The following is a 104,758-nucleotide window of genomic DNA, read 5'->3' as shown; positions in this document are numbered from 1 at the left end:
GGCGACAACATCTCGATGGAGGTGCACCTGATTGCGCCGATCGCGATGGACGAAGGCCTCCGCTTCGCGATCCGCGAAGGCGGCCGCACCGTCGGCGCCGGCGTCGTCGCCAGCATCATCGAGTAAGTCACTCGATCGGAAAGACTCGAGCGAAGGGCGGCCAGACCACCGGCCGCCCGTCGTACTGAAAAGAGACAAGGGAACGACTTTAGAATTCAGTCGCGCATAGGGGCATAGCTCAACTGGTAGAGCGTCGGTCTCCAAAACCGAAGGTTGCGGGTTCGATCCCTGCTGCCCCTGCCAGCTGACAAAGCGACTGGAAACGAAAGCGGACAAAGACGGAATTAGATGGCGCAGATGGCAAGCAAGAGCCCGGTCGAGTTCTTCCGGCAGGTCCGGACCGAGGTGGCGAAGGTCACCTGGCCGAGCCGCAAGGAGACCATGCTGACCACGACGATGGTCTTCGTCATGGTGATTATGGCGTCGATCTTCTTCCTGGCGGTCGATGCCCTGCTTTCGACCGGGATCACCGCGATCCTGGGCTTCGGGGGCTGAGCATGGCGCAGCGTTGGTACGTGGTGCACGTCTACTCCGGCTTCGAGCGCAAGATCGCCCAGTCGATCCGCGAGCAGGCCACGCAGATGGGCATGTCGACCCTGGTCTCGGAAGTGCTGGTCCCGACCGAAGAGGTCGTCGAGATGCGGCGCGGCACCAAGGTGAATGCCGAGCGCAAGTTCTTCCCGGGCTATGTCCTGGTGAAGATGGAATTGACCGACGAGACCTGGCATCTCGTCATGAACACGCCGAAGGTGACCGGCTTCCTCGGCGGCAAGGGCAAGCCCACGCCGATCTCGGAAGCCGAGGCGATGCGGATCCAGCACCAGGTGCAGGAAGGCATCGAGCGGCCGAAGCGCGCGATCATCTTCGAGATCGGCGAGCAGGTCCGCGTCAACGACGGCCCGTTCACCTCCTTCACCGGCATGGTGGAGGAAGTGGACGAGGAGAAGGGTCGCTTGAAGGTGGCGGTGTCGATCTTCGGTCGCGCCACGCCGGTCGAGCTTGAGTATTCGCAGGTCGAGAAGGTCTGACCTTCCAGCTTGCGTGAGACCGACCGACGGCGGGACCGTCGGAACATGCGGGAGGTCCGCCAGGCCTTTGACCGCGAAACCCGAGGGCCCAGCTCTTTCCCGGATAGGGATGAGTTGCCCGAATATGAGGTTGGACTATGGCGAAGAAGATTGAAGGCTATATCAAGTTGCAGATTCCGGCCGGCAAGGCCAATCCGTCCCCGCCGGTCGGTCCGGCGCTCGGTCAGCGCGGCCTGAACATCATGCAGTTCTGCAAGGAGTTCAACGCGGCGACCCAGCAGCTGGAGCATGGCATGCCGATCCCGGTGGTGATCACCGCTTTCTCGGATCGCTCGTTCACCTTCGTGACCAAGACTCCGCCGGCCAGCTACTTCCTGAAGAAGGCCGCGAAGATCGAGAAGGGCTCGAAGACGACTGGTATCGGTTCCTTCGTCGGCAAGGTGACGATGAGCCAGTGCCGCGAGATCGCCAAGACGAAGATGGCGGACCTGAACGCGCATGACCTCGACGCCGCTGCGGAGATGATCAAGGGCTCCGCGCGCTCGATGGGCCTGCAAGTGGTGGAGGGCTGATCATGGCCGGTAAGCGTTACAAGGCGGCCGCGAAGGGTCTCGACCGCAACAAGTTCTACTCGGTCGAAGAGGCCGTGAAGCTGGTCAAGGAACGCGCCAAGGCGAAGTTCGACGAGACCATCGAGATGGCCTTCAACCTCGGCATCGATCCGAAGCATGCCGACCAGAACGTGCGCGGCGTGATCTCGCTGCCGCATGGCACCGGCAAGACCGTTCGCGTCGCCGTCTTCGCCAAGGGCGAGAAGGCGGAAGCCGCGAAGAAGGCTGGTGCGGATCTCGTCGGCGCCGATGACCTTGCGGAAAAGGTCCAGGCGGGCCAAATGGACTTCGACCGGGTGATCGCGTCGCCGGACATGATGGTGACCGTCGGCAAGCTCGGTAAGGTCCTGGGCCCGCGCGGCCTGATGCCGAACCCGAAGCTCGGCACCGTGACCAACGACATCGCCGAGGCCGTCAAGGCGGCCAAGGGCGGTCAGGTCGAATACCGCGCGCAGAAGGAAGGCATCGTCCACGCCGGCGTCGGCAAGGCGAGCTTCAGCGAGCAGGCTCTGGTCGAGAACGTGAAGGCGCTGATCAACGCGGTCAGCCGGGCCAAGCCGGCCGGCGCCAAGGGCACCTACATGAAGAAGGTGTCGATCAGCTCCACGATGGGCCCCGGCCTGAAGCTGGATATCAGCGCAGTGGCCGTTGCGCCGACCGCGGCTGAGTAAGTTGAGAATTCCGCCGCTCTTCGACGAAGGGCGGCGGTTTCGGCGGGCTCTTATTTGATCCCGCTGCCCTGTCCGAGACTGCTGGTCCTCTTCTGTAGAGGGTAATGGGAACTCCGGTTCCCGCCTGCACAGACGGGAGTTGAAGCGATTTCGCCGATGAAACCGGCCTCCGGTTTTTTAGACGAAACGCGGCTTGAACTTCTGGGACAGGTACGCCGGACTTTCCGGATACCTCCGATCGCAAGATCGGCTCCGGAAGGTCCAATCGTAACCGGTTCGGGAGTCTTGAGTTCCCGGACCAATATCGGAGACGAACAGTGGACCGTTCTGGCAAACAGAAACTGGTGTCCGAGATCCAGGAGACGTTGAAGGACGCAGAGCTGGTGGTGATCACCCAGCAAAGCGGCCTGACCGTCGCCGAGGTCAGCGATCTGCGTCGCAAGATGCGGGCCGCGGGCGCCGGCTACAAAGTGGCCAAGAATCGGCTGGCACAGCTCGCTCTGAAGGGCACGAAGTACGAAGGCCTTGAAAAGCTCCTGAAAGGTCCGACGGCGATTGCTTTTTCGTCGGATCCGATTGCAGCCGCCAAGGTCGCCGTCACTTTCGCCAACAGCAACGAGAAGCTCAAGATCGTCGGTGGCTCGATGGGCGCCGACGTGCTGGGTCCGGACGCGGTCAAGGCTTTGGCCACGCTTCCGAGCCTCGACGAGCTTCGCGCCAAGCTGATCGGCATGCTGCAGACCCCCGCGACCCGCGTCGCGACGGTGCTGCAGGCTCCCGCCGGCCAGCTGGCTCGTGTCTTTGGCGCCTATGCCAAGAAGGGCGAAGCCTGATTGCCGGTTGATTCCGGTGGGCCGATCCCGAGCTCAGAAGAAGTTCAAACCCGTTTAAGTCGAAACTAGGAGAATACAATGGCTGATCTGCAGAAGTTGGTGGACGAGCTCTCGAAGCTGACCGTCCTCGAGGCTGCCGAGCTTTCCAAGAAGCTCGAAGAGGCTTGGGGCGTCTCGGCGGCGGCCGCGGTTGCGGTTGCTGCTCCGGCCGGTGGCGCCGGTGGCGCGGCTGCGGCCGAAGAGAAGACCGAGTTCACCGTGGTCCTCGTCGATGGCGGCGAGAAGAAGATCAACGTGATTAAGGAAGTGCGCGCGATCACCGGCCTGGGCCTCAAGGAAGCCAAGGACCTGGTCGAGGGCGCGCCGAAGCCCGTGAAGGAAGGCGTCAACAAGCAGGAAGCCGCCGACCTGAAGAAGAAGCTGGAAGAAGCCGGCGCTAAGGTCGAGCTGAAGTAGTTCGGCGGCCGGCCTTCTTTAGGCCGATTGGGATGGGGAAGCGCCGGCCGCAAGGCTCGGCGCTTCCACGCCTTCTAAAGACAGGCGATTTTCCGCCTGAAGTGACGCTCCGATCGGCGTCGATTTCAAACGATCGGAACGGCTGTCGTGGCCGCCTGGATGGAGAAGTCCGAAAGGGAATACGGCACTTGGCGTTCGAGATCGGGCGCGAACTGACGCGAGGAATGCGATGAACAAATCCCTGACTGGCCGCAAGCGTATCCGCAGGACTTTCGGACGGATCTCCGAAATCACGACGATGCCGAACCTGATCGAGGTGCAGAAAAGCTCCTACGACCAGTTCCTGCAGATCGGCGTGGCCGCGGAGAACCGGCAGAGCATCGGCCTCCAGGAAGTTTTCCGTTCGGTTTTCCCGATCCGCGATTTCTCGGAGAAGGCCGAGCTGCAATTCGTGCGCTATGAGCTCGAAGAGCCGAAATACGACGTCGAGGAATGCCAGCAGCGCGGCATGACCTTCGCAGCACCCTTGAAGGTGACCTTGCGCCTGGTCGTCTGGGACACCGACGAAGAGACCGGTGCGCGCTCCATCCGCGACATCAAGGAGCAGGACGTCTACATGGGCGACATGCCCTTGATGACCCGCTCCGGCACTTTCATCGTCGCCGGCACCGAGCGAGTCGTCGTCTCGCAGATGCACCGCTCGCCGGGCGTGTTCTTCGACCACGACAAGGGCAAGACCCACAGCTCGGGCAAGTACCTGTTCGCGGCCCGCGTCATTCCCTATCGCGGCTCCTGGCTCGACTTCGAGTTCGACGCCAAGGATCTCGCCTATGTCCGCATCGACCGTCGCCGCAAACTGCCGGCGACCACGCTGCTGCTCGCCCTCTGGGGCAAGGAAGCGGCGGCGAAGATCGCCAAGGGCGAGCCGCTCACCGAGGAAGATCGTCGTTTCGGCGGCATGTCCCCGGAAGAGATCCTGAACTTCTTCTACAAGCGCGTGGTCTTCTCGAAGACCAAGAAGGGCTGGACCACCGCCTTCGATCCCTCGCGCATGAAGAGCATGAAGATGCTCGCGGACCTCGTCGACGCGAAGACCGGCAAGGTCATGGCGGAAGCCGGCTCGAAGATGACCCCGCGCGTCGCCCGCAAGCTCCAGGAGCAGGGGCTGAAGGAACAGCTGGTGCAGCCGGAAGAGATGCTGGGCCGCTTCTCGGCCGGCGATCTCATCAACGAGAGCACCGGCGAGATCTTCATCGAGGCCGGTGACGAGATCACCCAGGCGGTGCTCGACCAGCTCGATGAAGCGGGCATCAAGGAGATCGCGACCCTCAACATCGACAACGTGATGGTGGGTCCGTACATCCGCAACACGCTGGCCGCCGACAAGAATTCGGGCCGCGAGGAAGCGCTGATCGACATCTACCGCGTCATGCGCCCCGGCGAGCCGCCGACGCTGGACACCGCGGAAGCGCTGTTCAACGGCCTGTTCTTCGACCTCGAGCGCTACGACCTCTCCTCGGTTGGCCGCGTGAAGATGAACTCGCGTCTCTCGGTGCTGTCCGAGGATCGTTTCGATCCGAAGGGCGCCGACGACCAGACGCGCGTGCTCCGCAAGGAAGACATCCTCGCGATCCTGATGGTCATGACCGAGCTGAAAGACGGTCGCGGCGAGATCGACGACATCGACCATCTCGGCAACCGCCGTGTGCGTTCGGTCGGCGAGCTCCTCGAGAACCAGTATCGCCTTGGCCTGCTGCGCATGGAGCGTGCGATCCGCGAGCGCATGAGCTCGGTCGAGATCGACACGGTCATGCCGCACGACCTGATCAACGCCAAGCCGGCGGCGGCGACGGTGCGCGAGTTCTTCGGCTCGTCGCAGCTCTCGCAGTTCATGGACCAGACCAACCCGCTCTCCGAGATCACCCACAAGCGCCGTCTCTCGGCGCTCGGGCCGGGCGGTCTGACCCGCGAGCGCGCGGGCTTCGAGGTGCGCGACGTGCATCCGACCCATTACGGCCGGATCTGCCCGATCGAAACCCCGGAAGGTCCGAATATCGGCCTGATCAACAGCCTGGCGACCTTCGCCCGCATCAACCAGTACGGCTTCATCGAGAGCCCGTATCGCAAGGTCGAGAAGGGCCATGTGACCGACGAGGTGATCTATCTCTCGGCGATGGAAGAGGGCAAGTACACGATCGCCCAGGCCAACGCTGCGGTCGATGCCAAGAACAAGCTGGTCGATGACCTGATCTCCTGCCGTCGCGCGGGCGACTTCATCATGGCCCGCAAGGACGACATCGAATACATCGACGTCAGCCCGAAGCAGCTCGTGTCGGTCGCCGCGGCGCTCATCCCGTTCCTCGAGAACGACGACGCCAACCGCGCGCTGATGGGCTCGAACATGCAGCGTCAGGCGGTGCCGCTCCTCCAGGCACAGGCCCCGCTGGTCGGCACCGGCATGGAAGGCACCGTCGCCCGCGACTCGGGCGTCGCCATCGGCGCACGCCGTGGCGGCATCATCGACCAGGTGGACGCGACCCGTATCGTCATCCGCGCCACCGATGAGACCGATCATGCGGCACCCGGCGTCGATATCTACAACCTGCTGAAGTTCCAGCGCTCGAACCAAAACACCTGCATCAACCAGCGTCCGCTGGTGAAGGTGGGCGACATCGTCGACAAGGGCGACATCATTGCCGACGGTCCGTCGACCGATCTCGGCGAGCTGGCGCTCGGCCGGAACGTGCTGGTCGCCTTCATGCCGTGGCAGGGCTACAACTTCGAAGACTCGATCCTGATCTCCGAGCGGATCGTCAGCGACGACGTCTTTACCTCGATCCACATCGAGGAATTCGAGGTGATGGCCCGCGACACCAAGCTCGGCCAGGAAGAAATCACCCGCGACATTCCGAACGTGGGTGAAGAGGCCCTGAAGAACCTCGACGAAGCCGGCATCGTCTACATCGGCGCCGAAGTGAAGCCGGGCGACATCCTGGTCGGCAAGGTCACGCCGAAGGGCGAAAGCCCGATGACCCCGGAAGAGAAGCTGCTGCGCGCGATCTTCGGCGAAAAGGCCTCGGACGTGCGCGACACCTCCATGCGCCTGCCGCCGGGCGTGTCCGGCACGGTCGTGGAAGTGCGCGTCTTCTCGCGCCGCGGCGTCGATAAGGACGAACGTGCGCTGGCGATCGAGCGCGCCGAGATCGAGCGTCTGGCCAAGGATCGCGACGACGAAAAGGCGATCCTCGAGCGGAACGTCTACTCGCGTCTGAAGGAGTTGCTGCTCAATCAGACCGCGGCGGGCGGCCCGAAGGCCCTGAAGCCCGATACCAAGATCACCGACAAGGTGCTCTCCGAGTTCACGCCGGGCCAGTGGCGCCAGATCTCGGTGAAGAACGACAAGCGCATGGCCGAGATCGAGGCCCTGAAGAAGCAGTTCAACGAGAGCATCCAGGCCCTCGAGAAGCGCTTCGAGAGCAAGGTCGAGAAGCTGCAGCGCGGCGACGAGCTGCCGCCGGGCGTCATGAAGATGGTCAAGGTCTTCGTCGCGGTGAAGCGCAAGCTGCAGCCGGGCGACAAGATGGCCGGCCGTCACGGCAACAAGGGCGTGGTCTCGAAGATCGTGCCGGCGGAAGACATGCCGTATCTCGAGGACGGCACCCCGGTCGATATCGTGCTGAACCCGCTGGGCGTGCCATCGCGCATGAACGTCGGGCAGATTCTGGAGACACATTTGGGTTGGGCCTGTTCCAGCCTCGGTAAGCAGGTCGGGCAGATGCTCGACAAGCTGCACCACGAGAACGGCAAGACCGCCGATCTCCGGAAGGCGATGAAGGACATCTACGGCGACAAGTCGTTCAAGCATGACATCCAGGACATGCCGGACGATCAGCTGATCGAGATGGCGGAGCACATCCGGAACGGCGTTCCGGTGGCCTCGCCGGTGTTCGACGGCGCGCGTGAGGAAGACATCGTCCAGATGCTGGAGAAGGCCGGGCTGCACCGCTCGGGCCAGGTGCATCTGACCGATGGCCGCACCGGCGAGCGTTTCGAGCGTTCGGTGACCGTCGGCTACATCTACATGCTGAAGCTGCACCACCTGGTGGACGACAAGATCCACGCGCGTTCGATCGGCCCATACAGCCTGGTCACCCAGCAGCCGCTGGGCGGCAAGGCGCAGTTCGGCGGTCAGCGCTTCGGCGAAATGGAAGTCTGGGCCCTCGAGGCCTATGGCGCCGCCTATACGCTGCAGGAAATGCTGACGGTGAAGTCGGACGACGTGTCGGGCCGTACCAAGACCTACGAGGCGATCGTCCGCGGCGACGACAACTTCGAGGCCGGTATCCCGGAATCCTTCAACGTGTTGGTGAAGGAACTCCGGTCGCTCGGTCTCAATGTCGAGCTGACGCAGACGAACTACTAAGTAGACTGAATCGGATCGCCGCTCTCGACAGGGCGGCAGGATGGAGATGGGTATGAACCAAGAACTGATGAACGTGTTCGGCCAGCCGAGCGGCACGCAGACCTTCGATCAGATCAAGATCGCGATCGCGAGCCCCGAGCGGATTCGTTCCTGGTCCTTCGGCGAGATCAAGAAGCCGGAGACGATCAACTACCGAACCTTCAAGCCGGAACGCGACGGTCTGTTCTGCGCCCGCATCTTCGGGCCGATCAAGGACTACGAGTGCCTGTGCGGCAAGTACAAGCGCATGAAGTATCGCGGCATCATCTGCGAGAAGTGCGGCGTTGAAGTCACGCTCTCGAAAGTGCGCCGCGAGCGCATGGGCCATATCGAGCTGGCCTCGCCGGTCGCGCACATCTGGTTCCTGAAGTCGCTGCCGAGCCGCATCGGTCTGCTGCTCGACATGACCCTGAAGGATCTGGAGCGCATCCTTTACTTCGAGAACTACGTCGTCATTGAGCCGGGCCTGACCCCGCTGAAGCTGCACCAGCTTCTGAGCGAGGAGCAGTACCTGGACGCGCAGGATGAGTACGGCCAGGACTCGTTCCAGGCCGGCATCGGCGCCGAGGCGATCAAGACCATGCTCTCGGCTCTCACCATGGAGACCGAGCGCGAGACCATGAAGGTCGAGCTGCGGGAAACCGGCTCGGAGGCCAAGCGCAAGAAGCTGGTGAAGCGCCTGAAGCTGGTCGATGCCTTCCTGGAATCCGGCTCGAAGCCGGAATGGATGATCATGGACGTGATCCCGGTCATCCCGCCGGAGCTGCGCCCGCTGGTGCCGCTCGACGGCGGCCGCTTCGCGACCTCGGATCTGAACGACCTCTACCGCCGCGTCATCAACCGCAACAACCGTCTGAAGCGCCTGATCGAGCTGAAGGCGCCGGACATCATCGTCCGCAACGAGAAGCGCATGCTGCAGGAAGCGGTCGATGCGCTGTTCGACAACGGCCGTCGTGGCCGCGTCATCACCGGCGCCAACAAGCGTCCGCTGAAGTCGCTCAGCGACATGCTGAAGGGCAAGCAGGGCCGGTTCCGTCAGAACCTGCTCGGCAAGCGCGTCGATTACTCGGGCCGTTCGGTCATCGTCGTCGGTCCGGAACTGAAGCTGCACCAGTGCGGCCTGCCGAAGAAGATGGCGCTCGAGCTGTTCAAGCCGTTCATCTATTCCAAGCTCGAGCTCTACGGCATGGCTTCGACCATCAAGGCGGCGAAGCGCATGGTGGAGAAGGAGCGTCCGGAGGTCTGGGACATCCTCGAAGAGGTGATCCGCGAGCATCCGGTGATGCTGAACCGCGCGCCGACCCTGCATCGCCTCGGCATCCAGGCTTTCGAGCCGGTGCTGATCGAAGGCAAGGCCATTCAGCTGCACCCGCTGGTCTGCACCGCCTTCAACGCCGACTTCGACGGCGACCAGATGGCGGTCCACGTGCCGCTGTCGCTGGAAGCCCAGCTCGAAGCCCGCGTGCTGATGATGTCCACCAACAACATCCTCAGCCCCGCGAACGGCAAGCCGATCATCGTGCCGAGCCAGGACATCGTCCTCGGTCTCTACTACCTCACGATGGAAGCGGACAATCAGCCGGGCGACGGCATGGCGTTCGGCTCGATCGCCGAGCTGCTGCATGCGCTCGAAGCCAAGGCCGTGACCCTGCACACCAAGATCAAGGCGCGGCTCGAGGTCTATGACGACTCCGGCAAGCTGGTGACCAAGGTGATCGGCACCACGCCGGGCCGCATGTTGCTCTCGGAGATCTTCCCGAAGCATCCGAACCTGCCGTTCTCGATCATCAACCGCCTGCTGACGAAGAAGGAGATCACCAATGTGATCGACGCCGTCTATCGTCACTGCGGCCAGAAGGAGACGGTGATTTTCGCCGACCGCATGATGGGCTTGGGCTTCGGCCAGGCCTGCAAGGCGGGCATCTCCTTCGGCAAGGACGACCTCATCATCCCGGAGAGCAAGCACCGCCTGGTCGCCGACGCTCAGGAGAAGGTGAAGGAGTTCGAGCAGCAGTACCAGGACGGCCTGATCACCCAGGGCGAGAAGTACAACAAGGTGGTGGACGTCTGGTCGACCTGCACCGACAAGGTCGCCGAAGAGATGATGAAGTCGATGTCGAAGAACTCGACCGGCGTCAACATCAACTCGGTCTACATGATGGCGCACTCCGGCGCCCGCGGCTCCGCGGCGCAGATCAAGCAGCTGGCCGGCATGCGCGGCCTGATGGCCAAGCCGTCGGGCGAGATCATCGAGACGCCGATCATCTCGAACTTCAAGGAAGGCCTGACCGTGCTCGAGTACTTCAACTCGACCCACGGCGCCCGCAAGGGTCTGGCCGACACCGCCTTGAAGACGGCGAACTCGGGCTACCTCACCCGTCGTCTGGTCGACGTGGCGCAGGACGCGATCATCACGATCGAGGATTGCGGCACGGCCGACGGTCTGACGGTGAAGGCGGTGGTCGAAGGCGGCGAGGTCATCGCGCCGCTGGCCGAGCGTATTCTCGGCCGCACGACCGCCTGGGACGTGAAGGATCCGCTCTCGGGCAAAATGGTGGCGAAGGCCGGCACCTTGATCGACGAAGCTCTGGTCGATGCGATCGACCGGGCCGGAATCGACGTGGTGAAGATCCGTTCGGTGCTGACCTGCGAGGCGCCGACCGGCGTCTGCGGCAAGTGCTACGGGCGCGATCTCGCCCGCGGTACCCCGGTCAACATCGGCGAGGCGATCGGCGTGATCGCGGCGCAGTCGATCGGCGAGCCGGGCACCCAGCTCACCATGCGTACCTTCCACATCGGCGGTGCCGCCCAGCGCGGCGCCGAGCAGTCCTCGATCGAGGCGACCTACGAGGCGGTGTTGCAGGTGAAGAACCGCAACGTCGTCATCAACAGCGAGGGCCTGCCGGTCGTGATGGGCCGCAATAGCGAGCTGGTCCTGGTCGATGACCAGGGCCGCGAGCGTGCGCGCCATCGCGTGCCCTACGGCGCGAAGCTGCTGGCCGACCAGGACGCCAAGGTGACCAAGGGTCAGAAGCTGGCCGAGTGGGATCCGTACACTCTGCCGATCCTGACCGAGCGCGACGGCATCGTGAACTACATCGACCTCGTCGAGGGCGTGTCGGTCCGCGAAGTTGTCGACGACACCACCGGCATCTCGAACCGGGTGGTCATCGACTGGAAGCAGCAGCCGCGCGGCAACGACCTGCGCCCGCGCATCACGCTGCGTGACGACAAGGGCGAGCTGATCATGCTGCCGAGCGGCATCGAGGCGCGCTACTTCCTCTCGGTCGACGCCATTCTCTCGGTCGAGAACGGTGCGGCGGTGCGCGCCGGCGACGTGCTGGCCCGTGTCCCGCGCGAAGGCACCAAGACCCGCGACATCACCGGCGGTCTGCCGCGGGTGGCGGAACTGTTCGAGGCCCGCAAGCCGAAGGACTTCGCGATCATCAGCGACATCGCCGGCCGCGTGGAATTCGGCAAGGACTACAAGACCAAGCGTCGCGTGGTCGTGGTGCCGGAGGATGCCAGCCAGCAGTCGTTCGAATACCTGATCCCGAAGGGCAAGCACATCTCGGTGCAGGAAGGCGACTACGTCCAGAAGGGCGACTACCTGATGGACGGCAGCCCGGTGCCGCATGACATCCTCAACGTCATGGGCGTCGAAGCGCTGGCGCAGTACCTGATCAACGAGATCCAGGAGGTCTATCGCCTGCAAGGTGTGAAGATCAACGACAAGCACATCGAGGTGATCGTTCGCCAGATGCTGCAGAAGATCGAGATCACCGAGCCGGGCGATACCACCTTCCTGGCGGGCGAGCAGGTCGACCGCGGCGAGTTCGAGGAAGAGAACCAGAAGGCCCTGAAGGAAGGCGGCCGTCTCGCCCAGGGAGCCCCGGTGCTGCTCGGCATCACCAAGGCTTCGCTGCAGACGCGCTCCTTCATCTCGGCGGCGTCGTTCCAGGAGACCACCCGCGTCCTCACCGAGGCGGCGGTCTCCGGCCGGGTCGATACGCTGATCGGCCTGAAGGAGAACGTGATCGTGGGTCGCCTGATCCCGGCCGGCACGGGCTCGGTGATGGCGCGCTTCAAGCAGCTTGCTGCCGATCGCGATCGCGAGCTCCAGGCTCAGAAGGCCCCGGCGGCTCTGCCGGACGCCTCGTCCGAGCCGAAGGCGGGCGCTGCGTAAAGCCGCGTTTTCTTCGCCTAAATGTGACGAAAACCCCGCCGGATTTCCGGCGGGGTTTTTGCTATCTGGAGCCAGGCATATTAGACTCCGCCCAACGATCCCCAATGGGACCACTGTCGGACCGAACATGCTGAGTTTGAGTTTCATCCTGTCGATCGTCGCGGTCGGCATCTGGACGTATCTGCTGCTGTTTCGCGGCTTCTTCTGGCGCGAGACGGCGAAGCCTGCGCCGGAACAGGCGCCAGCCGACTGGCCGGAAGTCGTCGTGGTGACTCCGGCGCGCAACGAGGCGGACGTCGTCGGCCAGTCGATGGCGGCGCTGCTGGCGCAGGATTATGCCGCCACGATCCAAATCGTGCTGGTTGACGACGACAGCACCGATGGCACCACCGAAGCCGCGGAACGTGCCGCCGCAAAGTCGCAGACCCATCACAAGCTTACCGTGGTGAAGAACGCCGCCCTGGCGCCGGGTTGGACCGGCAAAATGTGGGCGGTTAATCGCGGCCTGAGCGAAGCCGAGCGCCTGGCGCCCGACGCGAAGTACGTGCTGCTGACCGACGCCGATATCCTGCATGAGCGCACCAGCCTCCGACAACTGGTGAGCCAGGCGGAGCAGGGCGGATTGAAGTTGGTCTCGCTGATGGCGCGCCTGAAGACCGAGACCCTGGCCGAGCGCGCCTTGATCCCGGCCTACATCTTCTATTTCCAGAAGCTCTACCCCTTCTCCTGGGTGCGCGATCCCGGCAACAAGCTGGCGGGTGCCGCCGGCGGCTGCATGCTGGTCGATCGCGCGGCCCTGAAGGCGATCGGCGGTATTGCCGCCATCCGCAGCGCGCTGATCGACGATTGTGCGCTCGGCAAGGCGATCAAGGCTCAGGGCCCGATCTGGCTCGGCCTCGCCGACGGCGTCGCGAGCCTGCGCGGCTATCCCAGGTGGACAGATGTCTGGATGCTGATCGCGCGCTCGGCCTTCACCCAGTTGGGCTTCAGCGCGGCGATGCTGGTCGTGTCGACCGTCATGATGCTCGCGACCTATGTGATGCCGCTGGCGCTCGCCCTCTTCGCCGAGGGCCCGGCGCGGTTCCTGGGTGCGATCGGCTTCTTCGCGATGATTTTCGCCTATCAGCCTACGCTGCGCTATCACCGGCTCTCCGCGCTCTGGGCCCTGGCCATGCCGGCGATCGCGACCTTCTACACCGCGGCAACGATCGACTCCGCCTTGCGCTACTGGTCCGGGCGGGGCGGGCAGTGGAAAGGGCGCATGCAAGCGTCTCGGGGCATTGAGGGCGAAGCATGACCGCGGCCGCCGTCGATATCGCGACGCCCTCGGGCAAGCATAAGGGCAACGAGAATTTCCCGGTCGGCTCGGCCCTGATCCGCGCCGATCTCCGGCCGCATGTCCATGCCTTCTACCGCTTCGCGCGGATGGGAGACGACATCGCCGACAATCCCGCGCTCGAACCGGAGGACAAGGTCCGGCGTCTCACCATGATGCAGGACGTGCTGCTCGATCCAACCCGCGAGGACATTCCCGAAGGCGCCGCGCTCCGCCGCAGCCTCGCCGCGACCTTTGTTTCACCCAAGCATAGCTGCGACCTGCTGACCGCCTTCAAGATGGATGCGACCAAGCAGCGCTACGCCGACTGGGGCGAGCTCATGACCTATTGCCGCTACTCGGCCTCGCCCGTCGGGCGGTATCTGCTCGACCTGCACCGCGAGGATCCGGCCGGCTGGTTCGCCTCGGACGCGCTCTGCAATGCGCTGCAGGTGATCAACCACCTGCAGGATGTTCAGGTCGATTTCCTGGAGATGGATCGGATCTATGCGCCGCTCGACCACTTCTCGGCGGCCGGTGCCGATGTTGGCCATCTGCGGGGCAAGATCTCCAGCCCGGGCTTGCGCAAGGCGCTCGACCGGCTGCTCGATGAGACGGAAAAGCTGATGATCGACGCCCGCCAACTGCCCGATGTCTTGAAGAACTTCCGCCTGCGCGCCGAAAGCGCCACCATCGTGCGCCTCGCCGATCGCATGATTGCGTCGCTGCGCGAGCGCGATCCGCTGGCGGAACGGGTGAAGCCGGCGAAGCGCGACTTCCTGTTCTCCGGGCTGGAGGGGATCGGCTGGGCGATCATGGTCGGCCTCCGCAGGAAGCCGCGCGGGGCTGCGTCGTGACGGACATGGCTTTGAACCAGTTGCAATCCGCGATCGCCGCCAAGGTCCAGGCCAGTGGCACCTCGTTCTACTCGGCAATGCGCCTGCTGCCCGCCGAGCGGCGCAACGCCATGTACGCGATCTACGCCTTCTGCCGCGAAGTCGACGATATCGCCGACGAAGGCGGCTCGCTGGAGGCCAAGCGCGCCGGGCTCGAGGAATGGCGCGCCGAGGTCGACCGCATCTACGCCGGCGCACCGCAGAAGCCGATCGCGCAGGCGCTGCTGACCCCGGTCAAGACCTTCGGCTTGCGCAAGCAGGATTTCCTGGCGGTGATCGACGGCATGCAGATGGATGCCGAGACCACCATCGTCGCCCCCGATCTCGCCACCCTCGATCTCTACTGCGACCGCGTCGCCAGTGCGGTTGGCCATCTCTCGGTGCGGGCCTTCGGCTGCACCGAGCCGGAAGCCGATGAGGTCGCGCATCATTTGGGCCGTGCGCTGCAGCTCACCAACATCCTGCGCGACCTGGTCGAGGACGGCGAGCGCGGCCGGCTCTATTTGCCGAAGGAGCTGTTGGAGCAGCACGGCATCCCCTATGCCGATCCCATGGCGGTGGTTCGGCACCCGAAGCTGAAGAAGGTCTGCCGCGACGTCGCGATCCTGGCGCTGGACCACTATTCCAAGGCGCGCAGCGCGATGGATCGCTGCGCCAAGGGGCCGATGCGCCCGGCGGCGATCATGGGTGCGGTCTATCGCGCGATCCTGAAACGCCTGATCAAGGCCGACTGGCGCAAGCCGGATGAACCGGTGAAGCTGCCGAAATGGCAGAAGCTCTGGTTGGCCTTCCGCTACGGATTCCTGTGACGATGAGCGCTACGGTCCATGTGATCGGGGCCGGCATGGCGGGCCTCGCGGCCTCCGTGCGGCTGGCGCAGACTGGCCGCAAGGTGGCACTCTACGACGCCGCAGGCCAGGCAGGCGGCCGCTGCCGCTCCTACTTCGACGAGACGCTGGGCTGCCGCCTCGACAACGGCAATCACCTCCTGGTCAGCGGCAACACCGCCGCCATGGCCTATATCGCCGAGACCAACGCCGCCGCGACCTTCGTCACCGCCGACATCGCCGCCTTTCCCTTCCTGGATCTGAAATCACAGGAACGCTGGTCGGTGCGGCCGACTGAAGGCCGCGTGCCCTGGTGGCTGTTCGTCGCCGGCCGCCGCGTCGCCGGCACCAGCGCGCTGGATTATCTCGACGCGCTGAAGCTCACCCGCGCCGCCGCGACCGCCACCATCAGCCAGACCCTGGACGCGCGCCGCGTGATCTACGAGCGGCTCTGGGTGCCGCTGGCCGTGGCCGCCCTCAACACCGAGGTTGAGCAGGCCTCGGCGCGCTTGCTCGGCATGATCTTCGCCGAGACCTTCGGCCGTGGTGGTGCCGGCCTGCATCCGCTTTACCCGAAGGAGGGCCTGAGCGAGAGCCTAGTCGATCCCGCTTTGGCGGTGATCCAGGCCAAGGGCGGCAGCTTGCGCTTCGGCCAGCGCTTGCGGTCGCTGCGCTTCGAGGGCGAGCGGGTCGCAGCACTCGATTTCGGCCGCGGCGAGCTGGCGCTCGACGCCGAGGACAGCGTCGTCCTCGCCATCACCGCGCCGGTCGCCAAGGACCTGATCCCCGCACTCGACCCGCCGGATGCGTTTCGCGCCATCGTCAACTCGCATTTCAAAGTCGAGACTCTGCCGGGGCAGGCCTACAGCTTCCTCGGCTTGGTCAACGGCACGGCGGATTGGATCTTCCTGAAACCCGGCGTGATCTCGACCACGACCAGCGCCGCCGATCGTCTTGTCGACCGCGACGCCGAAGTCCTCGCCGCGGCTCTCTGGAAAGACATTGCCCAGGCCTATGGCCTCGACCCCGCCAAGCTGCCGGCGCACCGCGTGGTGAAGGAGAAGCGCGCGACCTTCGCCTGCACGCCGGCGCAATTGCTGCGCCGGCCGAAGGCGCGCACCCGCTGGCGCAATCTCGTCCTCGCCGGCGACTGGACCGACACCGGCTGGCCGGCGACCATCGAAGGCGCCATCCGCTCCGGCTTCACCGCCGCAGCTGCACTCGCGGCGTAACGAATCGCCGGAACAGCGCCGCGCCGGCCGCGTTGGTGCTGGCGTACCGCCTCTGCTTCAGCCGCAGATCCGCCCTCGCGGCGGCGACGGTTGAATGCGGCCTCGAATAGTCTATCTATCTGATATTGAATGATAAAAGCCGATCTGCACCCGCGTTGCATTTCGTCTGCCCGGGCGTATACTCCGCGCTTTCCAACAACCGACCGAGGTCTTCTCATGTCGCAAGCTGCCGCCAAGGCGCCGACTGCGGCTTCTCTCCCGCTCAAGGACAAGTCGCTGTTCCGCGAGCAGTGCTACATCGACGGCAAGTGGGTCGATGCGGATTCCGGCGAGACCGTTGCGGTCACCAATCCCGCGACCGGCGAGACCCTCGGCACCATCCCGAACATGGGCACGGCGGAAACCAAGCGCGCGATCGAGGCGGCCAATGCCGCCTGGGGCGCCTGGCGCAAGAAGACCGGCAAGGAGCGCGCGGTCGTCCTGCGCAAGCTCTTCACCTTGATGATGGAGAACCAGGACGACCTGGCCATGCTGATGACGGCGGAGCAGGGCAAGCCGCTCGCGGAGAGCAAGGGCGAGGTCGCCTATTCCGCGTCCTTCATCGAGTGGTTCGCGGAAGAGGGCAAGCGCACCTATGGCGACGTGATCCCGACCTGGGCCGCCGACAAGCGCATCGTCGTGCAGAAGGAGCCGATCGGCGTGGTCGCGGCGATCACGCCCTGGAACTTCCCGAGCGCGATGATCGCCCGCAAGGCCGGCCCGGCGATGGCCGCCGGTTGCCCGATCGTGATCAAGCCCGCGACCCAGACGCCGTATTCGGCGCTGGCCATGGCGGTGCTCGCCGAACGCGCGGGTATCCCGGCCGGCATCTTCAACGTGCTGACCGGCTCGGCGCGGGAGATCGGCGGCGAGATGACCTCGAACCCGATCGTGCGCAAGCTGACCTTCACCGGCTCGACCGAGATCGGCAAGCTGCTGCTGCAGCAATGCGCCGGCACGGTGAAGAAGGCCTCGATGGAGCTCGGCGGTAACGCGCCCTTCATCGTGTTCGACGACGCCGATCTCGATGCGGCGGTCGAAGGCGCCATCGCCTCCAAGTACCGCAACACCGGCCAGACCTGCGTCTGCGCCAACCGCCTCCTGGTCCAGGACGGCGTCTATGACGCCTTCGCCGCCAAGCTCGCGGCCGCGGTCGCGAAGCTGAAGGTCGGCGACGGCTTGAAGGGCGAGACCCAGCAGGGCCCGTTGATCGACGACAAGGCCGTGGCCAAGGTCGAGGAGCACATCGCCGATGCGGTGAAGAAGGGTGCCCGCATCATCGCCGGCGGCAAGCGGCATGCGCTCGGCGGCACCTTCTTCGAGCCGACCATCCTCGCCGACGTGACCCCGGCGATGGCGGTCGCGAAGGAAGAGACCTTCGGCCCGGTCGCCCCGCTGTTCCGATTCAAGACCGATGCCGAGGCGGTGCAGATGTCGAACGACACCGAGTTCGGCCTCGCTTCCTACTTCTACAGCCGCGACATCGGCCGCATCTGGCGCGTCGCCGAGCAGCTCGAATACGGCATGGTCGGCATCAACACCGGCCTCATCTCGACCGAAGTGGCGCCGTTCGGCGGCGTCAAGGAATCCGGTCTCGGCCGCGAGGGGTCGAAATACGGCATCGACGACTACCTCGAGATTAAATACATGTGCCTTGGCGGCATCTGACCGCTGCTCTTATGATCTGACCGGCCTCCCGCTCGAACGGGGGCCGGTCATTTCTATTGCGGCGGGTGGACTTCCAAAATGATCCGCGTCGAGCATCTGATCTTCGACTATCCGGGTCACCGCGCCCTCAACGACGTCAGCTTCCAGATTGCGCCCGGCACAATCACCGCTTTGGTCGGTCCGAACGGCGCCGGCAAGTCCACCTTGATGCGGGTCTGCTCCGGATTGGAGCGGCCGTTTGCCGGCAGGGTGAGCCTGCAGGACATCGACGTTCACGCCAGCCCGCGCGAAGCCCACGAGCGGATGGGCTACCTGCCGGATTTCTTCGGCCTCTATGACGAGATGACGGTGCGGCAATGCCTGGAATACCGCGCCGCCGCCCAAGGCGTCTCCAAGGAAAAGCAATGCGAGGCCGTCGATCTCGCCGCCGCGCGCATGGAGCTCACCGACCGCCTCAGCCAGCGCGCCGGCGAGCTCTCGCGGGGCTTGCGGCAGCGCCTCGCCATCGCCCAGGCCACCATCCACAACCCGGTCTTCGTCATGCTGGACGAGCCGGCCTCCGGACTCGACCCGGAAGCGCGGATCGGCCTCGCCAGCGCTTTGAAGACGCTCTGCGCCGAGGGCATGACCATCATCGTCTCCTCGCACATCCTGGCCGAGCTCGACGACTATTCCACCCATATCCTGATGATCCGCGACGGCACCATCATCGAGCACGCGCCGCTGCACGACCTCGGCAACGCCCCCGGCGAACACGTGCGGATCGCCGTCACCTTGGCGGAGCCGGACCCGCGGCTGCCGCTGGTCTTGAACGCCGTGCCCGGCATCGTGGTCGAGCGCGCCGATGATCGCTCGGCCTTGCTGTCGACCAACGGCGGCGCAACCACGCGCCAGGCGCTGCTGAAAGGCCTGGTCGAGGCCGGCTTGCCGGTGGTCGAGTTCAGCGCCGAACGGCCGGGCTTGCAGGATGCCTATCTGGCGCGGATGCGCGCGGCCGGCGGCCGGTCCGCCATCAGTCCTTCCAAATGAGGATCAATCCGGAGTTTCGCCGCAATGTCTGGGTGCAGTTCACCTGGACCCGCCTGCTGGCGGCGCCTTTGCTCACCGTCATCGCCTGCTACGGCTATCTGCTGATCTCCGACCACGATTATCGCTGGCTGCAGAATGCCGCCGAGCTGATCGGCGGCGGCGTCATCATCGGCCTGCTCGGCACCCGCCGCGCCGCGGACTCGCTGGCCGAGGAGGTGAGCGGCGGCACCTGGGACAGCCAGCGCATGTCCGGCCTGGGTGCCTGGCAGATGACCTGGGGCAAGCTCTTGGGTAGCACCGCCTTCAACTGGTACTGCGCTGCGATCGCGGTGCTGGTCGTGCTCTGGACCAGCAACCGGATCGAGGCGCTGGGCGGCATCGGCCGGCCGCCCTTCGAGGTGATCTTCAACGTGGCGGTCGGCGGCTTGATGGCCCAAGCCGCGGCCTTCGCCATCGCGCTCATTCTGATGCGCAAGGCGGCGCGCTACCGGCGCCTCACCATCACGCTCGCCCAGAGCTGCGGCTTCCTGCTCTATTTCTTCTTCGTGCACGGCGGGTTCGGCGGCCAGACGCCGGCGCGCTTCTCCTCGGCCGCGGTCTGGATGGGCGGCACCGTCACCTGGTACGGCCAGGAATACCCGGCCGAGCTCTTCAGCATCGCCGTACTCGGCATCGCCTGCGCCTGGGCGGTGCTGGGCGCCTATCGGCTGATGCGCAACGAGCTGCAGTATCGCAGCCAGCCCTGGATCTGGACCCTGTTCATCGTCTTCGTCCTGCTCTTCGTCGCCGGATTCCCGCCGGCGCCGCAGCTCGGCTATGCCTTCCTCGCCCTGGTGGTGCTGACCTATGCGGCCTTCTTCGCGGATCATCGCGATCCGGTGCGCTATCGCTGGGCGCTGCAGGCGGTCAGAGACCGCAACTGGCCGGAAACCTTCGCCGCCATCCCCTGGTGGCTGATCAGCTATGTCTTCGCGGCGGTCGTGGGCATCGTGCTGGCGCTCAGCCTGCCGGGCGACATCGACGTCGGCACCGTCCCCGACAATGCGCCCCCGGCCTTGCAGATGGCCATGATGGTGCCGCAGCATCTGTCGACCTCGATGGTGCTGACCCTGCTGTTCGTGCTGCGCGACCTGCTGGTCATGCTCTGGTTCAGCTGCAGCCCCTGGCGGGCCAAGGCCGACGTCGCCGGCATCATCTATCTCGCGCTGGCCTACTGGCCGCTGGCGGCGATCCTCTGGGTGACCGGCGCGCCGCATCTGCTGTCCGTCGTGGTCCCGATCGCGACCGGCAATTTCGGCACCGACTTCGTGCCGATTGCGATCGAGCTCGCCTTCGCGATGTTCCTGTTCTACGCCCGCTGGCGCGAGATCACTAGGCTAAAGCCGCGGTAAGGCCGTGCGCCGCCAGCCAGGCGTCTGAAATCTCGCCCTCGGCGATCAGCTCCGCCGGCCCGGCCAGGGTGACTTCGGTGAACTCGCGCGCCGCGGCGCGGAAGCCGATCCGCAGCAACCCGCCGCCGGTCGGGTGGATCAGCACCGGCGCGGCGCTGCCGAACTTGCGATGCGCCATCAGCCCGACGGCGACCGCACCGGTCCCGCAGGCCAAGGTCTCCATCTCGACGCCGCGCTCATAGGTCCGCATCCGGAAACTGCCGTCGGCCCGCCGCAGCGCGAAATTGGCGTTCACCCCGCGCGGCGCAAATGCCGCGTGATGGCGCAGCGCGCGCCCGACCCCGTCGACATCCAGCTTTTCCAGCGCCGCCTCGCTCTCCAGGAAGATCACGGTATGCGGCACGCCGGTATCGATGCTGAAACACTCGAAACCCTGGCCGCCAATCTCGATCGAGAGCGGGGCCCGTTCATCGACCGGCGGGGTCATCTGCAGGGTGACGATCGCACCCTCGAGCGTCGCCCGGATCGGCCCGGCATCGGTCGCCATCGTGCCGGCGCCGCGCATCAGGCCGAGCTGCGCGGCGCGCAGCACGGTGCAGCGGGCGCCGTTGCCGCACATCTCGCCGTCCATGCCGGTGCGGTTCACATAGGTCATGCGGAAATCGGCGCCATCCAGGCCCGGCTGGATCAGGATCAGCCCGTCGCCGCCCAGGCCCTTGCGCCGGTCGCAGATTTCCCGCGCCAGGTCCTCGCGCCGCGTGTGCCAGAGGCCGGCGCGGTCGTCGATCACCACGAAGTCGTTGCCGCAGCCATGCATCCGGGCGAAGGGCAGGCCGCCACGCTTCGAGGCGGCGTTCACTTCAGGCCGCCATTGGCATCGGCCGGGCCGCCGACATGGCCGATGAAGCGGCCGTAGAGGCCGGAGACTTCCGCCATGCGCTTCTCCACCGCGGGACCCAGTTCCTTGAAGATCTCGTTGATCAGCAGGTTGCTGAAGCTCGCCATCTGCGCGGTCGATTCCCAGAACATGTTGAACTCGGTCGGGATCACGAACATCTCGTCCACGACCTCGTGGCCCCAGTTGCAATAGATGTCGGTGATCAGCGTGGTCGGGATCTTGGCCCGCCGCGCCTCCTGTGCCAAGTCCAGCGCGAGGCGGGAATAGCGCCGGGCCTCGAACAGCACCAGGGCATTGTCCTTTGGCGCCTCCAGCAGCACATCGACGAAATTGCCGCCGGCCAGGTCCACCAATTGCACACCGGGCCGCAGGTATTGCAGCTGGTTGCAGAAGAACTGGGCGATCCCGCGCTCGGTCTGGAAGCCGGCGACATGGACCCGGGAGACCCGGGCCAGCCGTTTCACCACCCGCTTCCATTCCTTGGTTTGCGCCGTCTCATAGACGCTGACCAGGGCTGCGATCTCCAGCTCCAGCCCTCGGGCAAGCGCGTCGGCGCGGCGACCGCTGCGGGCGCGGAAATCCTTCAGCCGGTCGCCGATCAGCCAGGGGGCGTCGCCGATATCGGCCTTCAGATCCGCCTTCAGGTCCTTGAAATGCCGGTAGCCCAGGCTGCGACAGAAACGCCCGACCATCGGCTCGCTGACCCCGGTCTTCTCCGCGACCGTGGCCGAGGTCTCGAAGGGCAGGGCGGAGAGGTTCGCCAGCATATAGCTGGCGACCGCCTTTTCCGCCTTGGTGGCTTCGGCAAGGCTGGCGGTCAGGCGCTGTCGAACCGAACTGCTCATGGGTCCCGATCAAGGGTGGAACGACTCAGTCTCGCCAGTTTTCTAAAACCCAGTCAATTGATTTCCATTTTCTGACCGCCTAGACTTCCGCGGGTCAGAATCAGCCATTCAGGCTGGCGCGAAGCAACCGGCCGCAACGACGGCCGACCGCAGGGAGCATCGGGCGTCTTGGTCAAGGCGGAACATCGGCCTTATCTGCTGCTGTCGCCGGCGCTGCTTTCGCTCGCCCTATTCCTGATCGCGCCGATCCTGTTCATCTTCGCCTATTCCTTCTGGCTCAGGGCCGACAACGGCCAGGACATCCCGGCCTTCCAGTTCGCCAACTGGCAATCGGTGCTCACCGACGGCTTCTACTGGCTGGCCTTGCGCGAGACCTTCATCACCTCGGCGGTGACCACGCTGATCTGCATCCTGGTCGGCTATCCGGCCGCCTATTTCCTGGCCCGCTGCCGCTTCAACAACAAGGCGCTGCTGCTGTTCCTGTTGTTCCTGCCGTTCTGGATCTCCTACATCATCCGCACCTTCGCCTGGATCAATGTGCTGGGGAAGAACGGCTTCGTGAACTCGGTGTTGATGGCGACCGGCGTCATCGACGAGCCGATGAAGCTGCTCTACAACGATTTCTCGGTGATCATGGGGCTCGCCTACTTCCTGCTCCCCTACATGATCATCAACGTCTATGTCAGCCTGGACGGCATCGACCGGAATCTTGAATCCGCGGCGCGCACGCTCGGCTGCACCGCCTGGCAGACCTTCCGCGAGGTGACCCTGCCGCTGTCGCTGCCGGGCCTCGGCGCCGGCAGCCTGCTCTGCTTCGTGCTGGCGGCCGGCAGCTTCGTCACCCCGCGGCTGCTGGGCGGCACCGACACCCTGTTCTACTCCGAGCAGATCTACGACGTGGTGATCGGCCAGCTGGACTGGCCGACCGGATCGGTGCTGTCGCTGATCCTGCTGATCTCGCTTGCCATCGTGGTGGCCGTCTACAACCGCTTCATGAGTCTCTCCGACATCTACCGGAGCTTCGCGAAATGAGCGGCACTGGGGTGAGCGAGCGGCAGGGCCTGGGCTGGAACGCGCTCCGCCTGGTGACGCTCTGCGTCTACATCTTCATGTTCGCGCCGATCGTCGTCGTCATCCTGCTGGCCTTCAATTCGTCCCGCAGCGGCTCCTTCCCGATGGAAGGCTTCAGCCTGCAATGGTTCGCGAAACTCTCCGAGAACCAGTCGATCGTCGATGCCTTCAAGACCTCGCTGATCCTGGCTGGCACGTCCTCGCTGCTGGCGACCCTGATCGGCGTCATGGCGGCCCTGGCGCTGATCCGCTACAGCTTCCGCGGCAAGGCGTTGATCAACAACATTCTCAGCCTGCCGCTGCTGATGCCCGAAGTGGTGCTGGGCGTGGCACTGCTGATGTTCCTGAAATTCCTCAGCATGCCGCGCAGCTTCCTGGTGCTGCTGGTCGGCCACACGGTGCTCTCGCTGCCCTATGTGGTGCTGGTGGTGCAGGCCCGGCTGGTGGGCTTGCGCCAGCATTACGAGGAGGCGGCCTTGAGCCTCGGCGCCAACCGCATCCAGACCTTCACCGCGATCACCCTGCCGCTGATCGCGCCCGCGGTGATCGGCGGCTTCCTGTTTGCGGCGACCCTGTCCTTCGACAACATCACCGCGACCTTGTTCTGGAAGAAGCCGGGCATCGAGACGGTGCCGACCAAGATCTTCGCCATGCTGCGGACCTCGATCAGCCCGGAAATCAACGCATTGGGCGCGGTGATGATCGTCATCACCATCGCGCTACCGCTGGTCGGCGGCTTCATGATCCGCAGATTGAGCCGAGTTCGATAAAGAAGGAGCGGACGGCATGGTGCCGATCCGCGGTCAATGGAGGGAATGATGAGTTTCGGAGACAGCAAGAAATATGACCGCCTGCTGGAAGCCTATCAGAGCGGCGACGTCGATCGCCGCACGCTTCTGAAGATCATCAGCGGCATGGCGGCCGCGGTTGGCGTGGTCGGCCTGCCGGTTGCCAGCTTCAGCCGCAGCGCATTGGCTGCAGTGGAGAGCATCCGCTTCGACGGCTGGGGCGGCATCGTCTCGGAAGCCTTCCACAACTACGCCTTCCCTCCGTTCACCGAGAAAACCGGCATCAAGGTGGTCGAGGGCGAGTTCGGCGACACCGAGGAATTCCTCTCCCTGGTGAAGGCGGCCCAGCCCGGCGACTACAACATCTTCCTGGTCAGCGGGGTCTACGACTACGCGCGCTTCTGCAAGGCGGGCTTCGGCGAGGCGATCAACGAGGCCAACATCCCGAACCTCAATCTGGTCCTGCCGGCGACGCTCGAGGCCTTCCGTTCGGAATCCGAGGGCAAGCTCTACGCCGTGCCGTTCGACTATGGTGTCACCGGCCTTGCCTATAACCGCAAGTACATCTCCGACGAAGAGGCGAAGGCGCAGGGCGTCAAGCTGCAGTTCGACGAGAAGTACAAGGGCAAGATGGCGCTCTACGACAGCTTCCAGACCCGCGTCTGGATGTCCAGCCTGCATCTCGGCCAGGACCCGCAGGCCGCGACCGACATCAACGCGATCTGGGACGACCTCCGCAAGCAGCGCGAGCTGGTGCTGAAATACTGGAACTCCGGCCAGGAGTTCATCGACCTGATGGCCAAGGAGGAGATCATCCTCTCCGACGGCTGGTCGGGCCGTGTCGCCGCCCTGCAGCAGGACGGCCACGACATCGGCTTCCTCGCCGATGTCGGCTTCGCCTGGCTGGAAGGCCTCTATGTGCTGAAGGGCAGCCCGATGGCGGAAGCCGAGCAGCTCTTGAACTTCTGCATCGAGCCGAAGGTGTCGATCGCCATCGCCGAGGGCCAGAACTATCCCTCGTCGCTCGATCCCACCAAGGTGCCGATGACCGACAAGGTCAAGAAGCTGCCGGCCTATGACGACACCGGCAAGTTCGAGGGCTATGTCTGGGAGAAGGCGAAATACTGGTACGACAACCAGGATGCCTACAAGAAGGAGTGGGAGCGGGTGAAGAAGGGCGCGTAAGCTCCTTCCGCTTTCGAGAGGTCGCCGGTCGCCGCCGCTGTGCGGCGACCGGCCGATCCTAAGCACCATACGGACCGATCGAAGATGAACGCCGTCGAACTCAGCAACGTCACCCGCCGCTTCGGCAATGCGGTCCTCGCCGTCGATGACATCGATCTCGATGTGCCGAAGGGCGCCTTCGTGACCCTGCTCGGGCCTTCGGGCTGCGGCAAGACCACGACCTTGCGCATGATCGCCGGGCTGGAGACGCCGGATGCCGGCGAGGTCCGGATCAACGGAAAACGGATGAACGAGGTCGCGATCCACAAGCGCAACCTCGGCATCGTGTTCCAGAACTACGCGCTCTTCCCGCACAAATCGATCTTCGCCAACGTCGCCTTCGGCCTGAAATACCGTGGCGTCGCCCGGGACGAGATCGAACGGCGGGTGAAGCAGGCCCTCGACATCGTGCGGCTGCCCGGCGTCGAGGAACGCTTCCCGAGCCAGCTCTCCGGCGGCCAGCAGCAGCGTATCGCGCTGGCCCGCGCCTTGGTGATCGAGCCCGACGTGCTGCTCCTGGACGAGCCGCTCTCCGCCCTCGACGCCAACCTGCGCGAGGAGATGCGGGTCGAACTGAAGAACATCCAGCGCCGGGTCGGCGTCGCCACCGTCTTCGTCACCCATGACCAGGGCGAGGCGCTCGCCATGTCCGACATCGTCGTGGTGATGAACAAGGGCAAGATCGAGCAGATGGGCGCCCCCGCCGAGGTCTACGAGCAGCCGCAGAGCGAGTTCGTCGCCAACTTCCTCGGCAACGCCAATTTTCTCACCGCGACCGTGGCGGGCGGCGAAGGCGGCACGATCCAGGCGCGGCTTGCCGACGGCTCGATGTTGCGGGTCGGCGGCGGCGCGACCCGCCAAGTCCATGCCGGCGACACGGTCAAGGTCGTGGTCCGCGCCGAGAAGGTGGTGCTGGGCTCGCCGCAGATCGGCGCGCTGGCCGGCCGGATCATCGACGTCGATTATCTCGGCGCGCTGGCCCGCTACGAGGTGGAGCTCCAGGGCGGCCAGCGGCTGCGGGCGCTCTCCTCCCTGCATGAGAAGGTCCGCGGCCTCGGCGAGACCGTGGGCGTGGCCATCGACCCGGAGCATTGCCGGATCCTCTAGCCGCGCCTACATTTCCCCGTAAGCGGTACGAGGACTGGGCCTATGGCGCTCTATGACTATGACCTGTTTGTGATCGGCGGCGGCTCCGGCGGCGTTCGCGCGGCGCGCATGGCGTCGGGCTACGGCGCCAAGGTCGGGATCGCCGAGGAATACCGCTGGGGCGGCACCTGCGTCATCCGCGGCTGCGTCCCGAAGAAGCTGCTGGTCTACGCATCCCATGTCCATGATGAGATCGCCGACGCCGCCGGCTTCGGCTGGACCATCCCGGAGGCGCAGTTCAGCTGGCCCAAGCTGATCGAGAACAAGGACAAGGAGATCGCGCGGCTGAGCCGGATCTATGTCGAGCTCCTGACCAAGGCCAAGGTCGAGGTGATCGAGGCCCATGCCCGCCTGGTCGATCGGCACACGATCGAGCTCGACGGCCGCCAGGTCCGGGCCAAGACCATCCTGCTCGCCACCGGCGGCAAGCCGGAGCGGCCGCGGATTCCGGGCATCGAGCATTCCATCACCTCGAACGAGGCCTTCCATCTGCCGCACCTGCCGAAGCGGGTCGCGGTGGTCGGCGGCGGCTACATCGCCGCGGAGTTTGCCGGCATCTTCAACGGGCTCGGCGCCAAGACCCATCTCCTCTATCGCGGCGCGCCGCTCCTGCGCGGCTTCGACGGCGACGTCCGCGCCTTCGTGACCGAGGAGATCAGGAAGAAGGGCGTCGATCTGCGCACCAACAGCGATGTCGAGGCGATCGAGCCGGCGGGGACGCATCTGCGCCTGAAGCTGAAGGGCGGCGAGAGCCTGGACGTCGATCAGGTCCTCTATGCCACCGGCCGGGTTCCGAACACCGAGGGGCTCGGCCTCGAGGCGGCCGGCGTCGACGTCGACAAGAAGGGCATCATCCGGGTCGACGGCCATTCCCGGACCTCGATCGAGAACATCTATGCGATCGGCGACTGCACCGACCGGCTCGCTTTGACGCCGGTCGCGATCAAGGAGGCCATGGCCTTTGTCGACACCGTCTTCGGCGGCAAGCCCTGGGCGATGGATCACAGCAACGTGGCCCACGCGGTGTTCTGCCAGCCGCAGGTCGCGACGGTCGGCATGAGCGAGGTGGCGGCACGCAGCGAAGGCCGCCGGCTCGACATCTACAAGACCAATTTCAAGCCGCTCAAGGCGACGCTCTCCGGCTCGACCGAGCGGGTGTTCATGAAGCTGGTGGTCGATCGCGCCAGCCAGGTCGTGCTCGGCGTGCACATGGTCGGCGCCGATGCGGCGGAGATCATCCAGTCGATCGCCATCGCCGTGAAGATGGGCGCCACCAAGGCCCAGTTCGACCAGACGGTGGCGCTCCATCCCACCGCCGCTGAGGAGTTCGTCACCATGCGCACGCCGGAGCCCGAGCCGGTCGAGCCCGGCCTGGAGGATATGCAGGCGGCGGGGGAATGAAGGCCGCGCTGCTGGCGCTTGCGGCCTGCGTTCTCTGCTCGGCCGAAAGCGCGCAAGCGGAGGACTTCTCTGTTGGCGGCTTCACGCTCTCCCGCGGCATCGAGGAGACCCTCAAGACCGGCGGCGAAGCCTGGGATGACGAGGGCAATCACCGGAAATGGAGGGTCACCAAGGAGAGCGAAGAGCCGGTCAGCCGGTATTCGATCTTCGTCTCGACGGGAAAGCTCGGCGAACCGCATGCGGAGCACCATATTGCGGTCTACGCCACCGATCAGCATCAAGCCTTCCTGATGGATTTCAGGGGGGCGTTGGATTCCAACGTGACGACCCAGTCGCGAGACTTCGTGCAAATCTGCGCAGATGATGTGGCGAAGCTGGGCGGGGCTGCGCGGACCGCCCTAGGTGTCACTCTGACGCCTGGCTTGGGTTCCACATTGAGCATTATCGTCGACCGCGACATGCCGCCAGCGGCCAGGACAAGGACTCTCGCAGCGCTCGATGCATATCTCGGCGGCTCGGGTCACCATGTGGAACTGACGCAGACGCTCAAGTTCAAGGCACTCGCCGCCGCGCTCGGACCAGATTTCCGCGGCGCAATCGTGCAGTGCGGGTATCAGGGGGGCATGGAGCCCTATGCGGTCTGGAACACCCGCTTCCTCGACCTGCCGCTCGCCGCCACGATCTTCAACCTCGACCCGGAATAGGCCGCATCCCGCCTCTTGACGCGGGCGCCGCATTCTCCTATCTATTTAACCAGTAGGTTAAATACGAGATGCACGTCGAAATGGACCCCCTGAGCCAAACCTTCGCCTGCCTGGCCGATCCGACGCGCCGCGCCATCCTGGCCCGACTTGCCGAGAGCAGCGTCTCGGTCGGGGAATTGGCCGAGCCCTTCGCCATGAGCCTGCCGGCGATCTCCAAGCATCTCTCGGTGCTGGAGCGCGCCGGGCTCATCGAGCGGGAGCGCGAGGCGCAGTGGCGGCGCTGCGTGCTCAAAGCCGCGCCATTGAAAGGCGCGCATGACTGGCTCGGCGACTATGCGCGGTTCTGGGAGGAATCCCTCGGCCGCATGGAGAAGTATCTCGAGCAATTGCAAGCCGGAGGAGCGAGCGATGCCAAGCCAAAGCGCAAGCGCAAGAAGGCGCGCTGAGATGCCGGCGGACACAGGTTTCGTGCTCAGAGTTTCGAAGCGCCTCAAGGCGCCGCGCGCGCTGGTGTTCAAGATGTTCACCGACGGCGCGCATCTGGCGCGCTGGTTCGGCCCGCTCGGCCATACCTGCACCGAATGCGTGGTCGAGCCCAGGGTCGGCGGCCGCTTCTATGCGGCGCTCAACGGGCCCGACGGGATAATACGCCGAGTCCAGGGCGTCTTCACCGAGCTGACGCCGGATCAGCGCCTGGCCTTCACCTGGGCCTGGCTCGACGAGACTGGCCAGCCGCGCGAGCCGGACCTCAAGACCATCGTCACCATCAGCCTCGTGGCGCTGGGCGACGAGACCGAGCTCCAGCTGCGGCACGACGGCTTCCCCAATGCCGAGCGGGCCGGCATGCACGACAAGGGCTGGGAGAGCAGCTTCGACTGCTTGGCCCAATACCTGGCCGAACGCGCCTGACCCGGGAGGAATCCATGACCGAGCTCTTTCTCTACGGCGGCCCGCACAGCAGCTTCGTGCGCGCGACCCGCATGGCGTTGCTGGAGCGGAACGTGCCCCACACACTGGTGCCCTGCGCGCCGGGCCATGTCGACGGCGAGGCGCGGCATCCCTTCTCGAAGATCCCGTTCCTGCGCTATGGCGACTTCATCCTGGCGGAATCCATCGCCATCATCCGCTTCACCGAGCGCGAGTTCCCGGCCGCACCCTCGCTCTGGCCGTCGGATTCCCGGCGCGCGGCGCTCTGCGACCAGTGGATCAGCGCGGTCAGCGATTCCGTGACCACCCGCATCGGCCGCGGCATCTGTTTCCCGCGCCTGGTATCGCCGGTGCTGGGCTGGCCGGTGGACGAAGCGGCCGTCTTGGCCGCGGTTGAAAAGCTCCCGGCGACGCTCGATGAACTGGAGCGCCCGCTCTCGACCCAGCCCTATCTCACCGGCGCGACCATGGCGCTGGCCGATCTCTACCTCGTGCCGCAGCTCCACTATCTTGGCTTGACCCGGGAGGGGCAGGCGGCCCTGCCGCGCTATCCGGCGATCCAGGCCTGGCGGGCGCGGATGGCGGAACGGCCGAGCGTCCAGTCAACCATCCCGCCCAGCTTCGAGCTGCTGCGGGCGGTCGCCTGAAATCTTGTCCTGGCCTGATGAAAAGTCTCGATCGCCGCGATTGGCCCAGTTAATGCACTGAAATATCAGTGTTATTTATCGCATCGCCAGCGCCGGGCATGGCGCCCAAGCGCCTGCTGCAATTGCATCCGCCGGCCCAACCATCGTATATCCACAGGCCAATGGTTCCCGTGCCAATGGTTGGCCGGGACAAGGGTCGAGAAGCGTAGGGGTACGAGAAGATGGCGGCGAAATGGGCGCCGGATAGCTGGCGGGCGAAGCCGATCAGCCAGATGCCGGAATACCCGGACCAGGCGAAGTTGCACGCGGTCGAGGACAAGCTCCGGGGCTACCCGCCGCTGGTCTTCGCCGGCGAGGCGCGCAGCCTGACCGAGGCGCTCGGCCGGGTGGCGGAAGGCAAGGCCTTCCTGCTGCAGGGCGGCGATTGCGCCGAGAGCTTCGCCGAGTTCTCCGCCAACAACATCCGCGACACCTTCCGCGTTTTGCTGCAGATGGCCGTCGTCCTCACCTTCGGCGCGGCGCTGCCGGTGGTGAAGGTCGGCCGCATGGCCGGCCAGTTCGCCAAGCCGCGCTCCGCGCCGACCGAAGTCATCGACGGCGTCGAACTGCCGAGCTATCGCGGCGACATCATCAACGGCATCGAGTTCACCAAGGAAGCCCGCACGCCGGATCCGGAGCGGCTGGTGCAGAGCTACAACCAGTCGGCGGCCACGCTCAACCTGCTGCGCGCCTTCGCGCAAGGCGGCTTCGCGGATCTCCACAAGGTGCACCGCTGGAACCTCGACTTCGTCGCCGACAGCCCGCTCGGCCATCGCTACAAGGAGATGGCGGACCGGCTGAGCGAAACGCTCGACTTCATGGCCGCCTGCGGCATGACCTCGGACAACAACGCTCAGATCCGCGAGACCGAGTTCTTCACCAGCCATGAGGCCTTGCTGCTCCACTACGAGCAGGCGCTGACCCGCACCGACTCCCTTACCGGCAAGTGGTACGGCTGCTCGGCGCATATGCTTTGGATCGGCGACCGCACGCGGCAGCTCGACTCTGCGCATGTCGAATACATGCGCGGCATCCAGAATCCGCTCGGCCTCAAATGCGGCCCGACCTCGGATCCGGACGAGCTGGTGCGTCTCATTGAGATGCTGAACCCGCAGAACGTGCCCGGCCGCCTCACCCTCATCGCCCGCATGGGCCATGACAAGGTCGAGGCCAAGCTGCCGCCGCTGGTCCGCGCGGTGCAGCGCGCCGGCGCCAAGGTGGTCTGGTCCTGCGACCCGATGCACGGCAACACCATCAAGTCCTCGACCGGCTACAAGACCCGGCCGTTCGACCGCATCCTTACCGAGGTGAAGAACTTCTTCGCGGTGCATCGCGCGGAAGGCTCTTACGCCGGCGGTGTCCATTTCGAGATGACCGGCCAGGACGTCACCGAATGCATCGGCGGCGCCAAGGCGGTCACCGAGGAAGCCCTGGCCGATCGCTACCACACTCATTGCGACCCGCGTCTCAATGCAACCCAGGCCCTCGAACTGGCCTTCCTGATTGCTGAGCAGTTGAAAGCGGAGCGTGTTGGCCATGGACAGCGGATCGCCGCAGCCTCCTAAAGGACCCGCCGCCGGACCTTCGGAAGATTCGATTGCCGACTGGACGGATCACTACTTCCTGAAAACCAAGGCGACGGTGGCGCGCTTCGGCGACAGCACCGTCACCTACGCCGTCTTCATGCGCCGACCGGTGGTCTCGGCGCCGCGCCTGGCCCTGGACTGGCTGCAGTCGATCGCCAAGGAACGCGGCACCGAGTTCAAGGTCGATCTCATCTACCCGGAAGGGAAGTGGGTCGGCGCCGGCGAGCCGATCATGTACATCACCGGCTCGCTGGTGCATCTCTCGGACCTCGAGACCATCCTGCTGATGAAGCTGGGGCCGGCCTGCGTCGCCGCCTTCAACGCCTTCACCATGTGCGCCGATCTTCCCGCCGTCGCCTTCCTGGCGATGGACGCGCGGCACTGCGCCGGCCTGGAGATGGCGGAGATCATGGCTTATGCCGCCTCGGTCGGCTCAGCCCGGGCGAGGCGCAAGGTCGGCGCCAAGGGCTTCATCGGCAACGCCACCGAAGCGACCGCGCATTACTTCGGCCAGGAACACGCACTCGGCACCATGCCCCACGCGCTGATCGGCTACGCCGGCTCGACTTTGCGCGCCGCCGAGATGTTCCACGAGACCTTCCCCGACCAGCCGATGACCGTGCTGGTCGATTACTTCGGCCGCGAGGTCACGGACTCCTTGACCGTGGCGCGCCGTTTCCCGACGCTCGCCGCGGAAGGGAAACTCTCGGTCCGCCTCGACACGCCGGGCAGCCGCTTCGTCGAGGGCCTGGACCCGACCGCGTCTTACGCGGTGCTGGAGCGCCATGTGCCGCGCGTGCTGCGCGGCTATCGCTCCGAGCAGGAGCTGCGCCACCTGGTCGGCGCGGGCGTCTCGGCTTCCGCGATGTGGCATATGCGCGATGCCTTGAACCGCGAGGGCTTCCAGCGGGTGAAGATCGTCGCGTCCTCGGGCTTCGACCCGGCGAAGTGCAAGGTGATGGCGGAAAGCCTCGCGCCGATGGACGTGATCGGCACCGGCTCCTTCCTGCCGTCGCGCTGGACCGAGACCTACGCCACCGCCGACATCATCGAATACGACGGCGTGAAGCGCGTGAAGATCGGCCGCGAGTTCCTGTTCCGGAAGTCCGATGGCGATCGCTAGGGTCTGGAGCTGCCGCGCGGATCCCCGGGATCCCGAGGCCTATCCTCGGCACTTCAAGGACAAGGTGCTGCCGGAGCTCGACGCCATCCCCGGCTTCCTCGGCGCCATGCTGATGCGCCGCGAGGTCGAGGGCGCGATCGAATACACGGTGCTGACCCGCTGGGTCTCGATGGACGTGATCCGCCGCTTCACCGGCCGCGACCTCAACGCCGCCGTGGTCGATCCCAACGTCGCGGCCAAGCTCATCGACTACGACAAGACCGTCACGCACAGCGAGATCATGGAGAAGTTCTGGTCGACGCGGTGAGGCGTCACTCCCCCGGCGCGGTCGCGAACGGCACTTCGCTCCAGACATAGCCCATCTCGTTGCTGTTGGGCTTGCGCGAGTATTCCAAGAGCCAGGTCTTGCCGGTCTTGGTATCGACCAGCATGTTGACCTTGGTGCGGCCATGGACCAGGTCGCGGTCCGGCTGGTCCAGCACCATCAGGATATAGCGGTTGCCGGCCGGCTCGATCACCGGCGTCGGCACCAGCTCGTCGGCATAGTTCTGGGCGAAAGCAGGGCCGGCGGACACCAACGCCAAGAGGCCGGCAAATGCGAGTTTGGTCACCATCTTCCTCCGAAACCGCCCCAAATGGATTGTCTCACCGCGCATCCCGGCCGAACAAGCTTCAATTCCCGTGCCAAATACCCGTTAATCATGGCTGATTTGCCGGTTGGCCGCATTGAATCCCCCCGTTCCGGCCGTTAAGGTCACTCGAAACACGGTGAATCTGACGAATTATGACCGATACGCTGCGCATTTCCCTGGCCCAGTTCAACCCGACCGTCGGTGACGTCGCGGGCAATGCCGATCTGGTTCGCAAGGCCCGCAAACAGGCTGCGGCGGACCAGGCCGACCTCGTGATGCTGAGCGAGCTCTTCCTCTGCGGCTATCCGCCGGAGGACCTGGTGCTGAAACCTGCTTTCCAGCAGGCCTGCCGCGCCGCCGCCGAGCAGCTGGCGGCCGAGACCGCCGACGGCGGCCCGGCCGTGCTGCTGGGACTGCCCTGGGTCGACGAAGGCAAGCTCTACAACGCGGTCGCGCTGCTGGACGGCGGCAAGATCGCCGCGACTCGCTTCAAGGCGGATCTCCCGAACTACGGCGTGTTTGACGAGAAGCGGGTGTTCGCGGCCGGCGGCAACCAGAGCCCGATCAACTTCCGCGACGTGCGCTTGGGGTTGCCGATCTGCGAGGATATCTGGGGTTCGGAGGTGGTCGAGTGCCTGGCGGAATCCGGCGCCGACATCCTGCTGGTGCCGAACGGCAGCCCCTATGAGCATGACAAGCTCGACGTGCGCACAACTTTGGTCAAACGCCGGATCGAGGAGAACGGCCGCCCGATCGTCTACCTGAACCAGGTCGGCGGGCAGGACGAGGTCATCTTCGACGGCGCCAGCTTCGTGATGAACGGCGACCAGATGATCGCCGTGCAGATGCCGGCCTTCGCGGAATCACAGACGCTGACCGTCTGGAAGCGCAAGGGCAATAACGGCTGGGTCTGCGAGGCGGGCCTGATGGCGCCGCAGCCCTCCGTGCTCGAGAGCGTCTACCAGGCGATGATGCTGGGCCTGCGCGACTATGTGAACAAGAACCGCTTCCCCGGCATCCTGCTCGGCCTCTCCGGCGGCATCGATTCCGCGATCTCGGCGGCGGTCGCGGTCGATGCGCTGGGCGCCGACCGGGTGCGCGCCTTCATGCTGCCGTCGCCCTATACAAGCGACGACAGCATCGTCGATGCGCAGAAATGCGCCGACCTGCTTGGCATCGTGCATGACACGGTCCCGATCGAGCGCGCGATGCATGCCTTCGAGGAGATGACCCGCGACGTCTTCGCCGGCCGCGGCCATGACGTGACCGAGGAGAACGTGCAGAGCCGCATCCGCGGCGTCACCCTGATGGCGATCTCCAACAAGCTCGGCTCGATGCTGCTCACCACCGGCAACAAGTCGGAGATGTCGGTCGGCTACGCGACGCTCTACGGCGACATGTGCGGCGGCTACTCGGTCCTGAAGGACATCTACAAGACCATGGTCTACAAGCTCTGCGACTGGCGGAACGCGCACAAGCCGGCCGATGCGCTGGGGCCGAGCGGCGCCGTGATGCCGGAACGCGTCATCACCAAGGCGCCGACCGCCGAGCTTCGTCCCAACCAGACCGACCAGGATTCGCTCCCGCCCTACGAGATCCTGGACGGCATCCTGGAATGCCTGATCGAGCACGAGATGACGGTCGAGCAGATCGTGGCCAAGGGATTCGAGCGCGCGACCGTGCTCAGGGTCTGGCGCATGCTGGACCTCGCCGAATACAAGCGGCGCCAGGCCCCGCCGGGGGTGAAGATCACCAGCCGGGCCTTCGGCCGCGATCGGCGCTACCCGATCACCAACGGCTTCAAAGCACCGAAACAGTGATGGATCGGTGATGGCCCCATGTCGATCCGTGTTCGCTTTGCTCCAAGCCCCACCGGGCGGCTGCATGTCGGAAACATCTACGTCGCGCTGAACAACTGGCTGTTCGCGAAGAAGGCGGGCGGCCAGTTCCTGCTGCGTCTCGACGACACCGACCGCGAGCGCTCAACCCTCGCCTTCGCCGCGATCATCGAGGACGACCTCAAATGGCTCGGCCTGAAATGGGACGAGTTCACCCGCCAGTCCGACCGCATCGATACCTACGAGGCGGCCGCCGCCAAGCTGAAGGCCGCGGGCCGGCTCTATGCCTGCTACGAGACGGCGGAGGAACTGGCCCTGCGCCGCAAGGTGCAGCTCTCCCAGGGCAAGCCGCCGGTCTATGACCGCGCCGCATTGAACCTCACCGATGCCGACCGCGCCAAGCTGGAGGCCGAGGGGCGCCGGCCGCATTGGCGCTTCAAGCTGGAGCCGCGCAACGTCACCTGGAACGACCTGGTGCGCGGCCCCCAGCATATCGATGAGAGCAGCCAGTCCGACCCGATCCTGATCCGCGAGGACGGCACCTTTCTCTACACCTTGCCCTCGGTGGTGGACGATGTGGAGCTGAAGGTCAGCCACGTGATCCGCGGCAACGACCATGTCACCAACACCGCGACCCAGATCCAGATCTACGAGGCGCTGGGCGCCGCGGTGCCGACCTTCGCCCATCTGCCGTTGCTGGTCGATGCCAGCGGCGAGGGGCTGTCGAAGCGTTTGGGCTCGCTCTCGATCATGCAGATGCGCGAGGACGGCCTGGAGCCGATGGCGATCAATGCCTACCTGGCGCATATCGGCGCCGGCGGGACGATCGAGCCGGTCGGCAGCCTCGACGCCCTGGTGAAGGATCATGACCTCTCCCGCTTCGGCAAGACCTCGCCGCGCTTCGACCCGGAGGAGCTGAAGCATCTCAACGCCCGGCAGCTCCACGCAACGAGCTTCGAAGCGGTGAAGCCACAGCTGGCCGCACTCAACTTCGGCCAGGTCGATTCCGCTCTCTGGGATGCGGCGCGTGGGAACCTGGAGAAGATCGGCGATATCGCTCTCTGGCAGCAGATCTGCCGGTCGGAGATCGCCCCTGTGGTGGCGGATGGCGGCTTCGCCTCGAAGGCCGCCGAGCTATTGCCCAGCGAGCCCTGGGACGCCGAGACCTGGAAGACCTGGACCCAGACCGTGCAGAAGAGCACCGGCCGCAAGGGCAAGGAGCTGTTCATGCCGCTCCGCCTGGCGCTGACGGGATTGGATCACGGCCCGGAGCTTAAGGTGCTGCTGCCCCTGATTGGCCGCGACCGCGCGCTGAAGCGGTTGCGCGGGGAGCGGGCGTGAACTGGATGGCGCCACTTTCTCCGCCGTCATCCCGGGACTTGGTCCCGGGATCCACGCCTTTCCTTCTTCACGCTGCCAAGGCGTGGATCCCGGCGCCGAGCGCCGGGATGACGGACTGTTGTTGCGTTGAGTAGGCAAACGGCGCGCAGTCCCCTCAAAGCAACGAGCGATACGATGACCATCCACCTCCACAACACCCTCACGCGCGAGAAGCAGGTCTTCGAGCCGATCGATCCCAAAAACGTCCGCATGTATGTCTGCGGTCCGACGGTCTACGACTATGCGCATATCGGCAATGCGCGCCCCGTCGTCGTGTTCGACGTGCTGGCACGGCTGCTGCGGCACACCTACGGCAAGGACCAGGTCACCTATGTCCGCAACATCACGGACATCGAGGACAAGATCATGGAGGCCGCCAAGCAGAACGGCGAGACCATCGAGCAGGTCACCCGGCGCACCACCCAGTGGTATCACGACGACATGGGCGCGCTCGGCGCTTTGCCGCCGGACAAGGAGCCGCGCGCGACCGAGTATGTCCCGCAGATGATCGCCATGATCGCCGCCTTGGAGAAGAAGGGCCACGCCTACGCGGCGGAAGGCCATGTCCTCTTCAACGTGCCGTCGATGGAGGAATACGGAAAGCTCTCCAAGCGCAGCCTGGACGACCTGATCGCGGGTGCCCGCGTCGAAGTGGCACCCTACAAGAAGCACCCGGCGGATTTCGTGCTGTGGAAGCCGAGCACGGCCGACCAGCCGGGCTGGGATTCGCCCTGGGGCCGCGGCCGGCCGGGCTGGCATATCGAATGCTCCGCCATGTCGGGTGAGATCCTGGGCGAGGTCTTCGACATCCACGGCGGCGGCCTCGACCTCATCTTCCCGCATCATGAGAACGAGATCGCGCAGAGCCGTTGCGCCCACGGCAGCAAGGTCATGGCGCGCTATTGGCTGCACAACGGCTTCGTGCAGGTGAACGGCACCAAGATGTCGAAGAGCCTTGGCAACTACTTCACCGTCCACGAGCTGCTGGAGGAGGGGCATCGCGGCGAGGCAATCCGCCTCGCATTGCTCTCGGCGCATTACCGCCAGCCGATCGACATCACCCGCGACGGGCTCCGGGAAGCGAAGACGGCGCTCGACCGCTTCTATACCGCGCTCGCCAAGGCCGTGGTCGATGCGACGCCGCAACCGAACGACCACATCCTCGCGGCGCTGGCCGACGACCTCAACACGCCGCTCGCACTCTCCGAGATGCACGAGCTGGTCTCCAAACTGAACAAGGCGGAGCTGCCCGAGGAGAAGCGGGCGCTCAAGGCGGCACTGCTCGGCGCCGGTGCGCTGCTGGGCCTGCTGGAGCAGGACCCCGCGGCCTGGTTCCAGGCGAGCGGCGGCGGGCTGCAGGCGGCGGAGATCGACCGCCTGATCCAGGCCAGGAAGATGGCGCGCAAGGCCAAGGATTTCGCCGAGGCCGATCGGATCCGCAAGGCGCTCAGCGATGCCGGCGTCATCCTGGAAGACGGGCCGCAAGGGACGACTTGGAAACGCGCTTAGTAAGATTCTTGCGCCTGCGAGGGATATAAAAGCTGGCCGCCTCAACGGGTTAAGCCGTGTCTTGACAATGCTCACACCGGGGTGTACGGTCTTGACGACCTCAGGAGCGGCGAAACGGAATCCGTCTCGAGGCTAGGCCAAAGCGAGTGACGCCTCCGGCCGGCGCTCCGGCTCATTGGGGCGCAGCAGATTGCGCTCGACGCTTTCCAGGTGTTTGCGCATCGCCGCGGCGGCGCGGTCGAGATCGCGGTCGGCGATCGCGCTGACGATCGCCTCATGCTCGGCGAAGGAGTGGTGATCCGGCGCGGGCTTCACCTTGTTGACCCGCAGGCGGCCCCAGACCAGCGCGCGGCGCACGGCGTTCAAGGTATCGAGCAGGGCGAGCAGCAGGGCGTTCTGCGTCGATTCCGCGATCACGCGGTGCAGGCGGTTGTCCCAGGCCTCATACTGCCGCCAGGTCTGCGCGGCGCGGCATTTCTGCAGGCAGAGCCGCATCTCGGCGATGTGCTCCGAAGTGGCGTTGAGGGCCGCCATGCGCGCGACCTCAGGCTCCAGCAGCAGCCGGGTACGCATCGCCTCCGCCGGGTTGGTGCGCTTGGTGATCGCGGCGACGTCGGCATGGCTGTCGATCGGCCGGCTGCCGATGAAGGTGCCTTTGCCGACATGGCGCCAGATCTGGTTCTCGGCCTCGAGCACCGCCAGCGCCTTGCGCAGGTCGGCGCGGCTGACACCGAGCGCCTCCGCCAGCTCGCGCTCGGCCGGCAACCGGCTGTCCACCGGCAGCTCCATATTGGCGAGATAGGCGCGCAGCCGCGCCAGCGCTTCGTCGGAACCGATCATTTCAATCTTCAACCAATCCAGTAATTGGTTGTCGAAATATCCACGAATATCTCAGGAATTTCAAGTCTATCTCTGATGCGCGCTTGCGCCATTCGAAAACCAATATAAGAATGGTCAATACCAAGCCAGAGCCAGAAGGCTCATCGAAGCAACGGCAATTGGGAGGAGGAGAAAATGCAAATGAGGGACATCACGCGGGCTTTCGGCGCGGCCTTGGTCGCGGCGGCGCTCGCTTTCGGCGCGGCGGCGCCGGCGGCCGCGGAGGGCAAGATCCGCATCGCCTTTGGCGACATCGCTACGGTGGAGACGCTGAACTTCCTGATCGCCATCGAGCGCGCCAAGGAGCGCGGCGTCGATGTCGAGGTCGCCTTCCTGAAATCCGAGGACGTCGCCTCGCAGGCGGTGGTCGGCGGCCAGTCGGATATCGGCGTCGGCACGCCCTACGCGCTCATTCAGAAGGTGAAGGCGCCGATCCGGCTGTTCTACCAGATGAGCAACCTGCGCTTCTTCCCGGTGGTCAACACCGAGTTCTACAAGAGCTGGAAGGATCTCGACGGCCAGGAGATCGCCGTGCATGCCCGCGGTTCCGGCACCGAGGCCATCATGAAGCTGATGGCGCAGAAGAACGGCATCACCTACAGCAACATCTCCTACGTGCCGGGCTCGGAAGTGCGTGCCGGCGCGCTGCTCCAGGGCAACGTGAAGGCCTCGATCGTCGACTCCACCAACAAGAAGCTGCTGGATTCGAAGGCGCCGGGCAAGTTCGCGGTGCTGCCGATGGAAGGCGTCAACGCCACCGATGAGGCGCTCTATGCCAACACCGAGTTCCTGAAGGCGCAGGCGCCGGCGGTGGAGATCCTGGTCGAGGAGCTGCTGAAGACCTGGCGCGAGATCAACGCCAATCCGGCGGTCGTCGCCGATCTGCGGAAGAAGTACAATCTGCTGGCCGACCTGCCGGCGGATCTCGAGGGCGAGGTCGTGCCGTATTACGAGGAGTCGGTGGCGAACAAGGCCTTCCCGACCGACGGCGGCAGCGAGGCGGCGGTGAAGGACGACTTCGCCTTCTATAGCCTCGCTGGCCAGATCGAGGGCGATCCATCCGACCTCAAGGTCGAGGACTTCTGGACTTTCGAGCCGCTGCAGAAAGCCTCGGCCAAGGTGGGGCCGTAAGGGCACGTGCAAATACGGAACTGGCCTTACTGATCTCGTCATCCTCCGCCCAGGTTTGCGGACCTTCGTCCGCGGGGGGCGGAGGATCCACGAGTTTCTATCGAGTGACGGATGCAAACTCGTGGATGGTCCGCCTTCGCGGACCATGACGAGAATGGGGAACGGAAGGCAGCAAGGGCGTGGACGTCAGGGTCGAAGACATCGTCGCCGCGCAGATTGCCGCGGAGCCGGACCAGAAGCGGCGCAGCCGCCGCCAGCTGTTGTGGTGGCGGCTGGCGTCCATCGCCTTGTTCTGCGGCGCCTGGGAGGCGGCAGGGCGGGTGCCGATCAATCTTGCCTTTCCGACCTTCTTGGATACGGTCGCCGCTTTCGGCGGGATGGTGGCCGACGGCTCGATCTTCAGGGCCTACTTCCTCACGCTGCAGCCGCTGGTGATCGGCGTGGTCCTCTCGGCGTTGATCGGCGTCTCGGCCGGTGTCGCCATGGGTTTGCGCAAGAGCGTCGAATGGGCCGCGGCGCCGGTCTTCATCGTGCTCCAGGCGGCACCGGTCGCGGCACTCATCCCGATGGTCACCTTCATCTACGGCATCGGCATGACCGCCAAGGTGATCTCGGTTTGCCTGCTGGCCCTGCCGGTGATCGTGCTCAATTCCTACAAGGCGGTCTCCAACGTCAATCCGTCGCTGGTCGCGATGTGCCGCTCCTTCCTCGGCAGCAGGATGCAGCAGATCGTCAAGATCATCCTGCCGGATGCCAGCCCGGTGATCTTCGCCGGATTGCGGCTCGGCATCTCCGCCGGCTTCATCGGCATCATCCTCGCCGAGCTGCTGATCACCCCGACCGGGATCGGCGACCTCATCACCTATCACCGGGCGGTCGCGAACTACGCCGAGATGTACGCGGTGATCGCCTCGGTCATCGTCTTCTCCGCCGCCACCTTGAGTCTGTTGCAATGGGCCGAACGAACCATGTTCCGGCCGGAAAAGAGCAGGGCATAGAATGGTTGCCGCCAAACGCGTCGTCTCGATCCACCCCGCGGCCCAGGATGCCCAAGCCCCCGGCATCATCGCGGTCCGCGGCATCAACAAGGTTTATCCCGGCGGCGTGCATGCGCTCAAAGACATCGATCTGGATTTTTCGGCCGGTGCGCTGACCACGCTGCTCGGCCCCAGCGGCTGCGGCAAGACCACGCTCCTGAAGATCATCGCCGGCCTGCTGGCGCCGACCGCGGGCGAGATCCTGGTGAAGGGCGAGAAGGTCACCGGCCCCGGGCCGGAGCGCGCCTTTGTGTTCCAGGATTTCGCGCTGATGCCCTGGGCGACGGTGCTGCGCAACGTCGCCTTCGGCCTCGAGCTCCGCGGCATGCCGGTGAAGCAGCGCAACGAGATCGCGCGCACCCATATCGCCGAGGTCGGCCTCGCCGGTTTCGAGGAGAAGTATCCGCATGAGCTTTCCGGCGGCATGCGCCAGCGCGTGGGCCTCGCCCGGGCGCTGGCGGTCGAGGCCGACGTGCTGCTGCTGGACGAGCCGTTCTCCGCGGTCGACGAGCAGACCCGGCGGAAGTTCCAGGAGGACCTGCTGCGGCTGCGCGAGGTCGAGAAGAAGACCTTCATCTTCGTCACCCACAGCATCGAGGAGGCGGTCTATCTCTCCGACCGCATCGTGCTGCTGTCGCGCCGGCCGGGCCGCATCGAGCAGGTGATCGCGCCCCGGATCGACCGCTCCGGCACGCCCGACGAGATCCGCCGCGACCGCGCCTATCTCGATACGGTCGAGGAGATCTGGCAGGGCCTCCGGCAGTTCGTGGATTGATGCCATGAATCTGTTCGGCTACCGCCTGCCGATGATGTCGTCGCTGCTGCTCTGGATCGCGGTCTGGGAGATCGTCGGCCGCACCGAGGCCGTGCTGCTGTTCCCGCCGTTCAGCGGCGTGGTGATGAGCCTCGGCGAGCTCATCTATTCGCCGAAGTTCTGGACGGCGACCTGGACCACCTTGCGCGCCTTCGGCATCGGCATGGTGCTGGCGATCCTGGTCGGCGTCGCGCTCGGCATCCTGATGGGGCGGGTGAAGGCGGCCGAGAACCTGCTCGGCATGTGGGTCAATGTCTTCGTCAGCGCGCCGCTCTCGGCCCTGGTGCCGGTGCTGATGATCCTGTTCGGCATGGGCGAGACCACGATCGTGGTCAGCGTCTTCCTGTTCGCGGTCTGGATCATCGTGCTCGACACCCAGGCGGGGGTGAAGAGTGTTGCGCCCTCGCTGATCGAGATGAGCCGCAGCTTCGGCGCGAAGCCGCCGGCGCTCTACGCCAAGATCATCTTCTGGGCGGCGCTGCCGGAGATCCTGGCCGGGATCCGGCTGGGCTTCATCCGCGGCGTCAAGGGCGTGGTCATCGGCCAGCTGCTGGTCTCGATCATCGGCTATGGCGAGCTGTTCGAGCTCTATTCGCGCAACTTCCTGATGGAGGAGTTCTGGGCGCTGACCCTGGTGCTGTTCGCCTTCGCCCTGATCGTCGCCGAGCTGATCGGCATGCTTGAGAAACGCATCGAATTTTACGCGGGAGTGAGACAATGAATGTTCAGACGACCGACGCGCGCTATGTCTTCGCGCCGTCTCCGGTGCCGGCGCTGCCGATCAAGGGCAGCGACAAGCTGTTTCCCGTGCACCGGATCTACTGCGTCGGCCGGAACTATGCCGAGCATGCGATCGAGATGGGCCACGACCCGAACCGCGAGGCGCCGTTCTTCTTCCAGAAGAATCCGGACACCTTGGTGAAGAACGACGGCGTCTTTCCCTATCCGGATGCGTCGAACGACGTGCACCACGAGCTGGAGATGGTGGTGGCGCTGAAATCCGGCGGCAAGGACATCCCGGTGGAGAAGGCGCTGGATCATGTCTTCGGCTATGCGGTCGGGCTCGACATGACGCGCCGCGACCTGCAGGGCGAGGCGAAGAAGGCGGGCCGGCCCTGGGAGGTCGGCAAGGCTTTCGAAGCCGCGGCGCCTTGTTCCGAGCTGGTGGCGGCAACCGAGATCGGCCATCCGGCAAAGGGCGCCGTGACCTTGAAGGTCAACGGCGCGTTGAAGCAGCAGGGCGATCTCAACCAGCTGATCTGGAAGGTGCCGGAGATGATCGCCTATCTCTCCGGCCTGTTCGAGCTCAGGGCCGGCGACCTCATCTATTCCGGCACGCCGGCCGGCGTCGGCCCGGTGAAGAAGGGCGACAAGCTGCTGGGCGCGGTCGAGGGCGTCGGCGAGCTCCGGATCACAGTGGGGTAGGAACCTGGGGCCGTTCCGGCGTATTGATCTCCGCGAGGGTGCGCGGTCGGTCGGAACGGGCGATGCTGAAGCAGGAAGACCAGGAGCGGGCGGAACGGCGGCTGGAGAAGCTGATCTCCCGCCTGCCGCGCGGCTTCGCCGGCTTCATCCGCGGCGTGCGCAAGCCGGAGCTCTTCTGGCTGCGCCTGCCGCTGGGCATTGCGCTGATCGGTGCCGGGTTCATCGGCTTCCTGCCGGTGCTCGGCTTCTGGATGGCGCCACTGGGGGTGATCCTGCTGGCGCAGGATTTCGCCCCGGCGCGGCGCGGCCTCTACCGGCTGATCAACTGGACCGCGGTCAAGCGCCCGCATTGGTTCGGCGAGCAGGCGGCCTGAGCGCTAGTCGTAGCCGCCCAGCAGCTTCGCGGTCGCTTCCAGATCCGCCTCGCCGAGCACGACCTGGGCGAGCTTCTCGCCGTTCAAGGCGGCGAATTTGTAGCCGTGGCCGGAGCAGCCGCTGAACAGGATCAGCCGCTCGCGGCGCTGCAGCTGGAAGCGGTCGTCGGGGGCGATCGTGTAGAAGCAGGTCTTCATATAGAGCCTGCGGTAATCCGCGACGTCCGGCAGGGAGTAACGGAAGAAGGCGCGGATCGCCTGGTCCTCGTTCTCGTCGAGGGCGGCATGCTGCTCGGGATCGCCGCGGCGGCGGTGGTCGGGCGCGCAGATCTTCATGTCGCTGCCGTCGGCCGGCGGCAGGATGTAGCAGCCGCTCTCGCCGCCGAGATCGACGATGACCGGCGTCTCGGCCCAGGCTGCCGCCCATTTCGCCGGCGGCGCCACGTAGAGCACGGCCTGGCGATAGGTCACCAGTGCGGCGGCGAAGTCCGGGAAGAGCTTCGAGGCCCAGGCCCCGCCGGAGAAGATCACGCGGTCGCCGAGGAAGACGGCGCCGCTCTCGGTCTCGACCCGGCCGACCGCGGAATCGACGCTGACGACCTTCTCGCGCGGCACCAGGGCGACGCCGCTCTGCCGCAGCGCGAGCGCCAGATCGGTGGCGATGCGATCGGGAAACAGCGCGCCGCCGCGATCGGTGAAGATGCCGGTGGCACGGTCGGGAAACTGGAATTGCGGCAGGCGCCGGCGAAGCTCCGCCACGTCCCAGAGGCGATAGGGAATGCCGAGCCGGTCGAGCCCGGCGCGGCCGCGGTCGCTCCAGTCGTCGGGGTCGTTGGAGACCGCGAGCACGCCGGTCTCGGCCAGATGCTTGCGGCCCAATCGCTCCCAGAGCCGGTCCCAGGCGGCGAAGGCGTGGTCCACCAGCCGGGCATAGGCATCCGCCCCGGGATACATGTGGCGGATGATGCGGTGCTGGTCGAAGGAGGCGGCGCGCGGGTGCGGAATCTCGCCTTGCTCGATCAGGGTGACCTTGCAGCCTTTCTCGGAAAGCCGGAGCGCCGCGACCATGCCGGCGGCGCCGGCGCCGATCACGATGACTTGCACGCTATCGTCTTTCGGCGAAGGCGAGACGAAGCGCCAGACCGACGAAGACGAGCGCAGTGAAGCGGTTGAGCCAACGGGCGAAGCGCTCGGACCCGCGCAGCATCCCTGCAGCGGCACCCGCGGAGATCGCGACGACGCAGTTCACCGTGGTGCCGCCGATGTTGAAGATCAAGCCCAGCACCAGGATCTGCACGATGACCGAGCCGCGGGCGGGATCGACGAATTGCGGCAGGAAGGCGAGGATGAACAGCGCCACCTTCGGGTTGAGCAGGTTGGTGAGCGCGCCCTCGGCGAAGACCCGGCCGGTGCTGACCGGCGGCAGGTCCTTGAGCGCGATGGCTGCCGCGCTGGCGCGGATCGCCTTCCAGGCGAGGTAGAGGAGATAGAGCGCGCCGCCGACCTTGATCGCGATAAAGGCGGCTTCCGATTGGGCGAGCAGGGCCGCGACCCCGAAGGCCGCCAGCAGGCTGTGGGCGAGGGAACCCAGGGCCACGCCAAAGCTGGCCGCGATCCCGGCCGAGCGGCCTTGGGTCGCTGAGCGGGCGATCACATAGGTCATGTCGGCGCCCGGCGTCAGGTTCAAGGCCAAGGCGGCCGCAAGAAAGGGCAGAAGGTTCGAAAAATCAGGCATTTGGCGCTTATTTTGGGAGGTCTGCTTGACCCCCAAGGTTCCATATGCTGAAAACCGGGTCAATCTCGATGGCGACCTGAAACATGTCCGACGACAAGCGCGTCTATCTGTTCGACACGACCCTGCGCGACGGGGCGCAGACCCAGGGCGTCGACTTCAATGTCGGCGACAAGCAGGCCCTGGCGGCGGCGCTCGACCGGCTGGGCGTGGACTATGTCGAGGGCGGCTGGCCCGGCGCCAACCCGACCGACGACGCTTTCTTCGGCAATGCGCCGCGCTTCAAGCGCGCCAAGTTCGTCGCCTTCGGCATGACCCGGCGGCCCGGCCGCAGCGCCGCCAACGATCCGGGACTCTCCGCGCTGCTCAACGCCAAGACCCATGCGGTCTGCATGGTGGGGAAGTCCTGGGATTTCCATGTCGATGTGGCGCTCGGCATCGCGCGTTCCGAGAACGTGGCGATGATCGCCGAGAGTGTCACGCATGCCAAGGAGCGGGTCGCCGAGGTCATGTTCGACGCCGAGCATTTCTTCGACGGCTACAAGAACAACCCGGCCTATGCGCTGGAATGCGCCGAAGCGGCCTACAAGGCCGGGGCGCGCTGGATCGTGCTCTGCGACACCAACGGCGGCACCCTGCCGCATGAGATCGAGCGCATCGTCGGCGAGGTCACGCGCACGATCCCCGGCAGCAACCTCGGCATCCATTGCCACAACGATACCGAGAACGCGGTCGCGAACTCGCTGGCGGCGGTCAGGGCCGGCGTGCGCCAGGTGCAGGGTACCTTGAACGGGCTCGGCGAGCGCTGCGGCAATGCCAATCTGGTGTCGCTGATCCCGTCCTTGATGCTGAAGACCGATTTCAAGACCGGTCTCAGCGACGAGGATCTGAAGCATATCACCCATCTCTCGCGCCTGCTGGACGAGCGGCTCAACCGCGCGCCTTCTCGTTCGGCTGCCTATGTCGGCGAATCCGCGTTCGCGCATAAGGGCGGGCTGCATGTCTCCGCGGTCGAGAAGGACCCGAAGACCTACGAGCATATCGAGCCGGGCGTGGTCGGGAACCGCCGCCACATCGTGGTCTCCGACCAGTCGGGCCGCGCCAACATCCTGGCGCGGTTCCGCGAGATCGGGCTGGAGATCAACCCGGACGACCCGAAGGTCGCGGCGCTGGTCGAGACGGTGAAGCTGCGCGAATACGACGGCTACGCCTATGACGGCGCGGAAGCCAGCTTCGAGCTGCTGGCGCGGCGCGGGCTCGGCACGGTGCCCGATTACTTCAAGCTGGCGCGGTTCCGCGTCATGGACGAGCGGCGCTGGAACGTGCGGGGCGATCTGGTGACCGAATCCGAGGCCACCGTGACCCTCGATGTCCATGGCGAGGACATGATGACGGTCGCGACCGGCAACGGCCCGGTGAACGCGCTCGATACCGCGCTGCGCAAGGCGCTGACGCCGCTCTATCCCGGGCTCTCGGACATGCGCCTGGTCGACTTCAAGGTCCGCATCCTCACCCCCCAGGCCGGCACCGAGGCGGTCACCCGGGTGATGATCGAAAGCGCCGATGCCAGCGGGGAGCGCTGGAGCACGGTCGGCGTCTCCACCAACATCATCGATGCCTCCTATGAGGCGCTGAACGACGCCTTGACCTGGAAGCTGCTGAAGCTGGCGCAGGCCTCCGCCGCGCAATGACCGCCCCGACGTCCGAAAGGGGCATCCCGCCGGCGGTCATCCTGGTAGAGCCGCAGCTGGCCGAGAATATCGGCACCGCCGCCAGGGCGATGCTGAACTGCGGTCTCACCGACCTCCGCCTCGTCAACCCACGCGATCCTTTCCCGAGCGAGCGCGCGCTGGCCGCTTCGGTCGGCGCGCTGGAGATCATGCCGCCGGTCCGGATCTTCGACAGCACCCAGGCCGCCGTCGCCGACCTGCAGATGGTCTATGCGACCACCGCGCGGGAGCGGAAGATGGTGAAGCCGATCCTCACCCCGCGCGCGGTCGGCGAGAAATCGGTGGAAGCGGGCCGGGCGGGGCGCAAGGTCGGTGTCCTGTTCGGCAAGGAGCGCACCGGGCTCGAGAAGGACGACGTCGCGCTGGCCGATGCGGTCGTCACCGTGCCGCTCAATCCGGACTTCACCTCGCTCAACCTCGCGCAGGCGGTGCTGTTGATCGGCTACGAGTGGTACCAGGCGGGGGACTCGACGCCGGCACGGGTGCTGGAGACGCACGGCGCCGAGCCCGCGACCAAGGAGGAGCTCTATGGCTTCTTTGCCCATTTCGAGAAGGCGCTGGACGAATGCGGCTTCCTCAGGAACGAGGAAGCGCGGCCGAACATGATCCGGAATTTGCGGAACATGTGGGGCCGGGCCGAGCTGACCGAGCAAGAAATCCGTACCCTGCACGGCGTGGTCAAGGAATTGACCACGCTGCGGGAGAAAAAGCGGCCTTAAATCAGCGGCTTAGGCGGCTTGACTTGGGGATTTTGGCCGCTATGATCCGCCCGCTCCCGAGCCGGATAGGTCCAAAACCGATCCAGCCGCCGCGTAACAGCGGGCCGGACAGCCGGGACATGAACAACATCGTAACCAAGCGAGAAAGAAGGATTTCCGCATGTCCGATAAGCGTGGCGAGGCCAAGCACAAAATCGACCGCCGGCTTGGCGTCAATCTCTGGGGCCGCGCCAAGAGCCCCGTCAACAACAACCGCGACTACGGCCCGGGCCAGCACGGCCAGCGCCGCAAGAAGCCGACCGACTTCGGCATCCAGCTGATGGCGAAGCAGAAGCTGAAGGGCTACTACGGCTCGATCGGCGAGCGCCAGTTCCGCGGCCTCTACCAGGAAGCCTCGCGCCGCCGCGGTGACACCTCCGAGAACCTGGTCGGCCTGCTCGAGCGCCGCCTGGAGACCGTGGTCTATCGCGCCAAGTTCGTGCCGACCGTGTTCGCCGCGCGCCAGTTCGTCAACCACGGCCACATCAAGGTCAACGGCAAGCGCGTCAACATCGGCTCCTACCAGGTGAAGGAAGGCGATGTCGTCGAGGTCCGCGAGCGCAGCCGCGATCTCGCGCTGGTGCTGACCGCCGTGCAGTCCAACGAGCGCGACGTGCCGCAGTACATCACCGCCGACCACAAGAAGATGACCGCGCAGTTCGTGCGCACCCCGCAGCTCGCCGACATCCCCTATCCGGTGGCGATGGAGCCGCATCTGGTCGTCGAATTTTATTCGCGCTGATCCCGCTCTGGATCATCGCATCGAGACGCGAAGGCCGGCACCCGTTGCCGGCCTTTTGCTTTCAGCGAGGAACCGCATGGCCACCACCCACCACCGCATCCTGATCACCGGCGCCGCGGGCAATCTGGGGCGCGTGCTGCGCGAGCGTCTGCGCGGCAGCTTTCCGGTCCTGCGGCTTTCCGACCGCGACGAGATGGCGCCGGCGGAAGCGGGCGAGGAGGTGGTGCGCTGCGATCTTGCCGACGCCGCGGCGACGGCGCGGCTCTGCGAAGGGGTCGACGCGATCCTGCATTTCGGCGGCCGCTCGCTGGAAGGCAGCTGGCCCGAGGTGCTCGCGCCCAACATCCTGGGCGCGATCAATCTCTGGGAGGGCGCGCGGCTGGCCGGGGTCGAGCGCATCGTCTTTGCCAGCTCCAACCATGTGGTCGGTCTCTACCGTCGTTCGGAAATGCTCGATCATCAGGTGACGCCGCGCCCCGACGGGCGCTACGGCCTCTCCAAGGCCTTCGGCGAGGACCTGGCCTCGCTCTATGCCCATAAGCACGGGATCAAGGCCTTCTGCATGCGGATCGGTTCCTGCTTCGGCAATCCCCGCAACGAGCGCATGCTCTCGACCTGGCTGTCCTTTCCGGATTTCGAGCGGCTGGTGCGGGTCGGCCTCACCGCCGACTATCGCTTCGAGATCGTCTACGGCCAGTCGCGCAACAGCCGCGCCTTCTGGGACAACGGCAATGCCTATCGGCTGGGCTATGACCCGCAGGACAATGCCGAGGTCTTCGCCGCCGAGGTCGCAGGCAAGGTCAGCGGCAACCCGGTGAGCGACCTGCTCCAGGGCGGCGATTTCGTGCCGCCGGATTTCTCCGGCGACCTCGACCAGCTCTGACGATTACTGCGCCGCGTGGGCGACGTTGACGCCCAGGTCATAGACCAGCTGGCCGCCGTAGTAGGCCGTGGCGGTGACCAGCGCCGCGCCGGCGACCTCGACCAGCGACACCAGTAGCGCGGCGGTGCCGGTAAGCCGCAGGTCGCGCCACCAGAGCCCGAGCCGGATGACGGCCCAGACCGCGAAGGCCGCCGCCGTGGCCTCGCCGAGCGCCTCGTGCATCTCGGCGATATCGCTGTGGAAGCCGCCGGATTCCGCGAACTCCAGCGCCGCGTCGCCCATGAAATAGGCCCCGATCGCGAAGGCGCCGGCCGCCAGCGCCAGGCCGAGCGACAGATTGGCCAGCCCGCCCCGCCCGGTGATGATCTGGCCCCGCGCCGCGGCGACGAGATCGACGACGGCCAGGGTGATGAAGAAGACGATCGGGAAGTGAACCAGGATGGGATGGATGTGCTGGACCGCAAGCATGGTGAGTCTCCGCAGTGAATGCCGGACACCTGCATGTCAGGTTGCCCTGACATAAAGCTGACGGTTGTCAGAAACGACAATCAGTTGCATCCTGGGCTGACGGGGATCAAAGGGGAGCGGGGATGTTCTTGAAACGATGGCCGGGATTGCTCGCACTGGTTCTGGCCGCGGTGTTCGCCCTGCGCGCGGAGGCGGAGCCGCGGGTCGCGCTGGTGATCGGCAATGCCGGTTACCGCGCGGACTTGGGCGCCCTGGCCAGCCCTGCGAACGACGCGAAGCTGATGGCCGAGACGCTGAGGAAATGCGGCTTTACCGTGCAGACCGTCGTGGACGCAGACCAGAAGCAGATAAAGCGTGCGATTGTGGAGTTCGGCGACAAGATCGCCGACGCTGGGCCGAAGGCCACGGCCTTGTTCTTCTATACCGGGCATGGGATCAGCGTGCGATCGATCAGCTACCTCATTCCGATCAGGGCAGAGATTGCGAAGGAGTCCGATGTCGGAATTGAAGCGGTCGCGCTGGACGATGTCATCCAGCAGATGATGTTCGCCGGTGCCGCGACCAGCATCGTCATCGTCGATGCGAGCCGCAACAACCCGTTGGCGCGAAGCTTTCGCTCGGCGTATCGCGGCCTGTTGCCGCTCACGGCTATGGGGCCGAATTTCTTCATTGCCTATTCCACGGCGCCCGGCTTCCTGGCGGGTTATGACGAAGGGGAACACAGTCCCTATGTGGCGGCCTTGACTGAAAGCATGCTGGTTCCGGGCCTGCCGATCCAGGAGGTGTTCGACCGCACGCGCAAGAAGGTGATCGCGCTCACCGAACAGAAACAGGTGCCTTGGGAATCCGCTTCGATGACGGATCCCTTCTATTTCATGCCGCAGAACTGATCGGGACAAAGTCATGCTCATTCTCGTGACCGGAGCGACCGGCAAGGTCGGAAGGGTTTTCATCGACGCACTGCGCGCCGATCCGAAGTGGAAGGCGGCGAAGATCCGCGCGCTCTGCCATAACCGCGCGCTCCCCGAGGACGAGCGGCTCTCGGTGGTCAAGGGCTCGATCGCTGACCGCGCCGTCGCCGAAGCGGCGATGCGCGACGTGACCCATGTCGTCCACCTCGCGACCTGCAAGGAGACGCCCGAGGACGTGGTGGACGTCGCCGTGGGCGGCCTGTTCTGGCTGCTGGAGGCGTTTCGCCAGAGCAAGACCGCGCAGCGCTTCATGCTGATCGGCGGCGATGCGGCGATCGGGCATTTCTTCTACCGCCATCCCGGCCCGATCACCGAGGCGGTGCCGCACATGGCCTATCCCGGCTGCTATGCCCTCTCCAAGGTGCTGGAGGAGGTGATGCTGCAGCAAACCATCATCCAATACGGGATCGACGGTTGCACCTTGCGCGCGCCCTGGATCATGGAGAAGGACGATTTCAAATACACGCTCTCCTTCGGCGACGACGTGTTCGGCGGCCCGGTCTGGAAGGACCTGGTGCCGGCGGCCGACGCCAAGCGCTACGCCGAATCCGGCACCGTGCCGCTGCTGCTCGACGCCGACGGCAAGCCGCTGAAGCGCAACTTCGTCCATGTGACCGACCTGGTGGCGGCGATGATCGCGGCGCTCGACCACCCCAAGGCGAAGCACCAGCTGTTCAACATCTGCATGGACGTGCCGGTCGATTACGGCGCGGTCGCGCAGCACCTGCAGAAGACCCGCGGCCTGCCCTCGGTCGAGATCCCGAGCGACTACCATTCGAACTGGATGGACAACAGCAAGGCCAAGTATTTCCTCGGCTGGCGCCCGGCCTACGATCTTACGAAGCTGATCGACGCCGCCTACGACTACAAGCGCGGCGCGGACGACCCGCGCAAGATCTGGTATCCGGGGTGACGACTTTATCTTGTCGTCATCCTCCGCGAAGGCGGAGGATCCACGAGTTCGCCTCCGTGCGCCCGAAAGAAACTCGTGGATGGTCCGCCTTCGCGGACCATGACGAGGTGAAGGGGGCTAGGATGCACCTTCTCGTACATACGCGTCGATCCGCGCAAGGTAGCCGGCCTTCTCCGCGTCGCTGAGGAACGCGCCGTGGAAGCTGTTGGCGGCGATGTCGGCGAGTTCGCCCCGCGTGAGGTTCAGCGCCTGCGCGGTCTGGATGTAGTTCTCCTGGAGATAGCCGCCGAAATAGGCGGGGTCGTCGGAGTTGATCGTCACCCTGACTCCGGCTTCGTAGAGGCGGCGGAGCGGGTGGTCGGCCAGGGTCTTCACGGTACAGAGCCGGACGTTGGAGAGCGGGCAGACGGTGAGCGTGGTGCCGTCTCTGGCCAACCGTTCGACCAGAGCCGGATCGTCGATCGCGCGGATGCCGTGATCGACGCGCTCCACCTTCAGCACATCGAGCGCGTCGCGCACGAAGGCGGCGGGGCCTTCCTCGCCGGCATGGGCGACCACGCGCAGCCCCTTGGCGCGGGCGGCGGCGAACAGCCGCTCGAAATCGGCCGGCGGAAAGCCGACCTCGGAGGAATCGAGGCCGAGGCCGGCGATCTGGTCGAGGAAGGGCTCGGCTTCGGCCAGCATCTTCAAGCCGGGTTCCTCGCCCAAGTGGCGCAGGCAGCAGATGATGATCTTGGATTTGATTCCATGCCGCTGCTCGGCGGCGGCCATGCCGTCGAGCACGCCGCCCAGTGCCTCGCCGAAGGCGATGCCGCGGTCGGTGTGGGTCTGGGGGTCAAAGAAGATCTCGGCATAGACGCCGCCATCGGCGGCGAGGCGATCGAAATAGGCTACGGTCAGGGCGGCGAAGTCCGCGCGGTGGATGAGGACGCCGGCCGCCATGTAGTAAAGGTCGAGGAAGCTCTGCAGGCTGTCGAAGTCATAGGCCCGCTTCACTTCCTCGATGCTGCGATAGGGCAGCTTCACGCCGTTCTTGGCCGCGAGCGCGAACATCAGCTCGGGCTCGAGACTGCCTTCGATGTGGAGGTGAAGCTCGGCCTTGGGCAGGCCGCGGATGAAGCGGTCGAGGGCGGTGTCGGTCGTGCTGTCGGTCATGGGGCGGGATAGCACGACGGCGGGCGCAGTCCAAGTGACGTGGTTCCGCCGGGACCTTTACGGCCCCCCACCGTATTGAGGGGTGTCAAAGCCCAATCAAGCTTTTGACGGCGAATGCTTTTCCCTCGTTTCGAGAGGCCGGGGCGGATTCTCCTGGCGTAAAGGCCCTGTAAAGGTTCCGGCGCAGACCGGCGACCCTGTGCGGCTGAACCTGCTCGAAGATTCTGTCTGCGTCCGGTCTGCGTTGCAGAGCAGCATGCTCGCTGCGCCCGCGGAGCAAACAACATTCACGATTTCAAACAGCACCCGCCTTCGCGCTGCGCGCTACGGAGGGCAAGCGGCGATTGTATCACGATCGGCGCAGCGCGTCTCGCAGCCACGTCGCCTGAATTCGGGAATATGCAGCGGAAGCGGGTGGAGGTGCCTTCGGAGACGTCAACCCCCTCCCTGGCCCTCCCCCATCTTGAGGGAGGGGATTCTGTTGAAGCGGCTGTGGCGCGTGACGGTCGCTGCTAGTTTCTTCCGCTCAGCAGCCCGCGGGCGACGACCTGGGCTTGGATCTCGGCGGCGCCTTCGAAGATGTTGAGAATTCGGGCGTCGCACAGCACGCGGCTGATCGGGTATTCCTGCGCGTAGCCGTTGCCGCCGTGGATCTGCAGTGCGTTGTCGGCATTCGACCAGGCCGTGCGCGCGGCCAGGAGCTTGGCCATGCCGGCGGGGATGTCGCAGCGGCGGTCGCTGTCCTTCTCGCGGGCGGCGAAATAGGAGAGCTGGCGGGCGATCATGGTCTCGACCGCCATCCAGGCCAATTTGCCGGAGATGCGCGGGAAGGCGTAGATCGGCTTGCCGAACTGGATGCGCTCGCGGGCATATTTCAATCCCAGCTCCATGGCGCATTGCGCGACCCCGACGGCACGGGCCGCGGTCTGGATGCGGGCGCTTTCGAACGTCGCCATCAGCTGCTTGAAGCCTTCGCCCTCCTGGCCGCCGAGCAGGTTCTCGGCCTTGACCTCGAAGCCGTCGAAGGAGAGCTCGTATTCCTTCATGCCGCGATAGCCGAGCACCGGGATCTCGCCGCCCTTCATGCCCTTGGCGGGGAAGGGATCGGCCTCCGTGCCGCGCGGCTTCTCGGCGATGAACATGGAGAGGCCGCGATAGTCGGTCGAGTTCGGATCGGTGCGCGCCAGCAGGGTCATCACGTCGCTGCGCGACGCGTGGGTGATCCAGGTCTTGTTGCCGGTCACTTTGTAGACGTCGCCGTCCTTGACCGCGCGGGTGCGCAGGGAGCCGAGGTCGGAGCCGGTGTTGGGCTCGGTGAAGACGGCGGTCGGCAAGATCTCGCCGGAGGCGAGCTTGGGCAGCCAATGCTGCTTTTGCGCCTCGGTGCCGCCGAGGCGGATCAGCTCGGCCGCGATCTCGGAGCGGGTGCCCAATGAGCCGAGGCCGATATAGCCGCGCGAGAGTTCTTCGGTCACCACGCACATGGCGAGCTTGCCGAGACCGGCGCCGCCGAAATCCTCCGGCACGGTCAGGCCGAAGACTCCCATCTCGGCGAGCTGCTCGATCACTTCGATCGGGATCAGCGCGTCCTTGAGGTGCCATTGATGGGCGGCCTCGCGATGGGCTTCGGCGAAGGCGTGGAACTGGTCCTGGATGATGGTCAGCGCCTCGTCGTCCAGCGCCGCCTCGCCGAAGCGGCCTTCGGCGATGTGTCGCGCGAGGGCGGCCCTGGTCTCGGCGCTGTTGCCGGAGGCGATCAGGTCCTGCACGGCCTCGAGCGGCCGAAGGTCTGTGGCCGCGAGGCCGAGATCGGCCGGGCGCACGATCTCGCCTTGGCTCATCGGGAAGCCGCCGGCGATCTGCGCCAGATATTCGCCGAAGCCGATCTGCAGGATCAGCGCCTCGGCCTCGCCGAAGCGATCGGTTTCATTGAGGCGCTTGGCCCAGGCGAGCAGCTGCGCCAGGGCCGTCGCATAGGTCGAGAGCCAGGCGAAGCCATGGGCCGCGAACTGGTTGCGGTCGAAGGCCGCGCTGTCGACCTTGCCGCTCGGCGCCACGCGCGCGGTGACGGCGCGGCGCGCGGCCTCGACGATGATCTCGGCGGCATTGAGGCCGGCGTGACACCGTTCGAGGAGGTTCGGCAGCAATGGAGAAGCTGCCGTATCATCGGCAGCTCTAGCCATCTGCGCCGACATCACTCTTCCATGCAGTCTTCGATAGTGCGCCGGCCTGGACGCTTGGCCTGGACCAGCACCGCCATATTGCCGGGCTTGTGCTGGTTCTTCCACATCTTCATATGCGCGGCCGGGATGTCTTCCCAGGGGAAGACCTCGGACATGCAGGGGTCGATGCGGCGCTCGACCACCAGATGATTGGCCTGGCTGGCCTGCAGCAGGTTGGCGAAATGGCTGCCCTGGATGCGTTTCTGGCGCATCCAGACGAAACGCGCGTCGAAGGTGATGTTGTAGCCGGTGGTGCCGGCGCAGAACACCACCATGCCGCCGCGCTTCACCACGAAGCAGGAGACCGGGAAGGTCGCTTCGCCGGGATGCTCGAACACGAAATCGACGTCGATGCCCTTGCCGGTGATGTCCCAGATCGCCTTGCCGAAGGCGCGGCACTTCTTCATGTACTCGGCATAGGCCGCGCTGTCGTCGACATCCGGGAGCTGGCCCCAGCAGTCGAAGTCGTTGCGGTTGATGACGCCCTTGGCGCCCAGCTGCATGACGAAGTCGCGCTTCGATTCATCGGAGATGATGCCGATCGCGTTGGCGCCGGCGGTGGAGATCAGCTGCACCGCCATCGAGCCCAAGCCACCCGAGGCGCCCCAGACCAGCACGTTGTGGCCCGGGCGCAGAATATGCGGGCGATGGCCGAACAGCATGCGGTAGGCGGTCGCGAGCGTCAGGGTGTAGCAGGCGCTCTCTTCCCAGGTGAGGTGCTTCGGCCGCGGCATCAGCTGGCGGCCCTGCACGCGGCAGAACTGGGCGAAGGAGCCGTCGGGAGTCTCATAACCCCAGATGCGCTGCGAGGGCGAGAACATCGGGTCGCCGCCGTTGCACTCCTCGTCGTCGCCGTCATCCTGGTTGCAATGGACCACGACCTCGTCGCCGACCTTCCAGCGCTTCACACGGGAGCCGATCGCCCAGACGATGCCGGACGCATCGGAGCCGGCGATGTGATACTCGGCCTTGTGCACGTCGAAAGGGGAGATCGGCTTGCCCAAGCCCGCCCAGACGCCGTTGTAGTTGACGCCCGCGGCCATCACCATGACCAGGACCTCGTCGGCCTCGAGCTTCGGCGTCTCCACGACCTCGACCTGCATCGACTTGTCGGGCGGGCCATGGCGCTCGCGACGGATCGCCCAGGCATACATCTTGGCAGGGACATGGCCGAGGGGCGGGATCTCGCCCAGCTCATAGAGCGCCTTCAGCGGCGGGCTTTTGGGCGCCTCCGCGCCATTCTTCTTGGTCAGCGGAATGACGACGGCATTGTCACTCATAAGCCTGCTCCCATGCCCCCTAGAGGTGTCCAAATTAATTCGCAGATGCGAAATCCGTTGCATCCTGCCTTCGCAATTGCAGAAGGGTCAAGCCCGATTCTTTATGAAACTGTCTCAGAATAGGGGTCGTTTGTTCAAAAGATGCGCGATTGATCAAAAGTATGAAATTAAATACTGCACGCAAAGTGCGCGGCGCACCATTCACGGGGGTGGGACGGGGCGGGTGAGATCCGGCCCAAAAGAAAACGCCCGGCTTGCGCCGGGCGTCAGGCGAGGCATCTGCCTCAGCGACAAGGTCCAGGTCCGTGGGTGGGGAGACCGGGCCAGAGTTGGACCTCGTCGGGCGCTTTTGTGGTTCCAGTCGGGGGTCCGAAACCACAGCGCTTTTGATTATTCCGCTCTCAACAGTTGCCTGTGTTCCCGTGTGGTTGATGGAGCCTCGCGGTCGATCCTAACGGTCGTCGCCGCAGCAAAGCGCGCCCGTAGCGGCACCCGCGGCACCGCCGATCAGCGCGCCCGCAACCGGTGCACCAAAGAGCAGGCCCACGCCGGCACCGCCCGCTGCGCCAATGGCGCCGCCCGACACGGTCCGCTGTTCCTGGTTCGACATGCCAGAGCAGCCGGACAGGAAAGCCACGAGTAGAACGCTCGCGATAACGCGCTTCATGGGATGTGACTCCTTCTCAAATTCCATGACCCGCGAGAGGTTCCCCCGTAGGGCGAATTCCGTGGTGGAAAGCCCTTCGGTCATCTCGCCTCAGTAAACGATCGAGCGCGTCAAAAGTTCGCGGCCGGCCCTGCAAATTCGGAGCGAATTCTCCGAGTCGTTTTTTCTCAATTGGATTTCAGGGGCTTAAGCACGCGGATTCACGGCAGTGTGAATCCGCTCACGGCAGCGTGTGCTGGAAACAAGAACGCCCCGGCCTTGCGGCCGGGGCGCTTGTTGTTGCCGCTGATGCAGCGCGCGAGGTCAGAGCCGGAACTGCAGGCTGATCGCCGGCTGCGGCTGCGGGACGACATAGACCGGCGGCGGCGGCGCGTAATAGACGCGCGGCGGCGCTTCGTAATAGACGGCCGGCGGCCGCGGCTGCACATAATGGATGCGCGGCGGCGGTGAATAATAATAGCCGTTGCGCACGACCACGCGCGGACCATCGTCCCAGTCGCCTTGGCCATGCTTCTTCCAGTGCTTGCCGTGGCCCCAGCCGTTGCCATGCGAGTCATCGGCTTGCGCGGCCGAGGCGCCGACGGCCATCAAAGCCAAACCGCCAGCGAGAGCGGCGGCGATCGTCTTCGATCCTTTGAGGCGCAACATGATTTTTCTCCACTCCTGTCGGGGGCTGATCCTGCCCTGCGCAGGCCGCGATCCCGGTGTTGAGTGATTGGAATCGCGGTTCGTCCCCGCTCATACAACGCGCGAGCCTAATCAACCCCTCTGCCGCCGGCGGTCACTTCGCCGTGAAGGCGGTGCCGCTAAGCCTCTGAAGATTGCGGCAGAATCGTGGCGCGTCCGCTTGGTTGACATTCGCGTCCCGGCGTGGATACTCGCGGGACTTCGTGGCGATTTGAGCTCGGCTTGCGGCCACGTTAAACATGCAGCTAAAAGGGTCTGGGACACGCATTTTGCACCTCGACCTTGCCGGTCGGGGTGTTTTTGTGTCCGGAGGTCTGATTCAATGACGAGCAAACGCGAGATCAAGTCGCACTGGCGCAGCGCGACGCGCCTGGTGCATGCGGGCCAGTCCCGCTCGGGTTTCAAGGAGACCGCGGAGCCGGTCTACTTCACGTCCGGCTATATCTATGAGAGCGCGGAGGAGGCAGAGGCCGCCTTCAACAATTCGCAGCCGCGCTTCGTCTATTCGCGCTTCGGCAACCCGACGGTCGCGATGTTCGAGGAGCGGATGGCCGACCTCGAAGGCGCCGAAGCCGCGCGCGGAACCGCGAGCGGCATGGCCGCGGTCTTCGCCGCACTCGCCTGCCAGGTGAAGGCCGGCGATCGCATCGTCTCCTCCGATGCGCTGTTCGGCTCCTGCCAGTTCATCCTGGCCGAGATCCTGCCGAAATGGGGCGTCGAATGCGTGTTCGTCGACGGGCGCGACAACGACGCCTGGAAGCAGGCGCTCGGCAAGCCGACCAAGGCGGTGTTCCTGGAGACGCCGAGCAACCCGAGCCTGCGGCTGGTCGATCTCGAGGCGGTGAGCAAGCTGGCGCATGCCGCGGGCGCCACGGTGGTGGTCGACAACGTCTTCGCGACGCCGCTGCTGCAGCAGCCGCTGAAGCTCGGCGCAGATGTCGTGGTCTATTCCGCGACCAAGCATATCGACGGCCAGGGGCGCACCTTGGGCGGCGTCATCCTGGGCACGCAGAAATTCATCACCGAGACCCTGCAGCCCTTCCTGCGCCATACCGGCCCTTCATTGAGTCCGATGAATGCCTGGGTGCTGCTGAAAGGCCTGGAGACCTTGGAGCTGCGGGTCACGCGACAGGCGGCCAGCGCCGAGACCATCGCGCGCAAGCTCTCGGGGCATGCGAAGCTGGCGCAGGTGCTCTACCCGACGCTGGAAGGCTTCCCGCAGCGCGCGCTGGCCCAGAAGCAGATGAACGGTGGCGGCACCATGGTCGGCTTCAGCCTGAAGGGCGGCAAGGCGGCCGCCTTCAAGTTCCTGAACGCGCTCCAGCTGGTGCTGATCTCCAACAACCTCGGCGATGCGAAGTCGCTGGCGACGCATCCGATGACCACCACGCACCAGCGCCTCACCGCCGAGCAGCGGGCGGCGCAGGGCATCGACGACGGGCTGATCCGCGTCTCGGTCGGCCTCGAGGATGTTGAGGACATCATCGAGGACCTGGAGCAGGCGCTGCGCGCGGTTTAGCGCGCGTTCGCCGAGGCTTCGGTGTCGTAGATGCCGAGGAAGCGGGTGATCTTGCCCTGCTTCACGGTGAAGACGTGCACCCATTCGCTCTCGAAGACTTTGCCGGAGGGGATCGCGGCGCAGCGCTCCCAGCCGATCACGGTGACATGCTCGCCGCCCGGCATGAACTCGCGCGGCTCGAAGGCCTGGATGTCGTCGGCCGCGGCGACCGCGGCGAACCAGGCGGCAACCTCCGCCTTCTTGAAGCGGCCGGTATAGGGAAGGCGCTTCGGGCCGATGAAGCGCCAGTCCACGTCCTCGCTCAGCAGATGGACGATGGCCGGAATGTCGCCACGGCCGAAGGCATGATAGGCGGCGCGGACCACGTCCACGCCGGCGTCGCTGATCAGCATGCTGTCCTCCCAGTTGGGTTGTGCTGATCCTCCTTCGCGGGGCTTGCGACTTTGGATGCAGCGCGGGGGACTTGCCTGGGGATGCCTGCCCGGGGCAATATTGCAGTGCACAATGAAAAGCCGGCCAAATCGGCGGATTTTGGGAGAGGGTGGATGAGCGGCGAGAAGCGGGAGCAGCCCCCCAGGGATTTACCTTGGCTGTTCCGGACCTATTCCGGGCACAGCTCAGCGGCGGCCTCGAACCGGCTTTACCGGACCAATCTCGCGCGCGGCCAGACCGGGCTCTCGATCGCCTTCGATCTCCCGACCCAGACCGGCTATGACGCCGACCATGCCCTGGCCAAGGGCGAGGTCGGCAAGGTCGGCGTGCCGGTCTCGCATCTCGGCGACATGCTGACCCTGTTCGACGGCCTGCCGCTCGGCGAGATGAACACCTCGATGACCATCAACGCGACGGCGCCCTGGCTGCTGGCACTCTACATCGCCGCGGCGGAGAAGCAGGGTGTGCCGCGGGCCAAGCTGCAGGGCACGGTGCAGAACGACATCATCAAGGAATATCTCTCGCGCGGCACCTATATCTTCCCGCCCAAGCCGTCGTTGAAGTTGATCACCGACGTCATCAGCTTCGCCTATCGCGAAGTGCCGAAGTGGAATCCGACCAATGTCTGCTCCTACCATTTGCAGGAGGCGGGGGCGACGCCGGTGCAGGAGCTGGCCTATGCATTGGCCACGGCGGTCTGCGTGCTCGACGGCGTGAAGCAGTCGGGGCAGGTGCCGGCGGCGGACCTGCCGCAGGTGGTGGGGCGGATCAGCTTCTTCGTCAATGCCGGCCTGAAGTTCATCACCGAGATGTGCAAGATGCGCGCCTTCGCCGAGCTCTGGGACGAGATCGCGCGCGAGCGTTACGGGGTCGAGGACCCGAAGCTGCGGCGCTTCCGCTACGGCGTGCAGGTGAACAGTCTCGGCCTCACCGAGCAGCAGCCGGAGAACAATGTCTATCGCATCCTGCTGGAGATGCTCGCGGTCACCCTGAGCAAGAACGCGCGGGCGCGGGCGGTGCAGCTGCCCGCCTGGAACGAGGCGCTCGGCCTGCCGCGGCCCTGGGACCAGCAATGGTCGCTGCGGCTGCAGCAGATCGTCGCCTTCGAGACCGACCTGCTGGAGTTCGACGACATCTTCGACGGTTCGAGCGCGATCGCTGAGAAGGTGGAGGCGCTGAAGCGCGACGCGCGCGAGGAGCTGGCGCGGATCGACGCGATGGGTGGCGCGGTCGCCGCGATCGACAGCAGCTATATGAAGCAGCGGCTGGTGGAATCCAACGCACGGCGGCTGGCGGCGATCGAGAACGGCAGCCAGACCGTGGTCGGCGTCAACAAGTTCACCGAAAGCGCGCCATCGCCGCTCACCGCCGGCAGCGACGGCGGTTTCATGAAGGTGGATGAAGCGGCCGAGAGCGAGCAGATCGCACGGCTCAAGGCCTGGCGCGAGGCGCGCGATGCGGCGGCGGTCGCAGCAGCGCTGCAGCGGCTGGAGGGCGATGCGCGCTCCGGCGCCAATATCATGGAAGCCTCGATTGCCTGCGCGCATGCCGGCGTCACCACCGGCGAATGGGGCGCCGCTTTGCGCAAGGTGTTCGGCGAGTATCGCGCCCCGACCGGCGTCGCCCGCGCGAGCGTCGAGATCGCGCGCAGCGATATCAGCAAGGTGCGCGGCCGCGTCGATGCCGTCTCGAAGCGGCTCGGCCGCCGGATCAAGATCCTGGTCGGCAAGCCGGGGCTCGACGGCCATTCCAACGGCGCCGAGCAGATCGCGGTGCGGGCCCGCGATGCGGGGATGGAAGTGGTCTATGAAGGGATCCGCCTGACCCCGGCCGAGATCGTCAACGCGGCGCTCGAGGAGGGCGTGCATGTGATCGGCCTCTCCATCCTCTCCGGCTCGCATGTGGCGCTGGTCGATGACGTGATGGCGCGGCTCAAGAGGCTGGGCCTTGCCGACATTCCGGTCGTGGTCGGCGGAATCATTCCGCCCGAGGACGCCGAGCGCCTGCGGGCCGCCGGCGTCGCGCGGGTCTATACGCCGAAGGACTACGACCTCAACACAATCATGGGCGAGATCGTCGATCTCATCGAAGCCCGCCGCCCCGCAGCCGCCTGATGTCCGCCAATCAAATTTCCGGGGTCCCGCTCTATCGCCCGGCGCCGACGCCGCGGCACCGCGGCTTCGGCCATCCGTTCCAGGCCGAGCTCGCCGAGCTCCTGGCCTGGCGCCGCGACGTGCGGCATTTTCGCACCGACCCGATCCCGCAAGCCGTGGTCGACCGGCTGCTCGATCTCGCCTGCCTGGCACCTTCGGTCGGCAACGCGCAGCCCTGGCGGTTCGTCGATGTGGCCGCCGCGGAACGGCGCACGGCGATCATCGCCAATTATCAGGCGGCGAATGCGGAGGCGCTGTCCGGCTATCGCGGCGAGCGCGCGGCACTCTATGCCTCGCTGAAGCTTTCGGGCCTCAAGGAGGCGCCGGTCCATCTCGCCGTCTTCTGCGATGAGACGACCGGGCAGGGGCTGGGGCTCGGCCGCCGGACCATGCCGGAGACCCTGCGCTATTCGGCCGTGATCGCGGTGCACACTTTGTGGCTGGCGGCGCGGGCCCGCGGGCTCGGGCTCGGCTGGGTCTCGATCCTTGATCCGGTGGCGGCGACCCGGAGTCTCGATGTTCCCGAGACCTGGTCCTTCGTCGCCTATCTCTGCATCGGCTGGCCGGTCGAGGACCAGGCCGAGCCGGAATTGCAGCAGCGCGGCTGGCAGCCGCGCGAGGCCGCCTGCCGGCAGGTCCTGCCGCGCTGATCCGGCGCAACCGGCGCGCCCGGTTCGCATTTTCCCTTTAATCGCATAGCATTGTATGAATATGCTGAGCGCGCCGCTTAGTGGTGCATTAAAGTATTTGTGATCGACTGCAATCCTGGAACCGGGGCGAGAGAGGGCTTCCCCAGAGGATGTCAGGCGCGCTGAACAGGCTGTTGGAGCAGATCGGACCGGCGCTGGCCGTGCTCGGCGTGGCGACGGTGGCGCTGCTCTGCGGCATCGTGGCGGTGCTGATCTCGCGCAACGCCCGGCTGCGGGCCGCGGCGGAGGAAGAGCGCGAGCTCGCGCGCTTCCGCCAGCTGGCCGATGCGACCTTCAGCGGCGTCTTCGTCTATCGCGACAACGTCATTCTCGACGTCAACGGCGCGCTCTGCCGCTTCATGGGTTGCGAGCCGCAGGACCTGATCGGCCATTCGGTCGCCGGCTTCGTGGCACCCTACGACCGCGAGCGGCTGGCGATGCGGATCCAGTCCGGCCAGTTCGAGAACGAGGAATTCGACGTCATCATCAAGTCCGGTGAGTGCCGCACCGTCGAGGTGATCACCCGCCTGGTGGACTATCGCGGCGGCACCGCGCGGGTGACCGCGCTCCGCGACATCACCGACCGCAAGCGCGACGAGCTGTTCCGCGCCGAGGAGCACCGCATCCTGACCGGCATCGCCGAGAGCCAGCCGCTCAGCGACACGGTCGCCGAGGTCTGCCGCCTGGCCGAGGCGGCGATGCCGGATTCGATCTGCTCGGTGCTGCTGGTGACGCCGGAAAACGCGCTGCAGACCGTCGCCGGGCCGAAGCTGCCGGCGGAATACAGCGCCGCGATCGACGGGGTCCGCATCGGGCCGAAGACCGGATCCTGCGGCACCGCCGCCTATCGCGGCGAGCGGGTGGTGGTCGAGGACATCGCGACCGATCCGCTCTGGGAAGACTACAAGCATGTGGCGCTGAAACACGGCCTGCGCGCCTGCTGGTCGGTGCCGCTGATCGCCAGGAACGGAAGGGTGCTCGGCACCTTCGCCACCTATCACGACCGGCCGTACCGGCCGAACCAGCAGGATTTCGACGTGATCAACCGGCTGGCCTCCTATACCGCGATCGCGATCCACCGCAACCAGCTCACGGCCGACCTGATCGCGGCGCGCGACCATGCCGAGGCGGCCAGCCAGGCGAAGTCGCAGTTCCTCGCCAACATGAGCCACGAATTGCGCACGCCATTGAACGCCATCCTCGGCTTCAGCGAGATCATCGCCGACCAGTCGTTCGGCCCCGAGGCGCAACAGCGCTATGTCGAATATGCCAGCGACATCCACGACAGCGGCACCTATCTGCTGTCGCTGATCAACGACGTGCTGGACGTGGCGCGGGTCGAGGCCGGCAAGGTCCGCATCAACCGCGAGCATTGCGCCGTGGCCAAGGCGATCGAGGAGCAGCTGCGCGTGGTCCGCCGCGCCTATCCGGAATGCGCCCGCATCGTGGTGCAGATCGGCGGCGACTGCCCCGACCTGCTGGTCGATCGCCGCGCCTTCGGCCAGATCCTGCTCAACGTGGTCGGCAATGCCTGCAAGTTCACGCCGCAGGCGGGCCAGATCACCATCGCCTGCAACGCTCAGGTCCCAGGCCTGCGCCTGACCGTCACCGACAACGGCCCCGGCATTCCGGCCAACATGATCGAGGAAATGGGCAAGCCGTTCCGTCAGGTCGAGAGCGCCTACAGCCGGCGCCATCCCGGCACCGGCCTCGGCCTCTACATCTCGCGCTCGCTGATGCGGCTGCACGGCGGCGACCTCGAGATCGCCAGCACGCTGGGTCAGGGCACCACGATCACGCTCAGCTTCCCGGAGGATTGCGTGCTGCGGGCCCTCGATCTGCCGGCGCGCGCCGCCGGCGAATAACCGGCTAGAGCCCGATCTGCCCGCGGTGGCGGAGCAGATGGTCGGCCAGCACCACCGCCATCATCGCTTCGCCGACCGGCACCGCGCGAATTCCCACACAAGGGTCGTGGCGGCCGGTGGTCGAGGTGTCGACTTCCTCGCCGGTGATGGTGACGCTCTTGCGCGGGGTGTGGATCGAGCTGGTCGGCTTAACCGCGAAGCGGACCACGACATCCTGCCCGGTCGATAGGCCGCCGAGGATGCCGCCGGCCTGGTTGGAGAGGAACTTGACCTTGCCGTTCTCCATCCGCATCTCATCGGCATTCTCTTCGCCGGAGAGCCGGGCCGCCTCGAAGCCGGCGCCGATCTCGACGCCCTTGACCGCGTTGATGCTCATCATCGCCGCGGCGAGGTCGGCGTCGAGCTTGCCGTAGAGCGGCGCGCCCAAACCCACCGGCACGTTACGCGCGACCACCTCGATGACGGCACCGATGGAGGAGCCGGCCTTGCGGGTCGCGTCGAGATGCTCTTCCCAGCGCGCCACGATCGCGGCATCGGGCGACCAGAAGGGATTGTTCTCGGTCTCGGCCCAGTTCCAGTTGGCGCGGTCGATCTTGTGCTTGCCGATCTGCACCAGCGCGCCCTGGATCTCCACCGGCTTCGGCAAGATGTGGTTCAGGACCTCGCGGGCGACCGCGCCGGCGGCGACCCGGCTCGCGGTCTCGCGGGCCGAGGAGCGGCCCCCGCCGCGATAGTCGCGCACACCATACTTGGCCCAATAGGTGTAGTCGGCGTGTCCCGGCCGGAACTGCTCCTTGATCTTCGAATAATCCTTGCTGCGCTGGTCCTCGTTCTGGATCAGCAGCGAGATCGGCGTGCCGGTGGTCCGGTCCTCGAATACCCCGGAGAGGATCTGCACGGCGTCGGGCTCGCGGCGCTGGGTCACGAAGCGCGACTGGCCGGGCTTGCGGCGGTCGAGCCAGTGCTGGATCGCCTCGGCCTTCAGGGTGATGCCGGGCGGCGTGCCATCGACCACGCAACCGATCGCCGGCCCATGGCTCTCGCCCCAGGTCGTGAAGCGGAACAGGTGACCGAAGCTGTTGTGCGACATGGGAAGGTCTTCAGCGCTCGCTGAAGCTCTTCAGCATGTCGGCGAGGTCGGCCGCCGAATCGGTCCGCATCATGCCGACCGTGTTGTAGCCGGCGTCGACGTGGTGCAACTCGCCGGTGACGCCGCGGGAGAGGTCGCTCAGCAAGTAGAGGCCGGAGCCGCCCACGTCATCGATGGTGACGTTGCGCTTCATCGGCGCGTTGAGCTCGTTCCAGCGCAGGATGTGGCGGAAGTCGCCGATGCCGGAAGCCGCCAGCGTCTTGATCGGGCCGGCCGAGATCGCGTTGACGCGGATGTTCTCCGGGCCGAGGTCGGCGGCGAGATAGCGCACCGAGCATTCCAGCGCGGCCTTGGCGACGCCCATCACGTTGTAGTGCGGCATCACCTTCTCGGCGCCGAAGTAGGAGAGGGTGAGCAGGCTGCCGCCGTTCGGCATCAAGGGCCGCGCCCGCTGGCAGACCGCGGTAAAGGAAAAGCAGGAGATGTCCATGGTCAGCGCGAAGTTCTTGCGCGAGGTATCGACGTAGAGGCCCTTCAGCTCGTCCTTGTCGGAGAAGGCGATGGCATGGACCACGAAATCGAGGCTGGCCCAACTCGCCTTGATCGCCTCGAAGGTCTTGTCGATGCTGGCGTCGTCGGAGACGTCGCAGGGCAGCACGACCTTCGCGCCGACCTGTTGCGCCAGCGGGCGGACGCGCTTCTCCAGCGCCTCGCCCTGGTAGGTGAAGGCAAGCTCCGCGCCTTGATCGGCGGCGGCCTTGGCGATGCCCCAGGCGATCGACCGGTCGTTGGCGACGCCCATGATGAGCCCGCGCTTGCCGGTCATCAGCCCACGGTTTTCCGTCATTTCTGGAACCTTGAATCGAGAGGAACTGCGGATTTATCGCCGCATCCTACACCATTAACAGTTCCGGTCAATTGAGCGGCGACCCCGACTTATCGCGAAGAGCAAAGGCGGATCAAAGGCTTAGCTCTTCGAAAACTTGTCCCGGACGTCCTGGTCGGCGCCGGTGGATTTGGCCCAGCGTTCGACCGCTTGCTCGAGCTCCGAGTCCATCTGGCGCGGCAGAACGACCACGAAACGCACGTATTGATCGCCGCGCAGGCCCTTGGCGTCGGCGACGCCCTTGCCCTTCAGGCGGAGCTGGGTGCCGGTGTTGCTGCCCTTGGGCACTTTCAAGGACACGTTGCCGTCGATGGTCGGCACGGTGATCTGGCCGCCGAGCACCGCCTCGCCGAGGGAAATCGGGCATTCGAGCAGGATGTCGCTGCCCTCGCGCTCGAAATAGGCATGCGGCTTCACACTGATCTCGACATAGGCGTCGCCATTGGGCGCGCCGCCCTGGCCGGGGAGACCCTGGCTCTTCAAGCGCAGGCTCTGCCCGTCGACCGTGCCGGGCGGGATGGTGATGTCGAGGGTCTTGCCGTCGGAGAGGGTGAGGCGCTTCTTCGCGCCGCGCGCGGCTTCCAGGAAGGCGACCTCGGCCTTGTAGGTCACGTCGGCGCCGCGCATTTTCATGCCGGCGCGCTGGCCCCCACCGCTGGCCCGCTGGCCGAAATTGAAGAAGTCGCGGAACAGGTCCTCGGCGAAGGAATCGTCGACTCCGGCATCGGCCGCGCGCGGCCCGCGTCGTGCGCCGCCACCGGTCGCCCCGCCCCAGCCGCGACCGGCCGAGCCGCCCCAGCCGCGCGGATTGCCGTTGTCGTCGATCTCGCCGGCGTCGAACTTGCGGCGCTTCTCGGCGTCGCTCAGCAGGTCGTAGGCGGCGGTCGCCTCCTTGAACTGGGTCTCGACCTTCTTGTTGCCGGGGTTGACGTCGGGGTGAAGCTTCTTCGCCAGCTTGCGATAAGCCTTCTTGATCTCGTCCGCCGTTGCGCCCTGGGAAACGCCGAGGGTCTTGTAGGGGTCAGCCATTAACTTCAGTCTCCTCCGCGCCCAAAGGTAAGGGCTACCCCATATCCCTACAAGAGGCAGGGTGGCCAAGCGCTAGATGTTGTGTGCGTCCTAATCGCCGCTATTGTTGCCACGAAGCCCGGGGCAATATCCGCCCCCGAGAACGATCCCTGGGCAGTACCGAGTGAGCCATGACCAGCACCGAGACCGAATCCACCGCCACCATCCATTCCTGGGACGCGCCCTTCCGCCAGTTCGAAGCCTGGTTTGCGGAGGCCGAGAAGTCCGAGCCCAACGACCCGAACGGCATGGCCCTGGCGACGGTCGGCGCCGACGGGATGCCTTCGGTGCGGATGGTGCTGTTGAAGGGCCAGGATGCGCAGGGCTTCGTCTTCTACACCAACTATGAGAGCCGCAAGGGCCGGCAGATCCTGGGGACGATGAAGGCGGCCCTGCTGTTCCATTGGAAGTCGCTGCGGCGCCAGGTCCGGGTCGAAGGCGAGGTCGAGAGCGTCACCGACGCCGAGGCCGATGCCTATTTCCACAGCAGGCCGAAGGCGAGCCAGATCGGCGCCTGGGCCTCGCAGCAGTCGCGGCCCCTGAAGGGGCGTTTCGAACTCGAAGCCCGGGTCGCGCAATTCACCGCCAAGCATGCGATCGGCCAGGTGCCGCGCCCGCCCTACTGGTCGGGCTTCCGGGTGAAGCCGCGGCTGATCGAGTTCTGGGAGGACCGGCCGTTCCGGCTGCACGACCGCACAGTCTATCACCGCAATGACGCCGGTGACGGCTGGACCACCGAGAAGCTGTTTCCGTAATGGCTGTTTCCGAGAAATCCGCGTCCTTGATGCGCGCTGCCGGCGTGGCCTCGGTCAGCGTGGCGACCTTGCTGATCGCGATCAAGCTCTATGCCTTCGTCGCGACCAATTCGGTCAGCATGCTCTCCTCGCTGTTCGATTCGGCGCTGGATCTCGGCGCCTCCCTGGTCAACCTCTTCGCCATCCGCACGGCGGTGACGCCGGCCGATGCCGAGCACCGTTTCGGCCACGGCAAGGCGGAGCCGCTGGCCGGCCTGGTTCAGGTCGCCTTCATCCTCGGCTCCTCGCTGCTGCTGCTGTTCGAGGTTGGGAAGCATTTCTTCTACCGCGAGGCGGTCGAGCAGGAAGGCGTCGGCATCGTGGTGATGGTGGTCTCGATCGGCCTCACGCTGGTGCTGATCCTGTTCCAGCGCCACGTGATCCGGCAGACCGAATCCATGGCGGTCCATGCGGATTCGGCCCACTACTTCACCGATTTCCTCGCCAACCTCGCGGTCATCGTGTCGCTGCTGCTGACCAGCCTGCTCGGCTGGTGGTGGATCGATCCGCTGTTCGGCCTGCTGGTCGCGCTGTTCATCGCCTTCTCCGCGCTCTCGATCGGCCGCGCCGCGCTCGACATGCTGATGGATCGCGAGATGGACGACCAGGACCGGGACCGCATCAAGCTGATCATCCGGTCCAATCCCGAGGTCATCGACCTGCATGAGCTGCGCACCCGGGTCGCCGGACAGGACCGCTTCATCCAGTTCCACCTGGACCTGAAGCCGGATATCACGCTGAAGGACGCGCATCGGATTTCCGATACTGTCGAGGCCAGCCTGCTCGAGGCCTTCCCCGGCGCCGAGATCATCATCCACCAGGACCCGCTGGGCGCGGACCGCGTCATTCGCCGGTTCGGGTGACAGGAGACAAATGACCGACTCAACGAAGGCGGGGCCATCCCGCAAGACCGTGGTCCTGACCGGCGCCAGCCGCGGCATTGGCCATGCGACCGTGCAGCGCTTCAGCGCCGAGGGCTGGCGCATCATCACCTGCTCGCGCGAGGCGATCCCGGAAGAGTGCAAGGCCGATCCGAACTGGACCCACCACATCACCGCCGACCTCGCCAAGACCGCCGACACCGAGCATTTCATCGAGGAGGCCCTGAAGGTGCTGGGCGACCAGCCGGTCCATGCTCTGGTGAACAACGCGGCGATCAGCCCGAAGACCTCGTTCAAGGAACGGCTCGGCGTCCTCAACGGCGACGTTGCTGCCTGGCGGGAAGTTTTCGAATTGAACTTCTTCGCGCCGCTGATCCTGGCGCGCGGCTTCGCCAAGCCGCTGCACAAGGGGAAGGGGACGATCGTCAATATCACCTCGATCGCCGGCCATGCGATTCATCCCTTCGCCGGCTCGGCCTACTCGACCTCGAAGGCGGCCTTGTCGGCATTGACGCGCGAGCTCGCCGTGGAGTTCGCGAACCTGGGCGTCCGGGTCAATGCCGTGGCGCCGGGCGAAATCGAGACCGCCATGGTCGGACCCGAATACGAGGCGCTGATTCCGCGGATCCCAATGGGCCGCATGGGCACCACCGACGAGGTGGCGGGCGTGGTCTATCAGCTCTGCGGCTCGGACTTTTCCTACGTCACCGGGACCGAGATCTTCCTCACCGGCGGGCAGCATTTGTTTTAGAGGCAGGATGGCTATGTTCGGTCCCGGCCGGGCCCTGGCACCGAACTGAGCTCTTCTCCGACTCTCGGAACTACGGCCGATGGCGCCGGTTTTGCTTCCATCTGGATGCAATCCGCGAGGCCATCATGCGCGCAACCCTGGCTGGCCTGCTCGCGCTGTCGGCGCCGCTGATCTTCGGATGCGGCGACCAGGCGCAACTGCCGGAGCCGCAGGCGCAAGGCCCCAACCCGCAGATCCCGGCGCCGCGGACCTCCTGGATTCCGACCGTGAACATCGCCGATGCCACCGGCTGGCCGGAGAACGAACGGCCGATGCCTGCGCAAGGCCTCGCGGTGAAGGCCTTCGCGAGCGGGCTCGATCATCCGCGCTGGTTGGCGGTGCTGCCCAACGGCGACGTGTTGGTGGCCGAAACCAACGCGCCGGAGCGGCCGGAGGATGCCAAGGGGATCAAGGGATGGTTCTTCGGCCTGTTCCAGAAATGGGCCGGCGCCGGCACACCCAGCGCCAACCGGATCACTTTGCTGCGCGACCCCGACAAGGACGGTGTCGCGGAGGAACGGCATGTGCTGCTGCAGAATCTGAACTCGCCGTTCGGCATGGCGCTGATCGGCAACGCGCTCTACGTCGCCAACACCGACGCGATCCTGCGCTTCCCCTACAGCGACGGCGATACCGAGATCACCGCGCCGGGCGAGAAGATCGCCGACCTGCCGGCCGGCGAGATCAACCATCACTGGACCAAAAACATCATCGCCAGCCCCGACGGCGCGGCGCTTTATGCCACGGTCGGCTCGAACAGCAATGCGGCGGAGAACGGGCTCGACGTCGAGGTGCAGCGGGCGGCGATCCTGAAGATCGACCTCGCCACGCGGCAGTCGCGCATCTTCGCCTCGGGCTTGCGCAACCCGAACGGCCTCGGCTGGGAGCCGAAGACCGGGAAGCTTTGGACCGTGGTCAACGAGCGCGATGAATTGGGCAGCGACCTGGTGCCCGATTATCTCACCTCGGTCCAGGACGGGCATTTCTATGGCTGGCCGTTCTCCTATTGGGGCCAGCATGTGGACACCCGGGTCGAGCCGCAGAATCCCGAGCTGGTGAAGCGGGCGACCGTGCCGGACTATGCGCTCGGCAATCATGTCGCGCCGCTGGGTCTCGCCTTTGCCCGTGGCGATGCGATGCCGGAGCATCTGCGCCACGGCGTCTTCATCGGCGAGCATGGCTCCTGGAACCGCGAGCCCTTGAGCGGCTACAAGGTGGTGTTCGTGTCCTTCGCGGACGGCAAGCCGCAGGGTCCGCCGATCGACGTGCTGACCGGCTTCGTCAACAAGGGTGAAGAGGCGCCAGGCCGCCCGGTCGGCGTGGCCATCGACCGCGGCGGCGCCTTGCTGGTGGCCGATGACGTGGGAAATACGATCTGGCGGGTGAGCGCCATCAGCCGGGCTGCGGCTTCGAACTAGGTGGCCGGGTCAGTCGGCCGAGCCGCTTTGCCACCAGATCGCCAGGACCGCCAGGACATCGGCGATAACGGCGACAATGATCGTCCCCGCCGTCGCGTGACCCACCAGGCTCGCGTAGCCAAGCCAGATCAGCGTCGCCCCGCCCAGCGCCAGGACGAAGGTGCGTGGTTTGAGGCTGGTGTCCAGGCGCCGATTGACGAGGCGGCCGAGGCGCAAGGCGATCGTTCCTGCCAGAAAGACCACGGCGAACTGAATGGCAAGATTGAGAGCGCCGAGTCCCGTTATTGCCAGGTGCGGCACGAAGGCGTTCACGATGATGAAGACCGCAAGTCCTGCTGTGGCCGCGGCCAGAATCTTCAGCAGGTCATTCATCGGCAACGGCCCCCCGACCGTGGATGCACCGTCGATCAGTGCCCGGCAGTTCCGGTCAATTGCCTGAACCAGGCGCGGCGGGATTCGATCTCGGCGATCTCGTGATCCAGCCAGGCAACCAGCAGCCCGCCGTTCTCGGCGTGGTGGCTGCGGAGATCGAGCAGGCGGGTGAGCTCGCGCTCGCAGGCTTCTTCCAGCGCCTCGGCCTGGCTGCGGCGCTCCTCGGGGGAAAGCGTTTCGAAGAAGTGGAGCTTCAGGGCGATGATCAGCTTGTTGACCTCGCCCATGGGACCGCGGAGATTCGCGGTCATCAGTCGACGCAGCTCGGCATGGCCGGATTCGGTCAGCAGCATGACCTGCTGGTCATGCGGGGCTTTCGGGTTCTGCGCTTCGATCAGGCCTTCGACCTTGAAGAGCTCCAGCGAGGGACCCAGCAGTTCCAGCGACGGACCGACGATGCGTTGCGCGAAATGCCGGATCTCGCGGGCGAGATCGGCATAGGCGCGCGGTCCCTTGGCCAGCAGACCCAGGGCCGCGAGGCGCACCGCTTCCGACGGGACCAGGCTGTTGTCCTTGTACATAAGTCTAATCTACCGCCGGAACCGAGGAGCTGTCCAATGACGGTCGCTTGCCGCCCAGCACCTTCGGCGTGGCGAGCGCGACCACCAGCAAGGCCGCGGCGAGGCTGATCAGCGCGACGCGCAAGCCCAGGGTCTCGGCGAAGACACCGATCAGCGGCGGGCTCAACAGGAATCCGGCATAGCCGCAGGTCGCGGCCATGGCGACGCCGATCGCGGGATGGTCGGGCACCGCGCGGCCGCCGGCGCTGAACATGACGGGAATGATGTTGGCGATGCCGATCCCGGCCAGGGCATAACCGACGATCGCGGTCTCGACCTGCGGCAAGGCGAGCGGGATGGCGAGGCCGACCACCGCGATTGCCGCGCCGAAGGCGACCACCTTGGCCGCGCCGAAGGCATGCACGAGCCGGTCGCCGGCGAAGCGGCCGATCATCATGGTGACCGCGAAGCTGCCATAGCCCCAGGCGGCGATCGCGGTGGTGGTGCCGGTCTCGGTCACCAGATAGACGCCGGCCCAATCGGCGATCGCGCCCTCCGCGAACATGGTGAGGAAGGCGAGGCTGCCGACCAGGAGTGCGGCGCGGCTCGGCAGCGCGAAGCCGACGGAGGCCTCGCGGGGTCCGGTCTCCCGCACCTTCAGGCTGCGTGCGAAGCCGATCACCAGCAGCGCGCCCCAGAGCCCGGCGCAGCTCATCGTCGCGGTCGGGCCGAAACCGGCGGCGAGGATCGCGCTCCCCGCACCCGCGCCGACCAGACAGCCGAGGCTGAAGGCGGCGTGGAACGAGGACATGATCGGCCGGCCGTAGAGCTTCTCCACCACCGCGCCATGGCCGTTCATGGCGACGTCCATGGCGCCGTTGCAGGCGCCGAACAACAGGATCGCGAGCGAGAGGGTCACCAGGCTCGGCATGAAGGCTGGGATCGGCACCACGACCACGAAAGCGAGACCGGTCAGCAGCGCGACCCGGGCCGAGCCGAAGCGGGCCGCGATATGGCCGGTCATGGTCATGGTCAGAATGGCGCCGATCGCAAACGCCAGCAGCACCATGCTGAGCTGGAAGTCGGAGAGGCCGTAGAGGAGCTTGATCGGCGCGACGGTCGCGGCCCAGAGGCCGATGCCGCTGCCGTTGGCCAGGAACAGTGCGGTCACGGCGAGGCGCGGGCGCAGGGCGGATGCGGGCTGAACGGTCGAGGTCATCGGGCTCACTGGTCGGAGAGAGTCATTGCGCGGCACCCCCACCCCAACCCTCCCCCGAAGTCGGGGGAGGGAGATGCCACGCGCGATGCGAAGCCCTCCCCCAGCTTTGGGGGAGGGTTGGGTGGGGGTGCCACAAGCTCAATGTCCGTGAAAGCACTCTGGTTTAAGCGGCGACCGGCAGGCTGAGTTCCCGCCAGACGCTGGAGAGCGCCGCGATCAGCTGCGCGACATCCGCTTCTTCATGCAGCGGCGTCGGCGTCAGGCGCAGGCGCTCGGTGCCCTTCGGCACGGTCGGGTAGTTGATCGGCTGCACATAGATGCCGTGCTGCTCCAACAGGATCGCGGCCACGCGCTTGCAGGCCTTGGGATCGCCGACGCGGACCGGGACGATGTGGCTCTCGCTTGCCATGACGGGGAGGCCGGCGGCGGCGAGCCGCGCCTTCAGGTCGGCGGCGATCGCCTGGTGCCGCCGGCGCAGGTCGGCGGCGCCGCGGATCACCTTCAGGCTGGCGCGCGCGCCGGCCGCAACGGCGGGCGGCAGGGCGGTGGTGAAGATGAAGCCGGGCGCGAAGCTGCGCACGAAATCCACCAGCGGCGCGGAGCCGGTGATATAGCCGCCGATCAGGCCGAAGGCTTTCCCAAGGGTGCCTTCGATCACATGGAAGCGATGGGCGAGGCCGTCGCGCTCGGCGATGCCGGCGCCGGTCGCGCCATAGAGGCCGACCGCATGCACCTCGTCGAGATAGGTGAGGGCGTTGAACGCCTCGCAGACGTCGAGCAGGTCTTTCAAGGGCGCGATGTCGCCGTCCATCGAATAGACCGATTCAAAGGCGACGATCTTCGGGCGATGGGGATCGGCGGCGGCGAGCAGCTGGCGGAGATGTTCCGTGTCGTTGTGGCGGAACACCTTGAACTCGCAGCGGCTGTTGCGGATGCCGGCGATCATCGAGGCATGGTTCAGCGCATCGGAGAAGACGATCGCTTCCGGCATGTGCTTGGCCAGCGTGCCGAGCGCGGCCTCGTTGGAGATGTAGCCGGAGGTGAAGACCAGGCCCGCTTCCTTGCCGTGGAAGGCGGCGAGCTCGCGCTCGAGCTGCACCAGCTCGTGGCTGGTGCCGGAGATGTTGCGGGTGCCGCCGGCGCCCGCACCGGTCTTTGCGATCGAGGCATGCATCGCCTCGGTGAGCGCGGGATGCTGGCCCATGCCGAGATAGTCGTTGCTGCACCAGACCGTGACTTCGCGCGGGGCGGCGTCGGGCGCCGCGCGGTAGAGGGCGCGTGGAAAGCAGCCGGCGATGCGCTCCAGGTCGGCGAAGCTGCGGTAGCGGCCTTCGGTCTTCAGGTCGTCGAGACGCTCGCGGAAGAAGGAATCGAAATTGCGCATCACGCAGCGACTGCCTGGCTCTTCAACCATTCCTGCGTTTCCGCCAGGGCCTTGCGGAAGCGCTTGAACATCTCGCGGATCTGGCCCTCGGTGCAGATCAGCGGCGGGCAGAAGCAGATCGAATCCGCCACCGGCCGCAGGATCACGCCGTGATCATGCGCGATCCGGATCAGGTTCGGCCCAACGCTGAGCGACGGATCGAAGCCTTCTCGCGTCTTCTTGTCCTTTATGAGCTCGAGCGCGCCGATCAAACCGATACCGCGCACCTCTCCGACCAAGGGATGGTCGGCGAAGCTCCGGAGCTCCTCCAGGAAGACCGGGGCGATCGCCCGCACATGGTCGAGGATCTTGCGCTCCTCGTAGATCTTCTGGGTCTCGAGCGCCACCGCCGCGGCGATCGGGTGGCCGGAATAGGTGATGCCATGGGCGAAGGAACCATGCTTGCCGGAATTGTCGCGCAGGCCTTCATAGACCCGCTGGCTGATCAGCACCGCGGCGATCGGCATCTGCGCCGCCGAGAGCTGCTTGGCCATGGTCATGATGTCGGGCTTCATGCCGTAGGTCTGGCTGCCCCATTGGTTGCCGGTGCGCATGAAGCCGCAGATCACCTCATCGGCGACCAACAGGATGTCATGCTTCTTCAGCACCTTCTGGATCTTCTCCCAATAGGTCCTGGGCGGGGTGAGCACACCGCCGGCACCCATCACCGGCTCGGCGAACATCGCGGCGATGGTGTCCGGGCCTTCGCGCTGGATCAGCGCCTCCAGGCTCTCGGCCATGCGGGTGGCGAAATCCTCCTCGGATTCGCCCGGCTTGCCGAAGCGGTAGTAATGCGGGCAATCGGTGTGCAGGATGTTGGCGATCGGCAGATCGAAATCCTTGTGCACCAGCGGCAGGCCGGTCAGCGAGCCGGAGCCGACGGTGACGCCGTGATAGCCCTTCACGCGGGCGATCAGCTTCTTCTTCTGCGGGCGGCCGAGCGCATTGTTGAGGTACCAGATCATCTTGATCGCGGTATCGTTCGCCTCGGAGCCCGAGTTGCAGAAATAGGCCTTCGACATCGGGGCGGCCTGCGAGGCGAGCGCCACCAGCTTCTCGGCGAGCTCGACGGTGACCGCCGGCGCCTTCTGGGTGAAGGTGTGGTAGTAGGGCAGGTTCTCCATCTGCCGGACCGCGGCGTCGATGATGCGCTGCTCCTTGCCAAAGCCGAGTGCGGCGCACCAGAGGCCGGAGAGGCCGTCCAGGTATTCCTTGTCGTTCTCGTCGTAGACGAAGGGTCCGTCGCCCCGGACCACGACGAAGCCGCCGTCCTTCTCGTTCTTCACGGCATTGGTGTAGCCGTGGAGATGGTATTGGGAATCGCGGGCGGCGAACGAGTTCGGCTTCGGGCTCGAAGTCATGACGGGCTAGATCCTTATCGCACGGCTGGCGCGGGGCGATCTCGGTGCCTGAACTGCCTAGCCTTCATGGAGTCTCGGTAATATCCTATCCGGAATGACCTAAGTCAAAGGTGGGATTGTGACCAGACAATTGGTCGCAAGATCTTGAGGATAAGGGGAAATCATGGCTTTGAGGATTTGCATCGGCGGGGCGACCGGATGGACCGGCTCGGCCCTCATCAACGGCGTGCGCGGGGCGGCGGACCTGGAGCTTTCGGGCGCGGTGGCGCGCAAGGCGGCGGGGACGGAAATCGGCGGGGTCAAGGTCGCGGCCTCGGTGGCCGACGCGCTCTCGGCCAACAACACCGATGTCTACATCGACTACACCCATCCCTCCTCGGTGAAGGCGAATGTGCTGACCGCGCTCGACATGGGGGTCGCGGTCGTGATCGGCACCTCCGGGATGAGCCCGGGGGACTACCACGATATAGCGGCCAAGGCCGACAAGCAGGGGCTGGGCGTCGTGGCGAGCGGCAACTTCTCGCTGACCGCGGCGCTGCTGACGCGTTTCTCGCTGCTGGCGGCCGAGCAGGTGGCGGATTACGAGATCCTCGATTACGCGAAATCGACCAAGCCCGACGTGCCCTCGGGGACCGCGCAGGAACTGGCCGAGCGGCTGGGGCGGATCCGCCCGAGCGTGCCCGGCGTGCCGGTGGACAAGATCATCGGCCCGAAGGAGGCGCGCGGCGCCGATGTCGGCGGCGGGCGGGTGCATTCGATCCGGCTGCCGAGCTATGTGCTGGCGGTCGAGACCATCTTCGGCGCCAACGGGGAGCGGCTGCAGATCCGGCACGAGGCCGGCACTTCGGCCGAGCCCTATGTCGGCGGCACCCTGCTGGCGGCGCGGCGCGTGGGCGCGATGAAAGGCCTGGTGCGCGGGCTCGACAACCTGCTATTCGGCCCGCTCAGCTCGGAGAAGAAGTAGGCGCTAGCCGACGCTGACGGTGATGCCGTTGCGCACGGCGAGGGTGGCGGTGCGCTGGCCGCCCTGGTCGTGACGCAGGTAGAGCGTGTGGGTGCCGTCGCTGTCGCCGGCGCTCCAGCGGCCTGTCTTGTCGTCGGAGAGGTCGAGCACGTCGCCGGGGCTGCCTTCGACGAAGAAGACCGCCGCTGCCGCCGTCTGCGCCAGCACCGAGCCGCCGGTGATGTGGATGGTCTCCGGGTCGGTCTCGGCGCCGGAGGACAGGCTCGCCGCCATGGTGTCGTCGCGGGTCTGGATGGTGAGCTCGGCATGCTGCACGCCTTCCGGCGTGTCGAATTCCAGCTCGATCGCAACGCGGCCCCAGGGGTCGACCATGGCATCGACCGGCACGCGCAGATAGCGGCCGCTCGGGATGCCGTCCGGATGGCGCCGCTCGATGGTGACGGATTCGACCTTGCCGTCGAGACGGTGATCGTCGCAGCCCTTGAACGACCAGCTGTCCGGGTGGCGCACCAGCAGGAAGCGGACATCCGCGCCGTCCGACAGGTCGTCGATGCTGGCGGCAACGGCGATCGCAGATGACTTCAGGACGGGACGGAAGCGTTCGGCTGGCTTGCGCCGGCGCATGATGTTTCCTCATTCGATGTCGAGCAAGCTCAACATGCCATGAGTTTCCGGAGGCGTCTTCGGCCTGCGGCAACTTCGCCGCGCGTGACCGAGATCAAACCACCATCATGGTGTATCCGAACGCAGGTACTGCATTTTAGGCAAATGCAGCCTCAGGCCAGCGCCTCGTCCAAGCCCTTGATCAGCCGGTCGATATCCTCGGCGCTGTTGTAATGGGCGATGCCGACGCGGACCACGCCGTCCTCCGGCTTCAGGCCCAGAGCCGTGATGCAGCGCCGCGCCCAGAAGTCGCCGTTGCCGATCGCGATCTTGTGCCGGTGCAGCTTCGCCGCGATCTCGGTCGAGGAACGGCCGGGGATCCAGAAGCCGATCACCGGGGCGAGGCGTCCGTCGCGGGTCGGCACGCGGCCGAGGATGCGGACGTTCTGCTTGCTGCGCAGATAGTCTTCGACCCGGGCGGCGAGTGCCGCCTCATGCGCGCCGATCACCTCGTAGACCCGCGCGACGCGGGTGTGGAAGGCATTCTCCGGCTGCTTGAAATGCGCGCGGTAGAGCGCGTCGAAATAATCGGCGGTGCCGACCGTGCCGGCGGCATGCTCGTGGTTGGGACCGCCCGGCAGGAACTTGTAGGTGATGCTCTCGTCGCCGATGAAGAAATGGTTCTGCGCCGCCGCCTTCTCCAGCAAGGCGCGCTTGCCGTAGAGCACGCTCTGGTGCGGCCCGCAGACCTTGTAGAGGCTGAAGACGTAGAAATCGACGTCGAGCGCCTTCACGTCGATCGGGAAATGCGGCGCGTAGGCGGTGCCGTCGATGAAGGCCAGCGCGCCCGCGGCGTGGATCTGCTTCACGATGCTCGGCAGATCGTGGACGATCGAGCAGACGTTGGAGCAATGCGTCATCGCGACCAGCCTGGTGCGATCGCTGAGCAGCTTGCTCAAGCCGTCCGGCACCAGCGCGCCGGTCTGGCGATCGACCGGCCATTCCTTGATGACGAGGCCCAGCGCTTCCAGGCGCCGCCAGGCGCCGACATTGGCCTCGTGGTCCTGCTCGGTGACGATGATTTCGTCGCCGGGCTTGAAGGAGGGCGCCAGGGCCTGCGCCATCATGAAGACGTTCATCGTGGTCGAGGGGCCGAGGAAGATTTCATTGACCTCGGCGTTGATGAAGTCGGCCATCGCCTGCAGGCCGCGCTTGATGCGGTCGGTGGCGCGGACCGAGGAGTCGAACTCCCAGTTCGGCTGGACCTGGCTGTCTGTCATGTATTCGACCGTGCGGTCGATCACCGGCTTCGGCACGTAGGAGCCGCCGGCATTCTCCAGGAACACCCAGCCGTCTTTCAGCGGCGGGAACTGCGCGCGGACGAAATCGATGTCGAGCGCGGGCTTGGGCTTCACGGTGTGATTCAAGATGCGACCGCCTTGCCGCCATGGGCGAGGGACCAGGTTTCCGGATCCTCCAGGAAGGCGACGACGCTGGCGCGGGCTTTTGCATCGAGCCGGCCGGTCTCGGTCGCGACATCGAGCACGTCGCGCCAGGTGGCGAGGCCGTGCAGCTTCACGCCGCGCTCCGCCAGGGTCGCGGTCGATTGCGGGAAGGTGCCGTAGTGGAAGATGACCAGCGCATGCTCGACCTTGCCCTCGGCCTGCTTCACCGCATCGACGAAGGTGACGAGCGAGCCGCCGGCGGTGCAGAGGTCCTCCATCACCAGGCAGCGCGTGCCGACCGGCATGCTGCCTTCGATCTGGGCGTTGCGGCCGAAGCCTTTGGGTTTCTTGCGCACGTAGAGCATCGGCAGGCTGAGGCGATCCGAAAGCCAGGCGGCATAGGGGATGCCGGCGGTCTCGCCGCCGGCGACGGCGTCCAGGCTCTCGAAGCCGATCTCGCGCTCGACCAGCTCGGCGGCGAGCTCGATCACTTTCCGGCGCGCCCGCGGGAAGGAGATGATCTTCCGGCAGTCGATATAGACCGGGCTGGCGCGCCCCGAGGTGAGGGTGAAGGGCTGGTCGGGGCGGAGGTGGACGGCTTCGATTTCGAGCAGGATTCGGGCGACAACCGGGCCCGATGGGCCGGCCGAGACGGGCAGCGCCATGGCTTCAAGACTCCGCGACAGGTGAATGACGGGGCGGGAGTATGGCCGGAGGCCCTGGTTGCAGCAAGCCGCGGCCGGGCGCAGCGTCAACGAAAATTAACCAATCGCGCTTAGGATTTGCTAAGTTTCGGGCCGGGCTCGGTCGGGTCCCGTCGACTCGGGATGCCGGGTCGGGCCCGGGAACAATCCTCACAGGATGCCGGATGTTGCCTCGCGCGGGCACGCAGGATCGGGACGGGGAGTGATCGATGGCGGTGCAGCCGTTCTCGATCGCCAAGCGCGTCCTGTTCGGCCGCAATCCGGCGCCCGCCAACCCGGTCGGCCCCGCGACCCATGACGGCACGCCGCAGCCGGCCCAACGCCGGCCGCTGCGGATCCTCGCGATCGACGGCGGCGGCATTCGCGGCATCCTGCCGGCCATGGTGCTCTCCGATCTCGAGCGCCGCACCAACCGGCCGATCATCGATCTCTTCGACCTTATCGTCGGCACCTCGACCGGCGGGCTGGTGGCGCTGGCGCTGGCCTGCCCCAATGCCGAAGGCAAGCCGCGCCACACCGCCCGCGACATCGTCCGGCTCTACGAGGTCGAGGGCAAACGCGTCTTCTCCCGCTCGGTCTGGCACAAGATCCGGTCGGTCGGCGCGCTGGCGGAGGGCAAGTATCCTTCGGCCGGGATCGAGGGCGTGCTGCAGGATTATTTTGGTGAATCGCGGCTGAAAGACGCGTTGGCCGACGTGGTGGTGCCGGCTTACGAGATCGAGCGGCGCATCCCCTTCTTCTTCAAGACCTGCAACGCCAAGCAGAAGTCCTATTACGACTACCCGATGAAGAAGGTGATCCGCGCCGCGACCGCGGCGCCGACCTATTTCGAGCCGATGCAGGTGCAGATCGACGGACCGAATGACTATTACGCTTTGGTCGATGGGGCGCTCTTTGCCTACAACCCCGGCATGTGTGCCTATGTCGAGGCGCTGCACCGCTACCCCGGCAGCGACGGCGTCATCATGGTTTCCTTGGGAACCGGGAAGCTCACTCGGCGATTGCCATACGACGAGGTGAAGGATTGGGGCGCCGCCCGCTGGGCACAGCCGGCCTTCGCGCTGATGTGCGACGGCATTTGCGACGTAGTTGACCATCAATTGCAGCAATTGCTGCCTGAGACAGAAGACGGGCTGCGCCAGTATTATCGCTTCCAGGCGCGACTCGACGTCGGCAACGACGACATGGACGATGCCAGCAACACTAATATCCGCGTGCTGAAACTGCTGGCGGAAGACATGTTGCAGGCCAACCGCGCGGTGTTGCGGAGTCTCGCGGACAAGCTGCTGATGTCCGCGCCGGAACGGCCCGATGCCCCGCCACCCGACACGGCGGCAGACGCGCCGCCGCCGGCCATGACGCCGCAGATGGCGAAGCAGTTGGCCGCAGCAGCGGGCGAGACCGAGTGACGTTCAATTTTTCCGGCGCAAGAGGCGCGCCGGCCCTTTCAGTCAGGCTTCCGTCACTTATCTGTGTTAAATCGGCAGAGTAGTACGAGCGTGGGCAACCAAGCGTGGGGACGCAGAATGCCAACCGACAAGCGCGGTTTTGAGATTTCATATTCTGATTTCTGGCGCCTCTACCTCGATGCCCATCGCCGCCCGGCGACCCGCGGGGTCCACTATGCGGCGACCCTGGTCGGCGCCGCCAGCACGCTGGCGGCCGCGGTGCTGGGCGATATCCTGCTGGCCCCACTCGGCATCATGATCGCCGTCTGCATGGCGGTCGGATCGCATCGTTTCATCGAGCACAATCGCCCGCTGATCCGGATCAACCCGTTCTACGGCGCGGTCTCCGATCTCAGGATGATGTGGCTGGCGATCACCGGCGGGCTGCCGGCGGAATACGCCCGGCTCGGCCTGGGCGCCGCGGCGCAGCCGGAGGCAACTGCGCCATTCAAGATCTGACGCTGCCGCCAGCGGCATAGGCCGGACCCACGGGCCGGCCTCTTGGCGATCCCACCCCCGGCTTGATAGCATCTACGCATCGGGCAGTGGGTGGAGGTGGCCATGCGGGGGTTTGTGGCTGCGCTGGGAATCGTGCTGGTCGGCGTGAGCGCCGCGCTGGCCGGACTCGCGCCGGCGGAGGCGAAGGAGACCGAGGAATTCACCGTCGGTCAGTGGACCGGGTTTGTCTTCACCGATGATAATACCGGTCAGTTCACCGACTGCACCGTCTGGGCCCTGAACAATGCCAACGTCTATGTCGGCATCACGGTCAACAAGACCTGGAACCTGGAGCTCTACCTGAACAGCAAGGGCTGGAACTTGCCTCTGAACCAGTCCTACCGGATCACCTACTGGATAGATCGGAATCCGGTTTACAACGGGACAGCTGAGACCTACTCCGCGACCTACGTGAAGATTGGGGTCGAACGCGGCCAAGCCGTGTTCGACGAACTCAGGGGCGGGAATACGCTCACGTTCAGGACCCAAGGCGGCGACTACATCTTCAATCTCAGTGGCTCGAACGCGGCGCTCAACCGCTTGCTCGACTGCGTTGATCAATACACCAAGCAAGCATCCACCAATCCGTTCGGCGGAGGCAGCGACAATCAACAGAGCAGCGGCAGCAGTGGTGATGGGCAAAGCGCGCAGCCCTTCGGCGAGGGCGAGCCGCAGGGTGGGGACAGCCAGCAGCAGTCGAGCAGCAGCGGAACCGACGCCGGCGCGGCCCGGCTGAAATCCCTGACCCAGAGCATGGACGAGGTGCAGCAGTTTCTGGTCGAGGTCACCGGCGCCAAGCCTTCGATGATCTCCATCAAGGCGCAGACCTTCAAATCGGGCGACCCGAAATACACTTTCTCGACCCCGATCGGCGCGGGCCAGTTCTGGCAAGAGTATCTCGGCCAGGAAAACTTGCGCGATGTCGTCCTCGATTATCTCGCCGGTTACAAGGACGAATGCGATGGAGAGTTTGAGCAGTCAGTCGCGGACGTGGTGCAGGGCCAGAAAGGCGAGGCGGTCCTCGGCGTCGCCAATTGCTCGAAATCGTCCTACCAGGACGACGGCGCGGAGGTCATGTCCTATGCGATGACGACGTCGGGCGGCGTGATCTCGATCTACGTCACCTATGTCGGGGGCAATGCGGCCAAGGCGAGAACCGACAGCCTCGGCAAGCTGATCGCGCGGCGCCAGGAATCCGACATCAAGTAGCGCGGCCGGTTCCGAGATATTTGAAGGTGCCTTCGGCGCGGGCGATGGTCTTGCCGTCGCTGGTGATCTCGGCTTCCGCGAAGGCGATCGATTTGCCGCCGCCGATCCTCTTCCCGCGGGCGATCAGCGTGTCGCCGAGCCGGGCCTGGCCGATGAACAGCACGTTGATCGAAAGCGTCACCACCGCGCGCGGCTGGTCCGGGTCGTCGACGAAAGCGGCGGCAAATCCCGCGGCGCTGTCGAGCAGGGTGGCCAGCACGCCGCCATGCGGGATCGAGGCGCGGTTCAAGTGCTGCGGGCCGACCTTCAGCGTCATTTCCGCGCTGCCGACACCGCGCGCGGTCAGCTTGTAGCCGAGCAAATCCGCAAAGCCACTATGGGCTCTTCCGATCTCCGTCATCCAAAAGCTCTCCCAAAATCCCGGGCCGCACGATGCCCAGCCCTGCTGCGCCTGTCCACCGGCATTCCTTAGAGGGCAAACGAGCCTTGAACCCTTGCCAGGGCGGGGGAAATCGAGAAGACTGCCCCTCCCGCCACGTTCCCTTTCAGCATTGCGGCATGATCGAGCTTTATTCGTGGACCACACCGAACGGCCACAAGATCCACATCATGCTGGAGGAAACCGGCCTGCCGTATCGGGTGCACAAGATCAATCTCGGCGCCAAGGAACAGACCCGGCCCGAATACCTGAAGATCAACCCCAACGGCAAGATTCCCGCGATCGTCGATACCGACGGCCCCGATGGGAAGCCGCTGGCGATCTTCGAATCCGCCGCGATCCTGGTACATCTCGCGCAGAAGAGCGGAATGTTTCTGCCCGCGGAACCGCGGGCGCGCTACGCCACGCTGGAATGGCTGATGTTCCAGATCGCCAATATCGGGCCGATGTACGGCCAGGCGTTCCATTTCCGCAGCGTGGCGCCTGAGCGCGTGCCTTACGCGATCGACCGCTACACCAATGAAGTCGGGCGCCTGCTCGGTGTCGTCGACAAGCGGCTCGCCGAGCATCCCTATCTCGCCGGCGGCGAGTACACGATCGCCGACATTGCTTGCTGGCCCTGGGTGCGGAACAGCCACAGCTTCGGCTTCAACATGGAGAATTATCCGAACGTGCAGCGCTGGGTCAGTGCAATCGCCGAGCGCCCCGCGGTGCGGCGCGGGTTGAAGGCGCTCGAGAAGGCGGCGGCGTGATGGCGGGTGAGATCGCGGTTTATACCTGGCCGACGCCCAACGGGCACAAGATCCACATCGCGCTGGAAGAGCTCGGCCTGGCCTACACGCCGATCCCGGTGGACATCGCCAAGGGCGACCAGTTCCAGCCGGAATTCCTGAAGATCAGCCCGAACAACAAAGTGCCGGCGATCGTCGATCCGGATGGTCCCGGCGGCCAGCCGATTTCGCTGATGGAATCCGGCGCGATCCTGATCTACCTCGCCGAGAAGACCGGCAGGCTCTGGCCGAAGTCGGCGCATGACCAGTCGGTCGCGTTGCAATGGCTCGCCTTTCAGATGGCGAATATCGGGCCGATGCTGGGCCAGGTGGTGCATTTCCGGCATTACGCGGCAGAGCCGGCGCCCTACGCAATCGAGCGCTTCACCAACGAGGCGAAGCGGCTTTACGGCGTGCTCGACACCCGCCTGGCCGAGGTCGAATTCCTGACCGGCGGGGTCTACGGCATCAGCGACATCGCAATCTTCCCCTGGCTGCGCTACTGGGAGAAACAGGGCGTGCAGCTCGGCGATTATCCGAGCCTCGAGCGCTGGTTCAACGCCGTCGCCGCGCGGCCCGCGGTGGTGCGCGGCCTCGCCGTGCTCGCCGAGCTCTCGCGTACGCCGAAGCAGCTTTCCGCTGCGGAGCGGGACGTGCTGTTCGGCGCGCGGCAATACGAGCGGCGTTAGTCGGACGCCCGGCCGCGTCCTCGCATAGCTTTCGGGGATTCCGGGGGAACGCTCGAGGGGGTCGAACATTGATTTTCCATGGGCGGTGATGCGCTGGTTCCCCCCGAAACACAGCGTTCCAAGACATCGTCCATCGATCTGCGATCGGCCCCCCTGACATCACAGGCTGATCGGGATCCAACTCGCCTCGTCGCCCCTCCGTCCTCGTCGGAGGGGCGACTGCGTTTGGAGACCCCAAAACGGGTCTGCGGCCGGGGCAGGGCGGTTTTCGGAGCCGGTTTGACATTGGGCGGCCCGGCCGTTACTAAACCCCCGCGCATACGCCGTGGCGCAAGCTGCTCAATAACGGACGTCTCTTGTGCGGAGGGGTGGCCGAGCGGCTGAAGGCGGCGGTTTGCTAAACCGTTATAGGGCCCTAAAGCCCTATCGGGGGTTCGAATCCCCCTCCCTCCGCCAAATTTCACTATTTATCGTGTTATATCAGTAACTTGGGCTGGGTGCCTTCGTGCTACCCTGGTGCCTACCCACGTTCCGTTTCCCAGTGCTTGTTCTCCTCTTGTTCAGGCCCGTGATACGTGGCAAAAGGGCGGCAGCCCTGCGCGTCTCGCTGAGACTCGCCTTATGAGTGCAGGCGAGATGACTCGCCGCCGCCGAGCGCAAAACCAAAGCGACCAAAAAAGCCCGGAGAACATCTGGAATGGCTACGCTTCTTGAAACCATCATTGATGGCGCTACGACGACTTCAACGCCCATCCCGGATTTGCTGCGTCTCTGCTTACGGCTCGCGAGGAAATTGAAGTCGGAAACTCTGTCGACTTGGGCAGAGAGCGAGCTCAATGGCTATCTCGCTGGCGCGACAGTTCCGCCTTACCGTTCGATACCCGCAGCAGCACAGGGACGATTTCAGAACATTGCCTATATCCAAACGTTGCTCATTCCTCCGGTGGTGCTCGAAGAGGAGCACCGGCACTTTGCCGAGAAGGTTGTCGTTCGCGAACCAGTCGCGCAGCTTCAATTTTTAGCCGACAGCGATGGCAAGACGCTGCAAAGAAACTGGCCAGGAAATCTCGTGCTCTACTATCAGGACAAGATCGTAGACAATGCACATATGACGGATGCCTGGCAGGTCATTGGTCCGAGTGCGTTCACAGGAATCATCGACACGATACGAACGCGCGTTCTGCAGCTAGCGCTTGATCTGGCGGATGAAAGTGGCCTCGACCTGGAGAAGCTAGCTAACAGCACCCCGCAACATACGCAGCAGATCATCCACAACCATCTCTATGGTTCGGGTCAGTTCGTTTCGATCGGGAACGAGAACCAGATCCAAAACATAGATCAGCTTAACCAGATTGCGGTGATGGCTGGGGACCGCGCTGCGCTGGATAAGGTGCTCCGGCAGCTAGGGATCAACGATGAGGATCTAGCCGAACTCTCGCGGACGTTACCAGAGGCGTCCAAGTCCAAGCGGATCACGGCGAAGCTTACGGGCTGGATCAAAGCCGCAGCGACGAAGGCGGGCGCCAAACTCGGAAACGCAGCGCTGGACGCTACGACGGCTGCCATCACGCAATTGGTCAAACAGTTCCTTGGGCTTCCGCCCGGCTGAGCGCCTTTGGACATGATGGATCGCGAGCTCGTTGAGACCACGCGCAAGATGATCGCGGCACACCTGGCCGCCGGTCGTGCGGTAGCCGAATTGCCGATCGAGCGCATGAAGCCGCCTGTACAGAACATGCTCTTCGAGTTTGTCGGGAATACTCCGCCCGCACCGATAAGAGATCAGTGGTATCGCTGCTCGTACTGTGAACGGAACCTTCAGTTTAGGGCCGGCAGGATCGTGCTCTGCGCTGATCAGCTGCTCCGGCTGATCGGGGAAGACTGCTGGGTAAAGCACATCGAGAATGCCACCTGGAAAGCAGCCAAGCAGGATTGGGCCTACTATCAGAAACGAGAAGCGTTCAATGCGATCCGCGCGCCGCTTCAACGCGAGCTCGCAACATTTGGTGCTGATCTTCGGGTTACAATTCAGGCGCGCGGCAATGTCTTCCGTACCTACCAGAATATCGGCGCTGTGATGCGCCGACAGATGCAGCCGCTATGCGATCGTCTAGATCGCGCTCGGCGCCTAGGGGGCAACCTCACCGTTGAGCGCGTGCTTTCCAGCCGCCAACTAGAACTTCGCAGGGACGCTTCTCGTGGTCAGGCAGTGAGTCAGTTCGAAATAGTTTCACTGCACCGGATGCAGGGCCTCGCTATACTCGATGAACACGATGTGGCCGATGACGCCATAGCGGTCCTTCCACTCATCTACGAAGCCGCGGCTACCCTTCGCGATAATCATTGGGAGAGGTTCACGCTGCGAGCGTTGAATCATCAAACGACTGAGCTTTATGCAAAGATCCGTACCGTCGCGGACGCTGTCACACAAGCGAACGCAGTGCTTCGGCACCTCCGCAGCTTTTACTCGGGCGAGAACCTGCAGGGCCTTCAAGCGTGGAGTGAGGATCCTGACTGCGACTTGTGCCTGGATGGATCCCTGTCCGTCACACCGACAGCAATCATCTTTGAAGACAATGCGGGTAGGAGGGGAGAAATCTTACGGCCCGATTCTAGTGCGATTGAACCATGGCCGGACGCCAGCTCGCTCCTGGACCTGGTGAAGAGGGGGTCGGCGTGAACGCTGGCGCGGGGGTAGCGCGCGCGGACGGGGGTGCGACGCTGGGTCCATCGTCGATTTTTTTTCTGGTGCGATCTCTGTCCAGAAATTGGCCCAAAGTTCCGAGGCAAGGGGAGGCGAGAGGGGTCGATCGCGTTTGGGGGGGTGCCACCCCTCGAAGCGCGAACCAGGTTCGCGCGGAACACCCCCTACCCGTGGCTGACGGGTGCGCGAACCGGGTTCGCGGCGAGCGCTCGGCTGCACCTCATTCGTGGGCTGATGTGTGGGTAGCGATCGGCGATTGACCTAAGCCATTGCAGCGACTCACGCCAAGGCGGAGAGACCGTCTGCCACTCTAGTCAGACTTGCCCTGACGCGCCCGCGAGAGTACCTGTTCGCGATCCCGAGCGATCGGGATCCTGGAGGCGGTTCGGCCGTAAGATCGGGGACTGTCGCAAGACAGAGCATCGGTCTCTCCAGGGCACTTCCAATCAATCTCCCCGTCTTTCGCACCCGTGTGGTCGCCAGCGTTCGCGTTTAAGGGCGCGGCGGCCGGGGAGAGAGGCGGCGGCGCGCATCCTATTCAGCGCGCGATTTTGCCGGCTTATGAGCCACTGCACCGCCGTCGGGCCGTCAGGCATAATGTCCGGAAACTCTGACCGATCGCGCGCGCCGGAGCTCGCACCGCGCCTCTCGCCGATCGCGCGCGCCGGAGCTCGCACCGCGCCTCTCGCCGGATCCGCATATCCACCCAATTTTTTATTGGCTACTCCTCTCTATGCCGAAAATCGGTGTTCCAGGTGTTCTTGTGTTCCGCAGAGATGCAAGCCATTGAGCGGACTCCATAATTCTGAAGCACACCTTTCACGGTGCCTTGTCGGCCTCGTGTTCCAGGTGTTCCGAGAACACCCAGAACACCTTCGCCTTCAGCAAGGTGTTCCAATATCCAGACTGTGAAGTGATTGAAAAACCTGAATACCTGACTGAAGGGAACACCAGAACACCTAGAACACCGATTTTTCAGAGGTTGGCCGCGAACAATAATGCCGCTCCGCTCCCCTCACGCGCGCAATCAGTCCGCGTCGCCGCGACCATGATCGCCGAGGATTGCCGGCAGGATGTGATAGAGGCGCTGCTTGCCGTGCCCGGGCACCGTCAGCGACTGCGAAAATTTGCCCTGGCTCGCCGGCCGCAGATAGCCGCGCTCCGCCAGCACCTTGGCAACATGCCGCGCTGAGAAACCGCGGCAGACTTTCGAGCTCCAGACCTCGGGCATGACGTAGTAGTGCCATGCCTCGTCGTCGGTGCTGTAGCGCTTGAACCCGGCCCGATAGATCGTCTTCTCGTCTGTCGGGATCTCATTGGGATCCAGCGCCGCCTTCTCGGGCCAGTGTGAGAACTGCGCCGATCCGTTCTCCTCGATGAACTGCCGCACCTGGCGGATTGCGAGCTCATCCTCCTTCGCACCGACCGTACCGCGATTGTTGAGCCAGGCGCGGAAGCAAAGTGCTGCCGCCCACCGCGCCACGCCCGGCTCCCATCCCGTCACGCCCCAGCGCGTGGCGAGCTCGCCTGCGGCGGAGATGAGCGCGAAGCGGCCGGCCACCGATCGCACCTGGCCCGTCGCCTCGCTCTGCACCGTCTTGCTGATGAATTCGGCCCGATGGGCTTCAATCCAGTCCATGACGCCCGAGCGGTTGCTCTCGAGCTCGGATGTGAGAGCCGTCAGGAACGCCCGCGCCGGCGTTCCGTAGAAGCGTCCAGCGGCGTCGCGGAGTCGACGCGAGAACGCGTCGCTGTCGGACGACCCGTGCAATTCCTCGAAAAGGCCCATGCCGCCGCCGGCATCCGCCGGCACGTCAACGATACGCACCTCCTGGCCCACCTTCGCCTTGCGGCCGCCTTCCTGGGCGAGCTCGCCGATTGAATTCTCGCCGCTCGACAGGATGAAGACGCGCCAGGTTACCGCGTGCCTGGCCGCGCCTTCCCGCGTCGCTCGGCTCTTGCCGCTCTCGTTGGCGAGCAAATAGGCCGCCTCGCCAATCTCGCGCGGATCCATCTGCCCCATCTCATCGAGTGGCAGTAGCGCGTCGCTGTGAGCGGCCGCGACGCTCTCCAACCCGTTTGCTGTCGCGCGCCATTGCCGGACGTAGCCGCCGCGCGCGCCCCGTCCCCAGACGCCGGCACCGATGAAGACGGCCGTCGACTTGCCCGTGCGGCTCTGTCCCAGGAAGTTGATGCCGCCGCTTTCTTCCCCGGTCAGCCGGAGCAGCGGCGCCGCAAACCCGGCGGCGATCGCCAGCAGCAATCGAGTGTTCCCCGCCGCCGGCGCGGCGATCTCGCGCTGCCAGTCTTCGAGGACGCCAGCCTGGTCGAAGTTGTGGCCAACCCGGCTGATGGCCTGCAGGATGATCCGCTCGCCACCCTGCGGCCCGTAGACCGCGTCAGGCAGCACGAAAGCCAAGCCGGCCGAACCTTCATGCCAGCCCACCTGCTCGACCGAGAGCGCCGCTTCCTTCGGTTCCAAGGAGGAAAGCCACATCATCAGCGCCTCACGCGCTGCTTTGCCCGGTGCGATGTAGAGGCCGCGCTGCAGAAGATATTCTCGGATGGCAACGCCGTCGCCGGCGAGCATGCCGCGCGGCACTGCCCACTCATGCTGGCGCCCATCGCCATCCGACCAGGCAATCAGCGATCCCCAATTTTCGCCGGCGGCATCTCTTGTTCGCGCCAGCACCTTGACCGGATCACAGACATGAATCTGCGACGACTTCCCGTCGCCCGAGTAGGGCTTATGCCAGAGGCCCCGGTCATCCATGAAAAACAAGCTTTGAATGAAGCTGCTGCCCGCCTTCCATTCGCCGCTGCCGCCACCGTCTGTGCCACCGCCGCCACCCTTCCCGCCGCCTTTTTTCCCGCCGGCCTTCGCGCGCCGTGGTTGACTGCTCGCTTTGTTGCGATCCTGGGGCGCCGCCGGCGAGGCGCTGTCGATCATAGCCTGCACGCCAGCGGTGCCCTCGCTCTGCAGCACGTCGTTGGCGTCCTTCGGTGCTGCCGGCTTTGGCGGTAGCGGCGTCACCCTGTCGGCCGCTGCGCGGATCTCGTCTTCGGAGCTCATGCGTGCCCGCCTTCGAGCGCGCGCAGCACGCGACAGGCGATCGGCCGCTGCTCAACGCCGGCGCCACCCGCCGTGAACCCAAACTCCGCACCGTCAATGAGCCCGGCCTCCGAGCTCGATACGATCAATTGGTTTTGGGCGGCCTCCAGCCATCTGATCGCCGGATACCTCGCGTTTCGGAACATGAGGCGGAGTTCGGCCTCGCTGGCCTTGAACACCAGCTGGAAGGTTCGCTTCCATCGCAGCGCGCCCAACCTTAGGCGCACGATCGCGCCACCTGGATCAAGCACGTAGAACAGTTCATTGTGGCTGGTGATGAGCGCGGACGGGCCGGCATGCTCTCGGCCGATCGCCCAAAATTCGGCCGGCAAAGGCCGGCAGCGGTGCCAGCCCTGGCGCCGCTCTAGATAGAGCTCTGACATGGTGTTACCTCAGTTAGCCGGGCGCGTTCAGCCCTGTGGTCATTTGTTGCGCGCGCGCCAGCCCTTGCCCTGCGCGCGCTGCCTCGGCGAGACGCGACGCGCCAGTGAGAAACGTCGTACTGCTGGCACGGGGACGGTCAACGCTCTTGGCGGCCTTACCGGCGAACCGGTTGAGCGACGCACTCGCCGCTACAGCGTTGCCGCCATGCCGGATCAGCATCGCATTCAAGGCAGTCTCGGCCGCGACCTTGTCCATGATCTCCAGGGGCGACCCCCGCCTGAATTGGGCCGACATCCTCATTCCTTCACCGCGTATGGCACCTGCGCCGCGCGTTCGGCCTCCACCAGCGACGGCACCTTCTGATCATGGAGGTTCGAAAAGGCGTCGCGATCGATCCACAGCGCCCCTTCCACATGCTGCCAGAAGCGGGTGACCCGCTCCACGACGCGCGGCGTTTCGAGCGTGGCGGGCGGCATGTATCGATGACCTAAAGCATCGGAAGTGGGCCTCCCGACGAGATCTTCCCGCTGGCGCTCGATCTGACGGGTCAAGTCGTATTGTTTGTTAAGGGCGGCGCCGGCCTTGACGAGCGCTGCCTCAAGAGCCTCGATCACTGCCAACCGGTCGGCCAGCAATCCGTTGAGCCTTTCGATCTTTGCCTTGCGATCCTGGGCGGCGTCATAGGCCCGCTTCGCCTCGATCGCCGGCATATGCTTGGTTCGGATTGCCTCTTCATACATCGCCAAGCTGCTCGTTAGCTGGGCGATTGTGACATCATTTCGGCGAACGACTTCGAGAGCCTTGGCATCACCGAGACTTGCAAGCTCAAGGCTCTCCTCTCTAGCGGCCTTCGCCTGCTGCAGCATCTCATGGGTGTAATCGCGCTGCTTCTCCGCCGCGGCGAGATCTTCTTCCAGCTGCTCTGGTTTGGTCCTGCCGCGCCGCTTCATCGCTTCGACCATTCTTTCGTACCCCGCTGCTATGAAGTTCATGTCTGTGTTCCCCTTGACGGGCGCGGCGCGCCCTATGCCTGCGCCGATGACGTCTGCCCGCCGTCATTGGTATCTTCGCCAGGCTCCGCGGCGCCGGTGTAGAGCTCATTCATGCGCGCCTGGGTCGCCTTGTAATCGGGGTGCCGGCGGTCGTTGTAGGGATGCTTCGGATCGGAGGCCGCTTCTTTCCGGATCCGGGCGATCTCCGTTCGCGCTTGGTCGCGCCCCGTCACTGACTGCGGGCCATGCTCGCGAATCGGGTTCGCGGCGGTCGGGGCCCGCAGGCTAGGTCCGGCGTGCGCCCGTCCCATATTGTCGGGATCGTAGGTGCCTACCGGCGCCGTAGCAGCGTAGAGCGCATTCATGCGATCCTGAGCGGCTTTGTAGTCGGGGTGCCGGCGGTCGTTGTAGGGATGCTTCGGATCCGCAGCGATCCGCTTGTGAAGTGTCGTCACGTCTGCTCGGGTTGAGGCCACCATGTCTGAAAGTCGGCCGGTGCTTTCGCTCGATGTCGGAGTCCCGGAGCTCGCCGGCGCCGGCAGACTTCTGACTTCTGTTCTGGCCAGTGCCGTTTGGCCGTCCCTGTCGCCGGCGTCACCATCCGGATTGACGATCGCGTAGAGCTGATCCATCTCCTGCACCACCGCCTGGTGGTCCGGGTCAGTCTTCTCCCAATAGGGATGTTTCGGGTCGAGAGCGGTTTCGTCCCGGATCTCCTGGATGCGGTCCTGAGCCTTTATCTGCAGGGCAACATCGATCTTGCTGGGCAGTCCGGCAGCGAGGCGGCGCAACCGCGCCATCCCTTCCTGAGCGGTTGCATGCGCCGGATGCTTGGGGTCGCTCAGGTAGCCGACAAATTCGTCCTGCGTGCGAAGCCATTCCAAACGCGCGCGAGCGGCGTCAGGCGTCAGGTGCTCTAGGTTGGGAATTTCCGGGAAAACGTCCGTTGACGGATCTTCATAGTTCGGCATCTCCCGCAGGGGCAGCGGCGAGCCATCGGGTCGCGTCGGATGCTCCTTGCTCCAATAATCCAAGTTGGCGGCGATCTCCGTTGCCCGTTTATTGAACGGATGGCTGCGGTTGAAATAGGCCTGCATCAGCGCTTCGGACCGTCTCGCCCGTTGGATGAGGTCGTTCGCGTGCGCGCGCGACAAAACCGGCCACTGTTCGCCGGCGTAGGACCTAGCGAGCGCCATGAGCTCGCGATATTGCTTCAATGCCTCGTTGGCCATGTTGTCCCCCTTCTTGCGGACCTAGCTCGCAAATCAGTCTTCAATAGCGGCGCCGATGTTCGGTGCCCGATCGGGTGCGTTGCGGCCGGGTCGCCACCAGAAACTCTGGCCATACTCCTTGCGTGCGCGCTGCTCCATTCGCCGGAAGGATCCTGCGGCGTCGCGGTCGAGCATGCGCTGCAGCGTGTTCCAGAGCAGCCGGTCGACGGCTAGGCGCGAATACCAGAGGGTGGAGCCCGGGGTGTAGTTGCGTACGAAGCGGGCGAGGTCGCGGCCGAAATTCGTGTTCTCGTCGCGGACGACGGAGCCGAGATTGAAGCCGGCGAGAGAAGCCACGTCGTCAACCAGGCCACCAAACGGACCGCCGGTCATCTGCATATAGAAGCTGCGATGGGTGCGGTCGGTGGCCGAATAGAGGAAATCGCCGACGATGCCGGCGCCGCCGCCCTGGAAGAAGGCGGCTCCCCAGAATTTGCTATCGGTCATGTCGCGCGGGTCCTTGCCCTGGACCAGCTGCTTCATCTGCACCGCTAACCCGCCGAGCACAGTCGTGCTGATCGCCAGGCTGAAGACGGCGCCAAACTTCGCGAGTACGCCAGGGGTCTGCAGCGCCCGCAGCGTGTGCGTCGTCATCATCGTGACGGGGAAGGATTTGTACTGCGAACCGGTTCGAAGGATCTCGCCGACAATGCTGCCGCGTCGAAGTAGCTCATGGCCTCCGCCGACCATCCAGGATCGCTCGCGGGCGCCAGGCACCACGATCGCGTAGTCCATCTCCGTCAGGATCATGTCCATGAGCTGGGCGCCGGTCTTGCGGTCTATGCCGTCAAGCAACGCCGGCGAGACGAAGCTAGCGCCTTTCACGGTCTCGACCGCCTGGCCGATCGCATGCCACTGCGCCTCGCCGATACCGTAGCGTTGAAACCCGCGCTGCAGCCCGTCGGGCAGACCGCCGAACCGGGTTCGCGCGTGATCCGCCAGGAAGGCCAGGAATTCGAGGCCGAAGGCCTGACGCGCGGCATCGGTGTGCTTGGAGAGGCCGGAGGCACGGAACACAGCCTCGGCCGCTAGCCCGGCAATGCCGGTAAACTGCTCATCCAGCGCGTCCCGCAGCGCCGCCTTGCTACTGTGGATCCAGCCCTCGGCTATGATGCCGGTCCGCAGAGCCAGCGTCTTGCTGTCCGCGTCTCCGGCGAGCAGCTTGATGTATCGCGCCATCACCTGGCTTGCCGGCAACGCGTTAAACTTCGCCGTGGCCCGCAGCGTATGGAAGTCCGTTGTCGCTGAGAGCACCGCCGAGCCGAGCTGGGCTGCCGCCAGCCAGGCGCGGATGCCACCCGCCGTATGGGCGAGCCGCGCAGAAACCGCGACATTCGACTTGCCCGAGACTTGATCCCAAATCGCGCCAAGATTGCCCGTCTTGATGCCGCCCACCTCATCCTTGCGGGCCTGGTCGATCAGCATCCGCGCGGTGAGGTCCGGGTTGGGCCCGAGCTTTTCCATCATCCCGATGTCGCGCGCCATGCGTTCGAGATGGCCGATCAGCATCGGATAGATCCCGTCGTCGCCGCGGCCCCATTGCTGGTTGGCATCGAGCCACGCATCCGCGGTGGTCCACTCGAAAACACGGTGATCGGTTCGTTGGTTCGCGACCTTGCGGCCGCCGGTCTGGCCAGGCGTGATATCTACCGCGCCGTCTGTCGCGATCCGGTCGAACGCGTCGGAAAGGATGCCCTCGAAGGTCGCAGCATCCGCCATGCGGTCGAGCTCGTAATCCCAGACCTTGAGGCGCCCAGCGACATAGGCCTCACGCATGTACTCGATCCATTGGTCGCGCCGCCCCTTGAGCCGGGCCGGCTCCATCGCCTGCGGCAGTCGCCAATCTCGCTTGGCGGTTAGATGTCCGCCGGCGGCGTTGAACCGCTCGACGCCGTAGGCGGCAGTCTCGGACCAGGCTCGTGCCGTAGTGGCGGCCGTCGCATCGCCGGTGCTCTCGCCGTAAATCTCGCGCACCAACTTGACTAGGCTTGGGCGCTTGAGGCCGAGTGCAGTCGAACGATAGGCCTCGACGCCCGCGCCAAACTTCTGGAACAGCGCGCGCCGCACGGTCTTGATCCGAGCTTCGACCGAGGTGCCGCCGGCCCGGTTCCACCAGTCGCGAGCGAAAACCGCGGCGACGCCGGCATAGGTGCCCTTGGGATGCGCCAGCGCTTGTTCCATCGCCGCGCTGCTGGCCTGGGCCTGCAGGACGATGTCGCGCTTCTTCGCCCGCGCCTCGGCCGTGAGGATCTCCGAAGCCCGTGCCGCTGCCGCGGCTTCAGCCGCGGTCCGGCTCATGGTCGTGGAGTACTCAGCCTCGAGCTTGCCGATCAGCTTCAAGGCGCGGTCGGCCTGCTCCCTCGAGAGCTTGCCCTCCTGCACCTTCTTCGCCAGGCAAAGACCGATTGTGCTCATGGGCTATGCCGCCTGATCGCTGTTGCGCGAACCCGGTTCGCCGGCGAGGAGCTCGCGCTCCACATCGGCCGGAATGAGACGGCGGCCACCGATCTGGACGGACCGCAGGCTTCCGTCCTTCAGGCGGCGGTAGATCGTCGCGACTGAGAGGCCGCTACGCTCTGAGAATTCCTTAATCGAAAAAGCGGATCGCTCATTCATGTGGGCCTCGCTCAAACGCTCTAGCGGATCGCACCGCAGGTGAGAGCATTTGAACGATGATGAGATGCCCGTAATAGCCCGCCCGGAATGGCCCCGAAATTCTATTTCGGGGCCGGCTTTTTGTGTTCCTTCATTATTTCGCCTACGCGGTTCGCGGCGCTCTTGCCTTGGAGCGGGGCTAACGTGGGATGCGACCTTCGTAGTTCCGCGAAGATCTCGGTAGCTATTTCAGTGTTCTTCATGCCCGTGAGTCGTTGATACTCGGCAGGATCTTGGAGGCGTCGCTCCAGTTCGTTGCGCAGCATCGCGCTCCCGAGCTCAGGGGGACGGCCTGGCATTCCTGAGGGCTGCAGGGCAAGAGCCGGGGCGTCTGGCGCGCCATTCATCCTCTCTAGGAAGTCTGCGGGAAACCGCAAGAAGCCCGTCCACCCATCTAGCTCTACCGCGTCGGCGTGCGCGCCGCTCCCGGGCCAATCGCCGGGTAGCCTTTCAGGCTCGAAGATCAATTGATAACGCCAGCCGTAGTTCAGCTGACGTGCAAGATCATCGGACCACCAGCGCTTTGGGCCAATCGACTCGATACGGCCGGACCCGCGGTCATACATCGTAGCTTCGAACCCACTGTCTATAAGACGCCGCCTTAGCTCACCGCACACTGTGCCCAGCCGGATCGAAGCGGCAAGCTCCTCGTCCCGAGCAGCCACCAGCCTCTGCTTCTCCACGCGCCAAAGATCTCTAGCGTTCGCGCCCTCAGGCACGATCTGCCATCCGGACAGGGTATAGATCCTATATCGTCCTCCTGCATCGCGTTCGATCGCCTGCGTGCCATGCTCTTCGTCGGGATCGTTAAACGCCCAAGACAGGGGGAGGTCGCAAGGAATTGATGCGCGAGCATGCAGGTCTCGTGAATTCCAACTATTTGACGGACCCGGGAACCGCTGGCGACCCAATTTGTCTAACGCTTGGCGAAGGTTGATTGTATCCGGCGGCCATGGGTCAGATGTGTCCCGCAGGTCTGCTAGCGACCGACCGCGTGACATCTTTCCGGTGCGGACGTCGACCGAAAGATGGAAGGCGGAATAGAAGCCCGGCGCCCGATACCAAAGCTTATCGAATTCGTCTGTATCTTTTGTCACTAGCCCGCTCCGCAGCTGCGGTCCGCGTTGATATCCGGCAAGGGGCAAGCGGTGCGGTGCCGCCTTTCGTCCCGTCGGACTAGCCCCTGCCGAGTCGCTATTCTAGTTCAAGGCAACAGCCGCATCACGCGTCCCGATCGCGAACCGGGTTCGCACTTTTCGCTTTCTCCATCCAGCGATTGACTTGATCCAGATGGGCCGCAATGGCAGTCGCCATGTCCTCCGGCAGGCATGGCAGCAGATCGCGCAAGATGCCGGTCGTCGAGAGGTATTCCGGCGTGTCTGGATCCTCGAAACACTGATGGTCAAGTACGATGTGCAGCTTGGCGGCAATCGATGCCGGCGATGGCGATTTGTGTTCTAGGATCTCGCGCTCTGCCGCCATGAATGCATCCCAAAGCGCGGCCACTTCGCTTTCCATCTGCGGGATCCCGGCCGCTTCCTCGCGTCGCTTTACTTCCTCGTCTCTCAACACAAGCCGAGCGCAGAGGCTGTTGTATTCGGCGTAACCTCGGCTGGCACCGTTGACCAAATCGCGGGACTGCAGGCGGCGAACGTCGGAAAGGTCTCTGATCGGATGCCCATCGACTTCGATCTCCGACACCGCGTTCTTGAGTGCGATCGTGGTAAGGTCGAGCTGATGCTGCGGCTCCGACCAGGTTGCTGCTGCCGCCCGCCACTTGCGCCACAATCCCGGTCCTGGGTCGCTCGGGACCAATTGCTCGATGGTACCGAGCGCTATTGCCGTTGGGACCATGGCCACACTCAACGCCTGCCTTCTGGACATTTCGCAACTCCCTGTTTCTGAAAATGGGGCAGCCAAATCACTGCCCGCCGGCGCCACGACGGCGCCAGGTCGAGCTTCCGCCGACTCGGTCCGTGAGTCGACGTAGGGACGGATTGTGCTTTCCGAGAACCCATGCGGGGGGTTGCGGCCGGCGCCTGCCGAGCCGAGAGTCTTGTCAGCCATGCCCTTGCGCCTCCAATGCGCGAGGTTGTGGTCAGGGGCCTGTCGGCGCTGGAACGCTGGCAGGCCCCGCCTGGTGTCCCGGCTTTGCCCGGCCGGGTGACGGGAGGTCTAGGGTGCCTCTGCTACGCCATCTTCCTATGCATCGATACGACCTTGCCGGCCGCCGGCGGCGAGCCGACATAGCCCGACCAGGCTTCCATGAGCTTGCGTCGCTTCTCCATGAGGTCACCCCGGCGATACGCGGCCTCGACCTTGTCGCTCACGACATGGGCGAGCGCCATCTCTGCGACCTCGCGCGGGAAGTTCGTCTGTTCGGCGGCCCAATCGCGGAAGCTGGAACGGAAGCCATGCACGGTGATGTCGGTCCGCTTCATCCGCCTCAGCAAGGCCAGCATGGCGTTGTTGCTGATGTGCTTCTTTCCGTACGGAAAGATCAACCCCTGACGGGGTGCGGATCCCTGTAGGCTCTGGAGCAATGCGACGGCAGCAACCGACAGCGGTACACGATGCTCGCGGGCCGACTTGATGCGCTCCGGCGGGATGATCCAGAGCTTGGCATCAAGGTCGATCTCCTCCCAGCGCGCCCCGATCGCCTCACTCGTCCGAACCGCCGTCAGGATTACCAAGCGCAGGGCATCGGCAGCGCTGCCGCTTTGTTGCTTCAGGGCGGCCATGAAGCTGGGAACCTCGCCATAAGGCAGGGCCGCATGGTGCTGGACGGCCTGCACCTTGGTCTTGGGCGGCAAGAGACTCTGTAAGTGACCCCTCCAGCGCGCCGGGTTCTCGCCTCGCCGGTAACCGCTCACCGTTGCCCAATCGAGAATGCGCTCGATGCGGCCCCGCAGCCGGCTCGCCGTCTCGGTCTTTTGCTGCCAAATCGGATCCAGCACCTTCATGACAAGCGCCGTGTCGATCGCTGCAACCGACAACCCACCAATCAGGGGATAGGCGTAGCTCGCAAGGGTCGCCTCCCACTGGTCGCCGTGCTTTGCGTTTCGCCAGCCTGCGCGGTGTGACCGGATATAGGCCTGGGCTGCATCCTTGAAGCTCATCGCCGTCGCCGCCTCGGCGCGCCTGGCGGCGCGCTCCGCGTCCCTGGCGGCGATGGGATCGATACCCTCAGCCTTCTGTTTGCGCGCACCCTGTGCCCGCTCCCGGGCTTCAGCCAGGGTGATATCGTTCAACGAACCGAGCCCCATTTCGCGCGCCCGCCCGGCGAGGGTGTACCGAAAGATCCAGGAGCGCGTGACCTCCCCCGGTGTCTTTGTCTCGCTGACCTGGAGATAGAGGCCGCCGCCATCCGGATACATGCCCGGCGTCTTCGAGCGGGTGACCGCCAGAGCAGTTAGCCGGCTTACCTGTCGAACCATCCTCCGCACTCCTACCCACAGACCAACCCACATTGTTGGTTGCGATTCTGTGCGATCTTCTGAGAACGCGCAAGAGTCCTTGAGAGGGACGGAAAGACTTCAGAAGCCGCGCCAAATGCGGATAACCGTGGCGTAGTGATAGCCTCTGATAAGTAGTGAGTAGCTATGAAAGGTTGTCTCAACTCAGACCCTCCCTCCGCCACTTCAATTTCCCGGAATCAGCCTCGACGCTTGCCCGAACCGGTTCTGCTTGCGACCGGCGCCGAATCGCGAGCCGCCTTCCCGCGGCTCGCACAGCCGGGAAATCGTGACCTTTCGTGTCATCTTTCAACCTGCGGTAAGCGCGACGACGCTGCATGCTCGGCGGATTTTGCCTTTAGCGCAGCGCAGTGTGGGACTCCTGGCGCGATTTTGCCGATGAACTCACACGGTGATCTCGGATCGCGTAAAATTCTAGGTAAATACGTTAAAATCATCTGGCATCTACCTTGCAAATCTCAGATGGTTGAGCTTCCGCTTTGGCGGCAGGCGAGCTCGGGATCCCAACTGTTATTTGTAGTCGAAGTGTAAAATGAAGACGACAACTCCAGTCGGCGCGCCAGCGCCAGCTGAAGCTTCAGTTCCGCCGCTCGCACACGATATCGTCGGGGTGGATGCGGCCCTCGCAGCGGCGCCGGCCTTCTTCATTTCCGAATCCGATGATGCGGTCAGCCCGCCACGCCAGGCGGCATCCGGAAGCCTGCCCGCTGAAGGCGCGACGGCCGGGCAGCCGGTAGCGCCCACGGAACCTACGCAGCAGACCGGCCATAGTTTCGCCCCCCAGCCGCAGCCAATGTCCATGCCGGATACCGAGCGGCACGAACACCGTTCGGCCGCGAACATGGCGCCGGTCGAGGAGGACGATGACCTCCTGAGCTTCTCGTCCGGCGATCTCGACGCGCCGGCAGCGCGGCGCGCGCAAGCCTTCGGAACTTCGGCGGTATCAGATGGCGAAGAAATCGGCGCGAGCAAGCTGAGCGCGACGCTGGACCGAGCCGATGACCCGCAGCATGCGCTCTCCGATGCGATCGGCGGGCGTTACGCGATGCTCGATACCGGGCTGGCGGCGATCGCGGTCACCGGGGAAGCAAGGCCGTCCGGCGGCGCGGCGACGGCGGACGGCAAGTTCGTGGCGATCGATGCGGCGGCCAAGGACGGCGACGGCGCGGCGTTGCTGAAGCAGCTGGAGGCGCTCGGCATCCAGCAAGGCGCCAGCTTCGGCGCGATGGCCGGTGGGCTGATCCCGGTCGAACGGGTCGGCGAGCTCGCCGGCATCGCCGACCTCGCTTTCGCCAGCCAGGCGATCACCATGTCCCATGTCGGCAACGCCACCACGCAGGGCGACTTCGCCATGCTGGCCGACCTGGCGCGCACGACGAATTACGGCGACGGAAAATTCTATGACGGAACCGGAATCAAGGTCGGCGTCATCTCCGACAGCTTCAACTACAAGGGCGCGATGGCGAGCGATATCGCCTTTAAAGACCTGCCGGCCAGCACCACCGTCCTCAGCGACTACCTGCAGACGGGGGCCTCCGACGAGGGCCGCGCCATGGCGCAGCTGGTCCACGACGTGGCGCCGGGGGCATCGATCGCCTTTGCCACCGCCTATTCCTCGCAGGCGGCCTTCGCCAGCGCGATCGTCAATCTGGCGAATAACGGCGCGAAGGTCATCGTCGACGACGTGCTCTATTTCGCCGAGCCGGCCTACCAGGATGGCATCATCGCGCAGGCGGTGAACCAGGTGAAGGCGCAGGGCGTCGCCTATTTCTCCTCGGCCGCGAATGACGGCCATCTCGGCTTCGAATCCTCGTTCATCAACACCGGCATCACCCAGACGGTGGTCGGCCGGACCGAGACCTTCGCGCAGCTCTCGACCACCGCGGGGATGCAGCAGTTCCTGACCGTGACGATTCCCTCCGGCCGCGGCGCCTATTTCGTCCTCGACTGGGCGCAGCCCTCGAGCAGCGTCAGCCCCGGCAAGGGCGCCACCAGCGATCTCGATCTCTTCATCTACAATTCAGCGGGGACGGCGCTCTCCACCATCGACCTCGCCGGCGACGAGCCGCCTTACGCGATTGCCAACAACATCGGCGGCAATCCCAAGGAGGTGATGGTCTTCTACAACGACCAGTCGACGGCGCAGACGGTCAATCTCGCGGTCGGCCTGCACAGCGGCACGCCGCCGGCGGCCTTCAAGCTGGTGGTGCTGGACAACGGCGCCGGCCTCACCATGGGCAAGTCGACGGTCAACACCAACGACGGCACAGTCTATGGCCATGCCGCGGCCGAGGGTGCGATCGCGGTCGGCGCCGCCTATTGGGGCTCGACGCCCTATTACGGCGTGACGCCGCCGGTGATCGAGGGCTACTCGTCGGGCGGTCCGACCAAGGTCTATTACGACACCGCCGGCAACCTGCTCTCGACGCCGCAGGTGCGGCTGACGCCGTCGATCACCGCGCCGGACGGCGGCGCGACGACGGTCAGCGGATTCTCCAGCTTCTACGGGACCTCGGCGGCGGCGCCGCACGCGGCGGCGGTCGCCGCCTTGATGTTGCAGGCGAAGTCCGGCCTCACCGGCGAGGACATCCGCAACCTGCTGATGAATTCCGCCACCGACATGGACAATCCGGCGACCGCCGGATTCGACAAGGGCTACGATGCCGGAACCGGCGCCGGCCTGATCCAGGCCAATCTTGCGCTCGGCTATGCGGTCACCGGCATCATCACCGCCGACGCCGCCCACCCGGTGATGCGGGGCACCCATTTCGCCGATGTCATGCGGACCGGCGCCGCCACCGACACCTTGACCGGCGGCGACGGCGCGGACGCCTTCGAGTTCGCGGCCGGCACGCTCGGCAACAGCACCGGCACGCGCGACTTCATCACCGATTTCAAGACCGGGACCGACAAGCTCGACTTCTCGGAGATCGACGCCAACACGCTGGTCGCGGGCATGGATGCCGGATTCCGCTTCCTCGGCGAGGTCAGTTTCGACGGCAAGGCGGGCGTGCTGCACACGGTCTACGACGCGGGGCGCGATCGCACGATCGTCGAAGGCGATACCAACGGCGACAAGAATGCGGACTTCGGCGTGGAGCTCGCGGGGAAGCAGACGCTCGGCCTGAGCGATTTCAGTGGGGACAGTTTGGTGGCGTCAGTGATTCTGGACGGCGACGGCGGCGACAACACGCTGAACGGGGGCCTGGGCGACGATACTCTTTCCGGCCTGGGCGGCAACGACACACTGAACGGAGACAGCGGCGACGACATTCTCGACGGCGGCCTGGACGTCGACAAGATGACCGGCGGCAAGGGCAACGACACCTACAAGGTGGACAACGTCGGCGACCAGGTGATCGAGACTTCGACGCCGGCCTATACCCCGCCGGCGGGCTTCACGATCAAGGGCGTCGGCGACGTCGATGGCGACGGCCAATCGGACGTGCTGCTGGTGAACAGCACCACCAATGCAGCCCAGGTGCAGATCATCAAGGACGGGGTCGCGCAGGCGCCGATCGCGCTGCCGGTCTGGGGCGGCTGGACGGCGGCCGGCTTCGCCGACTTGAACGGCGACAGCAAGAAGGACGTGCTCTACACCGCGGGCACCACCCAATACGGCATCTATATCAACGGGACCTCGGTCACCTGGGCGCCGGTCTCCGGCAAGACCGTGGATCCGATCGGCACCTTGTCCGGCGGCAACGAGGGCACCGACACGGTCATCTCGACCATCAGCTACACGCTCGGCGCCGGGCTCGAGAACCTGACCTTGGACGGGGTTGACCCGATCAACGGCACCGGCAATGCGGTCGCCAACAAGATCATCGGCAACAGCGCCGCCAACGTGATCACCGGTGGCGCGGATGTCGACACCCTGACCGGGGGCCTCGGCGCGGATACCTTCGTGTTCGGTGTCGGCGACACCGGCGCCACGCAGGCGACCCGCGATATCATCACCGACTTCCAGGTCGGGACCGACAAGATCGACATCTCGGCCCTGGACCAGTTCCGCTTCCTCGGTAGCGCCGCCTTCGACGGCGACAAGGACGCGCTGCACACCGTCTCCTCGGGCGGCAACACCATCCTCGAGGGCGACATCAACGGCGACAAGGTGGCCGACTTCCAGATCGAGCTCACCGGCAGCAAGACCCTGACCACGGCGGACTTCACCAACACCAGCCTGTTGCTGCCGCTCAACCTGACCGGCAGCGGCACGCTGAACGGCGGGCGACTGGACGACGTGCTGACCGGTCTCGGCACCGACGACGTGCTGAACGGCAATGACGGCAACGACACGCTGGATGGTGGCGCCGGCGCCGACAAGATGTCGGGCGGCAAGGGCAACGACACCTACAAGGTGGACAACGCCGGCGACCAGGTGATCGAGGACTCGACCCCGGCCTATACGCCGCCGTCGGGCTTCACGATCAAGGGCGTCGGCGACGTCGATGGCGACGGGCAATCGGACGTGCTGCTCTATAACAGCACGACCGGGGCGGCCCAGGTGCAGATCATCAAGGACGGCGTGGCGCAGACGCCGAT

Annotated in this window: 93 protein-coding genes, 2 tRNA genes, 1 pseudogene and 1 riboswitch; of the genes and pseudogenes, 62 read left to right on the top strand and 34 right to left on the bottom strand. The window is 65.3% G+C overall.

All coding sequences use genetic code 11. From position 1 onward, the window contains the following. From tuf to ACH2CY_RS19740, 17 genes and pseudogenes are all read left to right on the top strand, one after another. Positions 1-126, top strand: a pseudogene (gene tuf / locus ACH2CY_RS19820) (elongation factor Tu); the annotation flags it as partial. A gap of 101 nt (positions 127-227) precedes the next feature. After that, positions 228-303 (top strand) — tRNA-Trp (locus ACH2CY_RS19815). 54 nt (positions 304-357) lie between these two features. Further along, positions 358-555 carry a preprotein translocase subunit SecE gene (gene secE / locus ACH2CY_RS19810; protein WP_395021116.1) on the top strand — a complete coding sequence of 66 codons (198 nt, stop codon included), beginning with the start codon at positions 358-360 and terminating at the stop codon, positions 553-555. A gap of 2 nt (positions 556-557) precedes the next feature. After that, the gene (gene nusG, locus ACH2CY_RS19805) at positions 558-1,088 is read left to right on the top strand and encodes a transcription termination/antitermination protein NusG (protein ID WP_395021114.1); all 531 of its coding nucleotides are present in this window, start codon (positions 558-560) and stop codon (positions 1,086-1,088) included. Positions 1,089-1,225: 137 nt separating this feature from the next. Next, positions 1,226-1,660 (top strand): 50S ribosomal protein L11, encoded by a 435-nt coding sequence (gene rplK / locus ACH2CY_RS19800; RefSeq protein WP_395021113.1) that lies wholly within the window; start codon positions 1,226-1,228, stop codon positions 1,658-1,660. After that, entirely contained in the window at positions 1,657-2,370 is a 714-nt protein-coding gene (gene rplA / locus ACH2CY_RS19795) for a 50S ribosomal protein L1 (protein ID WP_395021119.1), read from the top strand. The genes rplK and rplA overlap by 4 nt, the downstream gene beginning before the upstream one ends. 317 nt (positions 2,371-2,687) lie before the next feature. Next, on the top strand, positions 2,688-3,203 hold the full coding sequence (rplJ, locus tag ACH2CY_RS19790; RefSeq protein WP_395021111.1) for a 50S ribosomal protein L10: 516 nt from the start codon (positions 2,688-2,690) through the stop codon (positions 3,201-3,203). 78 nt (positions 3,204-3,281) lie between these two features. Then, complete coding sequence (rplL, locus tag ACH2CY_RS19785; RefSeq protein WP_395021109.1) at positions 3,282-3,659, top strand: 50S ribosomal protein L7/L12; 378 nt, start codon at positions 3,282-3,284, stop codon at positions 3,657-3,659. Between the two features lie 229 nt (positions 3,660-3,888). Continuing rightward, complete coding sequence (gene rpoB, locus ACH2CY_RS19780) at positions 3,889-8,082, top strand: DNA-directed RNA polymerase subunit beta (RefSeq protein ID WP_395021108.1); 4,194 nt, start codon at positions 3,889-3,891, stop codon at positions 8,080-8,082. A gap of 52 nt (positions 8,083-8,134) precedes the next feature. Continuing rightward, entirely contained in the window at positions 8,135-12,307 is a 4,173-nt protein-coding gene (rpoC, locus tag ACH2CY_RS19775) for a DNA-directed RNA polymerase subunit beta' (protein WP_395021106.1), read from the top strand. A gap of 127 nt (positions 12,308-12,434) precedes the next feature. Next, positions 12,435-13,604 (top strand): glycosyltransferase, encoded by a 1,170-nt coding sequence (locus ACH2CY_RS19770; RefSeq protein ID WP_395021104.1) that lies wholly within the window; start codon positions 12,435-12,437, stop codon positions 13,602-13,604. Further along, a complete protein-coding gene (locus tag ACH2CY_RS19765; protein ID WP_395021103.1) occupies positions 13,601-14,479 on the top strand; it encodes a squalene/phytoene synthase family protein in 879 nt (292 codons plus the stop codon). Before ACH2CY_RS19770 ends, ACH2CY_RS19765 begins: the two co-directional genes overlap by 4 nt. Before the next feature lie 5 nt (positions 14,480-14,484). Continuing rightward, complete coding sequence (gene hpnD, locus ACH2CY_RS19760) at positions 14,485-15,327, top strand: presqualene diphosphate synthase HpnD (RefSeq protein ID WP_395021118.1); 843 nt, start codon at positions 14,485-14,487, stop codon at positions 15,325-15,327. Positions 15,328-15,329: 2 nt separating this feature from the next. Continuing rightward, positions 15,330-16,577 (top strand): hydroxysqualene dehydroxylase HpnE, encoded by a 1,248-nt coding sequence (gene hpnE, locus ACH2CY_RS19755; protein ID WP_395021102.1) that lies wholly within the window; start codon positions 15,330-15,332, stop codon positions 16,575-16,577. Between the two features lie 216 nt (positions 16,578-16,793). Then, a complete protein-coding gene (gabD, locus tag ACH2CY_RS19750; RefSeq protein ID WP_395021100.1) occupies positions 16,794-18,284 on the top strand; it encodes an NADP-dependent succinate-semialdehyde dehydrogenase in 1,491 nt (496 codons plus the stop codon). Positions 18,285-18,362: 78 nt separating this feature from the next. Beyond that, on the top strand, positions 18,363-19,313 hold the full coding sequence (locus ACH2CY_RS19745) for an ABC transporter ATP-binding protein (protein ID WP_395021099.1): 951 nt from the start codon (positions 18,363-18,365) through the stop codon (positions 19,311-19,313). Next, the gene (locus ACH2CY_RS19740) at positions 19,310-20,704 is read left to right on the top strand and encodes a hypothetical protein (protein ID WP_395021098.1); all 1,395 of its coding nucleotides are present in this window, start codon (positions 19,310-19,312) and stop codon (positions 20,702-20,704) included. The genes ACH2CY_RS19745 and ACH2CY_RS19740 overlap by 4 nt, the downstream gene beginning before the upstream one ends. Here ACH2CY_RS19740 and dapF read toward each other — a convergent pair. Beyond that, positions 20,685-21,563: a diaminopimelate epimerase gene (gene dapF, locus ACH2CY_RS19735; protein ID WP_395021097.1), complete on the bottom strand. Its 879-nt coding sequence runs from the start codon at positions 21,561-21,563 to the stop codon at positions 20,685-20,687. The genes ACH2CY_RS19740 and dapF overlap by 20 nt on opposite strands. Further along, positions 21,560-22,447: a MurR/RpiR family transcriptional regulator gene (locus ACH2CY_RS19730; RefSeq protein ID WP_395021095.1), complete on the bottom strand. Its 888-nt coding sequence runs from the start codon at positions 22,445-22,447 to the stop codon at positions 21,560-21,562. The genes dapF and ACH2CY_RS19730 overlap by 4 nt, the downstream gene beginning before the upstream one ends. A gap of 168 nt (positions 22,448-22,615) precedes the next feature. Here ACH2CY_RS19730 and ACH2CY_RS19725 point away from each other — a divergent pair, with 168 nt between their 5' ends. The 12 genes from ACH2CY_RS19725 (at position 22,616) to ACH2CY_RS19670 (ending at position 33,410) form a co-directional block, all read left to right on the top strand. After that, the gene (locus tag ACH2CY_RS19725; RefSeq protein ID WP_395021094.1) at positions 22,616-23,479 is read left to right on the top strand and encodes an ABC transporter permease; all 864 of its coding nucleotides are present in this window, start codon (positions 22,616-22,618) and stop codon (positions 23,477-23,479) included. After that, a complete protein-coding gene (locus ACH2CY_RS19720) occupies positions 23,476-24,288 on the top strand; it encodes an ABC transporter permease (RefSeq protein WP_395021093.1) in 813 nt (270 codons plus the stop codon). The genes ACH2CY_RS19725 and ACH2CY_RS19720 overlap by 4 nt, the downstream gene beginning before the upstream one ends. Positions 24,289-24,336: 48 nt before the next feature. Next, positions 24,337-25,491, top strand: a complete 1,155-nt coding sequence (locus ACH2CY_RS19715) for an extracellular solute-binding protein (RefSeq protein ID WP_395021092.1) — start codon at positions 24,337-24,339, stop codon at positions 25,489-25,491. Positions 25,492-25,575: 84 nt separating this feature from the next. Beyond that, the gene (locus ACH2CY_RS19710) at positions 25,576-26,637 is read left to right on the top strand and encodes an ABC transporter ATP-binding protein (RefSeq protein ID WP_395021091.1); all 1,062 of its coding nucleotides are present in this window, start codon (positions 25,576-25,578) and stop codon (positions 26,635-26,637) included. 42 nt (positions 26,638-26,679) lie between these two features. Next, complete coding sequence (gor, locus tag ACH2CY_RS19705; protein WP_395021090.1) at positions 26,680-28,077, top strand: glutathione-disulfide reductase; 1,398 nt, start codon at positions 26,680-26,682, stop codon at positions 28,075-28,077. Next, positions 28,074-28,781 (top strand): hypothetical protein, encoded by a 708-nt coding sequence (locus tag ACH2CY_RS19700; protein ID WP_395021088.1) that lies wholly within the window; start codon positions 28,074-28,076, stop codon positions 28,779-28,781. The genes gor and ACH2CY_RS19700 overlap by 4 nt, the downstream gene beginning before the upstream one ends. 80 nt (positions 28,782-28,861) lie before the next feature. Next, complete coding sequence (locus ACH2CY_RS19695; RefSeq protein ID WP_395021087.1) at positions 28,862-29,227, top strand: ArsR/SmtB family transcription factor; 366 nt, start codon at positions 28,862-28,864, stop codon at positions 29,225-29,227. 1 nt (position 29,228) lies between these two features. Beyond that, a complete protein-coding gene (locus ACH2CY_RS19690; protein ID WP_395021086.1) occupies positions 29,229-29,690 on the top strand; it encodes an SRPBCC domain-containing protein in 462 nt (153 codons plus the stop codon). A gap of 14 nt (positions 29,691-29,704) precedes the next feature. Continuing rightward, positions 29,705-30,355 carry a glutathione S-transferase family protein gene (locus ACH2CY_RS19685; RefSeq protein WP_395021085.1) on the top strand — a complete coding sequence of 217 codons (651 nt, stop codon included), beginning with the start codon at positions 29,705-29,707 and terminating at the stop codon, positions 30,353-30,355. Between the two features lie 221 nt (positions 30,356-30,576). Next, the gene (locus ACH2CY_RS19680) at positions 30,577-31,959 is read left to right on the top strand and encodes a class II 3-deoxy-7-phosphoheptulonate synthase (RefSeq protein WP_395021084.1); all 1,383 of its coding nucleotides are present in this window, start codon (positions 30,577-30,579) and stop codon (positions 31,957-31,959) included. Continuing rightward, a complete protein-coding gene (locus tag ACH2CY_RS19675; RefSeq protein WP_395021083.1) occupies positions 31,931-33,103 on the top strand; it encodes a nicotinate phosphoribosyltransferase in 1,173 nt (390 codons plus the stop codon). The genes ACH2CY_RS19680 and ACH2CY_RS19675 overlap by 29 nt, the downstream gene beginning before the upstream one ends. After that, on the top strand, positions 33,090-33,410 hold the full coding sequence (locus ACH2CY_RS19670) for an antibiotic biosynthesis monooxygenase (protein WP_395021082.1): 321 nt from the start codon (positions 33,090-33,092) through the stop codon (positions 33,408-33,410). Before ACH2CY_RS19675 ends, ACH2CY_RS19670 begins: the two co-directional genes overlap by 14 nt. A gap of 4 nt (positions 33,411-33,414) precedes the next feature. Here the strand turns inward: ACH2CY_RS19670 and ACH2CY_RS19665 are convergent, their stop codons facing one another. Beyond that, positions 33,415-33,714, bottom strand: coding sequence for a hypothetical protein (locus tag ACH2CY_RS19665; RefSeq protein WP_395021080.1), 300 nt, complete (start codon positions 33,712-33,714; stop codon positions 33,415-33,417). A gap of 173 nt (positions 33,715-33,887) precedes the next feature. Between ACH2CY_RS19665 and ACH2CY_RS19660 the strand changes: the two genes are divergently transcribed. The 3 genes from ACH2CY_RS19660 (at position 33,888) to cysS (ending at position 38,462) form a co-directional block, all read left to right on the top strand. After that, on the top strand, positions 33,888-35,555 hold the full coding sequence (locus tag ACH2CY_RS19660) for an NAD+ synthase (RefSeq protein ID WP_395021079.1): 1,668 nt from the start codon (positions 33,888-33,890) through the stop codon (positions 35,553-35,555). 18 nt (positions 35,556-35,573) lie between these two features. Beyond that, positions 35,574-36,914 (top strand): glutamate--tRNA ligase, encoded by a 1,341-nt coding sequence (gene gltX, locus ACH2CY_RS19655; RefSeq protein WP_395021076.1) that lies wholly within the window; start codon positions 35,574-35,576, stop codon positions 36,912-36,914. A 174-nt stretch (positions 36,915-37,088) separates the two neighbouring features. Beyond that, positions 37,089-38,462 carry a cysteine--tRNA ligase gene (cysS, locus tag ACH2CY_RS19650; RefSeq protein WP_395021074.1) on the top strand — a complete coding sequence of 458 codons (1,374 nt, stop codon included), beginning with the start codon at positions 37,089-37,091 and terminating at the stop codon, positions 38,460-38,462. 132 nt (positions 38,463-38,594) lie between these two features. Here the strand turns inward: cysS and ACH2CY_RS19645 are convergent, their stop codons facing one another. Continuing rightward, entirely contained in the window at positions 38,595-39,302 is a 708-nt protein-coding gene (locus tag ACH2CY_RS19645; protein WP_395021073.1) for a FadR/GntR family transcriptional regulator, read from the bottom strand. Between the two features lie 180 nt (positions 39,303-39,482). Between ACH2CY_RS19645 and ACH2CY_RS19640 the strand changes: the two genes are divergently transcribed. From ACH2CY_RS19640 to ACH2CY_RS19615, 6 genes are all read left to right on the top strand, one after another. Then, positions 39,483-40,472: an ABC transporter substrate-binding protein gene (locus ACH2CY_RS19640; protein ID WP_395021072.1), complete on the top strand. Its 990-nt coding sequence runs from the start codon at positions 39,483-39,485 to the stop codon at positions 40,470-40,472. Positions 40,473-40,651: 179 nt separating this feature from the next. Then, complete coding sequence (locus tag ACH2CY_RS19635) at positions 40,652-41,470, top strand: ABC transporter permease (protein ID WP_395021071.1); 819 nt, start codon at positions 40,652-40,654, stop codon at positions 41,468-41,470. Between the two features lies 1 nt (position 41,471). Continuing rightward, positions 41,472-42,284 carry an ABC transporter ATP-binding protein gene (locus ACH2CY_RS19630; protein ID WP_395021070.1) on the top strand — a complete coding sequence of 271 codons (813 nt, stop codon included), beginning with the start codon at positions 41,472-41,474 and terminating at the stop codon, positions 42,282-42,284. A gap of 4 nt (positions 42,285-42,288) precedes the next feature. Further along, a complete protein-coding gene (locus tag ACH2CY_RS19625; protein WP_395021068.1) occupies positions 42,289-43,044 on the top strand; it encodes an ABC transporter permease in 756 nt (251 codons plus the stop codon). After that, the gene (locus ACH2CY_RS19620; RefSeq protein ID WP_395021067.1) at positions 43,041-43,748 is read left to right on the top strand and encodes a fumarylacetoacetate hydrolase family protein; all 708 of its coding nucleotides are present in this window, start codon (positions 43,041-43,043) and stop codon (positions 43,746-43,748) included. Before ACH2CY_RS19625 ends, ACH2CY_RS19620 begins: the two co-directional genes overlap by 4 nt. 62 nt (positions 43,749-43,810) lie before the next feature. After that, positions 43,811-44,122, top strand: a complete 312-nt coding sequence (locus ACH2CY_RS19615) for a hypothetical protein (protein WP_395021066.1) — start codon at positions 43,811-43,813, stop codon at positions 44,120-44,122. Between the two features lie 3 nt (positions 44,123-44,125). On the opposite strand, the gene ACH2CY_RS19610 is transcribed toward ACH2CY_RS19615, so the two are convergent. Together ACH2CY_RS19610 and ACH2CY_RS19605 are read right to left on the bottom strand one after the other, a co-directional pair. Next, complete coding sequence (locus tag ACH2CY_RS19610; protein WP_395021064.1) at positions 44,126-45,226, bottom strand: FAD-dependent oxidoreductase; 1,101 nt, start codon at positions 45,224-45,226, stop codon at positions 44,126-44,128. A gap of 1 nt (position 45,227) precedes the next feature. Then, the gene (locus ACH2CY_RS19605; protein WP_395021062.1) at positions 45,228-45,857 is read right to left on the bottom strand and encodes a LysE family translocator; all 630 of its coding nucleotides are present in this window, start codon (positions 45,855-45,857) and stop codon (positions 45,228-45,230) included. 83 nt (positions 45,858-45,940) lie between these two features. On the opposite strand from ACH2CY_RS19605, the gene cimA reads away from it, so the two are divergent. From cimA to ACH2CY_RS19585, 4 genes are all read left to right on the top strand, one after another. Further along, on the top strand, positions 45,941-47,545 hold the full coding sequence (gene cimA / locus ACH2CY_RS19600) for a citramalate synthase (RefSeq protein WP_395021060.1): 1,605 nt from the start codon (positions 45,941-45,943) through the stop codon (positions 47,543-47,545). Then, positions 47,542-48,303 carry an RNA methyltransferase gene (locus ACH2CY_RS19595; RefSeq protein WP_395021058.1) on the top strand — a complete coding sequence of 254 codons (762 nt, stop codon included), beginning with the start codon at positions 47,542-47,544 and terminating at the stop codon, positions 48,301-48,303. The genes cimA and ACH2CY_RS19595 overlap by 4 nt, the downstream gene beginning before the upstream one ends. A 160-nt stretch (positions 48,304-48,463) precedes the next feature. Next, positions 48,464-49,084, top strand: coding sequence for a 30S ribosomal protein S4 (rpsD, locus tag ACH2CY_RS19590; protein WP_395021057.1), 621 nt, complete (start codon positions 48,464-48,466; stop codon positions 49,082-49,084). Positions 49,085-49,160: 76 nt separating this feature from the next. After that, on the top strand, positions 49,161-49,967 hold the full coding sequence (locus tag ACH2CY_RS19585) for an NAD-dependent epimerase/dehydratase family protein (RefSeq protein WP_395021056.1): 807 nt from the start codon (positions 49,161-49,163) through the stop codon (positions 49,965-49,967). A 3-nt stretch (positions 49,968-49,970) separates the two neighbouring features. On the opposite strand, the gene ACH2CY_RS19580 is transcribed toward ACH2CY_RS19585, so the two are convergent. After that, positions 49,971-50,435 carry a DUF2231 domain-containing protein gene (locus tag ACH2CY_RS19580; protein WP_395021055.1) on the bottom strand — a complete coding sequence of 155 codons (465 nt, stop codon included), beginning with the start codon at positions 50,433-50,435 and terminating at the stop codon, positions 49,971-49,973. Between the two features lie 212 nt (positions 50,436-50,647). Between ACH2CY_RS19580 and ACH2CY_RS19575 the strand changes: the two genes are divergently transcribed. Together ACH2CY_RS19575 and ACH2CY_RS19570 are read left to right on the top strand one after the other, a co-directional pair. Beyond that, complete coding sequence (locus ACH2CY_RS19575) at positions 50,648-51,325, top strand: caspase domain-containing protein (RefSeq protein WP_395021053.1); 678 nt, start codon at positions 50,648-50,650, stop codon at positions 51,323-51,325. 13 nt (positions 51,326-51,338) lie between these two features. Next, positions 51,339-52,319 (top strand): NAD-dependent epimerase/dehydratase family protein, encoded by a 981-nt coding sequence (locus ACH2CY_RS19570; RefSeq protein ID WP_395021052.1) that lies wholly within the window; start codon positions 51,339-51,341, stop codon positions 52,317-52,319. A gap of 117 nt (positions 52,320-52,436) precedes the next feature. On the opposite strand, the gene ACH2CY_RS19565 is transcribed toward ACH2CY_RS19570, so the two are convergent. The 5 genes from ACH2CY_RS19565 to ACH2CY_RS19545 form a co-directional block, all read right to left on the bottom strand. Beyond that, positions 52,437-53,474: an adenosine deaminase gene (locus ACH2CY_RS19565; protein ID WP_395021051.1), complete on the bottom strand. Its 1,038-nt coding sequence runs from the start codon at positions 53,472-53,474 to the stop codon at positions 52,437-52,439. Between the two features lie 512 nt (positions 53,475-53,986). Beyond that, positions 53,987-55,657 (bottom strand): acyl-CoA dehydrogenase family protein, encoded by a 1,671-nt coding sequence (locus ACH2CY_RS19560; protein ID WP_395021049.1) that lies wholly within the window; start codon positions 55,655-55,657, stop codon positions 53,987-53,989. Positions 55,658-55,668: 11 nt separating this feature from the next. Continuing rightward, positions 55,669-56,976 (bottom strand): crotonyl-CoA carboxylase/reductase, encoded by a 1,308-nt coding sequence (ccrA, locus tag ACH2CY_RS19555; RefSeq protein ID WP_395021048.1) that lies wholly within the window; start codon positions 56,974-56,976, stop codon positions 55,669-55,671. Positions 56,977-57,427: 451 nt separating this feature from the next. Continuing rightward, positions 57,428-57,727 (bottom strand): YMGG-like glycine zipper-containing protein, encoded by a 300-nt coding sequence (locus ACH2CY_RS19550; protein ID WP_395021046.1) that lies wholly within the window; start codon positions 57,725-57,727, stop codon positions 57,428-57,430. A gap of 219 nt (positions 57,728-57,946) precedes the next feature. Further along, positions 57,947-58,291, bottom strand: coding sequence for a hypothetical protein (locus tag ACH2CY_RS19545; RefSeq protein WP_395021044.1), 345 nt, complete (start codon positions 58,289-58,291; stop codon positions 57,947-57,949). Between the two features lie 232 nt (positions 58,292-58,523). Next, positions 58,524-58,600, top strand: a riboswitch (SAM riboswitch). 52 nt (positions 58,601-58,652) lie between these two features. Here ACH2CY_RS19545 and metZ point away from each other — a divergent pair. Further along, entirely contained in the window at positions 58,653-59,849 is a 1,197-nt protein-coding gene (gene metZ, locus ACH2CY_RS19540; protein WP_395021042.1) for an O-succinylhomoserine sulfhydrylase, read from the top strand. Here the strand turns inward: metZ and ACH2CY_RS19535 are convergent. Continuing rightward, positions 59,846-60,241, bottom strand: coding sequence for a nuclear transport factor 2 family protein (locus ACH2CY_RS19535; RefSeq protein WP_395021041.1), 396 nt, complete (start codon positions 60,239-60,241; stop codon positions 59,846-59,848). The genes metZ and ACH2CY_RS19535 overlap by 4 nt on opposite strands. Positions 60,242-60,394: 153 nt before the next feature. Between ACH2CY_RS19535 and ACH2CY_RS19530 the strand changes: the two genes are divergently transcribed. The 3 genes from ACH2CY_RS19530 (at position 60,395) to ACH2CY_RS19520 (ending at position 64,988) form a co-directional block, all read left to right on the top strand. Beyond that, a complete protein-coding gene (locus ACH2CY_RS19530) occupies positions 60,395-62,395 on the top strand; it encodes a methylmalonyl-CoA mutase family protein (RefSeq protein ID WP_395021040.1) in 2,001 nt (666 codons plus the stop codon). Continuing rightward, positions 62,395-63,084, top strand: a complete 690-nt coding sequence (gene bluB / locus ACH2CY_RS19525) for a 5,6-dimethylbenzimidazole synthase (RefSeq protein ID WP_395021039.1) — start codon at positions 62,395-62,397, stop codon at positions 63,082-63,084. Before ACH2CY_RS19530 ends, bluB begins: the two co-directional genes overlap by 1 nt. A 173-nt stretch (positions 63,085-63,257) precedes the next feature. Beyond that, positions 63,258-64,988, top strand: coding sequence for an ATP-binding protein (locus ACH2CY_RS19520; RefSeq protein WP_395021037.1), 1,731 nt, complete (start codon positions 63,258-63,260; stop codon positions 64,986-64,988). A gap of 4 nt (positions 64,989-64,992) precedes the next feature. Here ACH2CY_RS19520 and aroC read toward each other — a convergent pair whose 3' ends face one another. The 3 genes from aroC to ACH2CY_RS19505 form a co-directional block, all read right to left on the bottom strand. After that, positions 64,993-66,078 (bottom strand): chorismate synthase, encoded by a 1,086-nt coding sequence (aroC, locus tag ACH2CY_RS19515; protein WP_395021035.1) that lies wholly within the window; start codon positions 66,076-66,078, stop codon positions 64,993-64,995. 10 nt (positions 66,079-66,088) lie between these two features. Then, entirely contained in the window at positions 66,089-66,925 is an 837-nt protein-coding gene (gene fabI, locus ACH2CY_RS19510) for an enoyl-ACP reductase FabI (protein ID WP_395021033.1), read from the bottom strand. Between the two features lie 120 nt (positions 66,926-67,045). Beyond that, entirely contained in the window at positions 67,046-67,993 is a 948-nt protein-coding gene (locus ACH2CY_RS19505) for a DnaJ C-terminal domain-containing protein (protein WP_395021032.1), read from the bottom strand. Between the two features lie 170 nt (positions 67,994-68,163). Between ACH2CY_RS19505 and pdxH the strand changes: the two genes are divergently transcribed. The 4 genes from pdxH to ACH2CY_RS19485 all read left to right on the top strand — a co-directional run bounded on the left by pdxH (position 68,164) and on the right by ACH2CY_RS19485 (position 71,915). Further along, the gene (pdxH, locus tag ACH2CY_RS19500) at positions 68,164-68,787 is read left to right on the top strand and encodes a pyridoxamine 5'-phosphate oxidase (protein WP_395021031.1); all 624 of its coding nucleotides are present in this window, start codon (positions 68,164-68,166) and stop codon (positions 68,785-68,787) included. Then, positions 68,787-69,689 (top strand): cation diffusion facilitator family transporter, encoded by a 903-nt coding sequence (locus ACH2CY_RS19495; protein WP_395021029.1) that lies wholly within the window; start codon positions 68,787-68,789, stop codon positions 69,687-69,689. The genes pdxH and ACH2CY_RS19495 overlap by 1 nt, the downstream gene beginning before the upstream one ends. A 10-nt stretch (positions 69,690-69,699) precedes the next feature. After that, entirely contained in the window at positions 69,700-70,458 is a 759-nt protein-coding gene (locus tag ACH2CY_RS19490; protein ID WP_395021028.1) for an SDR family NAD(P)-dependent oxidoreductase, read from the top strand. Between the two features lie 125 nt (positions 70,459-70,583). Further along, positions 70,584-71,915 (top strand): PQQ-dependent sugar dehydrogenase, encoded by a 1,332-nt coding sequence (locus ACH2CY_RS19485; RefSeq protein ID WP_395021027.1) that lies wholly within the window; start codon positions 70,584-70,586, stop codon positions 71,913-71,915. Between the two features lie 9 nt (positions 71,916-71,924). On the opposite strand, the gene ACH2CY_RS19480 is transcribed toward ACH2CY_RS19485, so the two are convergent. From ACH2CY_RS19480 to ACH2CY_RS19460, 5 genes are all read right to left on the bottom strand, one after another. Then, positions 71,925-72,287 (bottom strand): hypothetical protein, encoded by a 363-nt coding sequence (locus ACH2CY_RS19480; protein ID WP_395021026.1) that lies wholly within the window; start codon positions 72,285-72,287, stop codon positions 71,925-71,927. A 35-nt stretch (positions 72,288-72,322) separates the two neighbouring features. Continuing rightward, positions 72,323-72,868, bottom strand: coding sequence for a hypothetical protein (locus ACH2CY_RS19475; RefSeq protein WP_395021025.1), 546 nt, complete (start codon positions 72,866-72,868; stop codon positions 72,323-72,325). Positions 72,869-72,872: 4 nt separating this feature from the next. Beyond that, positions 72,873-74,066, bottom strand: coding sequence for an MFS transporter (locus ACH2CY_RS19470; protein ID WP_395021024.1), 1,194 nt, complete (start codon positions 74,064-74,066; stop codon positions 72,873-72,875). A 163-nt stretch (positions 74,067-74,229) separates the two neighbouring features. Next, positions 74,230-75,480: a 5-aminolevulinate synthase gene (gene hemA / locus ACH2CY_RS19465; protein ID WP_395021023.1), complete on the bottom strand. Its 1,251-nt coding sequence runs from the start codon at positions 75,478-75,480 to the stop codon at positions 74,230-74,232. Beyond that, positions 75,450-76,850, bottom strand: a complete 1,401-nt coding sequence (locus tag ACH2CY_RS19460; RefSeq protein ID WP_395021021.1) for an aspartate aminotransferase family protein — start codon at positions 76,848-76,850, stop codon at positions 75,450-75,452. Before ACH2CY_RS19460 ends, hemA begins: the two co-directional genes overlap by 31 nt. Positions 76,851-77,013: 163 nt before the next feature. On the opposite strand from ACH2CY_RS19460, the gene dapB reads away from it, so the two are divergent. Then, entirely contained in the window at positions 77,014-77,814 is an 801-nt protein-coding gene (gene dapB / locus ACH2CY_RS19455; protein ID WP_395021020.1) for a 4-hydroxy-tetrahydrodipicolinate reductase, read from the top strand. Between the two features lie 3 nt (positions 77,815-77,817). On the opposite strand, the gene ACH2CY_RS19450 is transcribed toward dapB, so the two are convergent. The 3 genes from ACH2CY_RS19450 to ACH2CY_RS19440 all read right to left on the bottom strand — a co-directional run bounded on the left by ACH2CY_RS19450 (position 77,818) and on the right by ACH2CY_RS19440 (position 80,527). Further along, positions 77,818-78,438 carry a hypothetical protein gene (locus tag ACH2CY_RS19450; RefSeq protein WP_395021018.1) on the bottom strand — a complete coding sequence of 207 codons (621 nt, stop codon included), beginning with the start codon at positions 78,436-78,438 and terminating at the stop codon, positions 77,818-77,820. Positions 78,439-78,590: 152 nt separating this feature from the next. Next, a complete protein-coding gene (locus ACH2CY_RS19445; protein WP_395021016.1) occupies positions 78,591-79,832 on the bottom strand; it encodes an aminotransferase class V-fold PLP-dependent enzyme in 1,242 nt (413 codons plus the stop codon). 8 nt (positions 79,833-79,840) lie between these two features. Then, positions 79,841-80,527, bottom strand: a complete 687-nt coding sequence (locus tag ACH2CY_RS19440) for an orotate phosphoribosyltransferase (protein ID WP_395021015.1) — start codon at positions 80,525-80,527, stop codon at positions 79,841-79,843. 248 nt (positions 80,528-80,775) lie between these two features. Between ACH2CY_RS19440 and ACH2CY_RS19435 the strand changes: the two genes are divergently transcribed. The 3 genes from ACH2CY_RS19435 to ACH2CY_RS19425 all read left to right on the top strand — a co-directional run bounded on the left by ACH2CY_RS19435 (position 80,776) and on the right by ACH2CY_RS19425 (position 83,721). Further along, positions 80,776-81,975 carry a patatin-like phospholipase family protein gene (locus ACH2CY_RS19435; protein ID WP_395021014.1) on the top strand — a complete coding sequence of 400 codons (1,200 nt, stop codon included), beginning with the start codon at positions 80,776-80,778 and terminating at the stop codon, positions 81,973-81,975. Between the two features lie 117 nt (positions 81,976-82,092). Then, positions 82,093-82,473, top strand: coding sequence for an Mpo1-like protein (locus tag ACH2CY_RS19430; protein WP_395021013.1), 381 nt, complete (start codon positions 82,093-82,095; stop codon positions 82,471-82,473). A 90-nt stretch (positions 82,474-82,563) separates the two neighbouring features. Then, a complete protein-coding gene (locus ACH2CY_RS19425) occupies positions 82,564-83,721 on the top strand; it encodes a hypothetical protein (protein ID WP_395021012.1) in 1,158 nt (385 codons plus the stop codon). Here ACH2CY_RS19425 and ACH2CY_RS19420 read toward each other — a convergent pair. Further along, positions 83,714-84,121, bottom strand: a complete 408-nt coding sequence (locus ACH2CY_RS19420; protein ID WP_395021011.1) for a PaaI family thioesterase — start codon at positions 84,119-84,121, stop codon at positions 83,714-83,716. The two genes, ACH2CY_RS19425 and ACH2CY_RS19420, sit on opposite strands and share 8 nt — an antisense overlap. Before the next feature lie 158 nt (positions 84,122-84,279). On the opposite strand from ACH2CY_RS19420, the gene ACH2CY_RS19415 reads away from it, so the two are divergent. The 5 genes from ACH2CY_RS19415 (at position 84,280) to ACH2CY_RS19395 (ending at position 88,299) form a co-directional block, all read left to right on the top strand. Continuing rightward, positions 84,280-84,912, top strand: a complete 633-nt coding sequence (locus ACH2CY_RS19415) for a glutathione S-transferase N-terminal domain-containing protein (RefSeq protein WP_395021010.1) — start codon at positions 84,280-84,282, stop codon at positions 84,910-84,912. Continuing rightward, positions 84,912-85,619, top strand: a complete 708-nt coding sequence (locus ACH2CY_RS19410) for a glutathione S-transferase N-terminal domain-containing protein (protein ID WP_395021009.1) — start codon at positions 84,912-84,914, stop codon at positions 85,617-85,619. The genes ACH2CY_RS19415 and ACH2CY_RS19410 overlap by 1 nt, the downstream gene beginning before the upstream one ends. A gap of 362 nt (positions 85,620-85,981) precedes the next feature. After that, positions 85,982-86,075: transfer RNA gene (locus ACH2CY_RS19405), tRNA-Ser, on the top strand. 241 nt (positions 86,076-86,316) lie between these two features. After that, complete coding sequence (locus ACH2CY_RS19400; RefSeq protein ID WP_395021008.1) at positions 86,317-87,228, top strand: hypothetical protein; 912 nt, start codon at positions 86,317-86,319, stop codon at positions 87,226-87,228. A 12-nt stretch (positions 87,229-87,240) separates the two neighbouring features. Next, complete coding sequence (locus tag ACH2CY_RS19395) at positions 87,241-88,299, top strand: hypothetical protein (protein WP_395021006.1); 1,059 nt, start codon at positions 87,241-87,243, stop codon at positions 88,297-88,299. Between the two features lie 1,051 nt (positions 88,300-89,350). On the opposite strand, the gene ACH2CY_RS19390 is transcribed toward ACH2CY_RS19395, so the two are convergent. From ACH2CY_RS19390 to ACH2CY_RS19350, 9 genes are all read right to left on the bottom strand, one after another. Beyond that, positions 89,351-91,396 (bottom strand): DUF927 domain-containing protein, encoded by a 2,046-nt coding sequence (locus tag ACH2CY_RS19390; RefSeq protein WP_395021005.1) that lies wholly within the window; start codon positions 91,394-91,396, stop codon positions 89,351-89,353. Then, entirely contained in the window at positions 91,393-91,818 is a 426-nt protein-coding gene (locus ACH2CY_RS19385) for a hypothetical protein (protein ID WP_395021003.1), read from the bottom strand. The genes ACH2CY_RS19390 and ACH2CY_RS19385 overlap by 4 nt, the downstream gene beginning before the upstream one ends. A gap of 13 nt (positions 91,819-91,831) precedes the next feature. Beyond that, positions 91,832-92,074 carry a hypothetical protein gene (locus ACH2CY_RS19380; protein WP_395021002.1) on the bottom strand — a complete coding sequence of 81 codons (243 nt, stop codon included), beginning with the start codon at positions 92,072-92,074 and terminating at the stop codon, positions 91,832-91,834. Positions 92,075-92,115: 41 nt separating this feature from the next. Beyond that, positions 92,116-92,781 (bottom strand): hypothetical protein, encoded by a 666-nt coding sequence (locus tag ACH2CY_RS19375; protein ID WP_395021001.1) that lies wholly within the window; start codon positions 92,779-92,781, stop codon positions 92,116-92,118. 62 nt (positions 92,782-92,843) lie between these two features. Then, the gene (locus ACH2CY_RS19370; protein WP_395021000.1) at positions 92,844-94,043 is read right to left on the bottom strand and encodes a hypothetical protein; all 1,200 of its coding nucleotides are present in this window, start codon (positions 94,041-94,043) and stop codon (positions 92,844-92,846) included. Positions 94,044-94,076: 33 nt separating this feature from the next. Further along, entirely contained in the window at positions 94,077-96,497 is a 2,421-nt protein-coding gene (locus ACH2CY_RS19365; protein ID WP_395020999.1) for a hypothetical protein, read from the bottom strand. A 3-nt stretch (positions 96,498-96,500) separates the two neighbouring features. After that, complete coding sequence (locus ACH2CY_RS19360; RefSeq protein ID WP_395020998.1) at positions 96,501-96,698, bottom strand: excisionase family DNA-binding protein; 198 nt, start codon at positions 96,696-96,698, stop codon at positions 96,501-96,503. Between the two features lie 1,260 nt (positions 96,699-97,958). Beyond that, a complete protein-coding gene (locus ACH2CY_RS19355; protein ID WP_395020997.1) occupies positions 97,959-98,804 on the bottom strand; it encodes a hypothetical protein in 846 nt (281 codons plus the stop codon). A gap of 122 nt (positions 98,805-98,926) precedes the next feature. Further along, positions 98,927-100,174: a tyrosine-type recombinase/integrase gene (locus ACH2CY_RS19350; protein WP_395020995.1), complete on the bottom strand. Its 1,248-nt coding sequence runs from the start codon at positions 100,172-100,174 to the stop codon at positions 98,927-98,929. A gap of 832 nt (positions 100,175-101,006) precedes the next feature. Between ACH2CY_RS19350 and ACH2CY_RS19345 the strand changes: the two genes are divergently transcribed. After that, a partial coding sequence (locus ACH2CY_RS19345) for a M10 family metallopeptidase C-terminal domain-containing protein (RefSeq protein WP_395020994.1) occupies positions 101,007-104,758 on the top strand: 3,752 nt, incomplete at its 3' end.

It is taken from the genome of Dongia sp. (assembly GCF_041905885.1).
Lineage (GTDB): Bacteria > Pseudomonadota > Alphaproteobacteria > Dongiales > Dongiaceae > Dongia.
This window is presented reverse-complemented; position numbering and strand designations above follow the sequence as displayed.

What these genes read in the sequence shown, in the direction of transcription:
- secE (WP_395021116.1), top strand. Translation starts at nt 358, where the DNA reads ATGGCAAGCAAGAGCCCGGTCGAGTTCTTCCGGCAGGTCCGGACCGAG.
- nusG (WP_395021114.1), top strand. Translation starts at nt 558, where the DNA reads ATGGCGCAGCGTTGGTACGTGGTGCACGTCTACTCCGGCTTCGAGCGC.
- rplK (WP_395021113.1), top strand. Translation starts at nt 1,226, where the DNA reads ATGGCGAAGAAGATTGAAGGCTATATCAAGTTGCAGATTCCGGCCGGC.
- rplL (WP_395021109.1), top strand. Translation starts at nt 3,282, where the DNA reads ATGGCTGATCTGCAGAAGTTGGTGGACGAGCTCTCGAAGCTGACCGTC.
- rpoB (WP_395021108.1), top strand. Translation starts at nt 3,889, where the DNA reads ATGAACAAATCCCTGACTGGCCGCAAGCGTATCCGCAGGACTTTCGGA.
- rpoC (WP_395021106.1), top strand. Translation starts at nt 8,135, where the DNA reads ATGAACCAAGAACTGATGAACGTGTTCGGCCAGCCGAGCGGCACGCAG.
- ACH2CY_RS19770 (WP_395021104.1), top strand. Translation starts at nt 12,435, where the DNA reads ATGCTGAGTTTGAGTTTCATCCTGTCGATCGTCGCGGTCGGCATCTGG.
- ACH2CY_RS19765 (WP_395021103.1), top strand. Translation starts at nt 13,601, where the DNA reads ATGACCGCGGCCGCCGTCGATATCGCGACGCCCTCGGGCAAGCATAAG.
- hpnD (WP_395021118.1), top strand. Translation starts at nt 14,485, where the DNA reads ATGGCTTTGAACCAGTTGCAATCCGCGATCGCCGCCAAGGTCCAGGCC.
- hpnE (WP_395021102.1), top strand. Translation starts at nt 15,330, where the DNA reads ATGAGCGCTACGGTCCATGTGATCGGGGCCGGCATGGCGGGCCTCGCG.
- gabD (WP_395021100.1), top strand. Translation starts at nt 16,794, where the DNA reads ATGTCGCAAGCTGCCGCCAAGGCGCCGACTGCGGCTTCTCTCCCGCTC.
- ACH2CY_RS19745 (WP_395021099.1), top strand. Translation starts at nt 18,363, where the DNA reads ATGATCCGCGTCGAGCATCTGATCTTCGACTATCCGGGTCACCGCGCC.
- ACH2CY_RS19740 (WP_395021098.1), top strand. Translation starts at nt 19,310, where the DNA reads ATGAGGATCAATCCGGAGTTTCGCCGCAATGTCTGGGTGCAGTTCACC.
- ACH2CY_RS19730 (WP_395021095.1), bottom strand. Translation starts at nt 22,447, where the DNA reads ATGAGCAGTTCGGTTCGACAGCGCCTGACCGCCAGCCTTGCCGAAGCC.
- ACH2CY_RS19720 (WP_395021093.1), top strand. Translation starts at nt 23,476, where the DNA reads ATGAGCGGCACTGGGGTGAGCGAGCGGCAGGGCCTGGGCTGGAACGCG.
- ACH2CY_RS19715 (WP_395021092.1), top strand. Translation starts at nt 24,337, where the DNA reads ATGAGTTTCGGAGACAGCAAGAAATATGACCGCCTGCTGGAAGCCTAT.
- ACH2CY_RS19710 (WP_395021091.1), top strand. Translation starts at nt 25,576, where the DNA reads ATGAACGCCGTCGAACTCAGCAACGTCACCCGCCGCTTCGGCAATGCG.
- gor (WP_395021090.1), top strand. Translation starts at nt 26,680, where the DNA reads ATGGCGCTCTATGACTATGACCTGTTTGTGATCGGCGGCGGCTCCGGC.
- ACH2CY_RS19700 (WP_395021088.1), top strand. Translation starts at nt 28,074, where the DNA reads ATGAAGGCCGCGCTGCTGGCGCTTGCGGCCTGCGTTCTCTGCTCGGCC.
- ACH2CY_RS19695 (WP_395021087.1), top strand. Translation starts at nt 28,862, where the DNA reads ATGGACCCCCTGAGCCAAACCTTCGCCTGCCTGGCCGATCCGACGCGC.
- ACH2CY_RS19690 (WP_395021086.1), top strand. Translation starts at nt 29,229, where the DNA reads ATGCCGGCGGACACAGGTTTCGTGCTCAGAGTTTCGAAGCGCCTCAAG.
- ACH2CY_RS19685 (WP_395021085.1), top strand. Translation starts at nt 29,705, where the DNA reads ATGACCGAGCTCTTTCTCTACGGCGGCCCGCACAGCAGCTTCGTGCGC.
- ACH2CY_RS19680 (WP_395021084.1), top strand. Translation starts at nt 30,577, where the DNA reads ATGGCGGCGAAATGGGCGCCGGATAGCTGGCGGGCGAAGCCGATCAGC.
- ACH2CY_RS19675 (WP_395021083.1), top strand. Translation starts at nt 31,931, where the DNA reads ATGGACAGCGGATCGCCGCAGCCTCCTAAAGGACCCGCCGCCGGACCT.
- ACH2CY_RS19670 (WP_395021082.1), top strand. Translation starts at nt 33,090, where the DNA reads ATGGCGATCGCTAGGGTCTGGAGCTGCCGCGCGGATCCCCGGGATCCC.
- ACH2CY_RS19660 (WP_395021079.1), top strand. Translation starts at nt 33,888, where the DNA reads ATGACCGATACGCTGCGCATTTCCCTGGCCCAGTTCAACCCGACCGTC.
- gltX (WP_395021076.1), top strand. Translation starts at nt 35,574, where the DNA reads ATGTCGATCCGTGTTCGCTTTGCTCCAAGCCCCACCGGGCGGCTGCAT.
- cysS (WP_395021074.1), top strand. Translation starts at nt 37,089, where the DNA reads ATGACCATCCACCTCCACAACACCCTCACGCGCGAGAAGCAGGTCTTC.
- ACH2CY_RS19645 (WP_395021073.1), bottom strand. Translation starts at nt 39,302, where the DNA reads ATGATCGGTTCCGACGAAGCGCTGGCGCGGCTGCGCGCCTATCTCGCC.
- ACH2CY_RS19640 (WP_395021072.1), top strand. Translation starts at nt 39,483, where the DNA reads ATGAGGGACATCACGCGGGCTTTCGGCGCGGCCTTGGTCGCGGCGGCG.
- ACH2CY_RS19630 (WP_395021070.1), top strand. Translation starts at nt 41,472, where the DNA reads ATGGTTGCCGCCAAACGCGTCGTCTCGATCCACCCCGCGGCCCAGGAT.
- ACH2CY_RS19625 (WP_395021068.1), top strand. Translation starts at nt 42,289, where the DNA reads ATGAATCTGTTCGGCTACCGCCTGCCGATGATGTCGTCGCTGCTGCTC.
- ACH2CY_RS19620 (WP_395021067.1), top strand. Translation starts at nt 43,041, where the DNA reads ATGAATGTTCAGACGACCGACGCGCGCTATGTCTTCGCGCCGTCTCCG.
- ACH2CY_RS19615 (WP_395021066.1), top strand. Translation starts at nt 43,811, where the DNA reads ATGCTGAAGCAGGAAGACCAGGAGCGGGCGGAACGGCGGCTGGAGAAG.
- ACH2CY_RS19605 (WP_395021062.1), bottom strand. Translation starts at nt 45,857, where the DNA reads ATGCCTGATTTTTCGAACCTTCTGCCCTTTCTTGCGGCCGCCTTGGCC.
- cimA (WP_395021060.1), top strand. Translation starts at nt 45,941, where the DNA reads ATGTCCGACGACAAGCGCGTCTATCTGTTCGACACGACCCTGCGCGAC.
- ACH2CY_RS19595 (WP_395021058.1), top strand. Translation starts at nt 47,542, where the DNA reads ATGACCGCCCCGACGTCCGAAAGGGGCATCCCGCCGGCGGTCATCCTG.
- rpsD (WP_395021057.1), top strand. Translation starts at nt 48,464, where the DNA reads ATGTCCGATAAGCGTGGCGAGGCCAAGCACAAAATCGACCGCCGGCTT.
- ACH2CY_RS19585 (WP_395021056.1), top strand. Translation starts at nt 49,161, where the DNA reads ATGGCCACCACCCACCACCGCATCCTGATCACCGGCGCCGCGGGCAAT.
- ACH2CY_RS19580 (WP_395021055.1), bottom strand. Translation starts at nt 50,435, where the DNA reads ATGCTTGCGGTCCAGCACATCCATCCCATCCTGGTTCACTTCCCGATC.
- ACH2CY_RS19570 (WP_395021052.1), top strand. Translation starts at nt 51,339, where the DNA reads ATGCTCATTCTCGTGACCGGAGCGACCGGCAAGGTCGGAAGGGTTTTC.
- ACH2CY_RS19565 (WP_395021051.1), bottom strand. Translation starts at nt 53,474, where the DNA reads ATGACCGACAGCACGACCGACACCGCCCTCGACCGCTTCATCCGCGGC.
- ACH2CY_RS19560 (WP_395021049.1), bottom strand. Translation starts at nt 55,657, where the DNA reads ATGGCTAGAGCTGCCGATGATACGGCAGCTTCTCCATTGCTGCCGAAC.
- ccrA (WP_395021048.1), bottom strand. Translation starts at nt 56,976, where the DNA reads ATGAGTGACAATGCCGTCGTCATTCCGCTGACCAAGAAGAATGGCGCG.
- ACH2CY_RS19550 (WP_395021046.1), bottom strand. Translation starts at nt 57,727, where the DNA reads ATGACCGAAGGGCTTTCCACCACGGAATTCGCCCTACGGGGGAACCTC.
- ACH2CY_RS19545 (WP_395021044.1), bottom strand. Translation starts at nt 58,291, where the DNA reads ATGTTGCGCCTCAAAGGATCGAAGACGATCGCCGCCGCTCTCGCTGGC.
- metZ (WP_395021042.1), top strand. Translation starts at nt 58,653, where the DNA reads ATGACGAGCAAACGCGAGATCAAGTCGCACTGGCGCAGCGCGACGCGC.
- ACH2CY_RS19535 (WP_395021041.1), bottom strand. Translation starts at nt 60,241, where the DNA reads ATGCTGATCAGCGACGCCGGCGTGGACGTGGTCCGCGCCGCCTATCAT.
- ACH2CY_RS19530 (WP_395021040.1), top strand. Translation starts at nt 60,395, where the DNA reads ATGAGCGGCGAGAAGCGGGAGCAGCCCCCCAGGGATTTACCTTGGCTG.
- bluB (WP_395021039.1), top strand. Translation starts at nt 62,395, where the DNA reads ATGTCCGCCAATCAAATTTCCGGGGTCCCGCTCTATCGCCCGGCGCCG.
- aroC (WP_395021035.1), bottom strand. Translation starts at nt 66,078, where the DNA reads ATGTCGCACAACAGCTTCGGTCACCTGTTCCGCTTCACGACCTGGGGC.
- fabI (WP_395021033.1), bottom strand. Translation starts at nt 66,925, where the DNA reads ATGACGGAAAACCGTGGGCTGATGACCGGCAAGCGCGGGCTCATCATG.
- ACH2CY_RS19505 (WP_395021032.1), bottom strand. Translation starts at nt 67,993, where the DNA reads ATGGCTGACCCCTACAAGACCCTCGGCGTTTCCCAGGGCGCAACGGCG.
- pdxH (WP_395021031.1), top strand. Translation starts at nt 68,164, where the DNA reads ATGACCAGCACCGAGACCGAATCCACCGCCACCATCCATTCCTGGGAC.
- ACH2CY_RS19495 (WP_395021029.1), top strand. Translation starts at nt 68,787, where the DNA reads ATGGCTGTTTCCGAGAAATCCGCGTCCTTGATGCGCGCTGCCGGCGTG.
- ACH2CY_RS19490 (WP_395021028.1), top strand. Translation starts at nt 69,700, where the DNA reads ATGACCGACTCAACGAAGGCGGGGCCATCCCGCAAGACCGTGGTCCTG.
- ACH2CY_RS19485 (WP_395021027.1), top strand. Translation starts at nt 70,584, where the DNA reads ATGCGCGCAACCCTGGCTGGCCTGCTCGCGCTGTCGGCGCCGCTGATC.
- ACH2CY_RS19480 (WP_395021026.1), bottom strand. Translation starts at nt 72,287, where the DNA reads ATGAATGACCTGCTGAAGATTCTGGCCGCGGCCACAGCAGGACTTGCG.
- ACH2CY_RS19475 (WP_395021025.1), bottom strand. Translation starts at nt 72,868, where the DNA reads ATGTACAAGGACAACAGCCTGGTCCCGTCGGAAGCGGTGCGCCTCGCG.
- ACH2CY_RS19470 (WP_395021024.1), bottom strand. Translation starts at nt 74,066, where the DNA reads ATGACCTCGACCGTTCAGCCCGCATCCGCCCTGCGCCCGCGCCTCGCC.
- hemA (WP_395021023.1), bottom strand. Translation starts at nt 75,480, where the DNA reads ATGGTTGAAGAGCCAGGCAGTCGCTGCGTGATGCGCAATTTCGATTCC.
- ACH2CY_RS19460 (WP_395021021.1), bottom strand. Translation starts at nt 76,850, where the DNA reads ATGACTTCGAGCCCGAAGCCGAACTCGTTCGCCGCCCGCGATTCCCAA.
- dapB (WP_395021020.1), top strand. Translation starts at nt 77,014, where the DNA reads ATGGCTTTGAGGATTTGCATCGGCGGGGCGACCGGATGGACCGGCTCG.
- ACH2CY_RS19450 (WP_395021018.1), bottom strand. Translation starts at nt 78,438, where the DNA reads ATGCGCCGGCGCAAGCCAGCCGAACGCTTCCGTCCCGTCCTGAAGTCA.
- ACH2CY_RS19440 (WP_395021015.1), bottom strand. Translation starts at nt 80,527, where the DNA reads ATGGCGCTGCCCGTCTCGGCCGGCCCATCGGGCCCGGTTGTCGCCCGA.
- ACH2CY_RS19435 (WP_395021014.1), top strand. Translation starts at nt 80,776, where the DNA reads ATGGCGGTGCAGCCGTTCTCGATCGCCAAGCGCGTCCTGTTCGGCCGC.
- ACH2CY_RS19430 (WP_395021013.1), top strand. Translation starts at nt 82,093, where the DNA reads ATGCCAACCGACAAGCGCGGTTTTGAGATTTCATATTCTGATTTCTGG.
- ACH2CY_RS19420 (WP_395021011.1), bottom strand. Translation starts at nt 84,121, where the DNA reads ATGACGGAGATCGGAAGAGCCCATAGTGGCTTTGCGGATTTGCTCGGC.
- ACH2CY_RS19415 (WP_395021010.1), top strand. Translation starts at nt 84,280, where the DNA reads ATGATCGAGCTTTATTCGTGGACCACACCGAACGGCCACAAGATCCAC.
- ACH2CY_RS19410 (WP_395021009.1), top strand. Translation starts at nt 84,912, where the DNA reads ATGGCGGGTGAGATCGCGGTTTATACCTGGCCGACGCCCAACGGGCAC.
- ACH2CY_RS19400 (WP_395021008.1), top strand. Translation starts at nt 86,317, where the DNA reads ATGGCTACGCTTCTTGAAACCATCATTGATGGCGCTACGACGACTTCA.
- ACH2CY_RS19395 (WP_395021006.1), top strand. Translation starts at nt 87,241, where the DNA reads ATGATGGATCGCGAGCTCGTTGAGACCACGCGCAAGATGATCGCGGCA.
- ACH2CY_RS19390 (WP_395021005.1), bottom strand. Translation starts at nt 91,396, where the DNA reads ATGAGCTCCGAAGACGAGATCCGCGCAGCGGCCGACAGGGTGACGCCG.
- ACH2CY_RS19385 (WP_395021003.1), bottom strand. Translation starts at nt 91,818, where the DNA reads ATGTCAGAGCTCTATCTAGAGCGGCGCCAGGGCTGGCACCGCTGCCGG.
- ACH2CY_RS19380 (WP_395021002.1), bottom strand. Translation starts at nt 92,074, where the DNA reads ATGGACAAGGTCGCGGCCGAGACTGCCTTGAATGCGATGCTGATCCGG.
- ACH2CY_RS19375 (WP_395021001.1), bottom strand. Translation starts at nt 92,781, where the DNA reads ATGGTCGAAGCGATGAAGCGGCGCGGCAGGACCAAACCAGAGCAGCTG.
- ACH2CY_RS19370 (WP_395021000.1), bottom strand. Translation starts at nt 94,043, where the DNA reads ATGGCCAACGAGGCATTGAAGCAATATCGCGAGCTCATGGCGCTCGCT.
- ACH2CY_RS19365 (WP_395020999.1), bottom strand. Translation starts at nt 96,497, where the DNA reads ATGAGCACAATCGGTCTTTGCCTGGCGAAGAAGGTGCAGGAGGGCAAG.
- ACH2CY_RS19360 (WP_395020998.1), bottom strand. Translation starts at nt 96,698, where the DNA reads ATGAATGAGCGATCCGCTTTTTCGATTAAGGAATTCTCAGAGCGTAGC.
- ACH2CY_RS19355 (WP_395020997.1), bottom strand. Translation starts at nt 98,804, where the DNA reads ATGGCTGACAAGACTCTCGGCTCGGCAGGCGCCGGCCGCAACCCCCCG.
- ACH2CY_RS19350 (WP_395020995.1), bottom strand. Translation starts at nt 100,174, where the DNA reads ATGGTTCGACAGGTAAGCCGGCTAACTGCTCTGGCGGTCACCCGCTCG.